Origin of the sequence: Luteibacter aegosomaticola (assembly GCF_023078475.1) — a bacterium.
Classification (GTDB): Bacteria; Pseudomonadota; Gammaproteobacteria; order Xanthomonadales; family Rhodanobacteraceae; genus Luteibacter; species Luteibacter aegosomaticola.
The window spans coordinates 1,605,815-1,721,157 of record NZ_CP095741.1 but is presented as its reverse complement, the minus strand read 5'-3'; the positions used below and the strand labels follow the sequence as shown (position 1 = coordinate 1,721,157).

Sequence of the window (115,343 nt, the reverse complement as noted above, 5' to 3'; positions counted from 1 at the left end):
CCCGCCACGCAGAACGGAATATCGATCTCGCGCGCTACGCGCTCCACCCAGTCGCGGTCGACGCGGCGCCCTTCCGGGCTTGCCGTGATGTCGTAAAACACGAGCTCATCGGCGCCTTCATCGCGGTAGCGGAGCGCCAGCTCGACGATCTCGCCAACCACCACGTGGTCGCGGAAACGCACGCCCTTTACGACCTGGCCATCGCGCACGTCCAGACAGGGAATGATGCGGCGGCTCAGCATGACGCATCCGCCTTGGCCGTCACGGCCAGCGCCTCGGCCACCGTGAATTCGCCCTGCAGCAACGCGCGCCCCAGGATCACACCCGCCACGCCTTGCAAGGCCAGGCCCGCCACGTCGGCGAGCGAGCGCACGCCACCCGAGGCCTGCACGTCCAGCTTCGGCGCCACCGACGCCACGTGGCGATACAGCGCGGTGTTCGGCCCCGTCATGGTGCCGTCGCGATCGATATCCGTACACAGCAGATGGCGCGCACCGGCGCTCTCATAGAATGGCAACAGGTCGTCCAGCGTACGCGCTTCATCGGCGGTCCAGCCCGCACTGGGCAGACGCCACTGGCCATCACGGAACCGCGTATCCAGCGCCAGCACGATGCGTTCGGCGCCGTAGCGGCCGATCCACGCGGCGACCGATTCCGGTTCGCGCATCGCAATGCTGCCCACGACGACGCGCGCCACGCCCGCATCCAGCAGGCGACGCACGCCGTCTTCATCACGCACGCCGCCGCCCGCTTGCACGGAGAGGCCCGCGGAAGCGGCAATGGCGCTCAGCGTCGGCAGGTTTTCGAAGCGGCCCGAGCGAGCGCCATCCAGATCCACCACGTGCAGCCAGCTCGCACCGTCCGCGGCATAGCGTTTGGCCAGTTCCACCGGCTCGAACGCGAACGTGGTCTGCTGTTCGTAATCGCCCTTGAACAGGCGCACGACCTTGCCTTCGCGCAGGTCGATGGCGGGAATCGGTAGCGTCATAGCGAAAGAAAGTTCCGAAGAAGCTGGGCGCCCACGCCGGCGGAACGCTCGGGGTGGAACTGCATGCCCATGAAATTGCCGAAGGCGACCATCGCCGAGAACGGCGTGCCGTGTTCGCTCGCCGCCAGCGTGTACTCGCCCACCGGTACGGCGTAGCTGTGCACGAAGTACGCGGTATCGCCATCGCGCAGGCCGTCGGTGAGCGCGTGGTCGCCCTTCGATTGCAGCGTGTTCCAGCCCATGTGCGGCACGCGAAGACCCGGGGCGGCCGGCAGGTGGCGCACCTGCGCAGGCACCACGCCAAGGCACGGGGTATCGGCTTCGTCCGAGTGCTCGCACAGCAGCTGCATGCCAAGGCATACGCCCAGCACCGGCTGTTTGAGCCCGCGCAGCACATCGACCAGCCCGGCCTCATGCAGGCGGCGCATGCCGGGGCCGGCCGCACCCACGCCGGGCAGGATCACGTGCGAGGCCGCACGGATGCGTCCCGCGTCGGCCGTCAGCTCGGCATCGGTACCCAGCCGCTGTAACGCGTAACGGACCGACCCGATGTTCGTACCACCGGCATCGACAAGCACGACACGCATCAGAGACTTCCCTTGGTGCTGGGCAGTTCCGCGCCCTCGCGGCGGATGGCCTGGCGCAGGGTGCGCGCCACGACCTTGAAACAGCCTTCCACCATGTGGTGCGCGTTATCGCCCACGACGGTGAGGTGCAGGTTGGCACCCAGCGTTTCGCACAACGAGCGGAAGAAGTGAGGTACCAGTTCGGTGGGTACATCGCCCACGCGTTCGCGCGGGAAGCTGCCTTCGAACACGAAGTACGGACGACCCGAAAGATCCAGCTCCGCACGCGCGGCGCTTTCATCCATGGGCAACGCAAAGCCATAACGGCCGATGCCACGCTTGTCGCCGAGGGCCTGGCGCAGGGCCTGACCGAGCGCCAGCGCGCAGTCCTCGATCGTGTGGTGCTCGTCGATATGCGTATCGCCATCGCAGCGCAGGCTCAGCGCAAAGCCGCCGTGTTTGCCGATCTGCTCCAGCATGTGGTCGAAGAAGCCCAGGCCGGTGTGGATCACCGGTTCGGCCACGCGATCCAGATCCACCTGGACGCGGATGGCGGTTTCCTTCGTCTTGCGGGTGACGTCCGCAACGCGCGGTGCATCGAGCACGGCGTGGGCTACCTCGGCCCAGCTCTGCCCGGCGCTTCCCACGCGGAAGCCGCGCACGCCCATGTTCGCGGCGAAGGTGATGTCGGTATCGCGATCGCCCACCATGGCCGACTGTGCACGGCTCCAGCTATCGTCCGCCAGCCAGTGCCGGGCCAGGCCGGTGTTCGGCTTGCGCGTATCGAGGTTTTCGTGGGGGAAGCTGCGGTCGATCAGCTGTTCGCGGAAGCGGATGCCCTGCGACGAGAGAATGCGCAGCAGCAGGTTGTGCGGGCCGTCGAAGGTTTCCTGCGGGAAGCTGGGCGTGCCCAGGCCATCCTGGTTGCTGACCAGCACCAGCTCGTAGCCCGCGCCGACAAAACGCTGCAATGCCGCGACCACGCCGGGCACGAGCGCCAGCTTTTCGAAGCTGTCGATCTGCTCATCCGCAGGCTCTTCGATGATGCAGCCATCGCGGTCGACGAAAAGAATCTTGCGGCTCATGCACTCGCTCCCGCCCGCAGTACGGCGAGTACGCGGTCGTTTTCATTGCCGGTACCGATGGTGATGCGCAAGGCATCGCCCAGACCCGGGTACTTCGTGATATCGCGCACCACCACGCCCGCGGCGAGCAGGCGCTTATAGGTACCCGCCGCGTCGTCAAAGCGCACGGCCAGGAAGTTGGCGTGAGACGGCAGCACCGCCCGTACACCGGGCGACTTCGCCAAGGCCACAGCCATGCGGGCGCGCTCGTTCAACAGCTCGTGCACGTGGTGGCGCTGCACGCGGCGGCCCTCGTACGAGAGCGCCGCCAGGGCGGCATCCACGCAGGGCGACGGCAGCGGGTACGGCGCGATGATCCGGCGCAACAGGCCGATCACCTCGGCGCGCGCAATCAGCGTGCCTACGCGTGCGCCCGCAAGCGACCAGGCCTTCGACAACGTACGCAGCACGGCTACATGGTCGTAGCTATCGATCAGCGTGGTAGCGCTCGGCGTACCGGAGAACTCGGCATAGGCCTCATCCACCACGAGCAGCGCTCTGCCCTGCAAGGCGTCGGCGATGCGCTTCAACGTCTCGAGGGGCACGAGGTTGCCCGTGGGGTTGTTCGGCGTGCAGACATAGACCAGCTTCGTGCCCGGCGTCACCGCGGCGAGGAGCTTGTCGGGATCGAGCGAGCCGTCGGCGTCCAGCGGCGCCTCCACCACGGCGGCATCCTGGATGCGCGCCGAGACGGCATACATGCCGAAGGTGGGCGGCGAGATCACGATGCCGTCCTGGCCGGCGCGACAGAACGCGCGCGTCAGCAGGTCGATGGCCTCGTCACTGCCGCGCGTCACCAGCAGGCGATCAGGCGTGCTGCCATAGAGTTCGGCCAGCGTTTCCACCAGGCCACGCGGCTGCGGGTCGGGGTAACGGTTCAGCCCATCGCCGCCGGGAATACTCGGTGCGCGGGCGGATTCATTCGCGTTGAGCAGCACGGTGCCGCCCGACGCCTCCATGCGTGCGCTTGAATACGGCGCAAGCGCGCGGATCTCGGCGCGGGCAAGGTCGAGGACACTCATGCGTCGGCCCCCATGGCTTCAAGGCGCAAGGTAACCGCACGGCGGTGGGCATCCAGTTGTTCGGCGGCGGCGAGCGTCGCGGCGCAAGGGCCAATCGCGCGCAGGCCGGCCGCGCTGGCCTCCTGCACCGTCACCTGCTTCTGGAAACTCGCCACGGATACGCCGCTGTAGCTGCGCGCATAGCCGTAGGTCGGCAGCACGTGGTTGCTGCCGCTGCAGTAGTCGCCGAGGGATTCGGGCGTCCATTCGCCGAGGAAGACGGAACCGGCGGATTCCACACCATCGAGCAATCCGCGTGGATCGGCGGTCTGGAGGATCAGGTGTTCCGGCGCGTACTGGTTGCTGACCGCCACGGCCTGGTCGAGATCGCTGACCAGTACGAGGCGGCTTTCGGCCAAGGCGCTGGCGGCGACCTCGGCACGCGGCAGCGCGCGACGCTGGACTTCGACCTCTTCTTCCACCGCATCGAGCAGCGCGGCGGAAGGGCTCACCAGCAGCACCTGCGAATCCGGGCCGTGCTCCGCCTGCGACAGCAGGTCGGCGGCGATGAAGCGCGGATCGGCGTCGGCATCGGCGATCACGAGCACCTCGGAAGGGCCGGCCGGCATATCGATCGCCGCACCGTCCGGATCGCCCGATACCTGCAGCTTCGCCTCGGTGACCCACGCATTGCCCGGGCCGAACAGCTTGTCGCAACGAGGCACGCTGTCGGTGCCGTACGCCATGGCCGCGATGGCCTGCGCGCCGCCCAGCTTGAATACCGTGTGCACGCCCGTGGCCTTCGCGGCGAAGAGCACCGCATCGTCGCACCGGCCGTTCGCCTGTACCGGCGTGCACAGCACCACCTCCTGGCAGCCGGCGATCGCGGCGGGCACGCCCAGCATGATCGCCGTGGACGGCAGCGGCGCGCCGCCGGCCGGTACGTACAGGCCTACCCGGCGAATCGGCCGCAGCACGCGTTCCACGCGCACGCCCGGCGCCGTTTCCACACTCACGGCCGTAGGTGCGGCGGCGCGGTGGAAACGCTCGATACGTTCGGCGGCCTCGCGCACCGCAGCTTTCAGTTCGGGAGCTAACCGCGCTTCCGCGGCCGCGAATTCGTCATCGGTGACAGCGAGCGCCTCAAGCGTCGTGCCGTCGTAGCGCGCGGTGAGTTCGCGCAGCGCCACGTCGCCACGGGCGCGGACGTCGGCGATGATCACCTCCACGCCATCCCGCAACGCCACCGAGCGCGACTGCGCCGGCCGGGCGAGTGCGCCTGCGCGCCCTGCTTCGTCGAGCGTGTTCCAGTCGATCCGCTTCATGCCAGCATCTTCTCCACCGGCAGCACCAACATGTCACGGGCGCCGGCACGCTTCATGTCTTCCAGCTGGCGCCAGCTCACGCTACCCGCGCACAGCGCCTGCAACACGACCTGGTCGGGCGCGCCATCCACCTGGGTGAGCGTGGGAATCGGCAGGCCCGGCAGCAGGCGAGTGATCGCTGGCAACGCATCGCGCGAGGCCTGCATCAGGATCAGGCGCGAATCGCGCACCTGGATCACGCCATCGAGGCGGCGCAGCAGCAGCTCGGCGATCTCGCCACGCTCATCGCTGGGCAATACGCTGTGGCCGGCGAGCACGGCCTCGCTTTCCACGATTACCGCGGCTTCGCGTAGCTGGTTGGCCACCAGGGTGGCGCCGCTGGATACGAGATCGCAGATCGCATCGGCGGTGCCGAGGCGCGGGGCGATTTCCACCGAGCCGGCGAGGTACACCACCTTCGCATCCACGTTGTGGCTGCGCAGCCAGTCACCGAGCAGGCCGGGATACGACGTGGCGATACGCTGCCCGTGCAACTGCTGCGGACTGTCGTACGGCTCGTCCTGCGGCAACGCGATGGAAAGACGGCAGCTGCCGAAGCCGAGCGGGCGAAGCTCGGCGAGCCCACTGCCCGTCGCCGGGTTGGAGAGCTGGAATTCGCGCAGCACGTTGCGGCCGACGATACCGAGGTCGCAGACGCCTTCGGCGATCAGGCCGGGAATATCGTCATCGCGGACCAGCAGGAGATCCACGGGCTCGCCCTCGCCGAAGCAGAACAGCTTGTCGCGGCTCTGGCGGAACTTGAGGCCGCAGCGCGCCAGGAGCTCCTGGGCGGGCTCGGTCAGGCGGCCGGATTTCTGCATGGCGATGCGTAGGCGGTCACGCGGCTTCATGCGCTGGTTCCCTGGTTGCGGCGGGCGGCGGCGGCCATGTAGCCGCCTGCGCCCTGGTTGAGGTAGCGCGCGACGCGCCCGATGGTGGTGATGCTCACGGCCGTGCGCTCGTGGATCTCCCGGTAGGAGCGGCCATCGAGCAGGTACGGCACCACCCGCCAGCGATCGACCATCACTTCGATCTCGGCCGGGGTGCACAGGTCGTGGAGGAAGGCCCGCATCTCATCCACCGTTGAGAGGCCCAGCAGAGCCTCGCAAAGGCTGGTCTCGGCCGAGTCGGAGGGGGTTTCCGGATCCAGGGAGCGTCGCTTCATAATGTACTAACGCGTTAATACGATAGCCCATTGTAGGCCGACAACTACACGGTGGCAACCAGGGTCGGAATTCGCCGACAGAAGATTGCGCTTTTGTTCCATATACCGCGCGGCACCGGGTCGCCAAGATGGTGGGCACATCCCCTGGAGATATGAGCCGTACGCATGACGAGCCCCGTTGTCATCGCCGACGACCAGCCGGTCGTGGTCGCCGGTGTCGAAGCCGCCCTCAAGAAACACCTCTACACGGTCGTTGCGACCGTCAACGACACCGATACCCTCCTCCAGACCCTGACCGAGGTCGATTGCGAGGTACTGATCGTCGATCCCTTCATGCCCGATGGCACACACCCCGATAGCGTGGGCCTGGTACGGCGTATCCGCGCCCTGCGCCCGGATATCGGCATCGTGGTCATGAGCCGGCTCGGCAACCTGCCCGCCCTGAGGCACATGCTCGATATCGGTGTGGCCGCCCTGTTCGATAAGAGCGCGAGCCTGCGCGGCATCACCATGGCGGTGCACGCGGCCAGCATCGGGCGCGCGTTCCTGAGCCCCGCGGTGCGCCGGGCGTTTCGCGATATGGATCGCGTCGATGCGGAAGACGGGCCCTCGCGGCAGCTGACCCCACGCGAGGTGGATGTGCTCCGTGCCTATGCGCGCGGACTCTCCCTGGCCGAGGTCGGCCAGCTGATGACGCGCAGCATCAAGACCATTAGCCGGCAGAAGCGCTCAGCCATGGCCAAGCTGGGGCTACGCAACGATGCGCAGCTCTACCAGTACCTGGCCAACGTGCGCTCGGGCCTTATCGAATGCGTGATCCCGCCACTGCAGGATGGCGAACCGACCGCGCCTGACGAGCCGGTGGAAGACGACGAAAACGACGAGGCCTACGTGGAAACCAAGAAGCGCCCGCGCACGGCGCGCCATCGCGCGCCGGCGGATGAACCCGCTTAGGCGACGCCTGCGACCAGGCGGCCGGAAGCGACCAGCTCACACATGAGGCGCACCTCGCCATCCATCGCGCGGTCGCGCTGCATGAAGGCGATCTGCTCGCGCAACGTGGCAAGCGCCTCGCGCACGGCGACACCGCCGTGGAAGTCCTCGGCGCTGGCGAGCGCATCCATCAGCGCGCGCACTTCCTTTTCGAACTGCGGGTAATGCGGCGAATCCGTGCGCGGCGCGCCAGCGATCTTCGCAGCGAGCGCCTGCCAATCGCCACGCTTGGAGAGCGTGCGCGCGGCGTTGAGCATGTCCTGACGGTATTCCAGCGCCTGCGCCGCGGTGTACAGCTCCATCGCGAGGACGTGACCGAGATCTTCGGTCATCTCCAGCACGTGACGGGCTTCGTTCGCGCCCATGGAAACGTGGTCTTCGGCGTTCGCACTGGTCGGCACGGAATACACCGACGCCGGATGCGCGCGCGTCGCCAGGTCGTTCACCAGCGCGGCGGCGGTGTACTGCACGATCATGAAGCCGGAATCGGTGGCATCTTCGTTGCCGATCAGGAACGCCGGCAAGCCGTCGTTATTGGCCGGATCCACCAGCTTGGCGGTGCGGCGCTCCGAGATCGAGGCAAGCACCGGGATCGCCGCCTTCACGTAGCTCATGGCCAGCGCGAGCGGCATGCCGTGGAAGTGGCCCGCGGAGATCACCTGGTCTTCGATCACCTCGGCGTTTTCCGCATCCGGGAACACCAGCGGGTTATCGGTCACCGCGTTGAGTTCCACATCGAACACGCGGCAGGCCTGCTCCCACGCATCGCGCACCGCACCGTGCACCTGCGGTGCGCAACGCAGGCAGTAAGCGTCCTGCGGCTGATGCTTCTTGCCGCCCTTGAACGGGAGGAAGCGCGAGTAGAACGCCTCCTTGCCGTGGCGCTGCGTGGCAGGCACCCAGTCCCAACCGATATCGAAGCGGTACGCCTGCTCCGCCGGTTCCGACCACGAATCGGACAGCCACGGACGGAAGCGCGGCACCAGGTGGTAGGCGATATCCGCGAGCGTGGAGCCTTCGAGCAGGCGGCGGAACTCAATGGCCGACGCGACCTGGCCTGGATGCGGACGCAGGGCGTGCACTTCTTCCGCGTACGCGCCGGTGCGGCCAGCGAACGCGTCGAGCGTCATGGCCAGCGCGAGGTCGGCGGTCTTGATCAGGGTTTCGAGCGAGGCCAGCGCCAGCACGCCGGTCGCGAGCATCTGCGTGGTGCCGTTGTTCAGCGCCAGACCTTCCTTGAACGAAAGACGCACCGGCTCCAGGCCCGCGCGCTTCAGCGCCTCGGCGCCCGGGATGCGCTCGCCTTCGTAGAAGGCTTCACCGCCACCCAGCAGCACGATGGCCAGGTGCGAGAGCGGCGCGAGATCGCCGCTGGCGCCCACCGAGCCCTTCTCGGGAATGACGGGAATGACGTTGCGGTTGAGCAGTTCAGCCAGGGCGCGGAGCGTGTCCACACGGATGCCCGAATGGCCGCGCATCAGCGTGTTCACGCGAATGGCGAGCATCGCGCGGACCACGTCGACCGAGAACGGCTTACCCACGCACACGGCGTGGGTGATGATCAGGTTGTGCTGCAGCTCTTCCATCAGCGTGCCATCGCGCGCTTCCGGGTTGCCGCCCGGCAGCTCGTCGCGCACGCGGTGCGCACCCAGCAGCTTGTCGGCGTTGCTGCCGAAGCCCGTGGTCACGCCATAGATCGGCTCACCACCACCCACCTTCTCCGCGAGGAAATCCGCGGCGCGCTTCACCTTGACCAGCTGCTTCTCATCGAGGGTGATGGAGGCGCCCTGGCGGGCGATGGCGACAACCTGGGCGCGCGTGAGGCTACGGCCGTCGAGAAGGATGCTGCTGGTCATGGCGAACTACCGTGAGATGAGCGGGGGTTAGGGGGTGGCTTTTGTAGAAGCGCGCTCCTACAGATTTTGCTTAGCGGCCGATTTCGGCCTGGGCCAGCTCGACGCGCAGGGTCTTCACCAGATCCGCGCGCGAGACTTCGAACTGATCTTCGCGGCGCAGGTCCTTCACCGTGACCACGCCCTTGGCGATTTCATCCTCGCCGAGCACGATCACGAAACGGATGCCTGCACGGTCGGCGTACTTGAACTGCTTGCCGAGCTTGCCACCCTCCAGCACCACCTCGGTGGCGATGCCGGCAGTGCGCAGCTCGTTCGCGACAGCGAGGTATGCCGGCATCTGCGCGGCATCCATCTGGGTCACGAGCACGTCCACCGTGCTCTGCGCGGTGGACACGAGGCCCGCATCGCGCAGCTGCCAGTACAGGCGGGTCAGGCCAATCGAAATACCGACGCCCGGCAGGTGCGACTTGGTGTACTGGCCAGCCAGGTTCTCGTAACGGCCGCCCGAACACACCGAGCCGATGGCCAGGTGATCGTTGAGCGTGGTCTCGTACACGGTGCCCGTGTAGTAGTCGAGGCCGCGCGCGATCGAAAGATTGAGCGCAAAGTGCGTCTCGGGCACGCCGAAATCGCGGATGAGCGCCAGCACTTCCTTCAGCTCGGCCTTGCCCTGCTCGAAGGTTTCCGAGCCGGAGCCCAGGGCGTCGAGCTTGGCGAACGCATCGTCCACGCCGGTCGAACGCACCTGCACGAACGCGAGGATTTTCTCAGCGACATCCGCCGACAGGCCGAAGGCTTCGCCGGTGAGCGTATCGCGGACGTAGTCCGGGCCGCGCTTGTCGAGCTTGTCCACTTCGCGCAGCACGAGCATCTGCTGCTCGGCATCGGCCACGCCCAGGTTCTCGAAGTAACCGCGCATGAGCTTGCGGTTATTGAGCTGGATGGTGAACGCGCCGATGTTGAGCTCGCGGAACACGCTGTAGATGACGGCCGGGATCTCGGCGTCGTAGCGGACCGACAGCGAATCCTTGCCGACCACGTCGATATCGCACTGGTAGAACTCGCGGAAGCGGCCGCGCTGGGCACGCTCACCGCGGTACACGCGCTGCATCTGGTAGCGACGGAACGGGAAGCTCAGGTCGTGCTCGTGCTCGGCCACGTAGCGGGCGAGCGGCACGGTGAGGTCGAAGCGCAGCGCCAGCTCGGGCACCGCGCCCTGCTCCTTGTCGGTCGCGTTGAGCGAGCCGGTGGACTGCACGAAGTAGACCTGGCGCTCGGTCTCGCCGCCGGTCTTGGTCAGCAGGACGTCGCTATGCTCGATGACCGGCGTTTCGATGGGCAGGAAACCGAACCGCTCGTAGTTGCGGCGGATGGTATCCAGCATGCGCTGGAACGCGATCTGGTCGAGCGGCAGGAGCTCGAGGACACCAGGCATCGTGCGGGCCGGGGTGAGTGCCATGCAAATCCTCTTCGGGCAGTACGTGGGGCGCCAAGCGGCAGCCCCATAGAGTACCAGATGGCTACGGACGGCCCGGCAGGCGCCCTGTAAAAAAATTGAGACGAAGTGTTGCTAACCGGATCGGTCATGGCTAATATACGCGGCTCCCGTCGGGGTGTAGCTCAGCCTGGTAGAGCGCTACGTTCGGGACGTAGAAGTCGCAGGTTCGAATCCTGTCTCCCCGACCAATCGTTTCATCGAAAACACCGGCCACTGGCCGGTGTTTTTGTTTGTGCGTAGGAAAAAAAGCGGCGTCAGAACGCCGCCGCAAACGCCCAGGTGACCTTACCCATGGCCTCTCGCCAGCGGGCCTCCAGTTCCGGCGTCAGTTGGTCATCACGTTCGCGAATGGCCTGCAGCAGGCTGTCGAGCCACATGTCATGGAATTCCGGCGGGACGGGCGCCCTGCCCGTCCGCGCATGGACGCGGATCATCTCCTCGACCGGGCGCTTGGCCATGCCATCACCCGCCGCCCAGGAGATCGCCAGGCTGATCCCGCGACGCAAGGCCATGTGCTGCTTCTGGAAATCGGTTTTCGCGAAGATCGGCGGGATCCTGGGGTCGCGCGCGAGAAGGATCTCGTAGAAACGCTCAATGAAACCGCGCGAGCGAAGGCACCGGCCGTAGCTGGTGTGGAGGTCGTTGTAACCGATGGACATGGACGCGCCTGTTGGCTGGCAAAAGGCCCAGCGTAGGCAGGTAGCACGTGCGACCGGTTGCGCCCGATCAAGTTTAGGTAGCGCACAAGCGGAAAAACAAAACGCCCCTTGCGGGGCGTTCTGTGGAACCGGCGCGTCTCACGCTCAGTTAGCCTGGCGGCAATCCTTGAGGTGGATACCCGACAGGTTGATGCTGTCCACGGTGCCTTCGAGTTTGGCGAAGTCGTGGATACGCAGCATCGTGACCAGCGGAAGCTGATCCTTGGCCATGGCGCAAATCACGGTGAACTGGCTGTTGTTCATGTCGTCATCCTGACGGACGCTCAGAAGACCCCGGGTCTTCGTCACCAGCCATGCCACCTCGCCCACACCGCTGTACTGGTTGATCGAGGCCGTATACACCTCGCCATCGATCCGGTACTTACGGCCAACGTACTTCGCAACCAACGGCGCAAACATCGCGTCGCGATCACGCATGGTGTCCGGGCTGGTACGGGTACCCAGGAGCAGATCCTTGAACGAACCGGAATTCATCGCATTGGAAAGCTTCTTGGCTTCCTTACCCAGGCGCTCCGACAGCTCGACGGCCGTCGTGTCGGTCATGCGATTCGCATCGGACTTGCTGTGAGCCTCGGCAGCGATTGCCTCGCCTTCCTTACCTGGCTTGATCTTGCCGAGCATCCCGCACAGGTACTGCTTGCCGGCCTCGGTATCCATCTTCTGGCCACGGGCCAGCTTGGTGGCGAGGCCCACGGTGCCGTCAGGGCTGGCCGTGAAGGTCACGACCACCGGCGGATTGCTTGAGTCCTGTACCAGGTAGACCTGGCCGTCCTTGCCGTTCATCGCGTCGGCGCCGACGACGAATTTCTCATCCAGGCCGTACTGGCGGATCTGGCCCAGTGCGCTATCGATGCTGAGGCCCGGTACCGTGCGCTCGGCAAGGAAGGCGAGACCGTTACGGGGATCGCCAATGGTCTTGAACGATTCCTCGCAGGTCGCTGCCTGCGTAACGAACGAAGAGAACAACAGCGCCACGCCCGCGGACGCGATCAACGCCTTGCGGCGGCTACGAAAACGAACCATTTCCTATGCTCCATGTGATCCAGAATTGCGCACAGCGGGCCGCGACCGCTCCTGTCCACGGCGATCGTAGTGAAGTCGATCACGGGTGCCCCCTCTCGCAAGAATACGAGGGGTATTCCGACACATGCAAGGTTGGCGCCTGCCGCAACGTGCGATACGGGGCAGCCTATAGTGGTGAACTGTGCGGTAGCTCACTTTCGATCGCGTTGCGCGAATCGAACGCCTGGAGCCGCCGATGGACCGGTCATGCACTGGGCCCACAAACGCAAAACGCCCCTTCCGGGGCGTCTTGCGTAACTGGCGGAGAGTGAGGGATTCGAACCCTCGATAAGGCTTTTGACCCTATACTCCCTTAGCAGGGGAGCCCCTTCGGCCTCTCGGGCAACTCTCCATTTTGATCGCTCTAGGCAGGTGCCCGAACGAGCCAGCAAGGATACTGATCCTTGCGTCGCCCGTAAAGCTTTTTACTGGTCGTGGTCGTCGCCCGAATGGCCGGCGGGATCGTTCTCGTTCTTGATGCGCTGGTAAATCTCTTCGCGATGGACCGCGACGTTCTTCGGCGCGTTGATACCGATACGCACCTGGTTACCTTTGACACCCAGAACAGTGACCGTCACCTCGTCACCGATCATCAGGGTTTCACCGACCCGGCGGGTCAGAATCAGCATGATTGATACTCCATAAAATCAGGTATTGGCTTCCCCACCGGCAACAACTCACCCCGAGTCTTGCCGCCGATGGATTGACTTCTCGACCATCGAAGGCCGATCTGCCTTCCCCGGCTTGTTGTTTGCGTGTCGCTAACCAGCTGTCCTGCCTACGTCGACCCGACTGAGCGATGCCGAAAATTGCGTTTCGGCATTCGGATCATACTAGCTGAGCCAATCAGGCTGGTGCAACGCAGGATCGGCTGAAACGGTTGACCGGGGCGCCTTTACGGCACCCCGCCGCTGGGGCAGCCGGGGTTCGTTCAGCGAAGTTTGCCCTCGACCCAAGCCGGGATGCCCGCCAGGATGCCGGGCAACGCGGGGCTATCCACGCCACCGCCCTGCGCCATATCCGGGCGGCCGCCGCCCTTGCCATCGATCTTCGAGGCCACTTCGGCCACCAGGTCGCCTGCCTTGACCCGGCCCAGCGCGGCGCCACCGACGCCCGCCACGAGCGAAACGCGGCCATCGGCCGCACCGGCCAGGATCACCGCGCAGTCGCCTAGTTTCTGCTTAAGCACGTCCAGGCTGTCACGCAGCGACTTGGCGTCCAGGCCCTCCAGGCGCGCGGCCACCACCTTGATGCCGGCCACATCCGTGGCCGCTTCCATCAGGTCGGCCGAGGCGGAGCTGGCCGCCTTGGCCTTGAAGGATTCGACCTCTTTTTCGAGTTTCTTCTGCTTATCGAAGAGCTGGCGCAGTTTCTCGACCACGTCGTCGCCGCTGGCGGCGAGCAGGCCGGAGACTTCGCCCAGGATGCGCTCTTCATCCGCCACGCGCGCCATGGCGCCCGCGCCGGTCACGGCTTCGATACGACGCACGCCGGCCGCCACGCCCGATTCGGAGACGATCTTGAACAGGCCGATATCGCCTGTGCGGGTCACGTGGGTTCCGCCGCAGAGTTCGGTGGAGAAATCGCCCATCTTCAGGACGCGCACTTCCGCGCCGTACTTCTCACCGAACAGCGCCATGGCGCCGAACTCGATGGCTTCGTCGTAGCCCATGTGGTGCACGTCGGCGGACGCGTTGCGGCGCACTTCGTCATTCACCATGCGCTCGATCTCGGCCAGCTCCTCGCCGGTCATCGGCTTGAAGTGCGAGAAGTCGAAACGCAGACGCTCCGGTGCGACCAGCGAGCCCTTCTGGGTCACGTGGTCGCCCAGCACGGTGCGCAGCGCAGCGTGCAGCAGGTGGGTGGCCGAGTGGTTCAGCACGGTGGCCTGGCGCTGGGCGCCATCCACCGAGGCACCGACCACGGCACCCTTGAGCAGCGGCGCGGAGCCCTGCCAAGTGCCGAAGTGGGCGAAGAACGCACCGCCGACCTTCTGGGTGTCTTCCACCGCGAGGGCGCCCGACGGGTTGCGGATCATGCCGGTGTCGCCCACCTGGCCGCCCGACTCGGCGTAGAACGGCGTGCGGTCGAGCAGGAGGAAGCCCTCTTCGCCATCGGCGAGCTGGTCCACGGCCTTGCCGTCACGGACGATCGCAACGACCTTGGCATCGGCCAGGTCGAGCGCGTCGTAACCGGTGAAGATGGTCGGCTGCAGCGCGCTGGCCACTTCGGCCGGCAGCTGCGCCTTGGTCGAGAAGTTGCTGGCGGCACGGGCGCGCGCACGCTGCTCGCCCATCGCACGCTCGAAGCCTTCCATATCCACCGTCATATCGCGCTCGCGAGCGATATCGGCGGTGAGGTCGACCGGGAAACCGTAGGTGTCGTAGAGGCGGAACGCATCGGCGCCCGGGATGATCTTGCCGGACTTCGACGCGATGTCGTCGAACAGGCGCATGCCGTGCTCGAGCGTTTCGCCGAAGCGCTCTTCTTCCACCTTGAGCGCCTGCTCGACGAACGTGCGCTTCGCGGCAATCTCCGGGTAAGCCTCGCCCATCTCTTCCACCAGCGGCGCGACCATCTTCCAGAAGAAGTCGCCGCGCACGCCGAGCATCCAACCGTGGCGCAGCGCGCGACGGATGATGCGGCGGAGCACGTAGCCACGGCCTTCGTTCGACGGCAGCACGCCATCGACGATAAGGAACGACGCGGCGCGGATGTGATCGGCGATGACGCGCAGCGACTTGTTGCCGAGGTCCGCGGTGTTGGTGAGGCGCGAGGCTTCACGAATCAGGTGTGCGAACAGATCGATCTCGTAGTTCGAATGCACGTGCTGCAGCACGGCCGCCAGGCGCTCCAGGCCCATGCCGGTATCGACGCACGGCGCCGGCAGCGGGCTGAGCGTGCCATCGGGCGCGCGATCGAACTGCATGAACACGAGGTTCCAGATTTCGATGTAGCGGTCGCCATCTTCATCCGGCGAACCGGGCGGGCCACCAGCCACGTCCGGACCGTGGTCGTAGAAGATTTCCGTGCAGGGGCCGCAGGGGCCGGTGTCGGCCATCTGCCAGAAGTTGTCCGATGCGTACGGCGCGCCCTTGTTGTCACCGATGCGCACGATGCGATCAGCGGGGACGCCCATCTCCTTGTTCCACAGGTCGTACGCCTCGTCATCCGTGTGGTACACGGTGACCCACAGGCGCTCGGCCGGCAGCTTGTAGACCTCGGTGAGCAGCTCCCACGCGTAGCGGATGGCATCGCGCTTGAAGTAATCGCCGAACGACCAGTTGCCCAGCATTTCGAAGAAGGTGTGGTGGCGGGCGGTGTAGCCCACCTGGTCCAGGTCGTTGTGCTTGCCACCGGCACGCAGGCAGCGCTGCACGTCGGCCGCACGGACGTAGCCCGGCTTTTCGCTGCCGAGGAACACGTTCTTGAAGGGGACCATGCCCGAGTTGGTGAACAGGAGCGTGGGGTCGTTCGAAGGCACCAGCGATGCCGACGGCACGATGGTGTGGTCCTTGGCGCGGAAGTAATCCAGGAAGGTCGAACGGATTTGGGCGGTTTTCATGAGCGATCGTGGCTTGGGGCTGCGAGGATCGCGAAAGGCGCCCAGTCACGGAATCAAGGCGCGTTGCCTTCAGTCGTCGTCGGGGTCTTCCGCTTCGGCGTGGGTTAGAACACGTACTGTGGCGGCGGCGAAGCCGCGACGCAAGAGGAATTGCGCCCGCTTCTGCCTCTCGGCCGGGTCAGCGGAGGGCGATCCGTAGCGTCGGCGCAGCTGGCTGGCCGCCATATCGTCCCAATCGACGTCGGCGGATTCCAGCAGGGAGCGGACCGTGGCGTCCGGAATGCCCTGGCTGCGCAGCTCCGCCCGGATGCGGGCGGGGCCGTACCCCTGCCCTACGCGGCTGCGCAGCAGGGATTCGGCGAAACGGCTGTCATCCTGGTAGCCATGGTCGCCCAGGCGCTCCACGGCGGTGGCCGTTTCGTCACGCGAAAACCCACCGCGCCCCAGCTTTTGCTGGAGTTCGCGGCGGGAGTGTTCGCGCCGGGCCAGAAGGCCCAGCGCCTTGTCGTACGCGGTGCGGGTGGGAGCACCCGCACCGGGCTCACGCTTCTTCTTCGACCTCATCGGCCTCGGCCTTGGCCGCGGCCGGGCCCGGCTTCACCAGGAGGCGAGCGCGCAGCTCGGCGTCCACTTCGTTGGCGATGGCCGGGTTATCACGCAGGAACTGGCGGACGTTTTCCTTGCCCTGGCCGATGCGATCGCCCTTGTAGCTGTACCAGGCGCCCGACTTGTCGATCAGGTTCTCGCGCACGCCCAGTTCGATGATTTCGCCTTCGCGCGAGGTGCCCTCGCCGTAGAGGATCTCGAACTCGGTCTGGCGGAACGGCGGCGCCACCTTGTTCTTGACGACCTTGACGCGGGTCTCCGAACCGATGACTTCCTCGCCCTTCTTCACCGCGCCGATGCGGCGGATGTCGAGGCGGACCGAGGCGTAGAACTTGAGCGCGTTACCACCGGTGGTGGTTTCCGGGCTGCCGAACATCACGCCGATCTTCATACGGATCTGGTTGATGAAGATGACCAGGCAGTTCGACTTCTTGATGTTGGCGGTGAGCTTGCGCAGCGCCTGGCTCATGAGGCGGGCGTGCAGGCCGACGTGGGAATCACCCATCTCGCCTTCGATTTCGGCCTTGGGCGTCAGGGCGGCGACCGAGTCGACCACCACCATGTCCACGGCGCCCGAGCGCACGAGCATGTCGGCGATTTCGAGGGCCTGCTCACCGGTATCCGGCTGGCTGACCAGCAGGTCGGCCACGTTCACGCCGAGCTTTTCGGCGTAGGTCGGGTCGAGCGCGTGCTCGGCGTCGACGAACGCGGCGGTGCCGCCGTTGCGCTGGCAGGACGCGATGGCCTGCAGGGTGAGCGTGGTCTTACCGGACGATTCCGGACCATAGATCTCAACGATACGACCGCGCGGCAGGCCGCCGATGCCGAGGGCGATGTCCAGGCCCAGGGAGCCGGTGGAGACGGTGTCGATCTGGTCGTCCACGCGGTCGCCAAGACGCATGACGGCACCCTTGCCGAACTGCTTTTCAATCTGGCCGAGGGCACTAGCCAGCGCCTTGCGCTTATTGTCGTCCATCGTAGTTTCCGGTGTGCTTGTGTATAGGTAGGTATCTTGCCGGACCGGGGTCTCAGGGACTGCGATCCGTCAACGACTGATTTTGCCACAGCTGGCCGGGTTACCCGTTCAGCTCGGTGACTATTCCAGCCAAAGCCGCGGCCACCGTCTGTCGGCGAACAGCCTCGCGGTCACCAGCAAAATGGTAGACGGTGGCGTGGGCGTATCCCCCGCGGCGCTTCCAGCCGATCCATACCGTGCCCACCGGCTTGTCCGCCGTGCCGCCCGACGGTCCGGCGATACCGGTAACGGCCACGGCCACGCCGGCGGCATAACGGGCCAGCGCACCTGAGACCATCTCGAGCACCGTCTCCTCGCTCACGGCGCCGGTGCGCTCGAGCGTCCGCGGGTTCACCCCGAGCAAGGCTTCCTTCGCGCTATAGCTATAGGTGACCACGCCCGCCTCGAACCAGGCCGAGCTGCCGGCCAGGTCGGTGAGCGCCTTGGAGATCCAGCCGCCAGTGCACGATTCGGCGGTGGCGACCATCACGCGCTTCTCCAGCGCAGCGGTGGCCACCTGCTGCGCGAGCACGTTGAGCGCCGCGTCGTTATAGGAGTGGGAATCCATCAGGGGTCCTGGGGGAGTAAAGACGACGGTTCTACCCTGCCCCGGCGGCTCTGTCGATCCGGATGTAGGGCTTTTCTGACGCTACGACGCGGGCGGCGCCCAATTGCGCAACTACGGCGAGACCTCCAATGTGGCGATTCGCACGTTCTGCTCGCCAAGGTGCGGCCCTGCGCCGCCCGTGGCAACCCGCAGCCTTTTGCGAACCCGTAAAGAATAAGGAGTGCCACCCATGGAAGGCCGCGACACCCCCGCAACCGGCCCCCCCCCCACGCAACCCGACACACGCCACGTGTGCACGAAGGAATGTGCTTCACACTTTCTTCAACACGCTCCCATTACAAAGCGCACCCGCCGGCACGATGTGCGCTGCGTCACACAAAGCGTTGGTCACACCATGACCAACCACCACGCTTCATCGGCAGCAATGCAGGTTGTCAACTTTTCGTCTTGGGTTTTGTGGTTTAATAAACGTACGCAGCCGCATGGTTGCATGCGCAACCATGTTCTTCGTGTTTTTTCCGTGAATTGCGTCACTTTATTGCTTATCGAAGTTGCTGGTCATTTGCACGTTCATGAGCTATTTTTTTGACGTGGGCTCCACGCTCACACGATGAAGGGGGAACACCCGCGTACATGATCGCGACGAGTTGATGTCGAGTACATCAGCGCGCGCGTCTTATGCGGTGTCCGCTTCGCGACATCGATTGGCAGGGCGGCAGTCTCGCCCGGAACAGGAAGTTTGAATGGATAGCTTGCACGAAGCGCGGGGAGCCGTTCTCCCACGCATGTACGGACAACCAGGGGCAGGACTCCACGTAACGCCTCCCATCCCGGGGTCGCGCGGACCAGAGCGTGCACGTTTTCGTGCGCCCGGCCGCAGTTACTTGCCGATTACGCATAACTGAACTTGCCAGGCCCCAGGCCTGACGCGAGGCGGATAACTGCGTCCGCCGTTCAACTCATTGTTATTGTTTTTCAACAAGTTATGAGCGAAACGTGAAAATAGGCCATACCAACCTCGCCGCGATTGGCATCATAGTGGTGTTTTCGTTAGCCCTTACGGGTTGCGCAACCCCGCCCGCCCGCGACTTCGGCGGCTCCTGGAAGCCCGTCAACCACTTCGATAAGAAGACCACCGAGATTCCACTCGCGGTGCCGTACACGTATTACGCGGCTCCCATGGATGGCACGCTGAAGACCATGCTGACCCGGTGGACCACCGATAACGGCATGAAGCTGCAGTACAAGCTGCGCTCGGACTTCACGCTGACCACCGCCGCCTCGGCCATCCACACCTCCGAGCTTCGCGATGCCGCATCGCAGCTCAGCACGATCTACGCACCGCAGGGTGTCGCCATCGTGGTGAACGGGCCCGACCTGGTCGTCGACGAAATCAGCACGATCGCCCCGCCAGCACCTGCGGCGCCCGTTGCGCCGGCTGCCGTGCCTGAAGCGCCGCCGCAGGCCAACACGCCTGCACCGCCGGCGCCCACCGAACCCGTGGCCGCTAACGCGGCTACGAACTAAGCACGTGACGAGGCAGGCGCCACATGCTTAATAAAAAGAACTCACCGAAGATCGACCAGGCCGTCGCGCAGGGCGTCAACTTCGAAGTCACCATCGCGGACCATGCGCGTCGCAGCGAAAAGCGCGCATGGATCGTCGCGTTCTGCTCCGTCGGCGTATCGCTGATGCTGGGCGCGGGTTACCTCGTGATGCTGCCGCTGAAGGAGAAGGAGCCGTACATCGTATTGGCCGACGCCTACTCCGGTACCAGCCAGCTCTCGCGCCTTACGGATGATGTGATCAACCGCCAGATCACCGCGAGCGAAGCGGTCAACCGCAGCAACGTCGCGCACTTCATCATCGCGCGTGAGTCGTACGACCTCGCGCTGACGAACATGCGCGACTGGCCGACCGTGCTCACGATGGCCGCGCCGCAGGTGGCCACGCCGTACATGGCACTGCACTCGCAGCAGAACCCGGAGCGCCCATACAACCTGTATGGCCGCACCAAGGCCGTGCGCGTGAAGATCCTCAGCATCGTGCTCGTCGGCGGCGCCAACGGCACCACGCCGAAGGGTGCCACGGTGCGTTTCCAGCGCACGGTGTACGACAAGTCCTCCGGTGCCACGGTGCCGCTCGATAGCAAGATCGCCACGATGGAGTTCGTCTACAAGCCGAACCTCCGCATGGATGACCAGAACCGCGTCGAGAACCCGCTCGGCTTCCAGGTCACCAGCTACCGCGTGGATAACGACTACGGCTCTGCACCGCCGGTGGAAGTGCCCACCAATGCGCCGGCGCAGCCTGCCGCGCAGGCACCGGCGGCCGCCGCGCCTGCCGCACCGGGTGTCGATCCCTCCGATATGCCGGCAGCGATCCCGCTGGCACCGGATGCCGGCCCCGCGGGCGGCGCACCGCAGCAGGCCGTGGGTATCCCGCCGTCTCCCCTCCCCGCCGAAACCGGCGCACCCATGGCTCCGGCCGGGGCCGCTCCGCAGACGGTGCCGTCTAACGCCGCACCTGCGGCCCGTGCCACCCCGCAAAGCGCCGCCAACGGAGGGCGCCGTTGATGAACCGATCCGTCAAGCTCAGCCTTGCCCTCGCCTTGTCCGTCGCAGTCACGGGCACGGCCATGGCAGCAGGCGCCGATACCCACCCGCCCGCGCCGCTCATCCCGGCCACGCCCGCGAGCGCGCCCATGGCGCCGATGCAGGTGTACGAATACCAGCCTGATCGCATCTACCAGGTCCGCACCGGCCTTGGTATCACCACGCAGATCGAGCTCAGCCCGAACGAGAAGATCCTCGATTACAGCACCGGCTTCAGCACGGGCTGGGATCTGAACCGCCGCGAGAACGTCTTCTATGTGAAGCCGAAGAACGTGGACGTCGATACGAACATGATGATTCGTACCGCGACGCACTCGTACATCTTCGAACTGAAAGTCGTCGCCACGGATTGGAAGACGCTCGACCAGGCCCGCCGCGCAGGCGTGCAGTACAAGATCACCTTCTCCTACCCCTCCGACACCAGCTTCATGTCGGAATCGAAGAAGGTGAAGGACACGCCGGAGCTCGATACCACTCTGGTGAAGGGTCGCGACTACAACTTCGATTACGACTTCTCGAAGACCCGAAAGACAGCGCCGTGGCTCGTGCCGACCACCGTCTATGACGATGGCCGCTTCACGTACATCACGATGCCCGACCTCAAGCAGTTCCCGACGGGCAACTTCCCGACGGTGTACATGCGCGAGAAAGAACATGGAGAGGACTCGGTGGTGAACACGACCGTGGAGGGCAACACCATCGTTGTCCACGGCACTTATCCCTACCTTGTTATTCGTCACGACAGCAACGTCGTGGGTCTGCGAAGGAACACCAAGAAGTGAGCCCGAACACGCCACACCATCCGGACGACGAGTCCAACGGCAGCTACACGCCGAACGAAAACAACGGCAGCCAGCATGATCCGCTGGCGGGCAACCCGTACTCCAGCCAGCAGCGCCATGCGCCGCAGCCGGACCTGGATGCCGCTGCCCCCTCGCTGGCATCGAACGACCTGCGCCGCATGAACCGCCGCGCGCTCGGCTTCCTGGGCGCCATTGTGCTTCTGCTGCTGGGCGTCGGTTTCTGGCTGCTCAGCTCCAGTGGTAGCAGCACGCCGCCGCCGAAGCCGCGCGAGGAAACCGTCAACGTACCCACGCCGATGGCCCCGCCGCTGCCGCCCGAACAGGCCGCTCCGCAGCCGCAGGCAGCGATCCCGCTGCAGCCGCCGCCGCCGTTGCCGACGCCGGAACAGCTGCGCCCCGCTGATATGCCCACGCCTGAGCGCGGCCCCACCCTGCTCGAGCGTCGTATCGCTTCGGCCAACGAAGGCACCACGGCCGTCGGTAACGGCGCACCGGCACAGCCGGGCGTCACCGGCCCGTTCGGTGGCATGTTCGGCCAGCCGGCCGCCCCGGCACCGGCCGCACCACGCATGAGCGCCATGGGCAATATCGCCTACGGCGGCGCGCAGCTGCCCGAGGTCTCCAGCGCCGAGCCGCTGCAGCACCCGGATACGCTGATGCTGCGTGGCACGTTCATCCGCTGCGTGCTCGAGACCCGCATCATCACCGACATCCCGGGCTTCACCTCCTGCGTCGTGACCGAACCGGTGTACTCGTTCACCGGCAAGCGCCTGCTGCTGCCGAAGGGCTCGAAGGTGATGGGCAAGTACGAGATGGAACCGAGCGGCCCGCGCGTGGCCGTGATCTGGGACCGTATCGTCACCCCGACCGGTATCGACGTGAACATGGCCAGCCCGGGCGTGGATACGCTTGGCGGTGCCGGCCACCCGGGTTACTACAACGCCCACTGGGGTAGCCGCATCGGTGCGGCCCTGCTGATCAGCATGCTCAGCGACGCGTTCAAGTACGAAGCGGCAGAACATGGCCCGCGCCAGACCACCGTCAGCAATGGCGTGGTTACGCAGACCCCGTTCGAGAGCAACACCGCCGATACGATCCAGCAGATCGCCAACCAGGCCGTGCAGCGCGCTGCGAACCGCCCGGCTACGGTGACGATCAACCAGGGTACCGTCCTCGCCATCTACGTGGCGCGTGACGTGGACTTCTCCGGCGTGGTCGCAAGGTACTGAGGCACGCATGGAAAGCGCACTCGCCGCCGTCGGTAACGACTTCCTGGACTACCAGTACGAAGTGCTGGGCGTAAAGGATTTCCTTGCCGAGCCGGACGTCACTGAAATCTGCATCAACCGTCCCGGCGAGCTCTACCTCGAGCGCCGTGGCGGCTGGCAGCGCGTGGATGTGCCCTCGCTCACCTTCGAGCGGGCACGCCAGTTCTGCACGGCCGTCGTCAACGAAAGCAACACCGGCCAGCGCATCACGGATGTGGATCCCGTGGTGTCGCTGACCTTCCCCACCGGCCAGCGCGCGCAGTTCGTCATTCCGCCTGCGTGCGAGGCCGGACGGGTATCGATCACGATCCGCCTCCCGTCGAAGCAGACCCGCACCCTCGCGCAGTACCACGAGGACGGCTTCTTCAACGAGATCCTGGAAGGCGCCAACGCCATCAGCGCGGCCGACCAGGAACTGCTCGACCTGCGTGCCGAGCGCCGCTATGCGGATTTCTTCCGCCAGGCGGTGCTGAGCAAGAAGAACATCGTGGTCGCCGGTGCCACCGGTAGCGGCAAGACCACCTTCATGAAATCGCTGGTGAACCACATCCCTCAGGAAGAGCGGCTGGTCACCATCGAGGACGCCCGCGAGCTGTTCATCGACCAGCCCAACGTCGTCCACCTGCTCTATTCCAAGGGCGGGCAGAGCCAGAGCAACGTCACCGCGAAAAGCTGCATGGAAGCCTGCCTGCGCATGAAGCCGGACAGGATCATCCTCGCGGAGCTTCGTGGCGACGAATCGTTCTACTTCATCCGTAACTGCGCCTCCGGCCACCCGGGCTCCATCACCAGCTGCCACGCCGGCAGCGTGGAGCAGACCTGGGACCAGCTGGCGCTGATGGTCAAGGCATCCACGGAAGGTGCCGGACTCGAGTTCAGCACGATCAAGCGGCTCCTGATGCTCACCATCGACATCGTGGTGCACATCAAGGCGCATGCGGGCCGGCGCTATATCACCGGTATCGACTTCAACCCGGCCCGCGCGCTGAGTGCGGACGGGGGGTAACACTCGAAAACATCAGGTCATGAGACAGGAGTTGTAAAGGTGCTACCAGGACTGGAAATGATGGGTTGCCAAAACCTCGCCGTACCGGCGGAGGTGATGCAGCACGTCGTCAACGTGGAGTCTAGCCAGAACCGTTACGCGATCGGCGTAGTCGGCGGCCAGCTCGTGCGCCAGCCGCAGAACCTCGGCGAAGCCGTGGCGACGGTGCGCATGCTGGAAGACAAGGGCTACAACTACTCGCTCGGCGTCGCGCAGATCAATCGCAACAACCTCGGCAAGTACGGCCTCGATAGCTACGAAAAGGCCTTCGAAGTCTGCCCTAACCTTTCGGCAGGCTCGCAGATCCTTGCCCAGTGTTACGCCAGTGCCAGCCGCGACTGGGGCAAGGCGTTCAGCTGTTACTACTCCGGCAATTTCACCACCGGCTACCGCGACGGCTACGTCCAGAAGATCTACGCCTCCATCGCGCGCAGCTCGCTCGGAGGCGCACAGGCGATTCCGCTACAAGGCGCGAAGGTGCCGGTGAAGGTCGTGAGCGTCGGCAAGGGTGTGACCGGCGTGACCACGGATAGCCCCGGCTACCGCGTGGCCATGCGCAGCGTGCTGGATGCCGCTGCCTCTGCCTTGATCTCCCCCGCCGCCGCCGCCGATGCACCGCCCAGCCGCACGCAGCCCATCCAGCAGGCAGCGCAAGCTCCGCAGCTACAGCAGATGCAGCTGGCCCAGGCCCAGGTAAACCAGGCGCAGCAGATCCAGGCCCTGCAACAGCAACTGCTCCAGGCCCAGCAGGCGCAAGCCGCGCAGATGCAGGCCGCACAGCAGATGCAGGCGCAACAGGCGTATGCACCGCAGGGTTATGCACCGGGCACGGGGTTGCCGGGTGCCCAGCCCATCACCAACCCCGCGCTCGTCGCCACGCCGCAGGCCGCGCCCGGCCGCATCGCGACGGACGCTGCAACGGCAGCAGCCATGGCCCAGGTGGGCATGCAGCTTCCGCAAAACCTACCGGCTCCGCAGGCCGGCCGGATCGCTACCGATCCCGGCACCGCCGCGGTGATGTCACAGATCGGCGTTTCCGCCGCCTCGCCGCTGGGCAATGCGCCCGCGGGTGGCAGCGGCGTTTTCGAACCCGCGGTGCATGGTCCGAACGACCCACCACCCGGCACGCAACAGGCCCCGACCCAACCGGGTGTGGACCACGCCGATCTCCGCCAGGCACCGCAGGATGATGCCTTTGTCTTTTAGGAATTGCAGGCCCTGCACGGATGGATCCGGGCAGGCCGCGGCACCACCGGTTGCAGGATCGCAGCCACTTTAACCTCGGCCGTGAACCGGCCTCACCCTGTCTGAAAACGTTGAATGAAGGAATCCACGATGTCCCTGCCCTCCCTTAGCAAAGCCATTGCCACCACCAAGAACCCGCTGCTGACGACGGCACTGGCGTTCCTCTTCGTCGCCCTCGCCTTCGTGCCGGAGATCGCCCTTGCCCAGGTCAGCGATACCCAGGACAAGGTTTGCGGCTTCTTCGGCGGTATCAACACCATCCTCAACGCCGCGTCGATCGTGGTCGTGACCGTGGCCGTGATCTTCTCGGGCTACCAGATTGCCTTCGCCCACAAGCGCATCTCCGACGTGACCCCGCCGCTGCTCGGTGGCGTGCTGATCGGTGCCGCCGCACAGATCGCCAAGATGGTCGTGCAGGGTAAAGACGGCAGCGGCACCTCGGCCGCCGGTGGTTCGTGCTCGTCGACCGGCTTCCTGATGGACGCCGCGAACGCTGCGATGCACCTGCTGCACTTCCATGCATAAGAACCCGTTGTTCCGGGGTTCCACGCGGCCGCCCATGTTCATGGGCGTGCCGTATGTGCCGTTCTTCATCGGTGCAGGTTCCGGCTTGTTGATGGCCATGTACTTCAACATGTGGTTCCTGCTGATGATCCCCGCGGTGATCTTCGTGATGCGCCAGATGGCGCGTCGCGACGAGCTGATCTTCCGGCTGCTGGGCTTGCGCCTGCAGTTCAAGACCCGCGTGCGGAACGTCCCCGACCACGAAGGCATGTGGGTGTTCACCCCGAACAACTACCGCGATCCCAAGTCGTACAAGAAGTAAGCAGGACAGACGCCCTGGCACCCGTGCCAGGGCCTTTCATGACAAACCGGCTTCGACCACCATGTTCACACCCGACGCGCCCATCTCTGCCCACATCCCATTTTCCACGCACGTCTCGCCCACCGTGGTGAAGACGACGGGAGGCGATTACCTGCTCGTGTGGCGACTGGGCGGCTTGCCCTTCGTGGGCCGCGAAGAGTGGGAACTGGAACACAAGCACAACACGTTCAACCGGCTGCTGCAGACCCTGCGCGCCCCCGATTTCACCAACGTCGCCTTCTGGGTGCATGACATCCGCCGGCGCCGCCGCATGAAGGACGCCTCGAAGTTCGGCTACGCCTTCAACCAGCAGCTCAACGACGCGTACTACGATGCGCTGTCCACGCAGAAGCTCATGCAGAACGAGCTCTACGTAACGATGCTGTTCCGCCCGGTCGTGAGCGGCAAGCGCTTCGCGGAAAAGACCGCCGACGTGAGCCGCCTCGAAGCCGAGCAGGCCCAGGCCATCACCACCATCCTCGAGCTCGCCGGCAACGTCGAAGCCGTGCTCAAGGATTACGCGCCCTACCGCCTCGGCCTGTACGAAACGCCGAACGGCGTGGTGTTCTCCGAGATCCTCGAGCTCTACGGGTACATCCTCAACCGCATCGACGAACCCGTGCCGGCGCTCAACGCCCCGGTGTACGACTATCTGCCGGTCAGCCGCCAGCGCTTCTCCGCGAAGACCGGCGACTTCGTGCTGACGACCCCGAACGGGTTCAATCACTTCGGCGCGATCCTCAACCTCAAGGAGTATGTCGACGGCACCTACCCCGGCATCCTCAACGGGTTGAAGTACCTCGATTTCGAATACGTCATCACCCACTCCTTCAGCCCCATGGGCCGCCAGGATGCGCTGAAGGCGCTGGAACGCACCAAGGGCATGATGGTGTCCTCGGGCGATAAGGCCGTGAGCCAGATCGTGGAGATGGATAACGCCATGGATCAGCTCGCCTCCGGCAACTTCGTGCTGGGCGAATACCACTTCACGATCGCGATCTACGCCGGCAGCCAGGAAGCGCTTTCGCAGCAGATCGCCGCGACCCGCGCGGAGCTTTCCAACGCCGGCTTCGTCACCGTGAAAGAAGACCTGGCCGTCACGGCCGCGTTCTACGCCCAGTTCCCCGCGAACTGGAAGTACCGCACGCGCCTGGCCAACCTCAGCTCGCTGAACTTCCTGGGCCTGTCGCCGCTGCACAACTTCGCCACGGGCAAGAAGGAAAACAACCCCTGGGGCGATTGCGTCACCACGCTGCAGACCACCAACGGCCAGCCGTACTACTTCAACTTCCACGCCACCCACCCCGCCGAAAACTCGCTCGGTGAGAAGGCGATCGCCAACACCATGGTCATCGGTAAGTCCGGTACCGGTAAGACGGCGCTGATCAACTTCCTGCTCAGCCAGGTGCAGAAGCTCGACCCCGCACCGACCATCTTCTTCTTCGATAAGGACCGCGGCGCCGAGATTTTCGTGCGCGCCTGCGGCGGCAACTACCTCGCGCTGGAAAACGGCAAGCCCACCGGCTTCAACCCGTTCCATTGCGAGCGCAACGAAGAGAACGTGCAGTTCCTCGCCGACCTGGTGAAGGTGCTGGCCGGCAAGAGCGTGTACAGCTCGCGCGAAGAGGAAGATATCTACCGCGCGGTCGAGAACATGCTCGACACGCCGATCCACCTGCGCAACATGACCAACTTCCAGAAGAGCCTGCCGAACCTCGGCGATGACGGCCTCTTCGTGCGCATGCGCAAGTGGACCGCTGGCAACTCGCTGGGCTGGGTGTTCGATAATCCGCACGACACGGTCGACCTCTCGCGCGCCAACATCATCGGCTTCGACTACACCGATATCATCGACAACCCCGAAGTCCGTGCGCCGGTCATCAACTACCTGCTGCACCGCCTCGAAGCGTTGATCGATGGCCGCCGGCTCATCTACGTCATGGACGAGTTCTGGAAGATCCTGGACGGCAAGGGCGGCCTCAAGGAATTCGCCAAGAACAAGCAGAAGACCATCCGTAAGCAGAACGGTATGGGCATCTTCGCGACGCAGTCGCCCGAAGACGCGCTGGCCAGCGATATCTCGGCCGCGCTGATCGAGCAGACCGCGACGATGATCCTGCTGCCCAACCCGAACGCCAGCCGTGAGGACTACGTGGGCGGCCTGAAGCTCACCGATGCGGAATACCAGGTGGTCGTAAGCCTGGACGAGCGCTCGCGCTGCTTCCTCGTCAAGCAGGGCCACGCCTCCGCGGTATGCCAGCTCAACCTGCGCGGCCTGGACGACGCGCTGGCCGTTATCTCGGCTTCCACCGACAACATCGAAATCATGCATGAGGTGTTGCAGGTGCGCGGCGAGGCGGAGGGTGTCCACCCGGATCAGCTCCGCCCCGAGCAGTGGCTGGAAACCTTCTACGAAAACCGCAAGGGCAGCGGCAAACGCCCCACTTCACCGTCCCCGTCCCGGACATCGCGCACGCCCCGCTCGGCGGCGCTCTGAGCATAACTTTTGGATGGAGATTCCCATGCCAGCTTCTAACACCCTCTTCCGCGGCGTTGCCCTTGTCGCCCTTGCCAGCGCTGCCACCCTTGGCGCGCCAGCCGCCCATGCCCAGTGGAAGGTGAACGACACCGACGCGAACAAGGTGCTCGGTACGGCCAAGAAGGGCTCGACGATCAACTCGAACCTTTACGACGTCAACGGCAAGCTTGATATCACCAAGCTCAGCAAGGACAACAAGTGGGTCGGCGAGCGCGTGAAGGATCCCTCGTCGACCTTCCCCAAGTCGGATAGCGCGGACGCCACGCTGGATGACGGATCCGGCTGCGATAACGTCGCGTCGGATCAGCAAAAGACCTGCAAGAAGATCGTCGAGATCGAAAACGCACAGTACAAGTTCATGGTGTCGATGTACGAAACCAGCCAGACCCGCGACAAGACGCTTCGCGACATCCTGGATGAGCGCATCAAACTCGGCACCAGCGACTACGGCAAGCTCGAAGACAACACGAACAAGCTGACCGCCCTCTACTCGCTGATCCAGCTGGATCGCCAGCAGATGGAGTCGGTCAACTACGCCTATGAAGCGAACCTGCGGTACCTGCGTAACCAGCAAACCCAAAGCACGACGTCGGCCCAGAAGGGCAGCAACAAGGGCAAGTACGGCAACATCACCATCCCGGGTGTCGGTAGCTACGACGTGGGCACCATTATCCAGGACGTCATTGGTGGCGCGGTGCTCGTTGGCGCACTGGAAACGGCCAAGTCTTCGAAGCCCGATGGCATGCAGACGCTCAAGGTCACCGAAGGCTTCTGATAGTCCCTTTGAATTATCGATGCAGGACGTATTCGTAATGTTCCACCTTAACAGGATGCACACAACATGGCCGGCTTGATGACCCAGCTGCTGGGCAAATCGTCGCTTGCGCTTTTCGCGGGCACGGACCCGCTCGGCGCCGCCTCCAATTTCGTCTTCTTCAAGGTCATCAACGATTTCCTTCGCAACGAGATCGACGTGATGCAGTGGAAGCTGCTCACCGGCTCCGCGGCGGTTATCGGTTTTGTTGGCGTGGTGGTGCTCACGGTCTGGATCATGTTCCAGGGCTTCCGCATCGTCACCGGCCAGTCGCAACAGCCGATGATGGCGCTCGTGGGCGATTCGCTGAAAGCCGCGCTCATCCTGATGGTCGCGACCACCGCCGCCTACTCGTCGTCGTCGGTGTACTGGACGGTGACCGATGGCCTGACCTCGGCTATCTCGTCGTATGTCACCGACGGCAGTAGCAGTCCGTTCGATTCGATCGACAAGAACCTGGCCATGATGGAGGCCTCGCTCGCCTTGATCGATACCCTCGACACGGGCGGCAACCAGGCTGCTGAGTCGGCCAAGGACCGCGACCGTTGGTTCACCGGCGTCGGTATCGCCGGCCCCAGCGTCATCGCCGGCGCCATGCTCCTGCTCAACAAGATCGCCATCGCCCTCTTCGTCGGATTCGGGCCGATTTTCATCATGTGTTTGTTGTTCAACAGCACCAAGCAGTTGTTCAGCAAATGGCTGCTATATGGCATAGGAACCGTCTTCTCCCTGGCCGTCCTGTCCGTCATGGTCACCATTGCACTCAAAATGATGGGCGCCGTCACCGTGGCATTCGCCGCAAAGTACGCAGCCTCTACGGCCGGCCATTTCGGCGACACCGACGGCATCAGCAGCATGGCCCTCCAGCAGGGCGGCCTCGGCCTGCTCCTGTCCACCCTGATCGTGATGGCGCCGCCGATGGCTGCCGCGTTCTTCCAGGGCACGCTGGGTAACTTCGCTTCGTATAACTCGTTCGGTTCGATTGGTGCGGGTGGTGGTTATGCAGCGGCGCAGCAGGCTCGGGCGCGTGGGATGCAGCCGCCCGTTGATGGCGCGTCGCGTCCCGAAGACAGCGGGACGTCGCGACAAGGGAACTTCAACAATCACCGCGTAACAACCCCAAGCGGTAGTCAGCAAATCAGTCAGGAAGCTGGACCTAAAATGCGTGACGCTCGACCAACCGATGGCGCACAGTAAATGATCAGGAAAATACTAGTACTCAGTGCCCTACTTTGGGGCGGCGGAGCCAGCGCACAGTGTGCGCCGGGAATACCGTCGGCGGGCAACCCCGGATGCATACCTCCCAATCAGACGAACTCACCCTACTATCAAGGTCAGGCTGACACTCCACCTCAGCCTGTCGCTAGATGGGCTGACCGGTGGGGATCGATTGCCATGGACGAAAGTGGAGCCGCTGGCACTATTGAGGGCCAGCCAAGCGAGTCAGCAGCCAGCAAGGAAGCGCTTGCGCGTTGTGAGGAGAACGGCGGCCGCCAGTGCAAAACCGTCCTCTCATTTCACAATCAATGTGCGGCCGTAGCGCAGTTGCCGACAGGCGGAAGAATCTACGCGACAGGGTCTCCGACGACAAAGAAGGCAGAAGAGGCGTCGCTCGCGAGATGCGGACAAAGTAGCTGCGTCATTGTTTATAGCGAATGCAGCATGCCCGTTCGGATTGACTAGACACCCCGCCAGGATGGCAAGCGCCGCAACGATTGACGAGGCCAAGGAACCCGCCATTTGGCGATGCTCAGACAACGCGCGTTATCCCGGTTACAGTGCTTGCAGCTACGCAGCGCGTGTGCCTTGAGGGTCCGCAGGTCCGCCATCCTCAGCCGATGAATGCTTGGAGCGCCGATCTTGAAAGCTCAACTCGTCCAATGCGTTGCGATCCCGGACAGCAATCAACCCGTCAACCCGTCAACCCGTCAACCCGTCAACCGGACCGAAACAGAGTTTCGCCACTAGCGTTCAACCAATGATCAATAGATGATGAGGAAGTTAGCCGCATTACTTTGTTTCGTATGGACTAGCGCGCCGTTCGCACAATGCGCGCCGGGGATTCCTTCGGCTGGTAATCCAGGATGTATTCCGCCAGACCGACAGAATTCACCTTACTACCAGAATCAAGAACCCCTCCCGCCCTCCACCCCGATCGCAACGTGGGCGGACCGCTGGGGGTCTATTGCCATGGACGACAATGGTGCGGCCGGCACTGTGGTTGATCAGACGAGCGAGTCGGCTGCGCGCAAAGAAGCACTCGCGCGGTGTGAGGAGAATGGAGGGAAGAAGTGCGAGACAGTACTGTCTTACCATAACCAATGCGCTGCCGTGGCACAGATGCCGTCAGGTGGACCCGTTTTTGCAAGTCGCGCGCCTAAACAATCGGAGGCCGAATCCAATTCGGTTGCAAACTGCGGCCAAAAGGGCTGCACCGTTGTCTACAGCCGCTGCAGCTTGCCTCAGCGGATCAACTAGCAATCTGTTCGCCGCAAGCAGGCGTGTGCGACGTTCACCCAACCTGCGCGTGATGGACCAAGTCAACAGGTTGGAGTTCGTATAGCTCGAGTGGTTCGATTGGCGCGGCGCCTAGTACACGGCGGGGTTAGGGAGCTGCCCCGGACTCACGACTACGCCACTTATCGATCGACAATGGCCAACGCGAGTCGGCTGAAGGCATGAGTTTTATTGACCATGAAAGCTTCGCACATCGTCTTAGCAGTTCTCATGCTCTGCCAAGCTGGCGCAGCTTCTGCACAGTGTGCGCCCGGCGTCCCTTCCGCCGGCAACCCGGGGTGCATTCCTCCCAATCAGCAGAATTCGCCGTACTACCAAGATTCGACGCCAGCGCCACAGGCCCCGCCGAGGCAGTGGGGTGACGGATGGGGTGCGATCTCGCTCGACTTCAGTAAAGGCGGGCGAGGATCAGCAGGACAGATGCAATCTAAGGCAGCAGCCGAACACGCCGCAGTTCAAGATTGCCAAAAGGACGGCGGCGAAAAGTGCGAGAGCTTCATGACCTTCGTAAATCAGTGCGCGGCAGTTGCACAGCCTCTTTCAGGTGGCGACTTGAGCACTGCGACCGCCGCGACGGCCAGCGAGGCTAATGAGCGCGCGATACGTCGTTGTGGCGATGACAAGACCTGTAAGGTTTTCATTTCCGAATGCAGCCTTCCCATCAGACTCAATGGAACGAATGGCTCGTGATCATAAGGCTCGCACTAGCATTCATTATGTTGGTTACCGTAGGGAGCGCTATTGCCCAGTGCGCGCCTGGCGTTCCGTCAGCCGGCAATCCTGGCTGCATTCCCCCGAATCAGGCCAACTCGCCATATTTCCAGCCGCCTACGGCCCCTGGCATGGCCCCGGCGCCGGAACCTATATGGGAGGACCGCTGGGGCGCGATAGCGGTCGATGCCTCGACAGGAACCTTCGGCGCGTCGAAGGATAAGTTGAACAAACGTGATGCAAACGATGCGGCGATCAAAGACTGTCAGAGCGAAGGTGACCGAGGCTGCGAGGTTCTCATCTCTTACTACAGTCAGTGTGTCGCGCTCGCGCAAGCGTCAACCGGAGGCTTATTGTTCGCAGAAACATCGCCTCGTCTGGAAAACGCTAAGACTCACGCTCTCGCGGAGTGCGGAAAGGATTCATGCAGCGTGATGTACACCGACTGTATCTCCGCACAACGAATGAACTAGACGAACTCCAACGGCACCTGTCGCCAAACGCCAGACATCCACATCCACATCCACATCCAACATCATCCTTGAACGCATCTTTTTCTGACGCTCTACGAGACACGCTCATAACTCCGTGAATGTGGCTCCTGAGCACCAAATGGACATTGACGATCATGAAGTACACGATTTCCCTATTGGCCCTGGCCTTCTCCGGCGCACTAGCCGCCCAATGCGCACCCGGCGTCCCCTCGGCTGGCAATCCGGGTTGTATCCCGCCGAACCAGCAGAACTCGCCTTACTACCAGGGCCAGCCGGCTGAGCCGACGAACAACTACTACGGCCGGCAATCGACCGTCGCCTGGACGAATGGTTGGGCTGCGCTTGCGGTCGATCGTGACAATGGCGCCACGGGGTCTGCTGTAAAGATCAAGTCCGGGCCGGCTGCTAAACGCGCCGCCAAGGACGAATGCAAGCGCAATGGTGGAACGAATTGCAAGATTGCTATCCATTTCGCCAATGAATGCGCCGCCGCTGCACAACCGCTGGACGGCGGCTCGTTGAGCACGGCAACGGCAAAGACCGAGGATGAAGCAAGGGCCGAAGCACTGGGCAAATGCGGCGATGCTAATAGCTGCAAGGTGCTCGTTTCCGCTTGCAGCGCATTCATCCGGGACGAGTAAAGAAGACCTTACACAACGAACCTACCCTCGGCCGACGCAGCGATAACGAGCCATCTATGACCCAGCCTTCCAAACTAGCCACCCTAGCCCTCGCCGCGCTCCTGACGGCAGGCGCAGCCCACGCCGCCACCCTGCCCGCCCACCACCGCGACTACGCCACCAGCAAGATCGATAGTGGCCGCGAGTGCAAGGTTGGCGTGGTGACCGATGCCGATGGCATGCATGCCAAGGGCCTCGTTTACGTTAACGACGGCAAGAACCTCATCTGGGCCACCACCCTGAAGCTGCCGGAGTTCACCCAGGAAGCACGGGCAACACATTGCGTGCAGTCTGGCAAGTCGCTTTATGTGCTGGTGCAGGGCGATACCAACACGTCGCCCTCGCTCGGGCAGACCCTGCTTAACGTGGCGCAGCTCGATGCCGCCACCGGCAAGGCGCTGGGCATGCAGTACGTCGATCTGGCCGACGTGAACGGCTCCATCAGCATGTCGGCCGATGCCGACGCAAAGAATTTCCGGGTCACCAGCCCGGAAAGTCTCGAAGTCGCGGGCAAGTATGTCCTTACTGACGCACCGGACGCGTCACACGACTTCACGGTCACGGTGAAGGTACCGCTGGCCAAATAACCCACCCGAACCACCAGGAGTTACACCATGGGTAGTAAAGAGCAGTTCATTGCCGACCTGTACCCGGCGGCAGTCAAGGTAAGCAAGCAAACCGGCCTCTCCGCGGAGCTCACGCTCGCGCAGGCGGCGGGCGAAACCGGCTGGGGCGAGAAGGTGCTCCCCGGCACCAACAACCTGTTCAACATCAAGGCCGATGCCAGCTGGCATGGGCCGACCAAGACGTTCAACGTCTGGGAAATCGAACACGGCAAGAAAGTCTGGAAAGACCAGGCGTTCCGCGTGTACGGCTCGTACGAGGAAGCCCTGACCGACCGCGCCAAGTTCCTCAAGGAAAACGAGCGCTATTCCAAGGCTGGCCTGTTCGATAAGGGCACCCTGGGCAACCTGGAAAAGGAAGCCGACGCCCTGCAGAAGGCGGGTTACGCGACCGACCCGGAATACGCGCAGAAGATGCGCGAGATTTACTCGGGGCGCACGATGCGCCACGGCATCGAACTGGCCACCGGACACGCCCAGGCGGCGAGCCACGGCCAGACCACCGACCACACCACCGCATCCCGCGCCGCCACGAGCTCGCTGAAAATCGGCTCCCACGGTGACCACGTCCACGACCTGCAGGCCGGCCTGATCGCCCTCGGTTACGCCAAGCAGCTGGGCAGCAGCGTCGCTGACGGTAAGTTCGGCAAGCACACCGAAGAGGCCGTGAAGGCCTTCCAGCGTGACCACAAGCTCAAGGTCGATGGCGTCGCCGGCGGCGACACCATGACGGCCCTCAGCGAAGGGATGATGGAGCAGACGCAGAAGCGCACCATCATCGCGGCCCACCGGGCTGCCCGCCATGCCGCGCACGAGGCGGCCCTCCAGGCGGCCGGCCTTGCCGATCCCGCGCACGCGGCACACCCCCTGTTCCGCGATGCTCTGGCCGGTGTGCACAAGCTCGACGCGGCCCACGGCCGTGCCTCGGGCCCGGAGAGCCAGCAGCTCGCCGGCGCCGTCACGGCCTCGGCCGTGTGCAGCGGCATGAAGCGGATCGACAGCGTGATGCTCGATGACCAGGGCGCCCGCCTGTTCGCGGTACAGGGCGACCTGAACTCGCCGCACAAGCAGTTGGCCAGCGTCGATGTCATGCAGGGCCTGAAGACCCCGCTGGCGCAGAGCACGCAACAGGTGGATCTGCACATGCAGCAGACCCACGCGCAAAGCCACCAGGTCAACGAGCAGCAGCAGACGCAGGCAGCACAGCAAAAGGCAGCCCAGCCGCCGATGTAAGCCCCGGGGCCGCCTCCACGGGGGCGGCCCTCCTGCGCGAAGCCAGACCCGGCGCACAGCCTTGTAACGCCGCTTCACCTAACCTTTGAACCACCCGCGGAGCCCAACGCCACCATGAAGCCAACCCTACGAAACCGCCTGGTGGCAATCGCGCTGCTGACGGCCCCGGCATGGGCCTTTGCCCAGGTCGCCAACCCGTATGCCAAACCCACCGCCGCAGCGTCCGCTCCCCAGGACAAAGGAACCAAAATGGATGACCTCAAGTCGTTTGCGACGGGTGGCGCCAAAGTCCTCGAATCCATCAAGGGCGACCTCACCGGCGATGGGCGCCAGGGTGCCGTGCTGATCATCGACCCACCAGGCGGTGCCAATGCGAAGCTGGGTGAAGGCCCCGCGCGCGACGTGCTGCTGGTGGTACCGGATGCCTCGGGCCACCTGCAGAAGGTCGCGTCCAACGCACGCATCGTCCCTTGCGTCACCTGCGGCGGCATCGCGGGCGATCCCTATGGCTACACTCGCGTTGGCAAGGGCGAGTTCACCATCGTCAACGGCGGCGGCAGCCGCGAGCGCTGGTCCGATGAGTTCACCTTCACGTGGTCGGCGGCGAAGAAGGATTGGCTCGCCAGCCACGTCGTGCGCAAGGTCTCCGACGACGAGTCCGGCAAGGAGAAGCAGGTCGACCTTTCGGCCAAGGACCTTGGCGGCGTCACCTTCAAGGATTTCGATCCGAGCCACCTGCCGGAGGCCACCCTGCCCTGATCTTTGTTCCACCACCGCCAGGGTTGGCGGTGTAAACGGGCCCAGGAACGGGCCGCCCCGTGAGTCAACCAGGAGCTACACATGGCGATTGATCGTGAAACACAGGTCCTGACCGATGCCTATGCGGCCGGTATCAGGGACCCAAAGGAGCTGGCCAATTTCATGGCCCAGGTCACCCATGAATCGAATGGGTTGAACCGGCTCGAAGAGAGCTTCCGCTACACCCGCAACATCCAGCAGATCCCCGTGCAATCGGCGTGGCGCGAAGGTGCCCAGACACTCGATGCCGCGCGCAAGGAAGCCCTGCAGGGCAAACCCGAGAAGCTCGCCGAACTGATGTACGGCGGCCGCAACGGCAACGATGAGCCTGGCGACGGCTGGAAGTATCACGGCCGCGGCTATATCCAGCTCACCGGCAAGGAAAACTACGCCGCGGCCGGCAAGGCGCTCGACCTCGATCTGGTCAAGCACCCGGAATTGGCCGCCGATCCGCAGAACGCCTCGAAGATCGCCACGTGGTACTGGGAAAACCGCGTGCCCGAAGCCGCGCGCGACGATGTCAAAGCCGCGACCAAGGCGGTGAATGGCAAGTACAACGGCCTCGAAGACCGCGAGCAGCGCTTCGCCGACTGGCAGAAGCGCCTCACGCCGGAAGTGATGGACCGCCTCGCCAGTGGCCAGGTAGGCCAGACCGCGCCGTCGCACAACACGCCCGCTCCACACACCGATCGCGCGCTCAAGGACGGCATGCACGGCGACGATGTCCGCGCCCTGCAGGCCGACCTCGCCCGCCTCGGCTACAAGGATGCGCACGGCCGCGAGCTGCATACCGATGGCAAGTTCGGCCCCGGTACGCAGGCTGCACTCGAAGCCTTCCAGCGCGACCACAAGCTCCAGGCCGATGGCGTCGCCGGCCCGAAGACGCGCGAAGCGATCACCGAGCAAAAACACGTCGACAACCAGAAGATCGACAAGGCCAGCCTCAACGCCGCGGACAAGGCCCTGCTCGACCAGGCCACCAAAGGCGTCCACGCGATCGACGCAAAGATGAACCGCGCACCTGACCAGGCCAGCGAGAACCTCTCCGGCGCTATCGCCGCAAAAGCCAAGCAGGAAGGCCTCTCGCGCATCGATCACGTGATCCTCAGCGACGATGGCAGCAAAGCCTATGCCGTGCAGGGTGACCTGAATTCACCGATGAAGAAGATGGCCGAAGTGCAGACCGCACAGGCCGTCAATACGCCGCTCGAGCAGAGTGCATCGACCATGGCCAATACCGCGCGTGCGCAGGCCGAACCTGCTCAGCAGCAAGAACAACAGCAACAGCAGACACCGCAGCCTGGCCGGTAACGGGGTCGACTCAATGAACTCTTTTCGCATCTTCAAGGAATTCGTCATGCGCCGACACGTTAACCACCGCGCTCTTGCTGGCTTCGCACTGCTTGCCGCGCTGCCTGTTGCTCACGCCGCCACGGCACCCAGCATGTGTGCCAAGGGCGATGAAGCCGTCCTCTCCTGCCCGCTCGCCAAGGGCGGCAAAACGGTTTCGATCTGTGCCAAGTCCGACAACACGTTCTACTACGCATACGGGAAGCCAGGTGCAAAACCCGACATGAGCTGGCCCGCCGACGGCGCGCAGGCTACCGGGCTCACCCGCACCCATCTCATGTTTGGTGGTGCGACGGGTGGCAATGCTTATGCGTTCGAAAACAACGGCTACAAGTACATCGTCTACTCCATCTCCGGCACCCAGCTCGAAGACGGTGGCGTCATTGTCACCAAGGATGGCCAGTCAAAGCCGATCAAGGACTCGAAGTGTGCAGCGGGCGCCAAGACGCAGACGGACAACGCCGATGTGCGTAAGGCGGCACGAAGCCTTCCGGAAGATCCGGACCTCTCGAACCACGGCCTGCCCTCGAACTAAGGAGATTCGACGATGACCGCCAAGGAAAACGCTGACTTCCTGATGTCCTACGCCCAGGCGCATGGCATTACGGATAAGAAAGAACTCGCCAACTTCATGGGCCAGATGACCGTGGAGTCCGGCAACTTCAAGAGCATGGACGAGAACCTGAACTACTCAGGCGATCGCCTGCATGCCGTGTTCCCGGGCCGTAACGGCATGAACACGGTGGCTGACGCAAACAAGGTGGCCGCTGGCGGCCCGGAAGCCATTGCCAACAAGATTTACGGCGGCGACTGGGGCGAAGACAACCTGGGCAACACGCAACCGGGCGATGGCTGGAAGTTCCACGGTCGGGGCTTCGTCCAGCTTACCGGCCGCGACAATTACGACAAAGCCGCCAATGGTCTTGGGATGGATCTGGTGCACCACCCCGAACTCGCGGCCGATCGAGACAATGCGGCAAAGATCGCTGTGTACTACTGGCAGTCGCGCGTTATTCCGAAAGGCCACGAGACGGATGTCGACAACGCGTGCCACGACATCAACGGCGGCCATAAAGGCCTCCCCGAACGCCGCACCGCCGCCAAAGCCTGGGAAGAAGCCCTCGAGAAGGGCTACAAGCCCGGCGGGCCCGAACCGCTTCCCACCGGCGCGGGCGTCGGCCACGCCGCCAGCGAATCGCTTCGCCACGCGCAGCAGATGCTCAACCAGCAGGGCTATCACACCACCGACGGCAAGCCCCTCGGCGAGGACGGCCGCATGGGCCCGCAGACCAAGCAGGCCATCGAAGCGTTCCAGCGTGATCACGGCCTGAAGGCAGATGGCATCGTCGGCAAGAACACCCTGCACGAGCTGGAAAAGGCACAGGCCCCGCGCGCGCCGCACGCACCCAACACGACGCCCACGCAAGACCAGCGAGCGCACGAGCAGCACGCGCATACGCAGCCCGGCGTGCAGCCCCTGCCGTATCCGCACACGCAAGCGAACCCGGCAACGCAGGGAGCACCGCGGCTCGACGACCCCACGCACCCTGGCAACCCGCTCTACAAGGAAGCACTAGCCAGCGTGCAGCGCCTCGACGCCGCGCAGGGCCGTACCACCGATCAGGTGAGCCGGCAGTTCGCCGGTGCCGTCGCCACCGAGGCATACGCACGGGGTCTTACGCATGTCGATCACATCGTGCTCAGCGACAACGGTGCAAAAGCTTACGCCGTCCAGGGTGAACTGAATTCGCCGTTCAAGCAGTTGGCTGAAGTCAACACGCAGCAGGCGGTGAGCACCCCGCTCGAACAGAGCTCGCAACAGTGGCAACACGCGCAGACTCAGCAGCAGGCCAACACGCACGCGCAAACGCAGGCACAAGCGCAGGCCCAGCCGACGCCGCAGCAGGCGCAGGAACAACAGCCGTCGATGCAGCGCTGACCACGGGGGACATGACATGAAAACCAAGCTAGTCCTCATCGCAGCGGCACTCACGGGATGCCTCATGGTCTCGGCCGCCACGGCCGCCGAAAAAGCCGATGCGTTGCCCACGCCCGCCGCCCTGCAAGCGCAACTGCGTGCGATGTCCCCTGCCGCGAAAGCCGAATGCCATCTCGATAGCCACGGTTTTCCGGCCTGCACCACCAATGGCGTGGAAACCTTCGTCACGACCTGCACCGGCGATATGTACTTCGGCCAGGTATCTGATTCGGCGGGTGCCACCCTTGATTCGGAGTACGACAAGACCGCCGGCAAGCCGCGCGTGAAGCTGGCCGAAGGGCAGTTCCTCTGCCTCGCAGCCACGGTAGGCAAGACGAGCGACCCGTCGAGGTTCTACGTCGTCGCCATGCCCACCGAGCGCGTCAAGGACTGCAAAGGTAACGACCTGTGCCAATCGAAGCCCGTGCAATGGGTGGGTGGCGCGCCGAAAGAGGCGTGTACATGGAAGGGCAATGCCGGTGAATTCACCGGTGCCTGCCCGGCTGGCTGGGTCGACGCTGACAAGGTCGAACAGTTCTCCATGGGCCTCCACTAACCCACCCCATCATCGCCATCCAGGGAACGAACGCCATGAGCAAAGACATCTACGACCAGGCCCGTTATCACTTCTTTGATACCGACCAGAAATTTGAGTACGGCCGCGGTGACGGCATCTCGGCCAACCACAGCCCCAACCGCCACACCGATAGCAGCCGCACGGAACAGGACAAGGACGGCGACGGCCTGCGCGGCGTCGACTGCTCCTCGTTCGTCTGGCGCGGCCTGAAGAACGCCGGCTACGACGTCGGCAATGAGCCGTGGTCGACCAAGGCGCTCTACACCGGCCACGCCATCAGCGACTATTCGAAAAAGCACTTCGATGTCATCAGCGCCGCCGACGTGCACAAACCGGGCACGTTGCAGCAGGGCGACATCATCATGCTGAAGTCGAAGACGGGCACCGACCAGCACGTCGCGATCTTCAAGGGTTACGACGACAAGGGCAACATCCAGTTCATCGGCTCGCAGACCTCGACAGGCCCTGCCGAGGTCACCATGACCCCGACGAACTACTTCACCACCCACGATGAAGTGGTAGGCGCCCTCCGCGCCAAGCCGGAGTTCCGCACCCACCAGCCGGTCGCCATCCCGGGCCACCCGCAGAGTCACGCGGCAGCACCGCAGCACGCCGCTCCGGCCGCTCCCGCACCGGCTCCATCGCACGCCGCACCGCACGCTCCGTCGCATGCCGCGCCTCACCCCGCTCCGCACGCGCCGGAGCATGCCAAGCCCGCGGCAGGCGCCTCGCACGGTAACGTGCTGCGCGAAGGCGAGCGCGATAACGCCGACGTACGGCGCGTACAGGCCTCGCTGAAGCAGCTCGGCTACCACGACGAACACGGCCGCGCCCTGGTTCCCGACGGCGATTTCGGTGGCCACACCAAGGCCGCCGTCGAGCGCTTCCAGAAAGACCACGGCCTGCAGGTCGATGGCGTCGTGGGCAAGAACACGCTGAACGCAATCCACGCCGCCGAACACAAAGGTCCGAACCTGGACAACGCCGCGCACGCAGACAACCCGCTCTACCGCCAGACCCAGTCGGCCGTGCACAAGCTCGATGCCCAGCAGGGCCGCACGCCAGACCACGTCAGCGACCGCCTCGCTGCCGCCGGCACCGTCGCCGCGCGCAAGGAAGGCATGACCAGCGTCGATGCCGCCGTGCTCAACAACGACGGCAGCAAGGTTTACTTCGTCCAGGGCGAGTTGAACTCGCCGTTCAAGCAGATGGCCGAGGTGAACACCCAACAGGCGATCAACACAAGCGTCGAGCAGAGCTCGGTGCAGTGGAAGCAGATCGCCGACCAGCAGGCTGCGGTCCAGGGCAAACAGGAGCAGCAACAGCAAGCCCCGACCCCGCAGGCGCCCCAGGCCGCCCAGCCGGCACAGGGCATGTAACCACGCGCGGTTCGCCGCGCATTCGCACATCAACCAGGAGCTACACATGGCAAATGATCTTGCTAATGACACCGGTACGCCGGAAGGCGGCGTGGATGCCGGCCGCGCAAGCAAGACTTCGGCCAGCGGCCTGCCCGCGATGGTGCTCACGGCATTGCTGGTCTATGGGTCGGTGGCCCAGGCTGCCACGCAAGTCGAGGCCGCTTCCTCAGGGGCGCGCCTCGCGAAGATGGCACCGGGATCCACCACCTCGTGCAAGGTTGGCAAGGGCGGCAATATCGATTGCCTGGTGGATAACGTCAGCGCCGAAGTCACCCAATGTGCCGGCGACTACGCGTGGGGTCAGGTCAGTCTCGACGACGGCGTGACGCTGGAATCGGCCTTCGACAAGGCGAAGGCCAATCCGACCACGCACCTCGCCAGCGAGCAGTTCCTCTGCGTCGCCGCCAGTGCAGGCAATGGCCAAGAGGCCCAGCGCTATTACGTCATCGCCTTCCCTACGGCGAAGGTTCCCGGTTGCAAGGGGAACGACCTCTGCCAGGAGCGCCCCGTATCTTGGGTCGGCGCCAAGCCGGCTCAGGCCTGCAAGTGGGTCGGCAAGGAAGGGGATTTCACGGGTGCCTGCGCTGCAGGCTGGGTTGATCGCGCGGGCATCGAGGTCTTCTCGATGGGCCTGAAGTAATCACACGAGCACAACCATGTCAAACGCACCGATTCGGGTAGTCAAATCCATTCTCTTCCTCGCAGCGGCTCTCGTCGCCCTGCCGGCGCTGGCCGCCGATCCCGAGGCACGCGCGAAGACCGAAGTGGCCGTCATCAAGGCCATCGCGCCGGGCGCCGCCATTACCTGCTTCAAGAACGAGGATGGCGAAACGTACTGCAAGGCAGACGACCACGACCTCCAGCTTCGCGGCTGCGGTGATGGTGCGTTCTACGGGCGTATCGCCGCCGATCGCGGCGTCGACCTGAGCCAGGCGATCGATGGCCACGGCAAGGTGACCGCGCACCTTAAGAAGGGCCAGTTCGTTTGCAGCGCGGTGACGGCCATGGGCAAGGACGATTCACGGGAATTCGTGATCGCCGTTCCAACCGCCTCGGTGCCCGACTGCAAGGGCAATGAGCTTTGCAAGAACGCCGATTTCCCCACCGAGTGGAAAGGACCGAAGCCGTCCGGCAAGTGCGATCCCAATGCCGAGCCCTCGTCCGGCTACGCGAATTGCGCCGCCGGCTGGATCGAAGGTGGCGACCTCGATGGTTACTCCATGGGCTTGAAAGACCAATAAGCGTTGTAGCGCAGCCACCCACCGCTCCGCACTTTGAAGACAAGGATCAGTATCACCATGAGCAAAGACATTCTGGACCAGGCCGACCACCACTTCTTCCACGCGGGCATGAAGGCTGATCGCGCAGAGCTCCCAGCAGTGGCACCAGGTCAGCGAACAGCGCCAGGAGGCTACCCAGCACCGGCGAAGCAGCAGGCGTCCGCGCCGGGTATGGGCCAGTGAGTCGTCGCCTGCTCACGGGCCGGTATGGGGAACTCTACCGGACGGAGGATGATTCGCTATGATGCGTTGGCTGCCCATGACCGCTTGCCTTGCGTTGGTTTCGCCGGCGTTTTCGGCCGAACCGCCGAAGGTGAATGTCACGACCAATCCGGCGGCTCGCATGCGCTACGCGCTATCCGTGGCCATCACGGATGCGCCCGGCGCATTCGACCGTGTGGAGGCGAACGTGACGTATCGGGTGGCGAACGACAGCTGTGTGCCGCTTTTGAAAGTCATGGGAGCCACCGTGGCGCCGACGCATCGCGAACCAGTGGTGCTCACGGCCACGGGCGATCACACGTATCAGGGCGAATTTTTCGCCGACCGACTCAAGGATGAGGACTACTTCGACAAAGGTACCTGCCATTGGTCCGTCGTCTCGGTTGACGTCGAGGCCCGCAAGGGCAAGATGGATTTCTCGAGCTCACTGTTCAACAGCGAGCTCTTTGCCCAAAAAGAAGTTTCGCGCTACTACGCCCAACGGGCGTATGCAGCGGACCAGACGGCGCTGGTCAACACGGGAAACGCCGACCGGAACCAGTTCAAGGACCCGTCCCATGCGTTCGCCATCACACTACATGCGGTGGCGAAGCCGTTATCTCCAGGAGTTACACATGGCAATTGATCTTGCTAAACACACCGGTGCTACCGAAAGGAGAAGCCCTTGAACCCGACCCGATGGCGGCCGTACGCCGCTGCCGCCGCCCTGTTCCTTGCCCTACCCTTTTCCGCCACCGGTGCCACCATGAACAAGCCTGATATCAAGCTCAATCCGAACCCGCGCATGCGCTACGAATTCACCGTGAAGGTGGATGGCGCACCGGGCCCGTTCGATCGCATCGAAGGCATCGTGGACTACCGCGTCACTAACGAAGCCTGCGTGCCGCTCACCCCGGTGGTCGGCGCCACGGTCGCGCCCGAGAAGCGCGTACCGATCACGCTCAAGGCAGCCGGCAATGGCCTGTACAAGGGCGAGATCTTCGCTGATCTGCTCCAGGATGAAGATTACTTCGGCAAGGGTGTGTGCCACTGGTCGGTCGTGGCCGCCAGCGCAAACCTCTTCGTGCAGAAGGTCGATTTCAGCGCGCCGCTGTTCAAGGATGACCTGTTCAAGGGCAAGCCGGTCACGCGCTGGTATTCCAACCGTTCGTACGCGACCACCCAGATGGAGCGCGTAGATACGGGCGAAGAGAACCGCGCCCAGTACCAGGATGAAGCCAACGCCACGTTCTCCGTGACCGTGCACGCCGAGGAGATGCATCCGTGACCGTCTCCTCAACCGATTACGCCCTACTCTCGCAGGATGCCTACCAGGATCCCGAACTCAACAAGACCAAGATCCTGGGCGGTGTGGAATACGAGGCGATCGACGCCGCGAACGATCCCATCACCGGCTTCCAGGCCACGGCTTACCGGCGCAACGACACCGGTGAGGTCGTCATCGCTTACCGCGGCACGGAGTTCGATCGAGAGCCCGTGCAGGATGGCGGTGTTGATGCGGGCATGGTGCTGGCCGGGATCAACATCCAGGCGCCGGAGGCGGAGCTGTTCACCGCTCGCGTTATGGAAAAGGCGAAGCTGGATGCCGATCTCCACCACCGTCCGCTGCAGGTGACTGTCACCGGCCACTCCCTCGGCGGCACCCTCGCCGAGATCAACGCGGCGAAGTTCGGCCTGCACGGCGAGACCTTCAACGCCTACGGTGCGGCCAGCCTCAAGGGCATCCCTGAGGGCGGCAACACCGTGATCGACCACGTCCGCGCCGGCGACCTCGTCAGCGCCGCCAGCCCGCACTACGGGCAGGTGCGCGTGTACGCGGCCCAGCAGGATATCGATACGCTGCAGCACGCCGGCTATCGCGACGACAGCGGCATCCTTAGCCTGCGCAACCCGATCAAGGCTACGGATTTCGACGCCCACGCGATCGACAATTTCGTGCCCAACAGCAAGCTGCTCGGCCAGTCGATCATCTCGCCCGAGAACGAAGCTCGCTATGAAGCCCACAAGGGCATGGTCGATCGCTACCGCGACGACGTGGAAGACATCCGCAAGCTTGTCTCGGCGCCGCTGGCGATCCCGCGCACGCTCAATGACATCAAGGACACCATCGAGCGCGAGGCCTTCGAGGCCGTCGGCAAGGGCATCCTCGCGGTGGAGCACGGCATCGAGAACGTCGTGCACGAGGCGAAGGAAGGCTTCGAACACCTCAAGGAAGGGTTCGAGCACGTCAAGGAAGAGATCAGCGAGGGCTTTCACCATTTCGAGGAAAAGGCCTCGAGTGCGTGGCACACCCTCACCCACCCCAAGGAATGGTTCGAGCACGACAAGCCGCAGGTGGCCCTCGATCATCCGCAGCATCCCGACAACGAGCTCTTCAAGAAGGTGCTCGATGGCGTGCACCAGGTCGATGCCAAGCAGGGCCGTACGCCCGACCAGCTCAGCGAAAACCTCGCCGCTTCGCTCACCGTCGCCGCACGCAAGGATGGCCTCGAGAAGGTCAACCACGTGCTGCTCGATGACTCGGGCGTGCGTACGTACGCAGTCCAGGGTGAGCTCAACTCACCGCTGAAGCAGGTGGCCAGCGTGGATACGGCCCAAGCCGTCGCCACGCCGGTCGCCCAGAGCAGCGCGCAGTGGCAGCAGGCGGCGGAAGCTCACCAGGCACAGCACAACGAACAGCTCGCACAGCAACAAAACACCCAACGGACGAACCCACAAAACCACGGTCTGGCCGGGCCCTGACCAGGACAACATGATGAGGACGACCATGAAACGGACGATTGGCCTGATGGCGCTGCTTGCGGTGGAGGCGGTGAACGCCCAGAGCAGCGCCTTCTACAAAGAACTCTACTACCGGCGCAATGATCCCTTCCTGTTCTGTACGAGGGGCATGGATATTCCCGACCCCTGCTGGGTCCCCATGGCGCCCTTCACGGGGCAATACATGCTCACCGGCATCTGCGATCCACCGAACCAGTACGGCCGCTCATGGACACAGGACGATACTTTCGCCCTCAAGCAGCTGGAGGAAATCTGCCCGCAGGCCCAGCAATCCGGCACCTGGGACAGCAAGGGCGGCGATGCTGCCTCCACGCCGTTCACGCACTGAAAAGCTACACGTACCAAGCACGATAAGAAAATCAAGGACACGCTATGAAAGGTAACAGGGGATGGTGGGCCGCGGCGCTGGCCGTGGTTGCCGTGGTGGCCGGCGAATATTTCGCCGGCCTTTTGAGCTTGTGGTTCCTCGGCCTTGGCCAGGTGCCGCTCGGCTTCATGACGTTCATCAACTACATCAAGGCGATGGATCTGCCGCAGATCCAGCCTTACCTGTGGAAGATCAAGACCGCCGGCGTGATCGGCTTCCTGATTCCGCTCGCGCTCTGGGCCGTCGCCCTCTTCTTCCTGCTGAAGAAGAAAAAGCAGGCCACCCACGGCGATGCGCGGTTCGCCAAGTCGGCCGACCTGCGCAAGCAGAAGATGCTCGACCCGGCGCCGAACGGCATCCTCGTCGGCAGCTTCAAGGGCGATCTGGTCCGCCTGCCGGGCCAGCAGTTCGTGATCCTCGCCGCCCCCACCCGCTCCGGTAAGGGCGTGGGCGTGGTCATCCCGAACCTGCTGGATTACCAGCAGTCGATCGTTGTCCTCGATATCAAGCAGGAAAACTTCGACCTGACCAGCGGCTGGCGCGCCAGCCAGGGCCAGGAGATCTACCTGTTCAATCCATTCGCGGAAGATCGCCGCACGCATCGCTGGAACCCGCTGAGCTACGTCTCGAAGGACCCGGCGTTCCGCGTGTCCGACCTGATGAGCATTGCTTCGATGCTCTACCCCGATGGATCGGACGATCAGAAGTTCTGGGTGAGCCAGGCCCGCAACGCCTTCATGGCGTTCTCGCTCTACCTCTGCGAGAAGTGGGAACACGACGAAAAGAACGGCCTGCCCGAAGTGCTGCGCGACAAGCCCACGCTCGGCCAGATCTACCGTCTGTCGTCCGGCGACGGTACCGACCTGCGCGAGCTCTACAGCGCCCTGTCGCAGAAGCCCTTCCTCAGCGCCAATGCCAAGTCGGCCTTCGCCAACCTGCTCTCGCAGGCCGCGGAGACCTTCGCGTCGATCCTCGGCACCTTCAAGGAGCCACTGAACGCGTGGCTCAACCCGGTGCTCGATGCCGCCACCAGCGAAGATGACTTCCTGCTCACCGACGTGCGCAAGAAGAAGATGACCATCTACATCGGCATCCAGCCGAACAAGCTGGCCGAAAGCCGCCTCATCGTGAACCTGTTCTTCAGCCAGCTCATCAATCTCAATACGAAGGAGCTGCCACAGAACAACCCCGAGCTGAAGCACCAGTGCCTGCTGCTTATGGACGAATTCACCTCGATCGGCAAAGTGGAGATCATCGCCTCGGCCGTTTCGTACATGGCCGGCTACAACATCCGCCTGCTGCCCATCATCCAGAGCATGGCCCAGCTCGATGCCGTCTACGGCAAGGACGTCTCGCGTACGGTCATCACCAACCATGCCCTGCAGATCGTCTTCGCCCCGCGCGAACAGCAGGACGCCAACGACTACTCCGAAATGCTCGGCTACACCACGGTGACCAAGACCAATGTCACCAAGAGCAAGGGCGGCGACAGCAAGAGCAAGGTCGAAGAAAAGCGCGCCCTCATGCTTCCCCAGGAGCTGAAGGCCATGGGTACCGACAAGGAAGTGTTCTTCTTCGAAGGCATCCCCCACCCGGTGCTGTGCGACAAGATCAAGTACTACCAGGACAAGTACTTCACCTCGCGATTGCTGAAGAAGGCTGAGGTGCCGGTTCTTTCGGTGTAGCGTAGCCAGCATCATCTAGTAGGAGCGCGCTTGCGCGCGATACGCGCGCAAAGAGACGAACCAGGACCGCCGTGACCACTCATCATCGCCTCAAAAACACAGGTCTCATCGGAGCGATCGTCGCGACTGCCCTGGTTGCCTGCTCGTGCCATCGGCAGCCCATGCCACACGAGAAGCCGTCGCCCGCGCGGCGCTATATCGTGACCATATCCATCGACGGGATGCCGTCGTCGTTCGACAGCGCCTCGGCGCGAGCTTTTTACCAGGTAACGAACGACGACTGCGCTCCAACCATGGCTATTTCCGGAACGACCGAGATACCTAATACGGGCTTGGAACTCCACCTCACCAAAGTCAACGGCAATCGTTACACAGCCACCTTCGATCTCGATCCTTTTCTTGATGAAGACTACTTCGGCAAAGGTGTTTGTCACTGGGCATTCACCTCGATTGGCTTCACTGGGATAAAGGGCCGGCGATCGTTCATGGCATCCTTCAACTCAGACGACCTTTCAGGATCAGGGAAGGCCGAGAACTATTTTGCGCAAGGTACGCTCGACGACGCGACCAAGCCGCTGAAGATCGCTGGCATCAAGAATTCATCCATATTCGGAAGTAACAAAACGTTCAAGATTGACGTGACGGCCAAGGAGGCCACAAATGACAACGACAACAGATAGCTACGCATTTCTGGCGGACGATGCCTATGTACCCCGGATGGATGGCCAGGAAGTCCAACATGGTCAGCGTCATTTCGTAATCGAAGATTCGGCCATGGATATCACCACTGGCTTCTATGCGCGCACCTATCGCGATGTCGATTCGGGTGAATTAATCATCGCCTTTTGTGGAACGGACGATCTACTCGATGCTGTCGTCGATGTCGCGATGGTAAATTCAAGAATCGACCTTCAGGCCTACGAGTCGGAGCAGTACACGCGACGAACCATTGGCGAACTCGCCGAGAAGCTCCATATGAGTCCCGAATCTCTACCGATATCGGTTACCGGCCACTCCCTTGGCGGCGGACTCGCCCAATTGAGCGCCGAGAAATTCGGCATTCGAGGTGAAACGTTCAACGCCTACGGAATTGTCGGACTCAGGGGTCATGATGATCGAGGCGACGATCGCATCATCAATCATGTCCGCGCTACTGACGTCGTGAGCGCTGCAAGCGAGCACTACGGCGAGGTACGTGTCTATGCAACCGCCGCAGATATTGAAACGATCAAGGCTGCCGGATATGCCGATCAGAGGGATCACCGTCTTATCGATGCGCTTAGTTGGCGAAACGTCGAAGCTCATGCTTCCAAATCGTTCGTCAATAGCTCGACAGGGCCGGGCATTATCAACAGTGTCACGACGGAACGATACCAGGAAAACAAGACGTCAATTGATGCCTTCCGCAATGACATTCTGACGGGTCGTATTCAACTCACTTCGAATCTCGAGCACCCCGAACTCATTGGCGTACGAGCACTGGAACAACCCGTCAAGGCCGTGGGTTCTGTAGCGATTGCAAATGCGGTTGTTGCCGGAGATCAACTCGTGCGCGATGCCCGAGCGCTCCGCGACGGTGGACGCGAAGTTCTTAAAGCAGCTCAATCAGCCATAAGCCACGTGTCCGATCGTTTCTCAGATCCGAACATCGCGACAGCACTCGGAGGAGCGAGCTACGGCGCACCTGCGCATAGCCCCCCACCTAGCGGCGAAGATCTACGCAAAGCCGATCACCCCGGACATCAGCTTTACACGCAGGCGCATCGCGAAGTCTCCGCGATTGATCAACAGCTTGGACGTTCTCCCGACGCAAACACCGATAGGCTAGCCGGCGCAATCTCGGTGGCAGCAGCGCGCGAAGGCTTTAACCGGATCGACCATGTCGTGCTCAACGGCGATGGAAGCAAGGCCTTTGGCGTACAGGGAGACCTCGGGTCTCCTTTCAAGCGATATGTCGAGGTTGGCACAGCACAGGCCATGAGTACTCCGCTCGAACAGAGCTCCCGTGAGTGGCACGCGGCCGCGGCTACGCGCGACCAAGACGCGCAATCCCAAGCCCAACAGGCGACGCAGACCCAACAGGCCGCCATCCGCCCCCACGGCCCCTAATTCCCGGTTGATACGACGGGAACCAAGTCGTGGCATTGTCGATCGACAGACATCCATCAATGTGCCCGTCGAAAGAACGTCTGAGCACACGTTTCGAGGTCGCATAGCCGATAATCCCTTCAAGGATGAAGACTATGACGGGCTTGGCCCGTGCCGCTGACTGGTTTCGATTGCGTCATTCAACATGAATCTGGGCGGCCGCCGATTCTCAGCAGGTGTTACTGAGTCAATAATCACCAGCAACAGTACTCAAAGACAATATTTCTCACCGCAATCCTTCAGCGAAAATGAGAAAAATCGAACCCAGTTTTCACTAACCAATCCCGATTCGCTAAGGGATAGCCGAAACCAGAAACTTTGCTCCGTAACAATAACGGCCAAGGAGGCCGATGATGCTTAGGACCAGGGATACACGCCTGAGAATGGCGGCCATCGCGGCGACAGTTGTTACCGCATTGATCCTTTATTCGCTCGATCATGATTACAGTCCGCATGCGAATCCGAAGGCACATCGGTGGTCAACGGTCACTATTTCGACCAGTGATCTTCCGTTCACCCCGGAAGCACCGTCCGTGGATGCCGTCTATGCAGTCAGCAATCTGAGCTGCATGAAGCCAAGGATGGTGTCGGGCGCCCTGCCCATGCCGCAAAAGACGATCGCGATTCCTGTGGTAAAGCTGTCCGATTCATCGTATGCGGCGAAGCTACCGCTCGACCCCTATGCCGATGAGAACTACGACGGATTGGGTGACTGCCATTGGGATTTCGCCTCGGCGACGTTCAACATGAAGCACGGCCCGCGTCACCTCAGGGCCACCATCTCGAACAAGGCGGTGGAATCTAACGGAAGCGAAACCCGTTACTTCACATCGTGGCAATTCAATTCCTCGCCCACTGATCTACCGCAAACCGGAATTTCCAACCCGCAAGTGCTTCATCCCCGCGATGGGGAATCGCTGCACGCTGTAACGCTCACGGCCAAGGAGGCTACGGATGAACGCGACAGCAAATGACTACGCGTTTCTAGCAGACGATGCGTTTAACTGGATCGGTCGCGTCGTCCTTAACAGCAAGGGACGCGAGGTCTTTGGCGTACGGACGCCTCTACCAAGCAGCAATCAATCGTCGGTGTAACGCAGCCATGAAGACCCTTCATGAACGGTTAAAACCATTCTATATGGCGCCAGTCGCATTTCTTATCGCGGCCGGACTGTTGACCACGTGCCAACAGTCGGGCCCTACGATCCGGCGCAACCCGGATCCGAGGAAGCCAATCTCCGTTGAGGCAGCGATTACCGGCGCGCCGGGCCCTATCGATACGATGCGGGCCACGGCGCACTACCAGATCGAGAATGTGATGTGTGTCCCCGTGACCGGCATCGAGGGCGTACGCAAATACCAGGACTACGACGTGGGCCTCCAGGTTATCCGTACAGGCGACCGCTTCCAGACGACCGCAATGGAAGACGCGTTGCTTGATGGCGACTTTTACCGTCAGGGGGTCTGCCACTGGGAGCTATCCATCGTGACGTTCATAGCCCAGCACGGAAGCCGCAAGTATTCCGCGTCCATCTCTCCTGTAGGAAAGTACGCCAAGCAAACGACGCGGTCCTACTATTCGAATGAGTCGTACCGGCATCCGGATGCGCCCGCGCTTGAGTCAGGACTCTATGACAAGGCGAACTACGGGAATCCAGAGGATACGTTCCATATCGACCTCCTCGTGAAACGCCCATAGAGACCGTGACCTGCCCCCTGTAGGAGCGCGCTCGCGCGCGATTCGCACCCCAATCCACCCCCTCCTACAGCGAATCGTGACCGAGTATGCGTTTTCGGTGCGACCTGCGCCTTACATGACGATGTCTACCCAATGTTGGATCACCTACAATTGATAGTGGGGATTCAGAGGCGCTGGGCGCCGTTTGGGGATTATCAGGATGAACAAGACGTACCGGCTCGTTTGGAGCGGGTCGCGGGGTGCGCTCGTGGCCGTTTCGGAGCTGACGCGGGCCCGTGGCAAGGGTGGCGCGGCGAAGAAGACGGCACCGGCACTGGCGCTGCTCACGGCGGCCGGCCTGGCCTTCGCCGGGCAGGCACACGCGGCGGTGAGCTGCGGCGCCAGCAGCTGTACCTTTTCCGCTAATGGCGACACCAACACGGCAGGCATCACGACCACCGGCACCTATGAGCTGCACGCCGGCTTCGGCGGTGGCACGGCGACGCAGGCGGGCGCGATCACCGGCAGCGGTGGCGTCATCCTCAATTCGGGCTTCTACGCCCCGCAGCCCACCTTCATCTTCGCTGGCGGGAACAACAGCTATACCGGCCTCACCCAGGTCTCCGATACCGCGTCGCTGCAGATCGGTACGCAAAGCCAGGCGGGTGTACTGCCGGGCGATGTGACCTTCCTGCAGATCAATACGGGCGCTTATTTCGTCGGCAACCTGTACCTCGTCAACGCGACGGGCACCAACGGCACCGCGTACGCCGGCAAAATCTCGCACGCGCAGGGCGTGTACCTGAGTGGCAACACCACGCTCGGCAACGCCACCATCGACGCGAGCACGCTGATGGCGGGCCATGCCGATGGCATCGTGGAAGTGGATGGCAACGCCAACACCGGCGGCACGCACATCACCGGCTTCTCGTCGGTCACCTATGCGAGCACGACCCGCGCCGGTACCAGCCTCATCGAGACCCCGCAGGCCCCGCCGGGTGGCAGCACGACCATCCAGTTCCTGGACCAGTCCAGCGCCGACCACGCCACGATCAACAACAACGCGGCCGATGGCTATGCGGCCTCGATGTACTTCGGCGCCCAGGCCAGCGCCGGTTCGGCCACGATCAACAACGGCGATCCGAACGCGAGCGTCGAAGCCAATACGATCGCCGCGCCCAGCCGTAACACCGTGCAGTTCTGGAACCAGGCCACGGCGGCCTCCGCCACGATCAACAACGACAACGGCTACCTGCTGTTCGATTACGACAGCACGGCGGCGCAGGCGCAGATCAACAACCGCCACGGCAGCGTGCTCGACTTCTACGACCAGGCGACGGCGGGCAGCGCCAGCATCGTCAATGAAACGGGCAGCTCCATCGCGTTTGAGGCGGATACGACGGCAGGCACGGCCAGCTTCACCAACCGTGCCGGCGCCAATATCGACATCAGCCAGAACAACGCCAGCAGCTTCAGCATTGCCCACCTTTCGGGCGACGGCGATGTGTATCTGGGCAACCACAACCTTGTCCTCGGCAGCACCGACAGTAACGATTCGTTCGGTGCCCTGCACGATGGCTTCGGGCCTGCGTTTGCCGACTTCGGCGCCACGCCGACCACCGGTGGCAGCCTGCTGAAAGCCGGTACCGGCACGCTCGTCGTGAGCGGCGTGAGTACGTTCACCGGCGGCACGACGCTCGCCGGCGGCCACCTCGTTGTGGGCGATGCGGCCCACGCCGGCGCCGTGCTCAGCGGCGACCTCGTCCAGCAGGTGGGCACCACGCTCTCCGGCTTCGGAACGATCGGTGGCAACGCACAGCTCAACGGCGTGGTCGCGCCGGGCGACACCGCAACGGTGGGTACGCTGCACATTGGCGGCGACGCCACGTTCGGCGCCAGCGCGCTCTATCAGGTGAAGGTCCGCACCGACGGCACCTCGGACACGCTGGCGGTCGGCGGCAAGGCGACCCTCGCGGGTGGCGTGCTGGCCTTGCCACAGGGCCAGGCTTACAAGGCATCGACGACGTACACCATCCTCACGGCGGGCGGCGGTATCGCGGGCCAGTTCGGCACGGTGAACTCGGATTTCGCCTTCCTCACGCCGAGCCTCGCCTACGCCGGTACGAGCGCCCAGCTCACCCTGGTCCGCAACGACACCTCGTTCCAGGACGTGGGTACGACGCCCAACCAGAGCGATACGGGTACCGCGATCGATACCTTGACGCCCGGCAACCCGATCTACGACACCGTCGTCGTGATGAATGCCGCCACGGCGCGCGATACGTACAACGCCCTTTCCGGCGAAATCCACGCGAGCCTGCAGACGCGACTGGTCGACGACAGCCGGCAGATCCGCGATGCGATGAGCGATCGCCTGTTCGAGCGCGCTGGCACGGATGCGCAGCGCAACGGTGAACTCAGCGCCGCATGGGTGCGCGCACTCGGCGGCAACGGCCGCCAGGCGGGCTCGCAGAGCCTCGGTACCGCGAGCGCACGCGGCGATATGTCGGGCGTGCTCGGCGGTATGGACGTGCCGATCGGCGACCAGGCCAGCATCGGCATCGTCGGCGGCCGGGGCTACGGCACGCTGGATGTGCGTGACCGTGCTTCGACATCGACGACGCACAGCAGCTTCGCTGGCGTATACGGCGGCGGCCAGGTCGGCTCGCTGCTGTTGCAGGGTGGCCTCGCTTACGACTGGAACACCGTCCGCACCACGCGCCAGGTCAACTTGCCTGACAACGCGCAGCGCCTGACCGGTGATTACCACGCACCGGTGCAGCATGCCTTCGTGGAAGCGGCGTTGAAGGTGGAGTCCGACCATGGGTCCGTCTTCCCCTACGTACGTGCGGCCGCCACGCGTATCGACGCCGAAGCGTTCGCCGAACACGGCGGTGGCTTCGAGCTCAAAACACGCGAGCGCCGGCAGACGACACCCTCGTCGACCGTCGGCGTGCGTGGTGCATGGGCACCGGACGCCACCGACGCGGGCGCGGTCAGCGTCCACGCCAACGTCGGCTGGCAGCACGCCTACGGCAGCCTGCCCGCGCGTCGCGATGTCGCCTTCACCACCGGCGGTGATGCCTTTGAAGTGTTCGGCACCGCCCTGCCCCGCGACGCGGCTATCGCCAGCGCGGGCGTACAGCTTCGCCTTGGCCGGCGCATTTCGGTAGGCATGGATGCCGCAGGTCTGTTCGCGCATGGAAGTCATCAGACCGGTGCGTCGGCCAACCTCACCATTGCTCTGTAATTGCCCCTCACCGAAGGATTTTCGATGAACCACGGTAAACGACACCTGCTGGGATGGCTGTTCGCCTCGCTGGCACTGGCTGGAAGCGCCAGCGCGCAGGCCACGGATAACACGCCGGCCCTCACCACCGTTGGCCAGGCCGGCGCCGCGTATCGCGCGCCGGGCGTGCCCGATAACTACGTGATCACGCCCGGCGGCTATTTCGACCCGGCGTGCGTGCAGCACATCGCCCCGGGTGAAGCCTTGCAGGGCGACGGCCAGGTGCGCCAGGCCAATGGCCGGATGCGTCAGGTGGCGCCGTGCACGCGCCCCCACTTCACCCGTGATGGCGTCGCCCTCGCACCGGGCGAAGGTGCCGAGCAGTCGCCCGTTCGCGTGCGCTCACTGGCGAAGGCCGCTGGTACGCCGACCGCGCAGCCGGACATCGCGCATGCGTATGTCGAATCGGCCACGTGGGTCGCGTCGAACAACCAGATGCGCCGGATGACTGCCGACTGGGTGGTGCCGACGAATCCCAGCGTCGTGTCGAACGGCGTGGTGTTCTTCTTCCCCGGCCTGGAGGATCTCTCCAACGTCCGCTCCATCCTGCAGCCGGTGCTGGGCTACAACGCCTATTCGTCGAATGGCGTGGCGAATCACATCTGGACGATAGCCAGCTGGAACTGCTGTATCGCGGGCAACGTGTTCTCGTCGGATGCGGTGCAGACCTACCCCGGCAACCGCATCCACGGTGAGATGGTGATGGATTGCCCCGTGGGCACGAACTGCCAGCGTTGGACCGTGACGACCACGGACCAGACGATGGGCAACACCACGACGCTCGCCAATACCGACACGATCGACCAGGAGTTCGACTGGGTGTTTGGTGTGGCGATGGAGGTGTACGGCATCACCAACTGCCGGCAGTACCCGCGCGATGGCAGCATGACCGTGAGCAATATCCAGCTGTGGGATCTGAACAACACGCCGGTGACGCCGAGCTGGAGTGGGACGGGGAGCACCACGAGTCTGCAGCCTAGCTGTCTTTATCATGTGGATGCGACGCGGGCTGACGCGATTACGATTAGTTATTGATCGGTTGGTGGGGAGCGTTTCATCGAGATCGCGCGCAAGCGCGCTCCTACAAGCGCTGGGGTTTGTAGGGGAAGTACCGATAGTTGGCGGGGTGTTGGCCTACACGTTGTGAGGGACTAGCGGAGCGCTGTGCGGATTCATTCGGTGTACGGTGTGCAGGGCTCACGGAGTGGGCCCTGGCACCGCATCACAAGGGAATGGAGACGACGATGGATCGCGAATCGCAACTGGCCACCCTCGCCTGGCAGGCGGGTATCACACAGCCGTTTGAACTGGCGAACTTCATGGCGCAGGTCAGCCATGAGTCCGATGGGCTCAGCCTGCTGGAAGAAGGCTTCCGCTACTCGCGGGGCGTTTATCAGATTCCTGTGCGCTGGGCATGGCGCGAGGGGCGTGAGCCGCTGGAAGAAGCACAGCGCCTGGCCATGCAGGGCAAGCCCGAGGCACTCGCCGAACTCATGTACGGCGGCCGCCTCGGCAACGACGCACCCGGCGATGGCTGGCTGTATCGCGGGCGCGGCTATATCCAGCTCACGGGCAAGGACAACTACGCGGTGGCCGGGGAGGAACTCGGGATCGATCTCATCGGCCACCCCGGGTTGGCGGCCGATCCCGCCACCGCATCGCGTATCGCCATCTGGTTCTGGCAAACCCGCGTGCCCGTCTCCGCGCTGCAGGATCCACGCGCGGCGACCCTGGCGATCAATGGCGGCTTCAACGGACTGGAGGATCGCCAGGCGCGCTTCGCCGCCTGGGTCGATCGCCTCAACCGCGCGGCCGTGGCAAGCCTCGCCGCCGGCAACGGCCTGCCGCCCCTATCGCACGATAAGGCCTACCGCCCGCTCCGCCCGGGCACCTGGGGCGAAGACGTCCGCACGCTGCAAACCAACCTCACCCGCCTGTGCTTCACCAACGGCAACGGCCGTCCGCTCCACGTCGACGGCATCTACGGCCCCGGCACCACCGCCGCCGTAAGAGCCTTCCAACGCCTGCACAAACTAGGCGTCGACGGCATCGTCGGCGCCAAAACCCAGGCTGCCATCGAAGCCCAGCTAACCAAACTAGGCCTCCGCCGCCTACAGCGGGACGACACCTACACCCCGCCCTAACCCAGTAGGAGCGTGCTTGCACGCGATGGGTCTTGCCGCGAGCACCCAATCGCGCGCAAGCGCGCTCCTACAGGCGCGGTTGCGTCGGCCCGAGGCCTAAGCCGGTATCATGTACGGCCGGCCTGCCATCGGCAGGCCGCCCAGCAACCCAAGTTTCGGAAAATCATGGCTTTAGCAGAAGACATCGCCTCGGCGGCGGGGCATACCCCGTTCATGCGCCAGTATCTGGCCGCGAAGGCGGAACACCCCGATATCCTGCTGTTCTTCCGGATGGGTGACTTCTACGAGCTGTTCTACGACGACGCCCGCAAGGCGGCGCGCCTGCTCGATATCACGCTGACCCAGCGCGGCCAGTCGGCCGGTGCGCCCATCCCCATGGCGGGCGTGCCTTACCACGCGGTAGAAGGCTATCTCGCGCGCCTGGTGAAGCTCGGTGAATCGGTCGCGCTGTGCGAACAAATCGGCGACCCGGCCACGTCGAAGGGCCCGGTGAAGCGCGAAGTCGTGCGCATTGTCACGCCGGGTACGGTGACCGATGCCGCGCTGATGGAAGAGCGCCGCGACAACCTGCTGCTTTCGATCGCCGCTGGCCCGAAGGGCTACGGCATGGCCTGGGTGGATCTCTCCACCGGGCGCTTCCTGCTGACGGAAACCGCGACGGCCGAAGGCCTCGCTGCGGAACTGGCACGCCTGCAGCCGGCGGAAACACTGGTCAGCGAAGATATCGCGTGGCCGAAGCTCGTCACCGCCCTGCCCGGCGTGCGCAAGCGCCAGCCCTGGCACTTCGATGGCGATGCCGCCACGCGCGAGCTTTGCCGCTTCTTCAAAACCCGCGACCTGCGCGGCTTCGGTGTGGAAGGCCTGCCGCTTGCTGTGGCCGCCGCCGGTTGCCTGCTCGGCTACGTGGAAGAGACCCAGAAAAGCGCGCTGCCGCACCTCACCGGCATGGCCGTGGAGAACGCCAGCGAGACGATTGCCATGGATGCCGCCACCCGGCGCAACCTGGAGATCGATACGCACCAGAGCGGCAATGTTGAAAACACCTTGCTCGGCGTGCTCGACGAAAGCGTGACGCCCATGGGCGCCCGCCTGCTGCGCCGCTGGCTCAACCGTCCGCTGCGCGACCGCACCTTGCTGCGTGGCCGCCACCAGGCGATCGGCGCGCTGATCGATGCACGCCGCCACGGGACGCTGCGCGAGCAACTGCGTGGCGTGGGTGATCTGGAGCGCATCCTCGCCCGCGTCGCACTGCGTTCGGCCCGCCCGCGCGATCTTTCCACGTTGCGCGATGGCCTGGCCGCCGCGCCGCGCCTGCGCGAGGAAGTCGATAGCGTCGACAGCCCGCTGCTGCATGACCTGGTGCAGCGCATCGGCGACCACGCCGATACCGCTGCCCTGCTCGCCCGCGCCATCATCGAACAGCCGCCCGTGCTGCTGCGCGATGGCGGCGTGCTGGCCGAAGGCTACGACGACGAACTCGACGAACTGCGCCGCCTTTCCACCAATGCCGACCAGTTCCTGGTCGACATGGAAGAACGCGAAAAGGCCGCCAGCGGTATCCCGACCCTCAAGGTCGGCTACAACCGCGTGCACGGCTATTACATCGAAATCACCAAGGCGCAGTCGGAGAAGGCCCCGCAGCACTACACGCGGCGGCAGACCACGAAGAACGCCGAGCGCTACATCACCGAAGAGCTCAAGCAGTTCGAAGACAAGGTGCTCTCGGCGAAGGAACGTTCGCTGATGCGCGAGCGTGCGTTGTACGAGCTGCTGCTCGACAAGCTGATCGACCAGCTGCCCTCGCTGAAGATCGCCGCCTCCGCCATGGCCGAGCTCGACGTGCTCGCCAACCTGGCCGAACGCGCGGAAACGCTCGACTGGGCCGCACCGGTCCTCACCGATGTGCCGGGTATCCGTATCGAACGTGGCCGCCACCCGGTGGTGGAAAAGGTGCGCGACGAGCCGTTCGAACCGAACGACATCAACCTCGATGCATCACGGCGCATGCTGATGATTACCGGCCCGAACATGGGCGGTAAGTCGACCTACATGCGCCAGAACGCGCTGATCGTGCTGCTCGCTCATGTCGGTAGCTACGTGCCGGCATCGGCCGTCACCATCGGCCCGATCGATCGCATCTTCACGCGTATCGGCTCGGGCGATGACCTGTCGCGCGGCCAGTCCACCTTCATGGTGGAGATGAGCGAGACGGCGAACATCCTGCACAACGCCACCGACTGCAGCCTCGTGCTGATGGACGAGGTGGGCCGCGGCACCAGCACGTACGATGGTCTCTCGCTCGCCCGCGCTGCCGCCGTGCACCTGGCGGCGACGAGCTGCGCGTTCACGCTGTTCGCGACGCATTACTTCGAGCTCACCGAACTCGCGGCCGAGTACCCGACCATCGCCAACGTGCACCTGGATGCCGTCGAATACGGCGAGCAGCTGGTCTTCATGCACACGGTGAAGGAAGGCCCGGCCAACCGCAGCTTCGGCTTGCAGGTGGCCGCGCTAGCTGGCCTACCGAAGGCGGTGATCGCTGACGCACGCCGTTACCTCTCCGCGCTGGAGCAGGGCCACGAGGTGACCACCGCCGTCGCCGCCCCCGCCACGCCGGCACCGCAGATGGGCCTGTTCGCACCTCCGCTGCCCTCGCCGGTGGAAGAAGCCCTCCGCTCGGTCGACCCCGACGACCTCACCCCCCGCGAAGCGCTGGACCAGCTCTACAAGCTACGCAAGATGCTCCGCTAACCCGCTAACCCGCTGCCGGCCATGGTCGGCACCCGTAGGAGCCCACCCTGTGGGCGACGCCGTTCGCGACATGGCTGCAGGTCCTGTGGCTTTATCGCGAAAAGATGTCGCCCACAGGGTGGGCTCCTACGATAGGGGCGGCCTATCGGAATCATCCGAATAATCAAATTCCCAACGGCATCGGGCGCTCCTATAGTTCGCCCATCACGGCGCCTATCGACTCTCCATCCATCGGTGCCGTGATGCCTTCCGCCCCGCCCTGAGAATTCAGCAGCCCGGTGGCCGGGGCGGGAGGCGTTCTTTAATAGCTCTTGTTGCTGGTGACGCCACCCAGGCCGTAGTGCCGGGATTCGATGAGCGTCCGCATCAGCACGATGAACAGGTCGGCGCTGAAGAGCGACAGGTAGTGCACGCCCCAGAGCGTCTGACCACGCTCGTCGAGCAGGCGCAGTGAACCGGAGGTCGTCCCTTCGTCCACCGAGGCGATCTCGTGCAGCGGAATCGTCAGACCTTCGAATTCCACGCCTAGCGGGCTCAGGTAGAACGCCGTGGCCTTGATGCCCTGCCCCGCCTTGCCCTGTCGACGCGCGTGGCGATCGTCATCGGAGACCATGTGGAAGACCACGCCCTCGCCTGCTTCGAGTGCACGCAAAGTCAGCGGCCCACGTTCGCGCAATTGCCCTTCGATGATCGCGCCACGCAGGCGGAATGCATCACCGAGGTTATCGCGCACATCGACCCACGGTGATTCCGCATCGCGGCGGAACGCCAGGCCGTTAACGAGACCCGTCTGCTGACCGGTGCGATACAGGTAGAGATCCGCCATGTGCGCGAATGGCACGAAGTCGTCCTGCTTCGTACGCGAGTAATGAATCACTACGCCGCGGTCGTGCAGCGCGAGGACCACCTTCGGCTCGAGCGTCTTCCACGCTACCGCCAGGCCCAGGCCCGCGAAGCACAGCACGGCAGCAATGATCGTCGCGAGGGGATGGTCGGCCAGCGAGCCACCTGCTGCGACCAACAAGGGCGTGGCGATGCCAGCCAAAAGCAAAACCGCAGCCGCCGCAAGAACGACGCTGTGCGATCGCACCCGCCCATGCCGACTGATACGTCGACCCGGCGCGATGCCTGACGCTGGAACCATGCGAATCCCTCCGCCGGTGGGGGACTCACCGGGCTCCCGCGAGGCTACAAAATCTCAGCGCCGATGAAAACAGCCCCGTGCATTCCCAGGCACCTGCGCGCGATAACCAACGAAGCGGAGACGCCGGGCACGTCAGCACCCTCGGGCGTTTATCGCGCGCAAGCACGCTCCTACAAGAGCTATAGGGTTTTCTTTAGGTCCTGGATCAGGCGGCGGTCGCGCTTGTCCGGGCGGGCGTCAGGGCGGAGCAGCGCGCCGCCGGTGAGGCGGCGGTCTTCGCGCATGCGGGCGCGCTCGGCGATGCTCTCCTCCGTCTCCTGGTAGAGCTTCTGCGCTTCGGGCGCGGGGCCACGCTTCTCGGCCAGCCCGGCCACCACGCAGGCCAGGCGCTCCTCGCCACGGGTGATCCGCAACTGGTCGCCCACGTGCACCGTCTTCGCCGGTTTGCAGGTGGCGCCATTCAGCTCCACCTTGCCGGCATCGATGGCCTGTTTGGCCAGGCTACGGGTCTTGAAGAAGCGCGCGGCCCACAGCCACACATCGGCGCGGACGCCAGCGTTCGTCGAGATATCGGTCATAACGGCAGTGTGCGGCCGCCGGCCGGGAAACCCAAGGCTCAGGCGGGCAGGAACAGGTTGCCCAGGGGAATCGTGGCGAGTGAGATGAGGATGCCCGCCCCGAGTACCGTGTTCGCCAGGCGCGGCTCCAGGCCATGCTGGTCGGCGAGGATCGCCGCCGAGATCATCGGCGCCATCGCCGCCTGCAACACGCCGACCGTGAGGATCAGGCCACCCACGCCAGCCGCCAGGCCCACGCCGAGCGCGATGAGCGGCGCGAGCACCAGCTTCCAGCCAAGGCCCGCGATCAAGGCACCCACCTGGTCGCGCTGCAGGTGCAGCTTGAACTGCAGGCCCACGGAGAACAGCGCCAGCGGCGTCAGGGTCTGGCCGATCTGCATCAGCAGCTTGTCGACCGCAGCGGGCCAGCCACCCAGCACGCCCACCACGATACCGACCAGCAACCCGAGGAACGGCGGGAAGCCCAGCACGCGCTTCACGATCATGCCGCCACTCGCGCCCTTCCCCGAGTAGATCGAGGCCACGATGATCCCGCCCGCCGCCAGCAGCGGGAAGCAACCCAGCTGGTCAGCGATCACCGCAACGGACAACCCCTCTTTCCCGTGCAGGGCCTCCATCATCGGATAGCCCATGAACGAGGTATTGCCGAGCCCGCACACGAGCGTCAGGCAGCCGATGCGCTGCGGGGTCCAGTGGAAGATCCGCCCCAGCGTCGCCGCGACGGCCCACGAACCAAAGAAGGTGATCCACATCCCCGCCACCGGAAACCACAGGTGCGGATCGATCGCGACATGCGGCACCAACGCCAGCACCAACGCCGGCAAGGCGATATTCAACACCCACCAGTTGATCCCCGGAACGATCCCCTCCGGCAGGTTCGCAAACCGCCGACAGAGAATGCCGAGAGCCAGGCAGACAAAAAGAATGAGAAGCGCAGACATCCCCAAACCATACCGGAATGCCACGCCGTTGTAGGAGCGCGCAAGCGCGCTCCTACAAGGGGCTTCAGCCCAGCAGGACGCGGTTCATGCGCTGGACGAACGCGGCGGGGTCGGTGAGTTGGGCGCCAGCGGTGATTTCGGCCTGCTCGAGCAGCAGGTTGGCGAGGTCGCCGGCCTTGCTGTCGTCGCCTTCGGCAGCCAGGCGCTTCACCAGCGGGTGCTCGGGGTTGAGCTCCAGCGCGGGCTTCGACTCGGGCACGTCCTGGCCGGCTTCACGCAGCAGGCGCGCAAGGTGCGGGGCCAGGTCGAAATCCGCCAGGGCCAGGCACGACGGCGAATCGGTGAGACGTGCCGAGACGCGCACCTCACTCACCTTGTCGCCCAGCAAACCCTTGGTGCGCTCGAGCAGCGGACCCGCAGCTTCGTTAGCGGCTTCCTGCTTCGCCTTGTCGGCTTCATCCAGCGGGAAATCGCCCTTGGCCACGTTACGCAGGCGCTTGCCGTTGTATTCGGTGAGGTAGCCGAGCATCCACTCGTCGATGCGGTCGGACATCAGCAGCACTTCGATGCCCTTGGCCTTCAGCGATTCGATCTGCGGGCTACCGGCGGCCGCGGCGTAGCTATCGGCAGTGACGTACCAGATCGCATCCTGGCCCACGGCCATGCGGCCGATGTAATCGTCGAGCGACACCGACTTCTCCGCGCCCTCGCCCTTCGTCGAGGCAAAACGCAGCAGCTTGGCGATGCGTTCGCGGTTCGACGCATCTTCAACGATGCCTTCCTTCAGCGTATTGCCGAAGCCCGCGAGGAACGTGGCGAACTTCTCCGGCTCGTCGCGCGACACCTTCTCGAGCAGGTCGAGTACGCGCTTCACGCATGCCGCCTTGATCTTCTCGAGCTGGCGGTTCTGCTGCAGGATCTCGCGGCTCACGTTCAGCGGCAGGTCGTCCGCATCCACCACGCCGCGCACGAAACGCAGGTAGTTCGGCAGCAGTTCTTCCGCGGCATCCATGATGAAGACGCGCTTGATGTACAGCTTCAGGCCCTTACGCTCTTCGCGGCCATTGCCCATCATCAGGTCGAACGGCGGCTGCTCCGGCACGTACAGCAGCGTGGTGAAGCTCTGGCTGCCTTCCACGCGGTTATGCGCCCACGCGAGCGGGTCGTTGAAATCGTGGCCGAGGGCCTTGTAGAAGTTCTTGTATTCCTCGTCCGTGATCTCGCTCTTCGGCCGCGCCCACAGCGCCGAGGCCGAGTTCACCGTGACCCACTCGGTGGGATCCGGCTTGCCGTCCTTGTCTTCAGGCATGCGGATCGGGAAGGCCACGTGGTCGGAATACTTCGTGACCAGCTGACGCAGGTTCCAGCCCTTCAGGAACTCGTCTTCGTCAGCCTTGAGGTGCAGCACCACGGTGGTACCGCGCTCGGCGACGTTGGTTTCCTCGAGGGTGTACTCGCCCTTGCCATCACTCTCCCAGCGCACGCCACCGTCGGTGGGTTCGCCCGCACGGCGGGTGATCACCGTGACCTTGTCGGCCACGACAAACGCCGAGTAGAAGCCGACACCGAACTGGCCGATGAGGCGCGAATCGGCCTTTTGCTCACCGGAAAGCGCTTCGAGGTAGCGGCGGGTACCGGAGCTGGCGATGGTGCCGATATTGGCAACGACGTCTTCGCGGCTCATGCCGATGCCGTTGTCGCGGACGCTGATGGTCCGAGCTTCCGGGTCCCAGGTGACCTGGATGCGCAGCTCGGCGTCTTCGGTGACCAGGCCGGGGTTGGCGAGGGCTTCGAAGCGGAGCTTGTCGCAGGCGTCGGAGGCGTTGGAGATGAGCTCGCGGAGGAAGATTTCCTTGTGCGAGTAGAGGGAGTGGGTGACCAGGTGCAGGACCTGGGCGACCTCGGCTTCAAATTTACGGGTTTCCTGGCTCACGATGCCGTTCCTTCAAGGTAGGACAGACCCGGGATTATGGGGGTCTTGGGGCGAAAGAAAAGTCTTCCGGTCTGGCTCGCCTTCGGCTTCGCGGGGCTCGGCGTTCGCCATCGCGGTCGCGCTCGGACGTCTCCGGAAAGAGCCCTTGGCGCCCACCCTCGCTGCTCAGACAAGTCTCCAACGTTCGAAAAGGAGCCCCTCCGGGGCCATGTACCTGATTGCCCTACGGGCGCGAACCGGCGTGCGGACGGGGGTTTGAAACTCGCCTTCCTGGCTCGGTTTCAAACGACCGGCCATCCATGGCCGGCCCCGCCTGCGGCGGCTGTTCCCGTCCGCCCGCCTCGTCTCCGACAACTCGCCTCGAGGGTGGGCGCCAAGGGCTCTCGGACACACGGAGGCAGATCGGTGGGAAAGCCACCGCCGACAACACGGCTGACCGGGCGGCGTCTGACGCCTGACAAACGACCGAAACGCCCGGCCGTAGGAGCCCACCCTGTGGGCGACATCTTTCGCCCAAACGCTCAGGCCCTCTCGTACGGCACGATCGATTAAGGGCCAGACGCCGCAAGATCCGCAGTCTGCCGCGAACGGCGTCGCCCACAGGGTGGGCTCCTACAGAAATGCCACGGGCTTATTGGTGGGTTTGTGCCTCGGGCGACAAGGTCTGCCGCTACGACCGTGGTGCCGGCTCTCCAATCACACGCCCTCAGTGCCTCGGAGAGTCCTCGGCGCCCACCCTCGAGGCGAGTTTCGCAGGCGAGGACGACGGGCGGGAACAGCCGCCGCAGGCGGGAGCGGCCATGGATGGCCGCTCGTTTGAAACCGAGCCAGGATGGCGAGTTTCAAACCCCCGCCCGGCGACCGGTTCGCGGCCGTAGGCCAATCAAATACATGGCCCCGGAGGGGCATCCCTTTCGAACGACGAGGACCTGTCTGAGCAGCGAGGGTGGGCGCCGAGGGCTCTCCTGCGACCACGTACGAGCGCTAAAGCGATGGCGAAAGCCGAGCCAGCCCAACGCGATGCCGAAGGCGAGCCGTCCCACAGGCACCAAGCCAAAAAAAACCGCCCCGGAGGGCGGTTTTTAAGGAGGCTTAGCGGGCGTTCTGCAACGCCGCGATGCGTTCCTCGATGGGCGGGTGGCTCATGAACAGGCGCTTCAGGCCGGTCGCCAGATGGCCCGCAATACCGAACGCCTGGATCGTCTGCGGCAACGAGGTCTCGCCGTGGTTTGCCGACAGGCGCTGCAACGCAGAGACCATCGACGCGCGGCCCGCCAGGTTCGCGCCCGCCGCATCCGCGCGGAACTCACGCCAGCGCGAGAACCACATCACGATCATCGACGCAAACAGACCAAACACGATCTGCAACACCATCACCGTCACGAAATAACCGATACCACCCTCACCCTCGCGCTCACGCCCACCACTCAGCCAGCTATCGATCAGCCGGCCCACGATGCGCGCCGCGATAATCACCAGCGTATTCAGCACGCCCTGGATCAGGGTCAGCGTGACCATATCGCCATTCGCCACATGGCCGATCTCATGGCCCAGCACCGCCGACACCTGCTCGCGATCCATCTGCTGCAGCAAGCCCGTGCTCACCGCCACCAGCGCGTTGTTACGCGACATACCGGTCGCGAAGGCATTCATCTCCGGCGCGTCGTAGACCGCCACCTCGGGCATGCCGATGCCGGCCTTGTCCGCATGGCGGCGCACGGTCTCCAGCAGCCAGCGCTCCGTCTCGTTGCGTGGTTCGGTGATGACCTTGGCGCCCGTGCTCATCTTCGCCGTCCACTTGGAAATGGCCAGCGAAATAAAGGCGCCGCCCATGCCGAAGATGGAGGCGAAGACGATCAGGCCGCCCAAGCCCATGCCGCGCTGCGCCGCCCACTGGTCGACTCCAACGAGGTGGCAGACGATGCTGAGCAGCGCGATGACCGCGATGTTGGTAGCAAGGAATAAGGCAATACGTTTGAACATGGTTGCTCTCTCTTCAAAGCGGCTGGCTATATGGCGCCGCCTACCCTAATTTTTCGGGGCGGACACTGAATGATTCAATGCCCCGATGGCGCATGGCCCGCCCCGCGCGGGCCGCACGGGGTGTCGATCGCCTACACTGTCGCGGCCCCGTCCCTGACGCCGTGAGAAACGTCTCAACCCGTGCCCGGTCCCACCGCATGAGCTACCGCGGACGCTTCGCGCCCTCGCCCACCGGCGCCCTCCATTTCGGCTCGCTGGTGGCAGCTGTCGGCAGCTGGCTGGTCGCCCGTCACGCGGGTGGAACGTGGTTGCTGCGTGTGGAAGACATCGATCCCCTACGCGAGGTTCCCGGCTCGGCCGACGGCATCCTGAAAGCACTCGCCGCGTTCGGGTTCGAAGCGGACGAACCCGTGATCTTCCAGTCAGACCGTAACAGCGCCTACGAAGCCGCCTTCGAGCACCTGCGCTTTGCCGGCCACGTCTTCCCCTGCTGGTGCAGCCGCGCCGATCTCGCGGCCCATGGCGGGCTTCACCGGGATGGCCAGTGCATCGCCAGGCCTGACCCCGCGCGGCCGCCCGCGTGGCGCCTGCGCTCGCCAGATCGCACCATCCACTGGGTCGACGACCTGCAGGGCCCGCAAGCCGAGAACCTGCGCGAGGTCGCCGGCGATTTCGTGCTGCGCCGGGTGGAAGGCTTGTGGGCCTACCAGCTCGCCTGCGTGGTCGACGACGGCTTCCAGGACATCACCCACGTCGTCCGCGGCGCGGACCTGCTCGATTCGACCGCCCGGCAGATCTACATTCAGGAACTGCTTGGCCTGCCCCACCCCGGATACCTGCACCTGCCCCTGGTCCTCGACGGCACGGGTAAGAAGCTTTCCAAGTCCGAGCAGGCCTTGCCCGTGGACCCGGCCGACCCACTCCCGGCCCTATGCCGCGCACTTGCCTGGCTCGGCCTGGACGTGCCCCCGGCCGACACACCGGCGGCCACACTGGCCGCGGCGCTGGAGGTTTTCGAGCCTGCGGCGCTTCGCCGCAGTAGTCTTACCGCCACGCGGACGCTATAAAAACAGATTGCCTGCCGGACGGCGGGCCAACCTTCTACGGGATCCTGGCGAGTCATGAAGCACGGTACGACGCAACGCACGGCACTGGTCACCGGCGGCACGGGTGGCATCGGCACAGCGATCGTCCGCTACCTGGCCAGCCAGGGCCATCGGGTAGCCACCAACTATCGCGATGAAGCCCGTGCCGCTGCGTGGCGCGAAGACATGATCCGCGACGGCATCGATGTGGTGATGGTGCCCGGCGACGTCGCCGATCCGGTCTCGGCCGCCAACATGGTGCGCGCCGTCGAGGAACTGGCTGGCCCGGTCGAGATCCTGGTGAACAACGCCGGTATCACCCGCGACACCACCTTCCACAAGATGGATTACCAGCAGTGGACCGAGGTGGTGAACACCAACCTCAACGCCTGCTTCAACGTCACCCGCCCGGTCATCGAAGGCATGCGCTCGCGCCAGTGGGGCCGCATCGTGCAGATCAGCTCGATCAACGGGCAGAAGGGCCAGTACGGCCAGGCCAACTACGCAGCGGCCAAGGCCGGCGTGCATGGTTTCACCATCTCGCTCGCCCAGGAAAACGCACGCTTCGGCATCACCGTGAACACGGTTTCGCCGGGTTATGTCGGCACCGACCTGGTGATGGCCGTGCCGGAAGATATCCGCGCCAAGATCATCGCGCAGATCCCGGTGGGCCGCCTGGGCCGGCCGGATGAGATCGCGCACGCGGTGGCGTTCCTTACCTCTGAGGAATCCAGCTGGATCACCGGCTCCAACCTGGCCATCAACGGTGGCCATTACATGGGTTGGTAAAAGCCCAGCGCATCTCCCGTAGGAGCCCACCCTGTGGGCGACATCTTTCGCGGTAGGAGCCCACCCTGTGGGCGACGCCGTTCGCGGTAGCGCCACAGGGTCTGCAGCGCCGTCGCGAAAGAGGTCGCCCACAGGGTGGGCTCCTACGAGAGGTTTAGGTCGCTTAGGGTTTTGGGTTCTTTGATGTCTACCTTGTTGTGGTGGGCGCGGAATTTGGCCATCACTTTGTAGGCTAGCCTGCGCGCGCGCATCACCGAGCCTAGCGGGCGGTGTGCCGTCACACCGTGCCAGGGACTGAAGGCCAGGCCATCGTCGATCGCCGCCCGACGCGCTTCGTTCCATGCGGGCTGAGGCTGTACAACGAGGCGCGCCACTTCGAGATACGGGCTTTTCTCCTCAGGCCACGGAACCGAGGCATCTTCGATCGGCATGGTCTCGGGATCGGTATAGAACTGCACGCGCAGGTCCCATTCCCCGCCCTGCGCTACGAAGTGTTCGCGCATCGCATCGCGCAGGCCATCCGGCTTGCCATTGACGTTGAGCGTGGCCCCGGTGAGCGCCGTGAGGTTGGGCGAGCGTGGCGCCACACTTACCTTCACGACGTAATCGCCGAAGCGCAGCGGCGCCTGGCTGTAATAGGTATCGCCGAGCGGGTGCGTCTCGGGCTGGCCGCCCAGCGCGATGAGCGTGCTGCTACGGCTGCCCAACGCTTCGAGCACGCGCTCCGTTCCGCGCAATACGGCGGATAACGCCTTCTTCGCCCCTTCCGCGCGATCGGTCGTCGCGGCCGTGAGCTTCAGCGCGGAGGCGAACTTCTTCGCGTTGGGCGCGATGAAAGCCGGTCCGTTCACCAGCACGAAATCCTGGGTCGTCGCCTCTTCACTACCCGGCAACCGCTCGCCTTCCACGCCGATGATTTTCAATGCCATGCCGCGCGGCGTGGACACGCTGTCATCGAGGATATCGCCCGGGACCGTCGACAAGCGCAGCACGACGGGGTACGTGCCCGGCTTCGCGAAGATGCCCTGCGCCAGTTCGCGCGGAAGGTCGTTCGGCACGACCAGTTCGCCCGTCAGCAGCGCATGGCTTTTCGCGTGTACCGAGCGCCAGGCACGCCCGGAATGTTCGAGCGTGGTCTGGTTGATATCGGTGAGCGTCGCGATGAGCTGCTCGGCGGTATCGACTTCGTCCGGTTCGATCTGTTCCAGCGACTCGTGGTAGCGCAAGGGCGAGGGATACAGGGACAGGGGCATGGCACGGCGTCCGGACGGGTTCACGGCGCATCGTGGCGCCGTGCCCGTGAAGATGTGGCAAACAGCCACCGTATCAGCCGTGTTACATGAGGTTGTAGCTGAACGTCAGGTTCCAGCGCGGGTCGCGGTGCTTGCTCTCCGGCGGCGTATCGCCGGTGGGTTTGGCCAGGGCGAAATCGACGGAATAGTGCTTGCCATCCGTCGCCCGCAGGCCGATCGCGGCGGAATCGAGGCGGTTAATCAGCGGCTTCGAGCCGTTCAGATAGACACGCGCCGTCTGGTAGGCGACATAGGGCGTCAGCCCCGTCACCCATTTCGACGCCACCGTAAATCCACGGTTGAACTCGCCCGATGCCGCCCAGCCACTGTCACCCGCCGCGTCGCCCGGGTCGTAAGCGTATGCAAAGCTGGGGCCGCCGAAGTTGATCTGCTCCGTCGAAGGCAGCGCGTTATCGCTGTACTGGCCCTGCGCGCGGAAGACGGTGCCAAAGCCGTGGGGCCAGGGATCGGCAAGCGCCACGTTCATCGTGTAGCGGGTGAACTTCACATCGGGCATCGCTACGGCAAGCTGCCCGGCCACATTGCTCACCGCACGCGAATACGCGCCAAACGCATCGAAGCCATGGAACACCGCAAAGCTCAGCTGCCGCGTCCGTTTGGCGTACACCTTCAGCCAACTGATCTCGGCATTGAGCACACGCACGCTCGATTGCAGTGCAAGCGACACGCCGGTTTCCACGTTGCGGTATTCATCGCTTTGCCGCGACGCGTAGGTGCCCAGCGTGAGGTTCAGCCGCTCGGTATTTGAAAGCGTGATCGGATAGATCGCCGAAAGCGCGAGGCGATCCTGGGTAAGTCGATGGTCGAGATACGAGGGCAACTGGTTGTCGGTATCGGGTGTACCCCAGTAACGGGTGGCATCCACCTTGCCTTGCCAGCCGTCGGAACCGAACGGCTCGGTCCAACCGACGTTGTACAGGCGTTGGCTGCCACCGTTGGGGAACAGGGTCGAAACGCTGAGCTGCTCGCCCAGCGGGGTCAGGCCGTTCTCCAGCAACGAGAACACACCCTGCGTGCCGGGGTGATTGAAATCGAGACCGTAGCTGAGGTCGTAGCGCTTGCGTGTCACATCGAGCACGAGGCTCGTGGCGCCATCCGTCGTCGTAGGCGCAGGCACGCTGGCGCTCACCTTTGCTCCAGGCAATTGACCAAGCAACTGCGTGTACCGTTCAAACGTCGCCTGGGTGAGCGGACGCTCGCCGACGATATGCGCTGCGATGGCGCGCAGGCGCTTATCCATGTTGCCGGTGTCGCCGCGCAGGTCCACCTTCGACACATAGCCTTCGACGATGGTCACGCGGACGACGCCGTTGGCGAAGTCCTGGCCTGGGATAAAGGCGAACGACAACGCGTAACCATGCTCGCGGTACATCGCGGTGACCTTGTCCGCCGCGGCGACGAGATCGCCCACGGTAACCGTCTTGCCACGCATGGGTGCGAACAGGGCCGCTACTGGCGGGGAAGGGATGGATTTCAGACCCACCACGTCGAAACGGCTGGGCGTAATGGGGGTAGCAAGGAGCGCCTTGAGCGCCTCACTGGGGGCCTGCACGCTAACCTGGACCGGCGCCTGGCGGGGTGCCTCGGTGCGCGGAAGGGTTTGCAGCGGGTTCGCAGGCGCACGTACCTGCGCGGTGGCGGAGCTCACGACGGCCATGCCAAGCAGGCAACCGAACCATCGATTCATGGAAGTCCTTTAAGGTGATCGTGCAAAGCGTGGCGCCGGCGTTGCGCCGCCGGCGCCGTCCCTACAAGGCATGCGGGAGCGGTGTTGCGCCACCCCCGCCCTGCCTTACCGCCCGGCGCTGTCGCGGCGGAGGAGTCCCTTCACTCCACCGAGCAAGCCACCCAGCGGGTCCGATGACCCTGCCTGGCCGTTCCCACCTGTCGTATTGCTCAAGGTCGTGGCGCTCGCGACGCCATTGACCACCGTATTCAGCGCACCCGTCACCGGGGCAAGCGGCTGGCTCGCCGCCACGCTGGCCACACCGTTACCCACCTGCGTCACCGTCGTCGCGACGGCGCCGGTCACCGGCGACAGCGGCGCAAGCGCACCCGTGCCAACGTTACCGACCACGTTACCGACCGACGCCACCGTGACGCCCGCACCCGTAAGCGTGGTGCCCACCGGGTTCGCGTCCGGCGCCTTGCCGAGACCCGTGCCGAGGACCGTCCCCGCCGCGCCCAGCGTGTTGCTGGTGGCCTGCAGCGTGCCACCTACCGTGGTGCTGAGCGGGCTCAGTGCACCCGGTGCCGGGTTGGCCTGGACCGCCGACGCCAGCGAGCCGACGCCCGCACTCACACCCGACACGATCGAGCCGCCACCCGTACCCACGGCAGCCACGAGGTTCGTGGAGTTCTCCGGGCTGGCAGCCGTACCGAGCGATGCCGCAATCGGCGTCACCACGTCGCTGACCGTCTTGGTCAGGCCGTTCGCCGCACCGGAGTTCAACGCGGTGCCAAGCTGCGTGCCGAGGGCTTCCACCCCACTACCCGTGTTCGACACGACCGTACCCAGCGTGCTGGTGATCGGCGCGATCGGCGTACCCGCCGCCACCGTGCCCACGCCATCGCCGAGGATGTTCACAGCGGAACCGGTCTGGGTCACGACGTTGCCGAGCACGTCGGTCGTGGTGCCCACCGGGTCGCTGGTGTTGCCAATCTGGCCGAGGCCATCGGTCACGCCGTTGCCGAGCGTGGTAACGGCGCCACCGAGACCATCCACCGTGCCACCCAACGCCGTGGTCAGGCCATTGGTGCCGCCCAGGACCGTCGTCACCGGCACCTGCGCACCCACGCCACTCAGCGTCGAGCCCACCGAGGCGATGATGCCACCGAGCCCGGTCGCGGCACCTCCGACAGCGTTATGAGCCACGGGTGTACCCGTGCCGCCACCGCCGGTACCACCACCGTCGCCGCCGCCTGTACCGCCACCGGTACCACCGTCGCCACCGCCAGTACCACCGCCCGTGCCGCCTCCGGTACCACCCCCAGTGCCACCGCCCGTGCCGCCACCGGTGCCGCCGGTGCCGCCACCCGAGCCGCCATCGCTGCCGCCGGTACCACCCGAACCACCCCCGTTATCGCCTGAACCGCCGCTGCTGCCACCGGCGCCACCAGGATTCACGGTACCGCCCGAGCCACCGCCCGAATGCGTGGAACCGTGACCGCTGCAGGCAGCCATCGATGCGGCGGCAGCGAAGATCGCGCCAGCCAAAAGCGTGCGAGTGAACACCTTGCCAAAGCCCTGCTCGTTCATGACGCCCCTCCTCAATTCGCGAAATGAGCCCCCCTGTTTTGAGGGCGCGAATTAATGAGACGCCGCGCACACTTTGCCGCTTACGCAAATTAGGCCGGTAAGTAACGTTACGTAAAGCAAAAACGGCGATTTGTTTCGTGCATGCGAAGAACACCCGAACAAAACGTAGAGCCTTCCTTACAAAGCAAAAAAAACGCCTCCCGAAGGAGGCGTTCCGTGAAGCGAATCGGTCTTACGCCGTTCTCAATGCACGGTGAAAAGCTTATCGAAGCCTGCAATACGCAAGGTGTTACGAAGATCGGCGCTAGCGTTAACGATGCGGATCTCGGCGCGATCGCCGCCCGCGTGTTCACGCAGCAGCATCAGCATGCCCAGCGCCGAGCTATCCATGCCGGCAACCTCTTCCAGGTCCAGGACGTAGCTGCGCGCCTGCGCTACATCGCCCAGGCAGGCGTCGTGGAACGCACGGTGGATCGAAAAATCGAAACGCTCGCCCAGGTGCAGGGTAAGGCAACCGTGCTCGGTATCGTTATGAACGGTAATAGACATGGTGCTTCCCCTTAGAACAGGTCGATATCGCCAGCAGCCATCGACTGCTGCAGGGCGGGGCCACGGGCACGCAGGCGGGCACGCTCACGCTGCTCGGCCAGGCGGGCACGCACACGCTGGGCGCGGGCGCTGAGTTCGGCCGCGTCGGACGGCGCGCAGGCCAGCTCTTCGATATCGCGGGTGCAATCGGCGGTGATTTCCTGCAGCTCGACCAGGCGCGAACGGGTCTGGTGCAGCAACTGGCTCAGGATGTCCTCGAACTGCAGCGAGCGGATCGTGGTCGACACGTCGTTGCCCAGGCCACGGTTGATCGAAGCGGCCTCGTCGGCAGCGGCGCTGGTGCGGGCGTTGCTCTCGGTGATCGTCGACATCATCGTGTCGATATCGCCCTTGGCCTGCAGGGCCACGTTCATGTCCTGCGAGGCCATGCGGCCGACCAGTTCACGCAGCTGCTCCATCGCGGTGCGCGAACGCTCCACGTGGGTACCGATCTTTTCATTGAACTGATTGCTGTGCTGCGCGAGGTTACGGATTTCCCCGGCCACCACGGCGAAGCCGCGGCCGGACTCACCCGCACGCGCCGCTTCGATCGCGGCGTTGAGCGCCAGCAGATTGGTCTCTTCGGCGATCGTGTTCACGTTCTTCAGCAGCGCGAACACGGCGTCCATTTCCTTCGCCATGCCGTCGATGCGGTAGACGATGCGCAGGCTCTCGCGGGAGAGCTGCACGATCAGGCCGACGAAGTGCTCCAGCAAGCCCGCGGTACGCGATGCGAAGTCCTGCACCGAAATACCCTTGCCGCCGCTCTCGATGATCTCGCCGAGCAGCTTCTGCTGCTTGCCGGTCTTCTGCGACAGGCCGTTGAAGCCGCCGCCGAGCTCGGCCACGGCATCGCGGACCAGGTCGAGCGCCTGGTGCAGTTCGCGGCTGGCATGGCCGAGTTCATCGACGATGGCGCTGCGCACATCTTCCATCGCATCGCGCACCGACTGGGCGTCGGCCTGCGTGCTGTTATTCACCACGAGCTCGACCACCGGCTCGTCTTCGAAGCGCGGGCGCAGGGCGATCGCGATCCAGGTAGCAGTGAGCAGCGCCACGACCAGCGGCGCGACCCAGGCGGCGTGGAACACCAGCACGGCGAGCAGCGCGATAGCGCTGACCGCGAAGCCGGTGATGCGTTCGTTCTTCGGAATGACCATGGTGACGTCTCTTGTTCCTTCAGGTACCGACGCGTGCGGCGGCGGCGGGAATGGGGGTATGGGCAAGCGCAAGCAGGCGCTCGGCGATCTTGTCGAGCGGCAGCATCTCGGCCGCCGCGCCAGCCTTCCAGGCGGCGCCAGGCATGCCCCAGACCACGGAGCTGGCTTCATCCTGCACGAGGGTGTGCGCGCCGATTTCCTTCAGCTCGCCGAGGCCACGCGCACCGTCGTCGCCCATGCCGGTGAGCAGGCAGCCCACGGTGGCGGCGCCGACGCTGGCGGCCATGGAACGGAACAGCACATCGACGGCCGGCTTGTGCCGGTTCACCGGCGGGCCATCGTGCAGGCGGCACACATGGCGTGCGCCGTCCCACATGACCAGCAGGTGTTGGCTGCCGGGAGCGATGTAGACGTGGCCGGCCTGGATCGGCTGGCCGTCGCGCGCTTCGCAGACCTTCATCGCCGAGCAGGTGTCCATGCGCGCCGCGAAGGGGCCGCTGAAGGCGGCGGGAATATGCTGGGTGATGACGATGGGCGGCGCGGTCGGCGGCATGGCTTCGAGCACCACGCGGATCGCCTCGGTACCGCCGGTGGAGGCGCCGATGGCGATGATCCGCTGGCCACCGCGGCTGCCCGGGGTCTGCGCGCGCGGCAGCACGGCATCGGCGGAAAGGCGCGGAGCCACTTCCAGCTTGCCGAGCGAGAGGTCCACCTTATCGATCTTCTGCACGGTGGTGCGCTCGCGCGGCTTCGCGCCAGCGGCCAGGCGCACCTTGGCGCAGATCTCCGGCGCGTGCTCCATGAAGGTGTTGGCGAGATCGGCCGAGGGCTTGGTGAAGAAATCCACGGCGCCCAGCTCCAGCGCACGCAGGGTCACGTCCGCGCCCTTCTCGGTCAGCGTCGAAACCATCACCACCGGCGTCGGGCGCAGGCGCATCAGGTTCTCGAGGAACGTGAGGCCATCCATGCGCGGCATTTCGACGTCGAGCGTCAGCACATCCGGGTTGAGCGCCTTGATCTTCTCGCGCGCGATCAGCGGATCCGGCGCGGTGCCCACCACCTCGATGCCCGGATCGGACTCGAGCATGGTGCTCAGCACCTTACGGACCAGGGCCGAGTCGTCGACGATGAGAACGCGTACTTTCTGCATGGGCACTAGCAACTCGGTGGGCGGGACATCCCGTCGGGCGAAGCCGCCGGGCATGTAGGAAGCGGTGGAGCCGTGTGACGCCAGGCGTCAGAACAGCTCGACCTCTCCCTTTATCGGATCGTTTTCCAATCGCTTGAGGTATCGCTTCTCGCGATCGGCAAGCTGGTTGTCATGCGTGGCCCGCAGCTGGCGCACGCGCACCTTGCCGCTCACCGGGAAAAACTGCACATGGCGCGGGTAGATATCGCCGACATCGGCCGCGCAGAGCTTCAGTTTTTCCGTGGCGATGTAGCGCTGCACGAAAGCAATGTTGCGCTGGCCGATATCGGTCATCGTCTGGAGCACGCGGCCACCGCCGAAGATTTTCACTTCGAGGTCTTCGCGCTTGCCGCCGGCCTTTAGGATCGCGTTGATCAGGTGCTCCATGGCGTCGTTGCCATAGCGCGCCGCGCGGCCCACGGTGGAGCCCCAGCTATCGCGATCGTTGCTGGCGGGCTCCGGCAGCATGAAATGGTTCATGCCACCGATGCGGCGGCGGACATCGCGCACGCACGCAGAGACGCACGAGCCCAGCACCGTGGAAATCATTTCTTCCTGCGTGCTGACGTAGTACTCACCCGGCAGGATCTTTACCGTCACCACGTCCTGGGCGGGATCCCAGAACCGGCGGACATGCTCAAACCCGGGCAACACACCCTTGGGATCGAAGCCAGCGAAAGTCCGTGGCTGCGCGACGAACGTGTCGCTCATTGACGTGTCCGGTAGACCGTGCGGCCGATCAGATCGAAATCTTCGGATAGCCCGTACATGGACTCCGAATGGCCGAGGAACAGGTAACCGCGGCTTTCCAGCATGCCGGCGTATCTAGCGAACAGGCGCTCCTTCGTCGGCTTGTCGAAATAGATCACGACATTGCGGCAGAAGATGGCGTCGAACTTGCCCTGCATGGGCCAATCGTGGAGCAGGTTCAAGGGCTGGATAGTGACCAGCTCACGCAGGCGCGGGTGCACCTGCACGTAGCCGTCGTACGAGCCTTCGCCGCGCAGGAACCAGCGGCGGCGGCGCGCTTCATCCACGCCGCCCAGGCGGTCGACCGGATAGACACCCTTGCGGGCGGCTTCCAGGGCCTGCGGCGACAGATCGGTGGCGAGGATCTTGGCATCGATGGTGGAGCCGGTGCGCTCGAGCGCCTCGGCCAGCACCATGGCGATGGCATAGGGTTCTTCGCCGGTGGAGCAACCCGCGGACCAGATCCGCAGGCGGCCACCGTTTTTCTTCTTCTCTTCCAGCCAGCGCGGCAACAGCTCGTCGATGAGCATGTCGTAGTGGTGCATCTCGCGGAAGAACGACGTGACATTGGTGCTGATGCAGCTGGCCAGTTCACCGAGTTCGGCCTCCGGGTCGCGGCGCAGCAACTCGCAGTACGCGCCGAAACCGGAGAGATTCAGCGCGCGCAGGCGGCGCAGCAGGCGCCCCTGCACGAGCTGGCGCTTGTGCTCACCCAGCGAGATTCCGCAATGCTGCAGCACGAACTCGCGCAGGAACGCGAACTCGGATTCCCCGAGGCTCGGCCCCGTCGCGCCCGCCTGCACGACGGCATCGCCGTTGTTGACGAGCGCGTTCATCGATCAGAACTCCTTCCACACGCCGGCATCGCCAGCGGCTTCGGCCGGGCGCTGTGCACGCGGAGCCGGCTGGCTGCGCACGGCGGCGAACACGGTTTCCATTTCCTGCTGCGTGGCGTCCTTACGCGGCGCCTTTGCGGCGGAGTTACCACCCTGGCCGCTCACCTGGAAGAACGACACCTGGCGGCTGAGCTCGGTAGCCTGCTCGTGCATGGCGCGGGCGGCAGCGGCGGATTCTTCGACCAGCGCGGCGTTCTGCTGGGTCATTTCGTCCATCTGCAGCACGGCGTGGTTCACCTGGTCGATACCGGCGGACTGCTCCGAGCTGGCGGCAGCGATCTCGGCGACGATGTCGGTCACCTTCTTCACGCTATCGACGATCTCGGCGAGCGCCTTGCCCGACTGGTCGACCAGCTCGGAACCGGCCTTCACCTTGTTCGCGCTGTCGTTGATCAGGCCCTTGATTTCCTTCGCGGCGTTCGCCGAACGGCCGGCCAGGTTGCGCACTTCGGTAGCAACCACGGCGAAGCCGCGGCCCTGCTCGCCGGCACGTGCCGCTTCCACCGCGGCGTTGAGCGCCAGCAGGTTGGTCTGGAACGCGATTTCGTCGATGAGGCTGACGATGTCGGAGATCTTCTTCGAGGAGCTGTTGATTTCGCGCATCGCCACGACGGTCTGCGCGACGACGTCGCCGCCCTTCTCCGCCTGCTCGCGAGCACCGCGGGCCAGCTGGTTGGCGTGGCTGGCGTTCTCGGCGTTCTGCTTCACGGTGGAGGTCATTTCCTCCATCGACGACGCGGTTTCTTCCAGGCTCGAAGCCTGTTCCTGCGTACGCTGCGAGAGGTCATCGTTGCCGCGCGAGATCTGCTGCGCAGCCGTGCTGACCGAGCTGGAGCCGTGGCGCACTTCGGTGACGATCGCGGCGAGGCGCTCGTCCATGGTCTTGAACGCGGTCTGCAGCTGGCCCAGTTCGTCGTTACGGGTCACTTCGATCGCGTGGCCCAGCTTGCCGTCGGCAATCTTGTTGGCCACTTCCACCGTCTGCGACAGCGTGCGGATGATCGAACGGACCACGAGCACGCCGATCAGCAGACTGACGATCAGGCCGGCGGAGAGCGCGATGATGACGAAGGCGCGGATGGCCTTGTACTGCGAAGCCTGGTGGGCGTAGATGCCCGCGGCTTCATCGCGCTTGGCGTCGATGAGCTTGCCGAGCTGGGCCTGGCGGTCCATCAGGATCGGGCGCACCGACAGCTCGATGATGTCGTTGGCGCCTTCGTCGCCCTGCTTCAGCGCATCGAGCACATCGTTCTTGGCCGACGCGTAGTCGTCATTCGTCGACTGCCACTTGTCGTAAAGCTTCTTGATGTCGGCCGACATCGGGATCTTCTTGAAGTCGTCCTTCAGCTTGCCCATCGAGGCCTGCAGCTTGTCGAACTCGGCCAGCTTCTGGGTGACCACGCTCTTGTCGGTCGCCTTGGCACCGGCTTCGCCGAGCACCACGAAGGCCATCAGCGCCTGGGTGCTGACCTGGCTCAGCAGGCTCGAGGGCACGACTTCTTCCTCGTACACCTGGCGCATGCCTTCGTTCTGCAGGTACATGGCGCCGAGGCCGACGGCCGCACCACCCACCAGCATGACGGCCAACAGGCCGAGCACGCCGTACAGGCGACCACGGACAGTCAGGGCGGGGATCTTCAGCTTCAACTTCTTCATCACGATTCCAATTCGGCAAAGTTCGAAGGCGAACCCGGCAGCGTGCCAGGTTCGCTTGATTCGGCTTAGGCGACGGCCTTCACATCGGTGTTGGCGAGCGCGGCTTCGAGCATCTGGGCGTCCTGCGGCTGCAGCAGGCGGTCGACATCGAGCAGGAGCACCATGCGCTCACCGACGGAGGTCAGGCCCTTCAGGTATTCGGTATCGACGGTGGTGCCCATATCCGGCACCGGGCGGATGCCCGAGGGGGATACTTCGACGACGTCGGAGACGGCATCCACGACCACGCCAAACTGGCGGCCGGCGACCATGACGATCACGCAGACGGTGGTGGCGGTGTATTCCTCGCGGGCCAGGCCGAAGCGCAGGCGCAGATCGAGGACGGGAACGATGGCGCCGCGGAGGTTCAGCACACCCAGCACGTACGACGGTGCCTGGGGGATGCGGGTGACCGGCGTCCAGCCACGGATCTCGCGGACGGCGAGGATATCGACACCGTATTCCTCGTTGCCGAGGTTGACGGTCAGGTACTGCGCGGCTTCATCGGCCACGACGGCGGTGCTGGCTGGCTGGTTCATTGTGTTCCCACTGCGGATCGGTGCGGCGGTTCGGGACCCCTCAAGGGGGTATCGGCCAGCGCCGGGGGACCTTTAGCGGGAATTTCGGAAAGATCGCTGCGGTGCGGCAAACCGGGGGCGCGCGAACGTGCCCGCGCCCAAAACAGCGATCCGCTCCCGTGTAGGAGCTCACCCTGTGAGCGACATCTTTCGCGAAAGAGCCACAGACCCTGCAGCGTCGACGCGAAAGATGTCGCCCACAGGGTGGGCTCCTACGTAGGCGGGATGGGTCAGGCGGCCTTGCGGCGGCCCTGGAGGCGGACCAGCCCGGCGATGTCGGTGATCAGGGCCACCGAGCCATCCGCGAGGATGGTGGCGCCCGAGATGCCCGCCACGCGGCGGTAATTGGCTTCGAGCGACTTGACCACGGCCTGCTGCTGGCCGATGAGCTCATCGACGAACAGACCGATGCGGGTGCCCTCGCCTTCCACCACGATGACGATGCCGTCCTCGATGGCACGGCGCGTGCCGTCGCAGCCGAACACGTCGTACAGGCGGACGATCGGCAGCCACTCGTCGCGGAAGCGGAACAACTCGCCACCGCCAACGACGCTACGCGTCGCATCGGCCTTCACCTGCACCGATTCCACGATGGAAACCAGCGGCACGATGTAGGTCTCTTCGCCCACGGCGGCGGTGAGGCCGTCGATGATCGCGAGGGTGAGCGGCAAGGTGATCGTGAACTTGGTGCCGTTGCCCTGCTTACTGGAAATACCGACGGTACCGCCCAGGTCCATGACGTTGCGGCGGACCACGTCCATGCCCACGCCACGGCCGGAAAGGTCGGTGGTGGCGGCGGCGGTGGAGAAGCCTGCTTCGAAAATCAGTTCGCCAACCTGGTCGTCGCTCATGCCATCGCCGGAGGCGATGATGCCGCGCTGGACGGCCTTGGCCACGATGGCGTCGCGGTTGAGGCCCGCGCCATCGTCGCTCACTTCGATCACGATGGAGCCGCCACGGTGGAAAGCCTCCATGCGCAGCGTGCCGGTATCGCCCTTGCCGGCGGCCAGGCGCTTGGCCGGCACTTCCAGGCCATGGTCGATGGCGTTGCGCACGAGATGGACCAGCGGGTCGCCGATCTTCTCGAGCACGGTCTTGTCGAGTTCGGTGGTCTCGCCGCGCAGGTCGAGCACGACCTTCTTGTCGAGCTTCTGCGCGAGGTCACGCACCAGGCGCGGGAAGCGGTTGAACACCGTGCTGATCGGCAGCATGCGGATGCTCATCACGCTTTCCTGCAGCTCACGCGTGTGGCGGCCGAGCTGGGCGAGGCCCTGGCGCAGCATTTCCAGCTGCGAGGCATCCACGCCATCGTGGAACTGGCTGAGCATCGATTGGGTGATGACCAGCTCGCCGACCAGGTTGATCAGCGTATCGATCTTTTCAATGCCAACGCGGACCGAGCTGGCCTCGCTGTTGGCGGCTACATCGCGCACGGCGCGCGGCGCGGCGGGTGCAGCCGGTGCGGCCACGGCAGCGGCCACGGGGGCCGGCGCCGCGACACGCGGGGTAATCGTGAGGTCGCAATCGCCATCGACCCAATCGAACACGCCTTCGACGGCGGCGCGCTTGGCGCCCGCGGCGAGGCCCAGCGTGTAGGCAAGGTACGAGGACGACGGGTCCATATCCGCCAGCGGCGGCAGCTTCGACAGATCGGCGCTGACCGTGAGCGGGCCCATGGCCTCGAGCTCGCGGAACATGCGCGCCGGGTCGTTGCCGGTCTTGAGCAGGTAATCGAACGGGCGGAACGCGATGTCCCAGCCTTCGATGGTCTCCGCGGGCGCGGCAGCCTTCGCGGCCGCGGCCGGCGCGGCGGAACCGCCCGACACCATGGCCGAGAGTTCGCCGAGCAGCGCCTGGCTCTCCGCCGAGGCACCGGGCTGACCAGCCATCTGCAGCGAGAGCATGTCGCGGATGATGTCGCCCGAACGCAGCAGCAGTTCCACCACGGCCTTTTCCATCGGACGGCGGCCGCTACGGACCTCGTCCATCAGGTTTTCGGCGACGTGGGTGAACGCGGCAACGTCGGTGAAACCGAACGTGGCCGCGCCGCCCTTGATCGAGTGGGCGGCGCGGAACACGACGTTGATCAGTTCCGGGTCTTCCGCGCCTTCGTCGAGCGCAAGGAGCGCCTGTTCCATGGCGTCGAGGCCGTCGAGGCTCTCTTCATGGAAGGCCTTGTGGAATTGCGCCAGATCGACTTTGGACATGGGTAAACCCTGGAATAAACCGGAACGCTTGGATCAGTGGATTAACCGAGCACGCGGGCGACAGTCGCCAGCAGCTGGTCGGGATCGAACGGCTTCACCAGCCAGCCGGTGGCGCCGGCAGCCTTGCCTTCCATCTTCTTGTTCGTGTCCGACTCGGTGGTCAGCATGAGGATGGGCACGCCGCTGTAGCCGGCCATCGTGCGCATTTCGCGCACCATCGAGATGCCGTCCATCACCGGCATGTTCACGTCGGCAAGGACGAGGTCGAACTTGTGCACGCCCGCCTGGTCCAGCGCCGCGCGGCCGTTATCGGCCTCTTCGACGTCATGGCCGGCGCCACGCAGGGTGAAAGCGACCATGCTGCGCATGGAGGCCGAATCGTCTACCGCAAGAATCTTTGCCATCGGTGTGATCTACCTTCAGTTCACGCCAGCTTGCGCCGGCAGTTCAATCAATGCATGAAGCCCCAGCACCGTGACATTACGGCGAAGGGTATCGCTGGCACCCACCCAGGCCACCGGCACGCTGGCCGCGCGGGCGTCACGGCTGAACGCCGCAAGCACCTGCAGGGCAGCCGCATCCACCTGGGCTACCGCCGAGCCATCGAGCTGGATGGCCGCGCCGGCGTTGAGCGCCGTCAGCAGGGTATCGCGCAGCGCAGGCGCCGCGCCGATACGCAGGTCCGCTTCCAGCGCCAGGGGCGCCGGGGTTGCGTCTTGGGAGGGTTTCTTCGCCATCGTTATACCAAGCCCGGGGGGTCGTTCGGATGGCTTATCGGCCCTTGGCGTGAAAGCTTTAGGCAACGAATGCGGCGAGAGCACAACGCTCCTGCAGGGGAATGAGGGACCCACGAAGAAATGAGAGGGCGCAGGAATGGCCGAATCGTGATTATGATAATCAACGGAATAGATTGTGATATTTCGTGTTTATTCACTGGTGAATACGTTGTTTATTGACAACGTTGTCACGCACGGGGAAGACTCGGGTGGCTTTCCTAGCGTGGGGTGGGTATGGGGCAGTGGGTCAACCAGCCAGTGGTGGCGCAAATCGCGCCGGTGCCCCGTCCGGTGCTGGCCGCCGATGTCGGCGGTACGCATGCCCGCGTCGCGCTGGTCATCGGGCAGCCCGATCCGCGCCGGCCGGTCCGCATCCTGGCCGAGGGGCGCTATGCCGGCGCCGAGTGGGCCAGCCTCGATGCCATCCTCCAGGATTTCCTTGCCGCCCAGGCCCATCTCGCGCCCCAGGGCGTCGAGCGTTGCGCCATTGCCATCGCGGGCTACGTGCTCGATGACAACGTAGCCAACAGCAACCTGCCCTGGCCGGTCAGTCTTTCCCGTCTTCGCGCCAGCACCGGCACGCCCACGCTCGAGGTCATCAACGACTTCGAAGCCGTGGCCTACGCCAGCCAGTTCATCGACCGCGACCAGTGCACCACCCTGTTGCCCGGCGCCAGGGAAGGCGCACCTGGCCCGGTGGTGGTCATGGGCCCGGGTACGGGCCTGGGTTCGGCCGTGCTGCTGCCAGGTACGCCGCGCGCGCAGGTGCTGACCACCGAGGCCGGGCAGATCGCCCTCGCGCCGGGCGACGAGCGCGAGATCGCGATCCTGCGCGTCCTCGCGCGCACTCGGCCGTACGTCTCGGTGGAAGCGATCGTCTCCGGCCCCGGCTTGCTTGCCACCTATCGCGCGATCTCTGAACTCGACGGGCGCGAGGCCACGCTGGCCACGCCCGATGCGGTGAGCGCCGCCGGTATCGCCGGCAGCGACCCCGCCGCGCGCGAAGCACTCGATGTTTTCTGCGCCGTGCTCGGTGGTTTCACCGCCGACCTGGCGATGTTGTACGGAGCACACGGGGGTGTGTTCCTCGCGGGCGGCGTGCTGCCGCACCTTCGCGATTTTCTTTTAACCAGCCGTTTCCGCGAGCGTTTCTTCAACAAGGGCGTCATGCGCCCCTTCCTGGAGCGCGTCCCGGTGTGGCTGGTGGAACACGGGCAGCTCGGTGTCGTGGGTGCCGCCACGAGGCATGGCTGATTTCATCTAGCGGGGAGTTAATCAACGATGAGCAAGCGCAACGGTGTCTGTCGTGCGGAAACGCGCGGCATAGGGGAAGGTTTGACCACGGGCCGGCTCGTGCGCCGGGTGCTTGCGGCGTCGGTGCTGCTGGCCTGCGCGCAAGGCGCCCTGGCGCAGTCGCTGACCGGCGGCCTGTACGGCCATGAAGCCGCCGGTGCGGGGGTGACGGTGAACGTCGCCAGCCGCGCCACCGGCTTCAGCAAGGACATCACGCCGGACGCCGACGGCCGCTACTCCCTCACCGGCCTGAACCCCGGTGAGTACCAGGTCAGCCTGGTGCGCGATGGCCAGGCGCTCGGCCAGTCCAGCGTGCTGGTGAACCCGAACCGTAATGCCGCCGTGCCCGAACTGGGTGCCGCCGCGGCCAGCGCGGCTTCCAGCGTGAACGCCAGCGACCTCGGCGCCGTGACGGTGCAGGCCACGACGATGTCCACCACGGTGACGCCGATCGACGTCAGCACGCCCGAACTCACCACCAGCTACAACTACAAGCTCATCGATGCCCTGCCCGTCGACCGCAGCCCGGAAAGCGTGGCGCGCCTGGACTCCAGCGTGCGCTTCGACCAGCACAACACGGGCTTTGTCTCGATCGGCGGCGCCAGCCCCGCGGAGAACCGTTACTACTACAACGAGTTCGACGTCACCAACGACAAGAACTCGCTGGGCTCCACCGCCCTGCCCGCCGAAGCCATCAGCGATACGCAGCTGATCACCAACGGCGCCAGCGCCTCGTGGACGAATGCCACCGGCGGCGTGATGTCGTCGACGATCAAGCAGGGTACCAACGACTTCCACGCCGGCTACTCGCTGTACTTCACCCCACCGACCTCGCGCCTGCTGAACCCGCGCGGGCACAACACGGTGAACAGCATCGGCGACTACTACAGCTATGCCTCGGCGAATAACCACGACGGGCAGGCACAGCAGTACCTGTGGGCATCCGGCGCCATCGTGAAGGACAAGCTGTTCTTCTACGCCCTGCTCGGCAACGACCCGGCGTCACGCAACGAGCAGTACGGTCAGACCCAGAAGCAAAGCACCAGCAGCCGCGACAAGAACTACCTGTTGAACCTGACCTGGAACATCACCAACGACCAGTCGCTGAACGTGCTCGCCCACCGCGATTACAGCCAGTCGTTCAACAATTACTACCAGCTCAACGAGAACTACAACCCGAAATCCGTGGGTGACTGGCTCTCGTGGAGCCAGACGCGCACCGATACGCGCTTCCTGATCGGCAACTACCACTGGCAGATCAACGACGACCTGCAGCTGCGCCTGATGGGTGGTTACCTCGGCTCGATCGTGTACTCGCCGAACTCCAGCGACGAGAACTCGGAGTTCCCGTACGTCACCTCGTACAACTCGGCCACGCAGACGCAGACCAACATCGGCCACAACAACAACCCGTATAGCTACTCGCCTTCCGATTACTGGCGACGTGGCTGGAAGGGCGACCTGACCTGGCAGCTCGGCGACCACAAGCTGGTCTTCGGCGGCGAGTACTACAAACACTCGCTGGCCAGCACGACCGATTCCGTGCCGGCGGGCTGGTTCACGTATTACGACCAGGCGGGCGTGGCCCTGCCGAACGGCTCCGTCTCCCCTGCCACGGGCAAATACGTCAGCCAGTACGTGGATCTCGAAGGCGGCTCATTCCAGACGATCAACAAGGGCGCCTATGTCGAGGACTACTGGCAGGCGGCCGATCGCGTGCTGGTCTACGGCGCCCTGCGCTGGGATAACTACATTTACAAGGACGGCGTGGGCAACCAGTTCATGCGCCTGCCGATCACCTCGCCGCGCCTCGGCTTCTCGTGGGACGTGAACGGCGACAGCTCGCTCAAGGTCGGCGGCAGCCTCGGCAAGTACTCGATCCCCCTGCCCTCATCCTTCAGCTTCGGCGTGGCCGAGCCGCGCACGACGTACACCAACTACTACACCTACACCGGCGTGGACCCGAGCACGCAGACACCGCTGGGCCTGACCCAGATCGGTGGTTCGGCGATCACGGCCGAAGGTGTCCCGACGCCGGCACAGATCGCCGCGACCAATATCAAAGCGCCCTTCCAGTACGAAGCGCAGCTGTATGCCCAGCAGCAGCTCAACACGAACTGGTCCGGCCTGGTCCAGCTCGGCTGGGTCGATCTGCGCCGCGTGGTCGAAGACACCTGCTACGGCGGGGGCGTGCAGGCCTACGCGCAAAGCCAGGGCTATACCAACTACACGCAGAACAACTACACCTGCTGGCTGGTGAACCCCGGCGAGAATTTCACGCTGAAGCGCGATTACAACGGCGATGGCAGTGTCGAGCCGCTCTCGATCCCCGGCGCCGCGCTGGGCCTGCCCAGGCCTGCGCACAAGTACTACAACCTCAAACTCGGCCTGACCCACGCCTCCACGCCGGATGAGCCGTACTTCCTCAACCTGAGCTACACGTATGCGCGGGAATACGGCAACACCAACGGCCTGATCGATGAAGAGCGCCGCAACGCCGGCTGGATCGGCCAGACCTCGGCGTTCAACTACCCCGGCGTGATGATCGGCAGCAACGGCAACCTCGCGGGCGATATCCGCCACAGCCTGACCGCGACGGGCACGTACGACTTCACCAACGGCCTGTCGCTCGGCGGTGTGTTCACCGCGCACACCGGCGCGCCGACCAGTTGCCTCGGTAGCTATCCGGATACCAGCGATCCGACCTACCAGTATCTCCCCTCGCAGGCACATTACTGCGATGGCCAGGTGGCGAAGCAGGGTACGGACAAGCGCCTGCCGTTCTTCTGGCAGCTGGATCTCTCCGCCACGTACCACTGGAAGATCAACGCTTCGAACGACCTGAGCCTGCAGTTGCGGGTGAGCAATGTCACCAACCGCCAGGGCACGATCGATATCAACCAGGTCTACGATAACGGACTGTACGGCGACGGATCGTCCATCGACAGCGTGAACTACCACGCCGCCACCTGGCAGCTCCCGCGCGCGACCACCCTGGCCCTGCGCTATACGTTCCTCTAAAAGGCTGGCTTGATGACCCATGGCATGACGAAGCACACCCCGGCGCAACGCCGGGGCCTGCACGCGGCGCTGGCCGCCGCGTTGTTACTCACCAGCGGGCTCGGCCAGGCGCAAGCCGCGGCGGCGCTGCCGATCCCACTGATCCCCATGCCGGTGTCCGTAACACCGGCGTCGGGCAGCCTGGCCGTCAACGCACAGAGCGTCATTGCGTATGCGCCAGGTGACAAGGGTGCCGAGGCTGCCGCGAATTACCTCGCCGCCGAGCTCAAGCGCAGCCGTGGGCTTACGCTGACGGTGAGCGCAACGGCTACGCCCGCGCGCGGTGCGATCGTCGTGCGTACCGATCCCAAGGCTACCGTCACGCAGACCGATGGCTATACGCTCGATGTGGACGGCACCGGTGCGCGTATCACCTCACGGGGCGATGCTGGCTTGTTCTACGGCGCAGTAACGCTCTGGCAACTCGCCACCGCCGATGGAAAACAAGGTGCCACGCAAGTCCCTGATGTCGCGATCCGCGATTTCCCGCGCTTTGCATGGCGCGGCCTGATGCTCGACGTGGTCCGCCACTTCCGCACCGTTGCCGAGGTAAAGCAGGCGCTCGACAGCATGGCCGAGCACAAGCTCAACGTCTTCCACTGGCATCTCAGCGATGACCAGGGCTGGCGGATCGAGATCAAGCGTTACCCCAAACTGACCAGCATCGGTGGCTGGCGCACGCCGCCCGGCGCAGGTACGCACGGCGAGCCGCTCAAGTACGGTGGCTTCTACACGCAGGACGAGATTCGTGACGTGGTGGCCTACGCCGCCGCGCGGCACATCACCGTGGTCCCCGAGCTGGACATGCCAGGCCACGCGCAGGCCGCCGTCGCCGCGTATCCGGAGATCGTCGGTGTCACCGGCGAACGGCCTGCCGTCTCCGTGGACTGGGGCGTCAATCCCTATCTCTACAACGTGGACGACAAGAGCTTCACCTTCATCGAGAACGTGCTCGATGAACTCATGACCTTGTTCCCCTCGACCTACATCCACATCGGTGGCGACGAGGCGGTCAAGGACCAGTGGAAGGATTCGCCGGCCGTGCAGGCGAAGATGAAATCGCTGGGCATCACCACCGAGAATGCGCTGCAAAGCTGGTTTACCGATCGCCTGGGCGATTACCTCGGCAAGCATGGCCGCCGCCTGATCGGCTGGGATGAAATCCTCGAAGGCGGCCTTCCCCGCACCGCCTCGGTCATGTCGTGGCGTGGCGTCGAAGGCGCGGTCGCGGCAGCGAAGCAGGACCATGACGTCGTGCTCGCGCCCGCGGGCTGGATGTATTTCGATAACCACCAGAGCGATCGCGCCGACGAGCCCAATGGCCGTCTCTCGGTGCTCGACCTGAAGCGCGTCTACGGCTTCGAGCCCGTCGATGCCTCGCTCACGCCCGAGCAGGCGAAGCATGTACTCGGCACCGAAGCGACCTTGTGGGCCGAGTTCATCCCTTCGCAGCGCCACGTCGAGCACGCCCTGTACCCACGCCTCGATGCCATGTCCGAGATCGCGTGGTCGCCGCGCGAGGCGAAGAACTGGGATAGCTTCCAGCAACGCCTGCCGGCCCAGCTGCGTCGTTATGCGGCGCTGGACATCATCCCCTCCGACACCGCGTTCGCCCCGGGTATCCACGTGCAGGAAGACGTGCCGGCCGTGCTGCGCAGTGGCAAGGCCACGGTAAGCCTGGATAACCAGACCGGCTTCGGCACGCTGCGCTACACCACGGATGGCAGCACACCGGGTGCCTCGGCCAAAGCCTACAGCGTGCCTTTCCCGGTGACCCTGCCGGTGACCGTGCGTGCAGCGACGTTTGCGCCCGATGGCACGCCCATCGCGGCAGCGCGCAGCCGCCTGATCGACCAGGTCTCGCTGCTGACCCGCCACAACGGCGAGTTCACCAAGTGCGCGGATGGTGGCCTGGGCCTGCGCATGCCGTTGCTGCCCGACCTCGGCGCCATGGATACGCCGGTGTACGACATCGATCTGTTCACCTCGTGCTGGCGTTATCCGAAGGCACCGCTCGATGGCATCACCGGCATTCGCGTGGAGGCGGCGCGACTCGCACGCAACTACGGGCTTGCGCACGAGCAATCCAAGGTCGTGCCGCATCCGGCAAAAACCGCCAACGGCGAGCTGGAGATCTACGAGGACACCTGCAGCGGCAAGCTGCTGGCCAGCCTGCCGCTGCCGGATGGCAAGGCGCTCGGCGAGCGCTTCGAGCTGAAGGGCCGCCTGCCGGCGACGCAAGGCGAGCACGATCTCTGCATGCGTGTCACAGCGCCCATCAACGGGCCGCTGTATGGCCTACAGTCGGTGCAACTGACGGGAGCCCACCGATGACGATCCGCGCGCGACCACTCACCGTTCTAGCCCTGGCCGGCGCCATGGCGCTGGCAGGTGCCCAGGCCCGGGCCGCTGCCACGGCTACGCCGGAGCAACGGGCAAGCGAGCTGGTCGCGCGCATGAGCCTCGACGAGAAAGTGACCCAGTTGCAGAGTGCCGCTCCGGCACTGCCACGGCTCGGGATTCCCGCGTACGACTGGTGGAACGAAGGGTTGCATGGCGCGGCGCGCGCCGGCTACGCCACGGTCTTCCCGCAGGCGATCGGCCTGGCCGCCAGCTGGCATCCCGAGCTGATGCACCGGGTGGGCGAAGTTGTCTCCACCGAACAGCGCGCCCGCTTCGATACGATCGGCGCTGGGCATGACCACGGCCGCTACGAAGGGCTCACGATCTGGTCGCCCAACGTGAATATCTTCCGCGACCCGCGCTGGGGCCGTGGCCAGGAAACCTACGGTGAAGATCCGTACCTGACCGGCCGCCTCGCCGTCGCCTTCGTGCAGGGCATCCAGGGACCCGATCCGGCCCACCCGCGCGCCATCGCCACACCCAAGCACTTCGCCGTGCACAGCGGGCCGGAGGCGGGGCGACATGGTTTCGATGTGGATGTCTCGCCGCACGATCGCGAGGCGACCTTCCTCCCCGCCTTCCGTGCCGCGGTGACCGAAGGCCACGCTGGCTCGGTGATGTGCGCGTATAACGCGCTGCATGGCACGCCTGTGTGTGCGGATGCTGGCCTGCTCACCGATACGCTGCGCAAAGGCTGGGGCTTCACCGGCTTCGTGGTGTCCGATTGCGACGCGATCGACGACATGACGAAGTTCCACTACTACCGGCCGGATAACGCGGGATCCTCGGCGGCCGCCATTCGCGCTGGCACCGACCTGGATTGCGGCTTCGCGTACGCGGAGCTCGCCGACGCCGTGCGCCGCGGCGAGGTGAGTGAAGCGACGCTCGACACCTCGCTCGTACGGCTGTTTGCCGCGCGCTATCGCCTGGGTGAACTCGGCGCACCGGCGAAGAAGCCCGCACCTGTCGATACGAAGGCGAACAGCGCACTGGCCCTGCAGGCCGCGCTGGAATCGATGGTCCTGTTGAAGAACGATAGCGGCACCCTACCCTTCAAGGGCACGCCGCGTATCGCCGTGATCGGGCCGAATGCCGATACGGTAGAAACGCTGGAAGCCAATTACCACGCGACGCCGCGCGCGCCGGTCACGCCGCTCGAAGGCTTGCGTACACGCTTCGGTGCCGCGCGCGTCGCCTATGCGCAGGGCGCGCCGATCGCCGCGGGCGTGCCGGTACCTGTGCCGGAGACGGCGCTACGCACGGGTGATAGCGCCGACGCTCCTGCGGGTCTCGCCGCGGCGTATTTCGACAACGGCGACTTCAGCGGCAAGCCCCGGGTGTCCCGCACCGACCGCACCATCGATTTCGACTGGGACCACGTGTCGCCCGCCGGCTTGCCCAAGGGCCGTTACGCCGTGCGCTGGACCGGTTCGTTGCTGCCACCGGGCCCCGGTGACTACACGCTCGCCGTCCACGTCGAGCGCTGTTTCGACTGCTCGGGCCACGATCCCGTGCGGCTCTTCGTCGATGGCAAAGCCGTCATCGACGATACGGGCGATGACAAGCACACCCAAGCCACGCTGCATTTCACCGACACGCAGCCGCACGCCGTGCGCCTGGAGTACGTGCATAGCGGTGAAGACCAGGGCGTGCGCCTGCAATGGCTGCCGCCTGCCGATGCGCAGCTCGCGGAAGCTGAACGCACCGTGGCCGCCGCGGATGTCGCGGTGGCCTTCGTCGGCCTCTCGCCTGATGTGGAAGGCGAGGAGCTGCATGTGGACGTACCAGGCTTCGACGGCGGCGACCGCACCGATATCAGCCTGCCCGCGGCACAGCAGGCGTTGCTCGAGCGCGCTGCCGCTACCGGCAAGCCGCTGGTCGTGGTGCTGATGTCAGGCAGCGCAGTAGCGCTGAACTGGGCGAAGGAACACGCCTCTGCCATCGTGGCCGCGTGGTACCCGGGGGAAAGCGGCGGTACCGCCATCGCACAGGTGCTGGCAGGCGACTACAACCCCGCAGGCCGCCTGCCCGTCACCTTCTACCACTCCGTCCGCGACCTGCCGCCGTTCACCAGCTACCAGATGAAGGGCCGCACGTACCGCTACTTCGAGGGCGAGCCGCTGTACCCGTTCGGCCACGGCCTCAGCTATACGCGCTTCAGCTACACCGACGCACAGGCATCGGCGGCGAGCGTGGAAGCCGGCAAGCCGCTGACGGCCAGTGTCACCGTGCGCAACGACGGCGATCGCGCCGGCGACGAAGTCGCCCAGGCGTACCTCAGCTACCCCGCCACCGACACGCTCGCGCCGCAACGCACGCTGGTCGGCCTCGAACGCATCCACCTGAAGCCCGGCGAATCCCGCCGCGTCACGTTCACTCTGTCCCCGCGCTCCCTGAGCTCCGTCGACGCCAGCGGCCACCGCGCCGTGAAACCCGGCGACTACACGCTCTACCTCGGCGGCGGCCAACCCAACGACGCCCCCGGTACCCCACTAACCTTCCAGATCCACGGCGAGAGTGCCCTGTAGGAGCGCGCTTGAGCGCGATCCCCTCACCGCCCCGCCCAAAACGCAAGGCCCCAAGCATGCCGCAGTCCCGCCTGACCCAACTAGCCTGCGCCACCGCCCTCGCCCTCACCGCACTGGCCACGCCTAACGCATTCGCCAACCCGCAGGTAACGATCAACGGCCCGCACTTCATGCGCGAAGGTAAGCCCTACCAGATCATCTCCGGCGACCTGCACTTCCAGCGCATCCCGCGCGCCTATTGGCAGGACCGCCTGCGCAAGGCGCACGCCATGGGCCTGAACACGATCACTACCTACGTGTTCTGGAACCTGCTGGAACCGAAGCCTGGCCAGTTCGATTTCAGCGGTAACAACGACGTGGCCGCCTTCGTCAAAGCCGCGCAGGCCGAAGGCCTGAACGTGATCCTTCGCCCCGGACCCTATATCTGCGGCGAATGGGACGCCGGTGGTTATCCCGCCTGGCTGTTCGCCGAGCCGAACATCCACGTGCGCTCGCGCGATCCTCGCTTCCTCGCCGCCTCCGACCGCTACCTGCAGCGTCTCGGCAAGGAACTCGCACCGCTGCTCGCCAGCCACGGCGGCCCGATCATCGCCACCGAACTGGAAAACGAATACGGCTCGTACAGCAACGACAAGACCTACCTCAGCGCGGTGCGCGGCATGCTGCAACGCGCGGGCCTCACCGACGACATGCTGCTCACCTACGACGGCCCCGACCTGCTCGCCAACGGCACCTTGCCCGACGTGACGCCGGTGATCGACTTCTCGCCCGGCGAAGCGAAGAAGAGCTTCGAGATGCTCGCCGCCTTCCGGCCCGGTGTGCCGATGATGGCCGGCGAATGGTGGGCGGGCTGGTTCGACCAGTGGGGCGGCAAGCATGCGCACACGGATACGAAGCAGCAGGCCGACGAGCTAGCGTGGATGCTGCAGCAAGGCTATTCCGTGAACATCTACATGGTCCACGGCGGCACCAACTTCGGTTTCATGAACGGCGCGAACTTCCAGGGCGGCCCCGCCGACCATTACGCACCGCAGACCACCAGCTACGACTACGACGCCGCGATCGACGAGGCCGGCCAGCCCACGGCGAAGTACACGCAGTTCCGCGATGTCATCGCCAAGGCTACCGGGGCAAAGCTGCCACCCGTGCCCGCCTCACCCGCGGTCGGCACCCTCCCCGCTTTCACGCTGGGCGAGTCCGCCTCGCTATGGGACAACCTGCCCGCACCGCAGGCATCCGACCTGCCGAAGCCGATGGAAGCCTTCGGCCAGGCCTATGGCTACATCCTCTACCGCACCACGCTGAAAGGCCCCTTCCACGGCACGCTGTACCTCGGTGATGTGCGTGACTACGCGGCGGTGTATCTCGATCGCAAGCGCGAGGGCACCGTCGAGCGCCGGTTGAAGCAGGTCTCGCTGGATATCGACGTACCGGCGGGCGAACACACCCTCGATCTCCTCGTGGAGAACACAGGTCGCGTGAATTACGGCCCGCACATGGATGACGGCCGCTCGGGACTCATCGATCCCGTGATGCTGGGCGACGATGTCCTGCACGGCTGGCAGGTGTTCCCGCTGCCGATGACCTCGCCGGCGACGCTCCACGGCTGGACCACCGCGAAGGTGGAAGGGCCGGCCTTCCACCGCGGCACGCTGAAGATCAACAAGCCCATCGATACGTATCTGGACGTCCGCGCTTTCAGCAAGGGTGCGCTCTGGCTCAACGGCGCGAACCTCGGCCGTGTGTGGTCGATCGGCCCGCAGCATGACCTGTATGCACCCGCACCGTGGTTCCGCCGTGGTGAGAACGAGGTGGTCTTGTTCGATCTCGATACAACGCCGAAGCCCGAACTGAGCGGCGTGAACCAGCGCCTCTGGGCCGATCCGCCGAAGACTCCCTGATTCCCTCCTCCGCGTTCCCCAAGGAGCTCCTGTTCCATGTCATCCAAGCCTCGTATGTTCCGCCGCCTGAAGACCGCCCTGGCCACTGCGCTGCTCATCGCGCTGCCGTTGGCGGCACAGGCCGAGTCGTTTACCGATGTGAAGCCCTCGCCGCAGCAGGTGGCGTGGCAGGATCTCGAGTTCGGTGTCATCGTCCATTTCGGTACCAACACCTTCCTCGACCGCGAATGGGGCGATGGCACCGCCGCGCCTTCGGTGTTCAACCCGGACAAGGTTGATCCCGACCAGTGGGCGCGCGCGGTAAAAGCGGCCGGTGTGCGCTACATGGTGCTTGTGGCCAAGCACCACGATGGCTTTGCGCTGTGGCCGACGGGCCAGACGGACTACTCGGTTAAGGCCAGCCCGTGGAAGGGTGGCAAGGGCGATCTCGTCCGCATGGCTTCCGATGCAGCGAAAAAAGAAGGTCTGGGTTTTGGCATCTACCTGTCGCCGTGGGATCGCCACGATCCGCGCTACAAGGATTCGGCGGCCTACGATAAGTACTATCTCGCCGAACTCGAAGAGCTGGTGCAGCACTACGGACCGATCACCGAATGGTGGCTCGATGGCGCCGGCAGCGCCGGGCATGTCTACGATTTCGCGAAATACGTGGAGACGCTGCGCACCTACCAGACCAACGCCATGATCTTCGCCGACGTGGCCTTGTTCGATTACGGCGATATCCGCTGGGTAGGCAACGAACAGGGCATCGTCGAAGGCGAGAACTGGAACGTGATCGACCGCCACGGCCAGCTGCGTTGGCGGCCGCTGGAGGTCGATACGCCGCTGCACAAGGATCATTGGTTCTACAGTTCGAAGCCGGACTTCGCCTCGTCGCTGAAGACGGTCGATGAGCTCATGGCCAACTGGGAAAGCAGTGTCGGCCACGGCGGCCAGCTGATGCTGGGCGTGGCGCCGGATACGCACGGCCTGCTGCCCGATCCGGATGTCCGCCGGCTTGCCGAGTTCGGCAAGGCGCTGAAGGCGCGCTACGGCGACGAGGCGAATCTTGCAGCGAAGCACGCGCCGACGGATACCAACACGGCCGCCGCGCTCGATAACGACCCGACGACGTTCTGGTCAGCCCCGCAGGGCTCAGCGAACGCCACGCTGGAAGTCGACCTCGGCCGCGACGTCACCTTCGACCGCGCAATGAGCATGGAGTGGCTCGACGGCGGCCAGAACGTCCACGGTTACGCTGTGCAGGTGTGGGATGGCAATGCGTGGAAGACCGTGGCCCAGGCCCAGGCCATTGGCCACATGAAGATCGACACCTTCGCGCCGGTCACCGCCCGCAAGGTGCGCCTCAACATCCAGTCCGCCGTAGGCACCGCACGCATCCGCGAGTTCAAGCTTTTCAACGTCCGCTAAACCCCCGCCTCATCTCCGTAGGAGCCCACCCTGTGGGCGACGCCTCTCGCGATACCGTCGCAGGGCCTGTTGTGGTGGGGCGAAAGATGTCGCCCACAGGGTGGGCTCCTACGGGGTTGCCGCCCCGGATGTCGGGGCGGCGCTTTATCAGCCTCTCGCGATACCGCCGCAGGGCCTGTTGCGGTGGGGCGAAAGATGTCGCCCACAGGGTGGGCTCCTACAGGGTTGCCGCCCCGGGGGCCGGGGCGGCGATTCATTAGCGCACGGCGTCGGGTAATTCGTCCCAGATCTTCGGGTCTTCCGCGCCCAGCACCCAGGCGCAGAAGCCTTGCAGGCCGTATTGCTTCGCCACGTCGTAGCGGTCGCGGAAGGCACGCGCATCGGGCAGGAATACCCATTCGCGCATCTGGTCGCGGTAGAACCAGAAGAACGACTCGTGTTCCACCGGATCCCACTGCATCGTGGCGCCCACTTCCTTCGCCAGCGGGAAGGATTCATCGGCGTCGATGTACGCGGCGGAGATATTCGAGTTTTCCTTGCCATCGGCACCCACCGGGTTACCGGCGTACCAGTGATAGCCGTACAGGCCGATGCCCAGCGAGAGCTTCTCCTTCGGCACTACCTTCAAGGCGTACTGCAGATGCTCCATGACCCACGGCATGCCCGCCACCGGGCCCGGCGTGGTCCAGCGGGTGTGCTGGTCGTAGGTCATCAGGCAGACCAGGTCGAGCACCTTGGACAAGGCCTCGAGATCGTAGGCACCGCGCCAGTACTCCCACATCCATTTGCTGAAGGCGCCATGCCCGGCATAACCCGGCGCGTTAGGCACCACGGCCATCGTCAGCTGCAGGCCGTGCTTGTGCAGCGCTTCGTAGGTCTGTTTGGTGAGGAGCGTCAGCGCGTCACGGTCCGTCCAGGCGATGTTCTCAAAATCGAACTGATAGCCACTGAAGCCATGCAGTTTCGCCTGTTCGATCAGGCTCTCGATCATCACCTTCTTTGCTTTCTCGTCGCCGAGCAGCGTGTGGAAACGCTCGCGATCACCGCCGGCAGAGAGGATCGGCATCACCGGCAGCTTGTGCGCCTTGGCGATCTTCAGCACATACGGATCGGGACCGCCGGATACGAGGCCATGCTGGTCCACGGCGTACCACGTGGGTACCAGCACATCGATCTTGTCGGCGTGCGCTTCAAGCGACGCGATCGATTTCTGCGACTCCAGCATGTAGAAGAGCGCCACCGGAGCCTTGGCAAACGCTGCCACGGGCATCCACAGCAGGCAGGCGAACAGCGGGTAAAGCCATCGTTTCATGGGGTAGCCTTGATCGGAGCCGCCAGCGTGATGCGGTACACATACGCATCGCTGCCGACGGGTTGGGTGGGAAGCGTGAGGTGGAGGCCCTTGGCATCCTGGGTAAACGGCACGTCGCGGCCATCGGCCAGCAGCTCGACACGGTTCACCTTGTCGGCCGCCTTGAGCGCATGCACACTGACCTTGCCGCTCGCGGGCCAGCCCAGCTCGATCGCGTAGAGCTTGCCGTTGCCGGTGGTGAAGCGGAAATCCTGGGCCGTATAGGGCTTGGTCTTCGTATCCTGGAACGTCCCGCCCACCACTTCGGTCGGGCCCTCGCCGTAGACGCGCCACGGCTTGCTGGCGTAGATCGCCTCACCGTTCACCTTCAACCAGGCGCCTATGCTGCGCAGGGTATCCTGCGCGCCCTGCGGGATCGTGCCGTCGGCGCGCGGGCCGATGTTGAGCATGAGGTTACCGTTCTTGCTGACCACGTCGGCCAGGAGGTGGATGATGAAGGTCGGTGACTTGTACGTATCGTGCTCGACGTAGCCCCACGAGTCGTTGCTGATCGAGGTGTCGGTCTGCCAATGGGTCGCATGGATGCCGGTGAGCTGCCCACGCTCGATATCCAGCGTGCCGGCGCCTTCGGGCAGGTCGCCGAGCTTGTAGTTCACCACCACGCCATCGCGCTTCGCGCCATCGTTGTAGTAGTACGAAAGCAGGGTCGGCAAAGTGTTGCGGAAGGTCGGGTGGCCGATCCACCAGTCGAAATAGATGAGGTCCGGGTGGTAGTCGTCGATGATCTCGGCCGTACGCGCCAGCCAGTCATCCAGCCAGGCCTGCGAGACGTAGGTCCAGTCGTCGGCCAGGATCTCGTCGTGCTTGCTGAGGTGATCGACCGCGGGGCCGTACAGCTCGGCGTTAGCCGGATCGTTCACATCGGAATCAAAGTGGCGGCCGCCGTCGAAGAACCAGTCGTGCTCGGCGCGGTGCGAGGAAATGCCGAAGTGCATGCCCTGCCCACGGATCGCCTTGGCCAGCAGGCCGATCACATCGCGCTTTGGCCCCTTCTTCACCGCGGTCCAGTCGGAAAGCTTCGAGTCGTACATGGCGAAGCCATCGTGGTGCTCGGCCACCGGTACCACGTAGCGCGCGCCGGCTTCGCGGAACAACGTGGCCCACGCATCGGCATCGAAGTGTTCGGCCTTGAACAACGGCACGAAGTCCTTGTAGCCGAAACGGGATTGTGGCCCGTAGGTGGCCACGTGGTGGGCAAACTCTTTGGTGCCCTGCTGGTACATGTTGCGCGAGTACCACTCGCTGCCGAACGCCGGTACCGAGTAAACGCCCCAGTGGATGAAGATGCCGAACTTGGCATCGTCGTACCACGCGGGGGATTGGTAGGCCTTGAGCGAGGCCCAGTCGGGACGGAACGGGCCGTCCGAGACCTTTGCCGCCACGCCGGCCAGGATGGCCTGGCGAGCGGGTGCGAATTTTGCCGAGGCTTTTTGCCAGGCCTGGTCCTGGGTGTAAGGGGTTTGCGTTGTTGCGGTGGGGGCTGTCGGTGAGCTTGGGGAGTTATCGCGCGCAAGCGCGCTCCTACAGGAGAAGGCTAAGCATGCCAGGGCCAGGAGGGGCGTGAGCCGTGGGCGCATGGTGGAGCTCCTCATTCGCAAAAAAGGACCGGCGGCGCCGCAGGGAACGGCCACCGCCGGTGCGCGCTAAAGCTTGAAGTTAAGGGTCATGGAGTATGTACGGCCACTCTTGTATTCCCCGATGGGCGCGTACTTAATATCAGCGTACTGGTAATAGGTCGAGTCGAGCAGGTTGGTCGCGCTGAGGGTCACGCCCATCCACTCATTGACCTGGTACGAGGCGCTGAGATCCAGCTCCTTGTACGCATCGGAGAACACGTTGGAGTTCAGGCGGCCTACCTGGGTGAAGTACGGGGAGCGGCGGCTGTAGTTGATGCGCGCCGACCAGGGGCCGTGCTCGTAATACGGAATGATGTTGATCGTATTTTTCGACAGGTACGGCAGGTTCAGCGTATCGCCGTTGCTGTCGGCGTGCGTCGTGGCCTTGCTGTACGTGTAGTTCGTCTGGATCCCAAACCCGGCACCGATATCCTGCTGGTAGATGAAGGACAGGCCGGAGACCTTGGCGTTCGACGCGTTGACCGGCGAGGTCACCGAGTACACGTTGGTCAGGCCCGTGGTCGGGTCGGTGATCGAACGATCGGTCGTGGTCGTGACGATGTAGCTGTCGATCTTGCGAACGAAGCCTTCCACCGAAAGCAGGCTGGCCGGGGCGAAATACCACTCCGCCGAGAGATCGAAATTGGTGGACTGGTAGGGCTTCAGGTCCGGGTTGCCGGCGCTGGCGGTGAAATTGCCCGTGGCCGCACCGTTGAGCGAGGTGGCGCCCGCCAGGTCGGAATAGCGTGGTCGGGCGATCACCTTGGCGACCGACAGGCGCAGGACCTTGCTCTCGTCGATGTCGTACGCGACGTTCACCGAGGGCAGCGGCTTGTAGTAATGCGTGGTGTTCGAGACCCGCTGGTACGAGCCACCGTCGCTGTTCACGTAGTAATTCGAGGTGTCTTTCGTATCCACGTAGCGCACGCCGACATTGCCGCGCCACGGGCCGGACTCGTAGTTGACCTGCAGGTATGCGTCCTTGGTCACCTCGGAGACGCCGAACATCGCCGGGTAGTTCAGCGTGTACGGGCCCTGCGGCAGCGAGTTCAGGTAGGAGACGACCGCGCCCTTGCTGGCCGTCGGCCAGTCGGTGAGATCGCCGCTGGCATGCAGGCCGTCGAACAGGCCGCCCGGCGTGGTGCCCGGGTCGAAATCGAGCAGGGAGATGGCGTCCGTCGTGTTGAGGCGATTGCCGCGCGACTGGGTGCCGTCGAAGTGGTTCGTGTACTTCACGCCCATCTCGATCTTGTTGATCGGTCCCCACTCCAGGTCGCGCGAGGCATCGAACTGCGCATAGCGCTCGCGATCGGTCGTCTGCTCGTAGTAGATGCCGCCCGCCTGGTTCGAACCCGGCAGCGTGGTATCGCCCGCAGGCGATCCGGCCGGCGAGGCTGGCAGACCCCAGTTGGCGGCCGATCCGTTCTGGTAGTTCACGCTGGTATTGCGGCCGTCGTAGCCGAAATCGTACCCGCCGTTCTGCAGCAGGTATTTCATGAGGTATTCGGGGTCCTTGCCACCGCTCGCACTGGTGTAGCCCACCTGGCTGGTGAACACCCACGCATCGCCATTGAAATCGTGGCGCAGGTTGAGGCTCTTGGTGGAGACCTCGGTCTTGCGGTAGTTGGCATCCAGCTCGGCGTAAGGCTGGCCGTTGCCGGTATCGGCCGACACCGTGCCCGAGGTGATGTAGCCGTTGGCGACGTTGATATTCGTGAGCTTGTTCAGGTCGCCGCAGCCCGGGCACACATAGCGCGATTCGCTGAAGTTGTCGTACTTGCCCTTGACGTAGAGGCCGGTGAGGTTGAATTCGTTGCGCTCGTCCGGACGCCACTGCAGCGTGGACTGGATGCCGTTGCGCTCGCGGGTCTGCTGGAAATACGCGCTATTGATGCCGACGGGGATCTTCGCGTTCGCGTAGTTCGGGTCGCCCGTGACTGCCGGGTTGCCCGTGATGTTCGCGCCCGTGGTGTAGCCGAAGAATTCGATACCAGCGCGCGAGAGGTTTTCCTTGTCGTGGGTCAGGCTGGTCAGGAAACCGAACGTATCGTCGGCGTTCTTCCAGCTCCACAGTACGGAGCCTCGCGGATTGCCCTGCGCCGAGCGGTCGTTGTAGTTGTAGCCCAGCGAACCGCGCAGCGTGTTCGCCGGCAGGTCGAGCGGCTTGCGCGTGTGGATGATGACCGTGCCGCCGATGCTGCCCTCGTCGATGCGCGCCTCGGGCGATTTGTAGACCTCCATGAGGCCGATGATCTCGGGCGACAGCAGCGAATAGTTGAACGTACGGCCGCTGGTATCGGTGGGGTTACCACCCCAGTCGCCCGAGGCGATGGTCTGGCCGTTGAGCAGCACGCGGTTCAGTGCCGCATCGGTGCCGTTGACGCTGATCTTCTCGCCCTCGCCGAACTGGCGGTCCACCGTGATACCCGGTAGGTGCGAGAGCGATTCGGCGGCGTTGGTATCCGGGAACTTGCCAATGTCCGTTGCGCTGATCGCATCGACCACGGCATTGGCGTTGCGCTTGATGTCGATCGCCTTTTCCAGGCTTCCGCGGTAACCGGTCACCGTCACTTCCTGCAGCTGCTGGGCCTGCTTTTCGGCGGCCTTCTGCTGGGCGGTCTTCGGCGTGGCCGGATCGTTCGCGACCGGCGGCGCCTCCTGGCCGTGGGCCACGGCGGTTAGCGCGAACAGGATGCTGCTACAGAGCAGGGTCTTGCTGATCGTCATGTGGTTTGTCTCCCCCGAGGCAAATTTTGGGTGCACGCGTCCGGCCCCGCTGGGGCAGTGCGTATGCGGCTGCTTGGAAACGGTGACGCGGATGCCGACCCCTCGCCGACAACGTTGTCATTCTTGAAGCGCATGTGGCCTGCGCTTTGGTTCACTGGCGAACTCAGTATTCAGATATGACCGGACCGTTGCAAGATGCGACGCAACACGAAATTTCTTAGGACGCGCAAGAAATTTCGTAGTAAGACCTCTAGACAAGTTCACCTATAAACGTAGTATTTATAAATGCGCACCACCCAGGAGCTTCGATGCTGCCCCAGAATGCGAGCCAGAATCCCGCCCCGCCGCCCGCCTGGAGGCAGCCGGTGCTTTCGACGCTCTCGCCCCTGGCCTTTGGTGGCGCCCCCCTGGGCAACCTCTATACGGAGGTGAGCGATGCCGCGGCCGCCGCAGCCATCCAGCGGGCCTGGGAAGGCGGTATCCGCCATTTCGATACCGCGCCCTATTACGGTTTCGGCCTGAGCGAGAATCGGCTGGGTGCAGCGCTGGTCAACGTCTCACGCGCCAGCTTCACGCTTTCCACGAAGGTCGGCCGGCTGATCGAGGCCGATGCCGGACGCCAGGGCCAGGCCGATGGCTTCGCCGTCGACGGCCTGCGCGCCCGCTTCGACTACAGCCGCGATGGTGTACGCCGCAGCGTGGAAGCGAGCCTGCGCCGTCTCGGTACGGACCATATCGACATCCTGTTCCTGCACGACATCGGCGCGCTCACCCACGGTGAGCAGCACCCGCAGATCCTGGCGCAGGCACTGGATGAAGCACTGCCCGAAATGGCGCGCCTGCGGGACGAAGGCCTGGTGGGTGCGATCGGCCTTGGTGTGAATGAAGAGGCCGTCTGCCTTGAGGTGATGCCACGCTTCTCGCTCGATACGATCATGCTGGCCGGCCGTTACACCCTGTTCGAGCAGGAGGCGAGCCGTGAGGTGATGGCGCGCGCCGAAGCCGAGGGTGTCGCGATCCTCGTCGCCGGCCCTTACAACTCAGGCTTGCTCGGCGACCCGGACCGCCCGGGCGACACCTATAACTACGCACCCGCCTCCGCCGCGGTGCGCGAGCGTGCCGGCCGTCTCTACGACACCTGCCATCGCAGCGGCGCCGACGTAGGGGCGGCAGCGTTGCAGTTCCCCCTCGCCCATCCCGCGGTCGCCAGCGTCGTCTGCGGCCTGCGCTCGGTCGCTGAAGTCGAATCGGCGCTGGCACGCCAGAAGGCGGCCGTTCCCGCCAACGCGTGGGCGGCGCTACGCGCGGAAGGCATCATCGCGGCCGGTGTGCCCACGCCGTGATCATCGACGCGCACCGGCATTACTGGGATCCGGCGAGGCTTGCCTATGCGTGGCTCAGCGATGCGCCCGCGTCCTTACAGCGCGCGTTCCTGCCGGCTGATCTCGATGCACACGGCGATGCATGCCTGCTGGTACAGGCCGCACCGAGCGAAGAGGAAACCCGCTTTCTGTTTGAACTCGCCCGCACCACGCCAGATGTCCTCGGCGTGGTCGGTTGGGTGGACATGGAGGCGGCGGATGTCGAAGCGAGGCTCGACCGCCTGATCGCCGACGGTGGTGGATGGCTGCGTGGCATTCGGCCGATGGTGCAGGATCTGCCCGATCCCCACTGGCTGGTTTCGCCAGCTCTGGATCGTGCCTTCGAGCACCTGCGTGCGCGCGGCCTCGTCTTCGATGCCCTCGTCGATGGCCGCCATCTGCGCCCGCTGCAGGCGCGCCTGGCGAAACACCCAGGCCTGCGCGCGGTGATCGACCATGCGGCGAAACCCGAGATCGACACCGGCAGCTTCGCCGAGTGGGCCAGCGCGATCGCGCGGCTCGCGCAGATGCCCGAGGTGTACTGCAAGTTTTCCGGGCTGGCGACGCAGACAGCCAGTGGCGCGGATCCGATAGCGCTGGAGCCCTACGTCGCCCACCTCTTCGACGCCTTCGGCAGCTCGCGCCTGCTCTGGGGCAGCGACTGGCCGGTGGTAACGACTGCCGCGTCGTATGACGCGTGGAAGGCGTGCGCACAGCTTCTTGTACGGCGGCATGCCGCCGGGGCCGAGCCGGCCGTGTTGGGTGGCAACGCCACCGATGTGTATTCCCTTGATGTGAGGAAGGTTGCATGACGCCATCGGGTTCGACGGGCCGTCTCGCGGGTAAGCGGGCGTTGGTAACCGCCGCGGGTGCGGGAATTGGCCGCGCGACGGCGCTGGCGTTTGCGGCCGAAGGCGCGGAGGTCATCGCTACCGATATTGATGCGGCTAGCCTTGATGAGGTGGTGGCATCGTTCGCGGCGCTGGAGGTTGAGGGTTCGCGCGCGAAGCGCGCTCCTACAGGGGGTTCGGTTCGGGGCGTCCGGCTTGACGTTACCCGCCCTGAGGAAATCGCCTCTGTCGTCGCGGATGCGGGGGCGATCGATGTCTTGTTCAACTGCGCGGGCTTCGTGCACGCGGGCACCTTGCTGGATACCGATGAGACCGCGTGGCGGCGTTCGTTTTCGATCAACGTCGACAGCATGTTCCACACGTGCCGCGCCGTGTTGCCGGGCATGCTCGAGCGCGGCGCGGGCAGCATCGTGAACATGTCCTCGGTGGCCTCGAGCATCAAGGGCGTGCCGAACCGGTTTGCCTACGGCACCACGAAAGCCGCCGTCATCGGTCTCACCCGCTCGATCGCGGCCGACTACGTGGCGCGCGGCGTGCGCTGCAACGCGATCTGCCCCGGCACGGTGAAGACACCCTCGCTGGGCGACCGCGTGCGCGCGTTGGGTGGCGATGAAGAAGCGGCCTGGCGTGGGTTCGCCGAACGCCAGCCGATGGGCCGGCTAGGCGATCCGCGCGAGATCGCCGCGCTCGCCCTCTATCTCGCCTCCGACGAATCCTCGTTTACCACTGGCACCATCCATGTCGTGGATGGTGGCTGGTCCAACTGAAGGCCTCCTGATGAAACTCGTTCGCTACGGTGCCCCGGGCCAGGAAAAGCCCGGCCTCGTCGACTCCGACGGTGTGCTACGTGATCTCTCCGGCGTCGTCGCCGAGCTGTCCGGCGAAGCGCTGGGCAATGCCTCGCTGCGCGGCCTCGCCGCGATCGACCCCTCTACCCTGCCCCGTGTCGACGGCACGCCGCGCTACGGCGCACCGGTGGCCGGCATCGGCAAGATGATCTGCGTCGGCATGAACTACGCCGACCACGCGGCCGAAACCAACGCGCCCGTCCCGGAACAGCCGGTGCTCTTCATGAAGGCCACCACCGCCATCGGAGGGCCGAATGACACGGTCGTCATCCCGCGCGGCTCGGTAAAGACCGACTGGGAAGTGGAGCTGGGCGTGATCATCGGCGAGGTCACCCGCGATGTATCGATCGACGAAGCGCTCGAGCATGTCGCCGGCTACGCCGTCATCAACGATCTTTCCGAGCGCGAGTTCCAGCTGGAACACGGCGGCCAATGGGTGAAGGGCAAGAGCTGCGACACCTTCGGTCCGATCGGCCCCTGGCTGGTCACCCGCGACGAGGTGGCCGATCCCCAGCAGCTTTCGCTGTGGCTCGAAGTGAACGGCCACCGTTACCAGAACGGCAACACGCGGACGATGGTGTTTGGCGTGGCCCACCTGGTGAGCTACATCAGCCGCTACATGACCCTGATGCCGGGCGACGTGATCAGCACCGGCACGCCCGCCGGCGTGGGCCTGGGCCTGAAGCCGCCGACCTATCTGAAACCTGGCGATGTGATTGAACTCGGTATTGAAGGCCTGGGCCAGCAACGCCAGGACGTCGTCGCGCACCCTGGGCGGGCCGCCTGAACCCGTCCCTGACGGATCGACTTATCGCCGGCTCGGGAGGCCGGAACAGCATGGCAACCATTACGGCGCTGGACACGTACGACGTGCGCTTCCCCACCTCGCGGGACCACGATGGCTCCGACGCGATGAACCCGGACCCCGATTACTCGGCGGCTTATGTCGTGCTACGCACCGATAGCGCGGACGGTCTCGCGGGCTACGGCCTCGTGTTCACGATCGGGCGCGGCAACGATGTGCAGACCGCGGCGCTCGCCGCACTCGCGCACATGGTCGTCGGGCGCTCGGTCGAAAGCATCGCGGACGATCTCGGTGCCTTCGCCCGCGAGCTCAACAGCGATTCGCAGCTGCGCTGGCTCGGGCCCGAGAAGGGCGTGATGCACATGGCGATCGGCGCGGTGATCAACGCGGCCTGGGATCTCGCCGCACGCCGTGCCGGCAAGCCGGTGTGGCGTTTCCTCGCCGACATGACGCCCGAACAGCTCGTGGCGCAGATCGATTTCCGCTACCTCACCGATGCGCTGACACCGGAGCAGGCGCTGGCGATCCTGCGCGAAGCCGAACCGCACAAGCAGGCTCGCATCGCGCAGCTCGAGACGGAAGGCTACCCGGCGTACACCACGTCGCCCGGCTGGCTCGGCTACACCGATGAAAAAATGCAACGCCTCGCGCGCCAGGCCGTCGCTGACGGCTTCCGCACGATCAAGCTGAAGGTGGGCCTGCGCCTCGACGACGACATCCGCCGCTGCCGCCTCGCCCGCGAGACGGTGGGTCCGGATATCGCGATCGCCGTGGATGCGAACCAGCGCTGGGACGTCGGCACCGCGATCGAATGGCTGAAGCCGCTGGAGAGCGTCGGCCTGGCCTGGGTGGAAGAACCCACCAGCCCCGATGACGTGCTCGGCCACGCGGCGATCCGCCGCGCGGTGGCGCCCACGCCGATTTCCACGGGCGAACACGGCCAGAACCGCGTGCTGTTCAAGCAGCTGTTCCAGGCCGAGGCCGTGGATTTGATCCAGATCGACGCCGCGCGCGTCGGTGGGGTGAACGATAACCTCGCCATCCTGCTGATGGCGGCAAAGTTCGGCGTGCGCGTGTTCCCGCACGCCGGCGGCGTGGGCCTGTGCGAGCTGGTGCAGCACCTCGCCATGGCGGATTTCGTGGCGATTACCGGCAAGAAGGACGACCGCGCCATCGAGTTTGTCGATCACCTGCACGAGCACTTCGTGGACCCGGTACGGATCGAGCGCGGTCATTACCTCGCCCCTTCAGCGCCAGGTTTCTCGGCGGAAATGCACCCGGCTTCGGTACAAGACCACCTGTTCCCCGGTGGTATCGTGTGGCGCGAGCTTCCGCTCGCCGCAGAGGGCTGACGCCATGGTGACCCCGGTCACGAATATCGCGGACCTGCGCGAACTCGCGCGCAAGCGTGTTCCCCGCGCTTTCTTCGAGTATGCGGACCGGGGCTCCTACGATGAATCGACGCTGCGCGAGAACCGCCGCGCGTTCGAGCGCATCCGCTTCCGCCAGCGCGTGATGTCCAACGTGGACCATCGCTCACTCGCCACCAGCGTCGTAGGCCAGCCGCTGAGCATGCCGCTGGCGATCGCGCCGACAGGCCTCACCGGCCTGCAGCACGGCAGCGGCGAGATCCACGGTGCGCGTGCCGCCGCGAAAGCGGGCATCCCGTTCTGCCTGAGCACCATGTCGATCTGTTCGATCGAGCAGGTGCGCGCGGCGACGGAGACGCCATTCTGGTTCCAGGTGTATGTGATGCGCGACCGCGGCTTCACCCGCGAGCTCATCCGCCGCGCACGTGCCGCCGAGTGCTCCGCGCTGATGCTGACCGCGGACCTGACCGTGCAGGGCCAGCGCCACCGCGAAATCAAGAACGGCCTCTCGGTGCCGCCCAAGGTCACGCTGCGCAACCTGTTCGATATCGCAAGCAAGCCGCGCTGGGCGTGGAACGTGCTGCGCGCACCAAGCCGTTCGTTCGGCAACCTGGATGGCAAAGTGCAAGGCGCGGATAGCCTCACGACGCTCGCCCAGTGGATCGCCAACCAGTTCGATCCGACGTTGAACTGGAATGACCTCGCATGGATCCGCGACCTCTGGCCGGGGAAGCTGATCATCAAGGGCATCCTCGATGCGGAGGATGCGAAGCTGGCCGTGCAGCATGGCGTCGACGCCATCGTGGTATCGAACCATGGCGGGCGGCAGCTCGACGGTGCACCGGCGGCGATCGATGTGTTGCCTTCGATCGTGGATGCCGTGGCGGGTGGTACTGAAGTGCTGCTCGATAGCGGCATCACGAGCGGACAGGATCTGCTGAAGGCGTTGGCACTGGGTGCGCGTGCCGGGCTGATCGGCAAGGCATTCCTTTACGGCCTCGGCGCGAATGGCGAAGGCGGTGTGACGCAAGCGATCGAGCTGATCCGCAAAGAACTGAGCACGAGCATGGCGCTGACGGGGGCGCTGGATGCGACGCGGGTGAGTTCCGACATTCTCTGGCGGCAGTGATCGCTCTTGTAGGAGCGCGCTTGCGCGCGACGCCGTTCGTACCGACGCGCAGGCCTACCGGCTCTTAACCCACACACCCCGCCAAATCAAAAATCCGCACCATCGGCACCCACTTCTGCCCTTCCGCCGCCCACGGCAACGGCTGCTGGAACGTCGACATCAACGCCTCCCACGCCTGCACCCGCTCGCTGGCGGCATCGGCGGCCGCCTTGGCTTCTGCATCGAACCCAGGCCCGACGCGCATCAACATCACCAGCCGGTTGCCGGTGCGGAAGATCTGCATGTCGAGAATGCCGGCGGCACGAATCGACGCGACCACTTCGGGCCAGACGAACTCGGCACGGTGCCAGCGCTCGTATTCGGCGATCAGCGCGGCGTCGTCGCGCAGGTCCAGAGCGAGGCACTGCCAGGTCATGCGGGGGCTCCCACGGAGCGCACGCGGCTCCAGGCGAACAGGAAGATGGCGAGGAAGCACACCATCGGCACCAGCATCGCCAGCGCGATGCCCAGGTGGTCCGAGGTCGCGCCCATCGCCGCGGTGACGACCGCCCCGCCCACGATCGCCATCACCAGCAGCGAGGCGCCGAACTTGCGTTCGGTATCGCCACGGCCTTCGACACCCAGGGCGAAGATGGTGGGGTACATGATCGACATGAAGAAGCTCGAAGCCACCAGCGCATCAATGCCGAGATGCCCGGGCACAAAGGCCGCGAAGGCGGCGAGCGCCACGTTGATGATCGAGAAGGTAGCGAGCACATGCGCCGGCCGCAGGTACTTCATGATCGCCGCGCCCGCGAAACGCCCGGCCATGAAGGCGAGCAGCCCCGCCGTGATGTAGTTGGCCGCGACCTTGTCCGGCGTGCCCGGCATCGTCGCCTGCGCGTAGCGGATCATGTAGCTGAAGACGGCCACTTGCGCGCCCACGTAGAAGAACTGCGCCACCACGGCCGACATGAAACGCCATTCGCGCAGCAGGCGCCCCAGGACGCCATGTTCGACGGTCGCGCCCTCCTCCGCCACGGAGACCGTGGGGAAACGTGTCACCGCGATGATCACGGCCCAGGCGAGCACGCCCAGGCCGATGAACAGGTACGGCATCTGCACCGCCGCGGCTTCACTGTGTACGTAAGCCGTCCGCGCGGCCTGATCCATCGCCGCCAGTTCCGCCGGGGTGCGTTCCACGCCGGTGAAGATGAAATGCTGGCCGATCAAGACGCCGGTAATCGAGCCCAGCGGGTTGAACGCCTGGGCGAGATTCAATCGCGACGCCGCCGATTCACGCGGGCCAAGCAGCGTGACATACGGGTTCGCCGAGGTTTCGAGGAACGCGAGCCCGGCGGCGATCACGAACAGGCCGACGAGGAACGTGGCATACGTGGCCGTCGCGGCGGCGGGCCAGAACAGCAAGGCGCCCGCGCCATACAGGCCGAGGCCGAATACCACGGCCGCTTTATAGCCGAAGCGGCGCATGAAGGCGCCCGCAGGAATGGCTACGAAGAAATAGCCGAGGTAGAAGGCGCTCTGCACCAGGCCTGCCTGGAAATCCGACAGGGTGAAGGCCTTCTTGAATTGCGCGACCAGCACGTCGTTGAGGTTGTTAGCCCCGCCCCAAAGGAAGAAGAGGCTGACGATCAGTACCAGCGGGAACAACGGCGCTTTGGCCAGGGCTCGCGTATCCGGCACCTTGAACGGCGTGTGTTGCTGCATGCTCTACCACCCCTCGCGTGACCCTGGCCCCACTTGTGCAAATATGAACCGATAGTTCACCTGCATAACAAGCTGCGTTGCAGCATAAGTAGCATGCGGCGCCCCATATGTCTCCCCTGAACAGCAGGCTAGACTGACGCCGCAACGTCTTGGTCACGCCACGGAACGCCATGCCCTCTGAGTCGCCGAAGTATCGCGCCCCCGCCCTCGACAAGGGCCTCGATATCCTCGAACTGCTGGCCAAGGCTACGCAGCCCTTGTCCATTGCCGAGATCTCCGACGGCGTCGGCCGTTCCCGCGGTGAAATCTTCCGCATGCTCCAGGTGCTGGAGGAGCGTGATTACATCGCGCGCCCCGATGGCGAAGGCTCGTACTCGCTCACGCCGCGCCTGTTCCGCCTGGGCATGGAACAGCCACCGGTGAAGAACCTGGTGGAAGTGGCCATGCCCGTGATGCACCGGCTGGCCGACGACATCGACCAGTCGTGCCACCTCGTGGTGCCTTCTCAGGAACAGATCGTCGTCATCGCCCGCGTGGACCCGCCTGGTGAAACGGGCCTGGTCGTCCGCGTGGGCCACCGCCGCCCCATCTCGCATTCGGCTTCCGGCTACGTGCTCCTCGCCTGGCAGACCGACGAAACCCGCGAGCGCTGGTTCCGCCTGATGCTGGAACACGAGCCGGGCCTCAAGCGCGGGCGGCTGGAGACGACGATCAAGGAGATCCGTGCGGCAGGCCTCGCGACCATTCCCAGCGAAGTCGTCGACGGCGTCACCGATCTCTCCGCTCCGATCATCGAAGGCAACCACGCCGTCTGCGCGCTGACCGTGCCGTTCATCGAACGCCGCGGCGCCAAGGCCGACGTCAAAGCCACCGCCGCCCTGCTCCGCGCCGCCGCCGAAGACATTAGCCGCGACCTCTCCCACGGCGCGCCACTGTAGGAGCCCACCCTGTGGGCGACCTCTTTCGCCTCACCGCCACAGGCCCTGTCGCGTTATCGCGAACGGCGCGCCGTTGTAGGAGCCCACCCTGTGGGCGACATCTTTCGCCTCACCGCCACAGGCCCTGTCGCGTTATCGCGAACGGCGCTCCGTTGTAGGAGCCCACCCTGTGGGCGACATCTTTCGCCTCACCGCCGCAGGCCCTGTCGCGTTATCGCGAACGGCGTCGCCCACAGGGTGGGCTCCTACAGCGGCGGTTATGCGTGGGGTGGGGGCAGGATCAGCATGGCGTCGCCGTAGCTGAAGAAGCGGTAGCGCTGGAGGACGGCGTAGCGGTAGGCGTCCAGGATCGCTTCCTTGCCGGCGAGTGCCGAGACCAGCATGAGCAGGGTCGACTGCGGCAGGTGGAAGTTGGTGACCAGCGCATCGATGCTGGTGATCTTGTAGCCGGGGAAGATGAAGATCTGGGTTTCACCGGCGAACGGGCGCAGCACGCCTTCGACGGTGGCGCTTTCCAGCGCGCGTACGACCGTGGTGCCCACGGCGATGACGCGGCCGCCGCTTGCACGCGTGTTGCGGATCTTTTCGACGAGCTCAGCGCCGACGTTCAACCACTCGCGGTGCATGACATGGTCCTGCACGTTCTCCGCGCGCATCGGCTGGAACGTACCCGCGCCGACGTGCAAGGTGACGTAACCAAAGTCCACGCCCTTCGCACGCAGCTTTTCCAGCAGCGCTTCGTCGAAGTGCAGGCCGGCGGTCGGTGCGGCGACGGCACCGGGCTCGCGGGCGAACACGGTCTGGTAGCGCTCCATGTCGGAGTCGTCGGCGCTGCGTTCGATGTATGGCGGCAGCGGCATTTCGCCGAGGCGACCGAGCAGCCGCTCCAGCGGTTCATCGATCTCGAAGCGCAGGTTGAAGAACTCGCCATCGCGGCCCATCACCGTGATGCGGGTGCCATCGGCGAGTTCGATGATGCCGCCTTCCTTCGGCTTCTTGCTCACGCCGAGCTGGGCCCGGGCTTCATGGGCACCCGTGACCCGTTCGATCAGGATCTCGACCGCGCCACCACTGTCCTTGCGGCCGTAGAGGCGCGCGGGCAACACGCGGGTGTCGTTGAACACCAGCAGGTCGCCCGGCTGGATGAGATCCGGGAGGTCGTAGAACTTCCGGTTCGACTTGGACCGGGCGGCCACGTCCACCACCAGCAGGCGGCTGCCCGAGCGGCGCTCGAGCGGCGCCTGGGCGATCAGGTCGGGCGGGAGATCGAAGTCGAAATCGGATTTCTTCACGTAGGGGGCCGGTGAAACCAGGAGGGGCCTGGGATTATGGCGCAATCCGGCGGCGACGGCGCCGCACGACCGCCCAGCCCAGCCCCGCGACGGCCAGTACGGCCACGCCAGCCTCCAGCGGCAGCCAGTGGCGGACGAAGCGCTTCACGGCCGCCACCTGCTGGGCCCGCTTGAGCGCCCGGGCCCGGGCGAAGTCCGGCTCCTCGCAGCTCCAGCCGAAATCCGAGGCCCATTCCACGTATGGGCCTTTCTTCACGTAGCGGGCGTAGTACGCGTTCACCCGGCGCTGGCGCTCGTTGAGTGGCTTGCCCTCTTCGCCATCGCCGGCTTCGTTGTAATCGGGCGGGCCCTCCAGCATCCAGTGGGTGGCCTGGCATAGCGTGGCCGCGAACGCCTGGGACCGTGGGGGCAGCATGTCGGCGGCCGCGACGGCCCGGTCAGCGGCGATGTAGCGATAGTGCAGGCGGCGATCCGGCTGCGAGGCACTGTCCTTGAAACGCTGGCGTTCGCCGTCCGTGACCTCAGGCCCCTTCAGCGATTCCGCCGACTGGCCACTGCCGCCCTGGAAGTAGCCGCCGTTGTCGAGGTAATCCGGCCCCTGTTCGTAACCCAGGATCTCCATGCCGTTCTCACGCGCGATCTTCGCCGCCGCGTAGCGCGCTTCCGCCTTGCCGATATCGGTCCAGGCACTGTCGCCGTCGTGCACGGCGGCGGCATAGGCCTTCGCCTGGGCGGGAAGATCCACATCGCCGAAGCGCTTGTCACCGGCCGAGGGGAAATACGCATAGGCCTCGTCGTAGCGGCCCTCGCGCATGAGTCGGCGCGCCAGCAGGTAGCGCAGGTGATCGTCCACGCTATCCGACCCGTACGACGTTTGCTCGTCCTTGGTCTTCGGGGCCGGCGCCGGGGAATACGCGGGTGCGTGTGCGTCGACAAACGTCTTTAGCTCATCGGCCGTGAGGACGCGCTCGGCGACATACGCGGCATCGTTGCCGTAGCCCGTACCCGAGCTGCTCATTTCGTCGTAGGTGTTGCCATCGCCGCCCACGGATTTGGCGGCTTCGTACAGACGCGTCATCGCTTCCACGTAGTCGCCACGCGAGAGGGCAAGCACGCCGCGCTCGCCCATCAGCAGGTGCACGTTGCCCGCTTCCAGCGTGGCCTTGGGATCATCCGCCTTGGGGAAGGCTTTCGCGGCCTCGGCATACGCTGTGGCAGCCGCAGCGGCATCGCCTTTACGCAGGGCGAGCTTGGCGCGCACCCAGCTGGCCAGTGGACCGTCGGCTTTCGCCAGCAGCTTTTCCGCGTCGTCGTAGCGACCGAGTTCGTAGGCGAGCGAGGCGAGGCGGTCGGCGGAGGCGACTTTGTCCGCTCCGTTCGCGAGCACCGCATCGACCAGCTGCGTGAGCGCGGGCAGCGGCTTGCCATCGCTGGTCTGCGGCGCCACGCGGGCGAGCGCGTACGCCACGAGCATGCGCTGCGAAACGGGGCCATCGATGAGCGCCGCAGCCTGGCCGTCGTTAGCCAGCACCGCACCGGCGATCGCTTCGAGCGAATCGACTGCCTGCCCCGAGCCGTGTCCGGCCTGCGCGGCGTACAGCGCAATGGCGTGCTTCAGGTCGGCAGGCGCCACGTCGCTCGCGCAGTCATCGTTGCGGGTGAACTCGGCCCACCCGCAGAAGGTCTTGCCGGCGAACAGGCTGAGACGGGCTTCTTCGCCGAAGCTCGCCACGCCGAGGCCCTGCGCGTCGGATGCACCTGCAAGCACGCGGGCACGCGTTTGCTGGAAGGCTTTAGCAGCAGCGTCGCGGGCTGCGGCAAATGCCTGCGTTCCCGCTGCACGCTCTGCGCGGAGCGCGCTGACCTCGCCCAGCATGTAGGCCGCCCACGCGCCACGGGCCTTCGACTGCTCCGCGGGCAGCGCCAGGACTTGTTCGAAGCTGGCCTGCGCGGCATCCAGCGCCGCGGCGTCGAAATCCGTGCATGCCGGCCGCTCAGGCACGTTGTCCGACGCATCGTCCGAATCGGCCGCCGGCGCCGGTGCACATGCGCCCGTCGCCCGGTTGTAATCGACCGCACCCGCCACGTAGCGGCGCACATCCTCCGGCAGGCCTTCCCCAGCGGCATAGGCCGCGCTGCCTGTCGCCGAGCCCATCAGCCCTTTCACCTTCGCCGTCTGATCGGGCGGCAAGTCGGCACGTTGCGGTGCATCGCCCCAGCGCGGCGTCTCGACGGCTTCAAGCGCATCGGCGGCAGGCAGCAGGTGCTGCGCCTCGAAGGTGAAGGTGTTCTGCGGCGCCGCCTGCAGCGTGCCTGCGCGATCGTCGAGCAACTGGGTCGGGAAGTCCGGGCCACAGGCCCAGGCGACGGCACCGATGGCAGCGAGGGCGAAACCAGCGGCGAGCGCATTGTGCTTCATCATGAAACGGGAGGTCCCTGCAGGGTAAGCGTGGTGAGTGTGCCAGGGCGGCAGCGGGCCCAGCCAATGGCGCGCGTGGTGTGCGCGGGCAAGGGGCGAGCCTGCGCGGCCACCAGCGTAGGTGTCGTGGTGTTCGGTGCGAGACGATAGCCGTCGATGCCGTCGGCCAGCTCGCAACCTTCGGGCAAGGCGACGCGCGCCGGTGCGGCGGTGTCAGCCGACGCGGGGTTTTCCAGCAGCACATCGCTTGCACCGTTGCCCGCATCGCGCAGATGCAGTTGCAGTGGCGCGCGGTCGAGATGGTTGGTAACAACGCTGCGCCAGGTAGCCAGGCTCCAGGCACGAGTGTCTTCCGTGGTCGGCAGGCGGAACCACACGATGCCGGTGAGGCCATCCGGACGGTTGGTGTCGAGGCGCTTTACAAAGCCGAGGACCGTATCCGGCGAGGCGTACAGTTCCGACGACACAGCGCCCGCCGCCAGCGCGGCCTGCTCGCTTTCCACCGCCAGCAGCGTGCCATCCGCGTTCCAGCTCACCCGAGAGCCGTACGTCGGCAACGCCACGCGGAAAGGCTTGTGGGTGTGCTTCGCGTAGTTGCTAACCCAGTCCGCGGCGATGTCCGGGTTGAACAGGCCCGCCTGGGGCGCCTGCACGGCATGGACCTGCACGACGGATTCGTCGGGAATGGCGAGCAGGCCGTCGAGGTTCGGTGAGCCGATCCAGGTAGGCAGTGCCGTGATCGAGAGCGGCACGTGCCCCAACGCGGGCTTCAGTTCACGCAGGAAGGCGGTGTACGCGGGTAGCCTCGCCGTGGGGCAGTCGTAATCGATCTCGACGCCCGCGGCTTGCGGCCACGTCGCGACGATGCGCGTGATCCGCTCACGCAGGTCCGCCGGATCGAAGTTGGCCAGGCGGCCATCGATGCGCACGACGAGCACCACGGGGCGCTGCGAGGCATCCAGCGTCGCGCGATCGGGCGCGAACATCTGGAAGCGTCCATCACGCGACGCCTGCGCGACGAGCACACGCCAATCGCGCACGACGTCGCGCGAAGCATCCACGGCGTGGCGGAGCGATGGGGTCCACTGGCGCTGCCAGATATAAGCATCGTGGGTGAGCGGCGCAGGTGTGCGGCCGCACGCACTTAGCAGCGCGACCGCGGAAGCTAACAACACCGTGCACAACGTTCGCGCCAATCGACTTGCCCCTGGGTGGCAGGTCGAGATTATAGCCAGCCTTTCTGTCGCGCCAGCCGGTACGCCTCGATGCGGTTCGCGGCTCCGAGCTTGCCGATCGCCTCGGAGAGGTAGTTACGCACGGTGCCGTGCGAGAGATTGAGCTGGGTGCCGATGTCGCTGGCGGATTGCCCTTCCCCGGCGAGGCGCAGGACCTGCCGCTCGCGGTCGTTTAGCGGGTCGGCTTCGGACCATGCTTCCAG

General features: G+C 64.8%; 99 protein-coding genes, 2 tRNA genes and 1 pseudogene (2 of these 102 running past the window's edge). 57 read left to right on the top strand and 45 right to left on the bottom strand.

Annotated elements, in window-relative coordinates:
* The 8 genes in view from hisF to L2Y96_RS07515 are tightly spaced (each overlapping or abutting the next) and all read right to left on the bottom strand, a layout consistent with a single transcriptional unit that may run on beyond the window.
* Nucleotides 1–242: the start of an imidazole glycerol phosphate synthase subunit HisF gene (gene hisF / locus L2Y96_RS07550; protein WP_247334957.1), read on the bottom strand. Its footprint begins 529 nt before the window's first position; only the first 242 of its 771 coding nucleotides appear in the window; the start codon lies at nt 240–242; its stop codon lies off the left edge, out of view.
* The gene (gene hisA, locus L2Y96_RS07545) at nt 236–988 is read right to left on the bottom strand and encodes a 1-(5-phosphoribosyl)-5-[(5-phosphoribosylamino)methylideneamino]imidazole-4-carboxamide isomerase (RefSeq protein ID WP_247334948.1); all 753 of its coding nucleotides are present in this window, start codon (nt 986–988) and stop codon (nt 236–238) included. Before hisA ends, hisF begins: the two co-directional genes overlap by 7 nt.
* The gene (hisH, locus tag L2Y96_RS07540) at nt 985–1,575 is read right to left on the bottom strand and encodes an imidazole glycerol phosphate synthase subunit HisH (protein ID WP_247334946.1); all 591 of its coding nucleotides are present in this window, start codon (nt 1,573–1,575) and stop codon (nt 985–987) included. Before hisH ends, hisA begins: the two co-directional genes overlap by 4 nt.
* Nucleotides 1,575–2,639 carry a bifunctional histidinol-phosphatase/imidazoleglycerol-phosphate dehydratase HisB gene (gene hisB, locus L2Y96_RS07535; protein WP_247334939.1) on the bottom strand — a complete coding sequence of 355 codons (1,065 nt, stop codon included), beginning with the start codon at nt 2,637–2,639 and terminating at the stop codon, nt 1,575–1,577. Before hisB ends, hisH begins: the two co-directional genes overlap by 1 nt.
* A complete protein-coding gene (gene hisC / locus L2Y96_RS07530; protein ID WP_247334937.1) occupies nt 2,636–3,700 on the bottom strand; it encodes a histidinol-phosphate transaminase in 1,065 nt (354 codons plus the stop codon). Before hisC ends, hisB begins: the two co-directional genes overlap by 4 nt.
* On the bottom strand, nt 3,697–5,004 hold the full coding sequence (hisD, locus tag L2Y96_RS07525) for a histidinol dehydrogenase (protein ID WP_247334935.1): 1,308 nt from the start codon (nt 5,002–5,004) through the stop codon (nt 3,697–3,699). The genes hisC and hisD overlap by 4 nt, the downstream gene beginning before the upstream one ends.
* A complete protein-coding gene (gene hisG, locus L2Y96_RS07520; protein WP_247334932.1) occupies nt 5,001–5,894 on the bottom strand; it encodes an ATP phosphoribosyltransferase in 894 nt (297 codons plus the stop codon). Before hisG ends, hisD begins: the two co-directional genes overlap by 4 nt.
* Nucleotides 5,891–6,208, bottom strand: coding sequence for a YerC/YecD family TrpR-related protein (locus L2Y96_RS07515; protein WP_247334929.1), 318 nt, complete (start codon nt 6,206–6,208; stop codon nt 5,891–5,893). The genes hisG and L2Y96_RS07515 overlap by 4 nt, the downstream gene beginning before the upstream one ends.
* A gap of 165 nt (nt 6,209–6,373) precedes the next feature.
* On the opposite strand from L2Y96_RS07515, the gene L2Y96_RS07510 reads away from it, so the two are divergent.
* Nucleotides 6,374–7,162, top strand: a complete 789-nt coding sequence (locus tag L2Y96_RS07510) for a response regulator (protein WP_247334926.1) — start codon at nt 6,374–6,376, stop codon at nt 7,160–7,162.
* Here the strand turns inward: L2Y96_RS07510 and L2Y96_RS07505 are convergent.
* A complete protein-coding gene (locus L2Y96_RS07505) occupies nt 7,159–9,057 on the bottom strand; it encodes an HAL/PAL/TAL family ammonia-lyase (protein WP_247334923.1) in 1,899 nt (632 codons plus the stop codon). The two genes, L2Y96_RS07510 and L2Y96_RS07505, sit on opposite strands and share 4 nt — an antisense overlap.
* A 70-nt stretch (nt 9,058–9,127) precedes the next feature.
* Nucleotides 9,128–10,516, bottom strand: coding sequence for a histidine--tRNA ligase (hisS, locus tag L2Y96_RS07500; protein ID WP_247334914.1), 1,389 nt, complete (start codon nt 10,514–10,516; stop codon nt 9,128–9,130).
* 150 nt (nt 10,517–10,666) lie between these two features.
* Between hisS and L2Y96_RS07495 the strand changes: the two genes are divergently transcribed.
* Nucleotides 10,667–10,743: transfer RNA gene (locus L2Y96_RS07495), tRNA-Pro, on the top strand.
* Between the two features lie 66 nt (nt 10,744–10,809).
* Here the strand turns inward: L2Y96_RS07495 and L2Y96_RS07490 are convergent.
* From L2Y96_RS07490 to L2Y96_RS07455, 8 genes are all read right to left on the bottom strand, one after another.
* Entirely contained in the window at nt 10,810–11,214 is a 405-nt protein-coding gene (locus L2Y96_RS07490) for a globin family protein (protein WP_247334911.1), read from the bottom strand.
* A 144-nt stretch (nt 11,215–11,358) separates the two neighbouring features.
* Nucleotides 11,359–12,297 carry a hypothetical protein gene (locus tag L2Y96_RS07485; protein WP_247334908.1) on the bottom strand — a complete coding sequence of 313 codons (939 nt, stop codon included), beginning with the start codon at nt 12,295–12,297 and terminating at the stop codon, nt 11,359–11,361.
* Between the two features lie 298 nt (nt 12,298–12,595).
* Nucleotides 12,596–12,688: transfer RNA gene (locus L2Y96_RS07480), tRNA-Ser, on the bottom strand.
* A 73-nt stretch (nt 12,689–12,761) separates the two neighbouring features.
* Entirely contained in the window at nt 12,762–12,965 is a 204-nt protein-coding gene (gene csrA, locus L2Y96_RS07475; RefSeq protein ID WP_247334906.1) for a carbon storage regulator CsrA, read from the bottom strand.
* 302 nt (nt 12,966–13,267) lie between these two features.
* Entirely contained in the window at nt 13,268–15,901 is a 2,634-nt protein-coding gene (gene alaS / locus L2Y96_RS07470) for an alanine--tRNA ligase (RefSeq protein WP_247334903.1), read from the bottom strand.
* Between the two features lie 69 nt (nt 15,902–15,970).
* Nucleotides 15,971–16,465: a regulatory protein RecX gene (locus tag L2Y96_RS07465; protein ID WP_247334894.1), complete on the bottom strand. Its 495-nt coding sequence runs from the start codon at nt 16,463–16,465 to the stop codon at nt 15,971–15,973.
* Nucleotides 16,443–17,483: a recombinase RecA gene (gene recA / locus L2Y96_RS07460; RefSeq protein WP_247334891.1), complete on the bottom strand. Its 1,041-nt coding sequence runs from the start codon at nt 17,481–17,483 to the stop codon at nt 16,443–16,445. The genes L2Y96_RS07465 and recA overlap by 23 nt, the downstream gene beginning before the upstream one ends.
* Nucleotides 17,484–17,583: 100 nt before the next feature.
* A complete protein-coding gene (locus L2Y96_RS07455) occupies nt 17,584–18,090 on the bottom strand; it encodes a CinA family protein (RefSeq protein WP_247334888.1) in 507 nt (168 codons plus the stop codon).
* 996 nt (nt 18,091–19,086) lie between these two features.
* Here L2Y96_RS07455 and L2Y96_RS07450 point away from each other — a divergent pair.
* From L2Y96_RS07450 to mutS, 40 genes and pseudogenes are all read left to right on the top strand, one after another.
* Entirely contained in the window at nt 19,087–19,617 is a 531-nt protein-coding gene (locus tag L2Y96_RS07450) for a toxin co-regulated pilus biosynthesis Q family protein (protein ID WP_247334885.1), read from the top strand.
* Between the two features lie 23 nt (nt 19,618–19,640).
* Entirely contained in the window at nt 19,641–20,666 is a 1,026-nt protein-coding gene (locus L2Y96_RS07445) for a VirB8 family type IV secretion system protein (RefSeq protein WP_247334883.1), read from the top strand.
* A 62-nt stretch (nt 20,667–20,728) separates the two neighbouring features.
* Nucleotides 20,729–21,487, top strand: a complete 759-nt coding sequence (locus L2Y96_RS07440; protein WP_247336962.1) for a TrbG/VirB9 family P-type conjugative transfer protein — start codon at nt 20,729–20,731, stop codon at nt 21,485–21,487.
* Complete coding sequence (locus L2Y96_RS07435; protein WP_247334880.1) at nt 21,484–22,737, top strand: TrbI/VirB10 family protein; 1,254 nt, start codon at nt 21,484–21,486, stop codon at nt 22,735–22,737. The genes L2Y96_RS07440 and L2Y96_RS07435 overlap by 4 nt, the downstream gene beginning before the upstream one ends.
* A gap of 7 nt (nt 22,738–22,744) precedes the next feature.
* Nucleotides 22,745–23,782, top strand: a complete 1,038-nt coding sequence (gene virB11, locus L2Y96_RS07430) for a P-type DNA transfer ATPase VirB11 (RefSeq protein WP_247334873.1) — start codon at nt 22,745–22,747, stop codon at nt 23,780–23,782.
* Between the two features lie 51 nt (nt 23,783–23,833).
* Nucleotides 23,834–24,322 (top strand): annotated as a pseudogene (locus L2Y96_RS07425) (lytic transglycosylase domain-containing protein); the annotation flags it as partial.
* An 834-nt stretch (nt 24,323–25,156) separates the two neighbouring features.
* Complete coding sequence (locus L2Y96_RS07420) at nt 25,157–25,591, top strand: TrbC/VirB2 family protein (RefSeq protein ID WP_247334870.1); 435 nt, start codon at nt 25,157–25,159, stop codon at nt 25,589–25,591.
* Entirely contained in the window at nt 25,584–25,892 is a 309-nt protein-coding gene (locus L2Y96_RS07415; RefSeq protein ID WP_247334868.1) for a VirB3 family type IV secretion system protein, read from the top strand. The genes L2Y96_RS07420 and L2Y96_RS07415 overlap by 8 nt, the downstream gene beginning before the upstream one ends.
* Before the next feature lie 61 nt (nt 25,893–25,953).
* Nucleotides 25,954–28,428: a VirB4 family type IV secretion/conjugal transfer ATPase gene (locus L2Y96_RS07410; protein ID WP_247334866.1), complete on the top strand. Its 2,475-nt coding sequence runs from the start codon at nt 25,954–25,956 to the stop codon at nt 28,426–28,428.
* 25 nt (nt 28,429–28,453) lie between these two features.
* On the top strand, nt 28,454–29,245 hold the full coding sequence (locus tag L2Y96_RS07405; protein ID WP_247334859.1) for a hypothetical protein: 792 nt from the start codon (nt 28,454–28,456) through the stop codon (nt 29,243–29,245).
* Nucleotides 29,246–29,311: 66 nt separating this feature from the next.
* Complete coding sequence (locus tag L2Y96_RS07400; protein ID WP_247334856.1) at nt 29,312–30,481, top strand: TrbL/VirB6 family protein; 1,170 nt, start codon at nt 29,312–29,314, stop codon at nt 30,479–30,481.
* Entirely contained in the window at nt 30,482–30,967 is a 486-nt protein-coding gene (locus tag L2Y96_RS23065) for a DUF4189 domain-containing protein (protein WP_425492572.1), read from the top strand.
* A gap of 306 nt (nt 30,968–31,273) precedes the next feature.
* Nucleotides 31,274–31,762 carry a DUF4189 domain-containing protein gene (locus L2Y96_RS23060; protein WP_425492570.1) on the top strand — a complete coding sequence of 163 codons (489 nt, stop codon included), beginning with the start codon at nt 31,274–31,276 and terminating at the stop codon, nt 31,760–31,762.
* Nucleotides 31,763–31,978: 216 nt separating this feature from the next.
* Nucleotides 31,979–32,491, top strand: a complete 513-nt coding sequence (locus L2Y96_RS23055; protein WP_425492569.1) for a DUF4189 domain-containing protein — start codon at nt 31,979–31,981, stop codon at nt 32,489–32,491.
* A complete protein-coding gene (locus L2Y96_RS23050; RefSeq protein ID WP_425492568.1) occupies nt 32,449–32,985 on the top strand; it encodes a DUF4189 domain-containing protein in 537 nt (178 codons plus the stop codon). The genes L2Y96_RS23055 and L2Y96_RS23050 overlap by 43 nt, the downstream gene beginning before the upstream one ends.
* A gap of 155 nt (nt 32,986–33,140) precedes the next feature.
* A complete protein-coding gene (locus L2Y96_RS07395; protein ID WP_247334845.1) occupies nt 33,141–33,647 on the top strand; it encodes a DUF4189 domain-containing protein in 507 nt (168 codons plus the stop codon).
* Between the two features lie 56 nt (nt 33,648–33,703).
* A complete protein-coding gene (locus L2Y96_RS07390; RefSeq protein WP_247334843.1) occupies nt 33,704–34,273 on the top strand; it encodes a hypothetical protein in 570 nt (189 codons plus the stop codon).
* A 27-nt stretch (nt 34,274–34,300) separates the two neighbouring features.
* Nucleotides 34,301–35,542, top strand: a complete 1,242-nt coding sequence (locus L2Y96_RS07385) for an XVIPCD domain-containing protein (protein ID WP_247334834.1) — start codon at nt 34,301–34,303, stop codon at nt 35,540–35,542.
* Between the two features lie 114 nt (nt 35,543–35,656).
* Entirely contained in the window at nt 35,657–36,301 is a 645-nt protein-coding gene (locus L2Y96_RS07380) for a hypothetical protein (protein WP_247334832.1), read from the top strand.
* A gap of 81 nt (nt 36,302–36,382) precedes the next feature.
* On the top strand, nt 36,383–37,651 hold the full coding sequence (locus tag L2Y96_RS07375) for an XVIPCD domain-containing protein (RefSeq protein WP_247334829.1): 1,269 nt from the start codon (nt 36,383–36,385) through the stop codon (nt 37,649–37,651).
* A gap of 46 nt (nt 37,652–37,697) precedes the next feature.
* On the top strand, nt 37,698–38,225 hold the full coding sequence (locus L2Y96_RS07370; RefSeq protein ID WP_247334826.1) for a hypothetical protein: 528 nt from the start codon (nt 37,698–37,700) through the stop codon (nt 38,223–38,225).
* Between the two features lie 12 nt (nt 38,226–38,237).
* On the top strand, nt 38,238–39,629 hold the full coding sequence (locus L2Y96_RS07365) for an XVIPCD domain-containing protein (protein ID WP_247334823.1): 1,392 nt from the start codon (nt 38,238–38,240) through the stop codon (nt 39,627–39,629).
* 16 nt (nt 39,630–39,645) lie between these two features.
* Nucleotides 39,646–40,224 carry a hypothetical protein gene (locus L2Y96_RS07360; protein WP_247334821.1) on the top strand — a complete coding sequence of 193 codons (579 nt, stop codon included), beginning with the start codon at nt 39,646–39,648 and terminating at the stop codon, nt 40,222–40,224.
* A 35-nt stretch (nt 40,225–40,259) separates the two neighbouring features.
* Nucleotides 40,260–41,624: an XVIPCD domain-containing protein gene (locus L2Y96_RS07355; protein WP_247334819.1), complete on the top strand. Its 1,365-nt coding sequence runs from the start codon at nt 40,260–40,262 to the stop codon at nt 41,622–41,624.
* 46 nt (nt 41,625–41,670) lie between these two features.
* Entirely contained in the window at nt 41,671–42,306 is a 636-nt protein-coding gene (locus L2Y96_RS07350; RefSeq protein WP_247334816.1) for a hypothetical protein, read from the top strand.
* 16 nt (nt 42,307–42,322) lie between these two features.
* A complete protein-coding gene (locus L2Y96_RS07345) occupies nt 42,323–42,907 on the top strand; it encodes a hypothetical protein (protein WP_247334813.1) in 585 nt (194 codons plus the stop codon).
* 57 nt (nt 42,908–42,964) lie between these two features.
* The gene (locus L2Y96_RS07340; protein ID WP_247334810.1) at nt 42,965–43,129 is read left to right on the top strand and encodes a hypothetical protein; all 165 of its coding nucleotides are present in this window, start codon (nt 42,965–42,967) and stop codon (nt 43,127–43,129) included.
* Between the two features lie 58 nt (nt 43,130–43,187).
* Nucleotides 43,188–43,793: a hypothetical protein gene (locus L2Y96_RS07335; RefSeq protein ID WP_247334807.1), complete on the top strand. Its 606-nt coding sequence runs from the start codon at nt 43,188–43,190 to the stop codon at nt 43,791–43,793.
* Between the two features lie 39 nt (nt 43,794–43,832).
* Nucleotides 43,833–44,435, top strand: a complete 603-nt coding sequence (locus tag L2Y96_RS07330) for a hypothetical protein (RefSeq protein WP_247334805.1) — start codon at nt 43,833–43,835, stop codon at nt 44,433–44,435.
* Nucleotides 44,432–45,910, top strand: a complete 1,479-nt coding sequence (locus L2Y96_RS07325; RefSeq protein ID WP_247334802.1) for an XVIPCD domain-containing protein — start codon at nt 44,432–44,434, stop codon at nt 45,908–45,910. The genes L2Y96_RS07330 and L2Y96_RS07325 overlap by 4 nt, the downstream gene beginning before the upstream one ends.
* A gap of 25 nt (nt 45,911–45,935) precedes the next feature.
* On the top strand, nt 45,936–46,277 hold the full coding sequence (locus L2Y96_RS07320) for a hypothetical protein (protein WP_247334800.1): 342 nt from the start codon (nt 45,936–45,938) through the stop codon (nt 46,275–46,277).
* Nucleotides 46,278–46,321: 44 nt separating this feature from the next.
* Nucleotides 46,322–48,001 carry a type IV secretory system conjugative DNA transfer family protein gene (locus tag L2Y96_RS07315; protein ID WP_247334797.1) on the top strand — a complete coding sequence of 560 codons (1,680 nt, stop codon included), beginning with the start codon at nt 46,322–46,324 and terminating at the stop codon, nt 47,999–48,001.
* A 71-nt stretch (nt 48,002–48,072) separates the two neighbouring features.
* Nucleotides 48,073–48,681: a hypothetical protein gene (locus L2Y96_RS07310; protein ID WP_247334785.1), complete on the top strand. Its 609-nt coding sequence runs from the start codon at nt 48,073–48,075 to the stop codon at nt 48,679–48,681.
* Nucleotides 48,662–50,110, top strand: coding sequence for an XVIPCD domain-containing protein (locus tag L2Y96_RS07305; RefSeq protein ID WP_247334783.1), 1,449 nt, complete (start codon nt 48,662–48,664; stop codon nt 50,108–50,110). The genes L2Y96_RS07310 and L2Y96_RS07305 overlap by 20 nt, the downstream gene beginning before the upstream one ends.
* A gap of 422 nt (nt 50,111–50,532) precedes the next feature.
* Complete coding sequence (locus L2Y96_RS07300) at nt 50,533–51,123, top strand: hypothetical protein (protein WP_247334782.1); 591 nt, start codon at nt 50,533–50,535, stop codon at nt 51,121–51,123.
* 128 nt (nt 51,124–51,251) lie between these two features.
* Nucleotides 51,252–51,848: a hypothetical protein gene (locus tag L2Y96_RS07295; RefSeq protein ID WP_247334780.1), complete on the top strand. Its 597-nt coding sequence runs from the start codon at nt 51,252–51,254 to the stop codon at nt 51,846–51,848.
* A gap of 199 nt (nt 51,849–52,047) precedes the next feature.
* Nucleotides 52,048–55,077, top strand: a complete 3,030-nt coding sequence (locus L2Y96_RS07290; protein ID WP_247334778.1) for an autotransporter domain-containing protein — start codon at nt 52,048–52,050, stop codon at nt 55,075–55,077.
* 24 nt (nt 55,078–55,101) lie between these two features.
* Nucleotides 55,102–56,151, top strand: a complete 1,050-nt coding sequence (locus L2Y96_RS07285) for a hypothetical protein (RefSeq protein WP_247334775.1) — start codon at nt 55,102–55,104, stop codon at nt 56,149–56,151.
* A 209-nt stretch (nt 56,152–56,360) separates the two neighbouring features.
* Nucleotides 56,361–57,260 carry a peptidoglycan-binding protein gene (locus L2Y96_RS07280; RefSeq protein WP_247334773.1) on the top strand — a complete coding sequence of 300 codons (900 nt, stop codon included), beginning with the start codon at nt 56,361–56,363 and terminating at the stop codon, nt 57,258–57,260.
* Nucleotides 57,261–57,425: 165 nt separating this feature from the next.
* Nucleotides 57,426–60,011, top strand: a complete 2,586-nt coding sequence (mutS, locus tag L2Y96_RS07275; protein WP_247334772.1) for a DNA mismatch repair protein MutS — start codon at nt 57,426–57,428, stop codon at nt 60,009–60,011.
* A 301-nt stretch (nt 60,012–60,312) separates the two neighbouring features.
* On the opposite strand, the gene L2Y96_RS07270 is transcribed toward mutS, so the two are convergent.
* The 5 genes from L2Y96_RS07270 to htpX all read right to left on the bottom strand — a co-directional run bounded on the left by L2Y96_RS07270 (nt 60,313) and on the right by htpX (nt 66,590).
* Complete coding sequence (locus L2Y96_RS07270; RefSeq protein WP_247334769.1) at nt 60,313–61,056, bottom strand: hypothetical protein; 744 nt, start codon at nt 61,054–61,056, stop codon at nt 60,313–60,315.
* A 278-nt stretch (nt 61,057–61,334) separates the two neighbouring features.
* A complete protein-coding gene (locus L2Y96_RS07265; protein ID WP_247334767.1) occupies nt 61,335–61,733 on the bottom strand; it encodes an RNA-binding S4 domain-containing protein in 399 nt (132 codons plus the stop codon).
* Nucleotides 61,734–61,771: 38 nt separating this feature from the next.
* The gene (locus tag L2Y96_RS07260; RefSeq protein WP_247334765.1) at nt 61,772–62,674 is read right to left on the bottom strand and encodes an AEC family transporter; all 903 of its coding nucleotides are present in this window, start codon (nt 62,672–62,674) and stop codon (nt 61,772–61,774) included.
* A gap of 64 nt (nt 62,675–62,738) precedes the next feature.
* The gene (gene htpG / locus L2Y96_RS07255) at nt 62,739–64,607 is read right to left on the bottom strand and encodes a molecular chaperone HtpG (protein WP_247334756.1); all 1,869 of its coding nucleotides are present in this window, start codon (nt 64,605–64,607) and stop codon (nt 62,739–62,741) included.
* 1,092 nt (nt 64,608–65,699) lie between these two features.
* Complete coding sequence (gene htpX, locus L2Y96_RS07250) at nt 65,700–66,590, bottom strand: protease HtpX (protein WP_247334753.1); 891 nt, start codon at nt 66,588–66,590, stop codon at nt 65,700–65,702.
* Nucleotides 66,591–66,787: 197 nt separating this feature from the next.
* On the opposite strand from htpX, the gene gluQRS reads away from it, so the two are divergent.
* Together gluQRS and phbB are read left to right on the top strand one after the other, a co-directional pair.
* Nucleotides 66,788–67,657: a tRNA glutamyl-Q(34) synthetase GluQRS gene (gene gluQRS / locus L2Y96_RS07245; protein WP_247334751.1), complete on the top strand. Its 870-nt coding sequence runs from the start codon at nt 66,788–66,790 to the stop codon at nt 67,655–67,657.
* Between the two features lie 54 nt (nt 67,658–67,711).
* Complete coding sequence (gene phbB / locus L2Y96_RS07240; RefSeq protein ID WP_247334747.1) at nt 67,712–68,464, top strand: acetoacetyl-CoA reductase; 753 nt, start codon at nt 67,712–67,714, stop codon at nt 68,462–68,464.
* Nucleotides 68,465–68,607: 143 nt separating this feature from the next.
* Here the strand turns inward: phbB and L2Y96_RS07235 are convergent, their stop codons facing one another.
* The 13 genes from L2Y96_RS07235 to L2Y96_RS07175 all read right to left on the bottom strand — a co-directional run bounded on the left by L2Y96_RS07235 (nt 68,608) and on the right by L2Y96_RS07175 (nt 82,836).
* Nucleotides 68,608–69,717: a catalase family protein gene (locus tag L2Y96_RS07235; protein ID WP_247334739.1), complete on the bottom strand. Its 1,110-nt coding sequence runs from the start codon at nt 69,715–69,717 to the stop codon at nt 68,608–68,610.
* An 82-nt stretch (nt 69,718–69,799) separates the two neighbouring features.
* The gene (locus L2Y96_RS07230) at nt 69,800–71,464 is read right to left on the bottom strand and encodes a ShlB/FhaC/HecB family hemolysin secretion/activation protein (protein WP_247334738.1); all 1,665 of its coding nucleotides are present in this window, start codon (nt 71,462–71,464) and stop codon (nt 69,800–69,802) included.
* 105 nt (nt 71,465–71,569) lie between these two features.
* A complete protein-coding gene (locus L2Y96_RS07225; RefSeq protein ID WP_247334736.1) occupies nt 71,570–73,036 on the bottom strand; it encodes a collagen-like triple helix repeat-containing protein in 1,467 nt (488 codons plus the stop codon).
* Between the two features lie 243 nt (nt 73,037–73,279).
* Nucleotides 73,280–73,585, bottom strand: coding sequence for an STAS domain-containing protein (locus L2Y96_RS07220; protein WP_247334727.1), 306 nt, complete (start codon nt 73,583–73,585; stop codon nt 73,280–73,282).
* Nucleotides 73,586–73,596: 11 nt separating this feature from the next.
* Nucleotides 73,597–74,784, bottom strand: coding sequence for a methyl-accepting chemotaxis protein (locus tag L2Y96_RS07215; protein WP_247334722.1), 1,188 nt, complete (start codon nt 74,782–74,784; stop codon nt 73,597–73,599).
* Between the two features lie 19 nt (nt 74,785–74,803).
* A complete protein-coding gene (locus L2Y96_RS07210) occupies nt 74,804–75,934 on the bottom strand; it encodes a protein-glutamate methylesterase/protein-glutamine glutaminase (RefSeq protein WP_247334720.1) in 1,131 nt (376 codons plus the stop codon).
* A gap of 87 nt (nt 75,935–76,021) precedes the next feature.
* Complete coding sequence (gene cheD, locus L2Y96_RS07205) at nt 76,022–76,684, bottom strand: chemoreceptor glutamine deamidase CheD (protein ID WP_247334717.1); 663 nt, start codon at nt 76,682–76,684, stop codon at nt 76,022–76,024.
* A complete protein-coding gene (locus L2Y96_RS07200) occupies nt 76,681–77,559 on the bottom strand; it encodes a CheR family methyltransferase (RefSeq protein ID WP_247334714.1) in 879 nt (292 codons plus the stop codon). The genes cheD and L2Y96_RS07200 overlap by 4 nt, the downstream gene beginning before the upstream one ends.
* 3 nt (nt 77,560–77,562) lie before the next feature.
* On the bottom strand, nt 77,563–79,275 hold the full coding sequence (locus L2Y96_RS07195) for a methyl-accepting chemotaxis protein (RefSeq protein WP_247334712.1): 1,713 nt from the start codon (nt 79,273–79,275) through the stop codon (nt 77,563–77,565).
* A 65-nt stretch (nt 79,276–79,340) separates the two neighbouring features.
* Nucleotides 79,341–79,853 (bottom strand): chemotaxis protein CheW, encoded by a 513-nt coding sequence (locus L2Y96_RS07190; protein ID WP_247334709.1) that lies wholly within the window; start codon nt 79,851–79,853, stop codon nt 79,341–79,343.
* A gap of 269 nt (nt 79,854–80,122) precedes the next feature.
* Entirely contained in the window at nt 80,123–82,099 is a 1,977-nt protein-coding gene (locus tag L2Y96_RS07185) for a chemotaxis protein CheA (RefSeq protein ID WP_247334707.1), read from the bottom strand.
* Nucleotides 82,100–82,140: 41 nt separating this feature from the next.
* The gene (locus L2Y96_RS07180; protein WP_247334704.1) at nt 82,141–82,503 is read right to left on the bottom strand and encodes a response regulator; all 363 of its coding nucleotides are present in this window, start codon (nt 82,501–82,503) and stop codon (nt 82,141–82,143) included.
* Between the two features lie 15 nt (nt 82,504–82,518).
* Nucleotides 82,519–82,836 (bottom strand): STAS domain-containing protein, encoded by a 318-nt coding sequence (locus L2Y96_RS07175; RefSeq protein WP_247334701.1) that lies wholly within the window; start codon nt 82,834–82,836, stop codon nt 82,519–82,521.
* Between the two features lie 273 nt (nt 82,837–83,109).
* Here L2Y96_RS07175 and glk point away from each other — a divergent pair, with 273 nt between their 5' ends.
* Genes glk through L2Y96_RS07145 form a run of 6 tightly spaced genes read left to right on the top strand, consistent with a single transcriptional unit; the run spans nt 83,110 to nt 95,470 of the window.
* Nucleotides 83,110–84,129: a glucokinase gene (gene glk / locus L2Y96_RS07170; protein WP_247334698.1), complete on the top strand. Its 1,020-nt coding sequence runs from the start codon at nt 83,110–83,112 to the stop codon at nt 84,127–84,129.
* A gap of 27 nt (nt 84,130–84,156) precedes the next feature.
* Nucleotides 84,157–87,189, top strand: a complete 3,033-nt coding sequence (locus L2Y96_RS07165) for a TonB-dependent receptor (RefSeq protein ID WP_247334695.1) — start codon at nt 84,157–84,159, stop codon at nt 87,187–87,189.
* A gap of 24 nt (nt 87,190–87,213) precedes the next feature.
* The gene (locus tag L2Y96_RS07160) at nt 87,214–89,562 is read left to right on the top strand and encodes a beta-N-acetylhexosaminidase (RefSeq protein WP_247334693.1); all 2,349 of its coding nucleotides are present in this window, start codon (nt 87,214–87,216) and stop codon (nt 89,560–89,562) included.
* Between the two features lie 44 nt (nt 89,563–89,606).
* Nucleotides 89,607–92,159, top strand: a complete 2,553-nt coding sequence (locus tag L2Y96_RS07155; RefSeq protein WP_247336959.1) for a glycoside hydrolase family 3 C-terminal domain-containing protein — start codon at nt 89,607–89,609, stop codon at nt 92,157–92,159.
* A gap of 56 nt (nt 92,160–92,215) precedes the next feature.
* Entirely contained in the window at nt 92,216–94,060 is a 1,845-nt protein-coding gene (locus L2Y96_RS07150) for a glycoside hydrolase family 35 protein (protein ID WP_247334684.1), read from the top strand.
* 36 nt (nt 94,061–94,096) lie between these two features.
* Nucleotides 94,097–95,470, top strand: a complete 1,374-nt coding sequence (locus L2Y96_RS07145) for an alpha-L-fucosidase (protein WP_247334681.1) — start codon at nt 94,097–94,099, stop codon at nt 95,468–95,470.
* Nucleotides 95,471–95,726: 256 nt separating this feature from the next.
* On the opposite strand, the gene L2Y96_RS07140 is transcribed toward L2Y96_RS07145, so the two are convergent.
* The 3 genes from L2Y96_RS07140 to L2Y96_RS07130 form a co-directional block, all read right to left on the bottom strand.
* Nucleotides 95,727–96,782 (bottom strand): glycosyl hydrolase family 18 protein, encoded by a 1,056-nt coding sequence (locus L2Y96_RS07140; protein ID WP_247334679.1) that lies wholly within the window; start codon nt 96,780–96,782, stop codon nt 95,727–95,729.
* Nucleotides 96,779–98,419, bottom strand: coding sequence for an alpha-L-fucosidase (locus tag L2Y96_RS07135; protein WP_247334677.1), 1,641 nt, complete (start codon nt 98,417–98,419; stop codon nt 96,779–96,781). The genes L2Y96_RS07140 and L2Y96_RS07135 overlap by 4 nt, the downstream gene beginning before the upstream one ends.
* Before the next feature lie 66 nt (nt 98,420–98,485).
* Entirely contained in the window at nt 98,486–101,185 is a 2,700-nt protein-coding gene (locus tag L2Y96_RS07130) for a TonB-dependent receptor (protein ID WP_247334675.1), read from the bottom strand.
* Nucleotides 101,186–101,493: 308 nt separating this feature from the next.
* Between L2Y96_RS07130 and L2Y96_RS07125 the strand changes: the two genes are divergently transcribed.
* From L2Y96_RS07125 to L2Y96_RS07100, 6 genes are read left to right on the top strand one after another with little or no spacing between them, the layout of a single operon-like run.
* Nucleotides 101,494–102,528 (top strand): aldo/keto reductase, encoded by a 1,035-nt coding sequence (locus L2Y96_RS07125; RefSeq protein ID WP_247334672.1) that lies wholly within the window; start codon nt 101,494–101,496, stop codon nt 102,526–102,528.
* The gene (locus L2Y96_RS07120; RefSeq protein WP_247334669.1) at nt 102,525–103,358 is read left to right on the top strand and encodes an amidohydrolase family protein; all 834 of its coding nucleotides are present in this window, start codon (nt 102,525–102,527) and stop codon (nt 103,356–103,358) included. The genes L2Y96_RS07125 and L2Y96_RS07120 overlap by 4 nt, the downstream gene beginning before the upstream one ends.
* Nucleotides 103,355–104,164, top strand: coding sequence for an SDR family oxidoreductase (locus tag L2Y96_RS07115; RefSeq protein WP_247334662.1), 810 nt, complete (start codon nt 103,355–103,357; stop codon nt 104,162–104,164). The genes L2Y96_RS07120 and L2Y96_RS07115 overlap by 4 nt, the downstream gene beginning before the upstream one ends.
* Before the next feature lie 10 nt (nt 104,165–104,174).
* A complete protein-coding gene (locus tag L2Y96_RS07110) occupies nt 104,175–105,032 on the top strand; it encodes a fumarylacetoacetate hydrolase family protein (RefSeq protein ID WP_247334636.1) in 858 nt (285 codons plus the stop codon).
* Nucleotides 105,033–105,082: 50 nt separating this feature from the next.
* Nucleotides 105,083–106,402, top strand: coding sequence for an L-fuconate dehydratase (locus tag L2Y96_RS07105; protein ID WP_247334634.1), 1,320 nt, complete (start codon nt 105,083–105,085; stop codon nt 106,400–106,402).
* A gap of 4 nt (nt 106,403–106,406) precedes the next feature.
* Complete coding sequence (locus L2Y96_RS07100; protein ID WP_247334624.1) at nt 106,407–107,549, top strand: alpha-hydroxy acid oxidase; 1,143 nt, start codon at nt 106,407–106,409, stop codon at nt 107,547–107,549.
* A 64-nt stretch (nt 107,550–107,613) separates the two neighbouring features.
* Here the strand turns inward: L2Y96_RS07100 and L2Y96_RS07095 are convergent, their stop codons facing one another.
* Together L2Y96_RS07095 and fucP are read right to left on the bottom strand one after the other, a co-directional pair.
* Nucleotides 107,614–107,964, bottom strand: a complete 351-nt coding sequence (locus L2Y96_RS07095; RefSeq protein ID WP_247334622.1) for an L-rhamnose mutarotase — start codon at nt 107,962–107,964, stop codon at nt 107,614–107,616.
* A complete protein-coding gene (gene fucP, locus L2Y96_RS07090; RefSeq protein WP_247334619.1) occupies nt 107,961–109,256 on the bottom strand; it encodes an L-fucose:H+ symporter permease in 1,296 nt (431 codons plus the stop codon). Before fucP ends, L2Y96_RS07095 begins: the two co-directional genes overlap by 4 nt.
* 170 nt (nt 109,257–109,426) lie before the next feature.
* Here fucP and L2Y96_RS07085 point away from each other — a divergent pair, with 170 nt between their 5' ends.
* Nucleotides 109,427–110,194 (top strand): IclR family transcriptional regulator, encoded by a 768-nt coding sequence (locus tag L2Y96_RS07085; protein WP_247334604.1) that lies wholly within the window; start codon nt 109,427–109,429, stop codon nt 110,192–110,194.
* 257 nt (nt 110,195–110,451) lie between these two features.
* Here L2Y96_RS07085 and queA read toward each other — a convergent pair whose 3' ends face one another.
* The 4 genes in view from queA to L2Y96_RS07065 are tightly spaced (at most 50 nt apart) and all read right to left on the bottom strand, a layout consistent with a single transcriptional unit that may run on beyond the window.
* Nucleotides 110,452–111,486: a tRNA preQ1(34) S-adenosylmethionine ribosyltransferase-isomerase QueA gene (queA, locus tag L2Y96_RS07080; RefSeq protein WP_247334602.1), complete on the bottom strand. Its 1,035-nt coding sequence runs from the start codon at nt 111,484–111,486 to the stop codon at nt 110,452–110,454.
* Nucleotides 111,487–111,520: 34 nt separating this feature from the next.
* A complete protein-coding gene (locus L2Y96_RS07075) occupies nt 111,521–113,908 on the bottom strand; it encodes a hypothetical protein (protein ID WP_247334595.1) in 2,388 nt (795 codons plus the stop codon).
* Nucleotides 113,905–115,080, bottom strand: a complete 1,176-nt coding sequence (locus tag L2Y96_RS07070; protein ID WP_247334593.1) for a DUF3142 domain-containing protein — start codon at nt 115,078–115,080, stop codon at nt 113,905–113,907. Before L2Y96_RS07070 ends, L2Y96_RS07075 begins: the two co-directional genes overlap by 4 nt.
* A 50-nt stretch (nt 115,081–115,130) precedes the next feature.
* Nucleotides 115,131–115,343, bottom strand: partial view of a response regulator transcription factor gene (locus tag L2Y96_RS07065; protein ID WP_247334591.1) — the 3' portion only. The gene runs 390 nt beyond the window's last position; the window shows 213 of its 603 coding nt (coding positions 391–603); its start codon lies off the right edge, out of view; it ends in the stop codon at nt 115,131–115,133.

Bases quoted from the DNA above. Each gene is read 5' to 3' on its own strand.
- L2Y96_RS07315 (WP_247334797.1), top strand. From the start codon at position 46,322: ATGAAAGGTAACAGGGGATGGTGGGCCGCGGCGCTGGCCGTGGTTGCC.
- L2Y96_RS07210 (WP_247334720.1), bottom strand. From the start codon at position 75,934: ATGCAGAAAGTACGCGTTCTCATCGTCGACGACTCGGCCCTGGTCCGT.
- fucP (WP_247334619.1), bottom strand. From the start codon at position 109,256: ATGCAGCAACACACGCCGTTCAAGGTGCCGGATACGCGAGCCCTGGCC.
- L2Y96_RS07160 (WP_247334693.1), top strand. From the start codon at position 87,214: ATGACGAAGCACACCCCGGCGCAACGCCGGGGCCTGCACGCGGCGCTG.
- L2Y96_RS07380 (WP_247334832.1), top strand. From the start codon at position 35,657: ATGAAGCCAACCCTACGAAACCGCCTGGTGGCAATCGCGCTGCTGACG.
- L2Y96_RS07445 (WP_247334883.1), top strand. From the start codon at position 19,641: ATGCTTAATAAAAAGAACTCACCGAAGATCGACCAGGCCGTCGCGCAG.
- L2Y96_RS07265 (WP_247334767.1), bottom strand. From the start codon at position 61,733: ATGACCGATATCTCGACGAACGCTGGCGTCCGCGCCGATGTGTGGCTG.
- hisA (WP_247334948.1), bottom strand. From the start codon at position 988: ATGACGCTACCGATTCCCGCCATCGACCTGCGCGAAGGCAAGGTCGTG.
- L2Y96_RS07490 (WP_247334911.1), bottom strand. From the start codon at position 11,214: ATGTCCATCGGTTACAACGACCTCCACACCAGCTACGGCCGGTGCCTT.
- L2Y96_RS07175 (WP_247334701.1), bottom strand. From the start codon at position 82,836: ATGGCGAAGAAACCCTCCCAAGACGCAACCCCGGCGCCCCTGGCGCTG.
- L2Y96_RS07140 (WP_247334679.1), bottom strand. From the start codon at position 96,782: ATGAAACGATGGCTTTACCCGCTGTTCGCCTGCCTGCTGTGGATGCCC.
- L2Y96_RS07125 (WP_247334672.1), top strand. From the start codon at position 101,494: ATGCTGCCCCAGAATGCGAGCCAGAATCCCGCCCCGCCGCCCGCCTGG.
- L2Y96_RS07295 (WP_247334780.1), top strand. From the start codon at position 51,252: ATGAAGACCCTTCATGAACGGTTAAAACCATTCTATATGGCGCCAGTC.
- L2Y96_RS07415 (WP_247334868.1), top strand. From the start codon at position 25,584: ATGCATAAGAACCCGTTGTTCCGGGGTTCCACGCGGCCGCCCATGTTC.
- L2Y96_RS07335 (WP_247334807.1), top strand. From the start codon at position 43,188: ATGATGCGTTGGCTGCCCATGACCGCTTGCCTTGCGTTGGTTTCGCCG.
- L2Y96_RS07340 (WP_247334810.1), top strand. From the start codon at position 42,965: ATGAGCAAAGACATTCTGGACCAGGCCGACCACCACTTCTTCCACGCG.
- L2Y96_RS07085 (WP_247334604.1), top strand. From the start codon at position 109,427: ATGCCCTCTGAGTCGCCGAAGTATCGCGCCCCCGCCCTCGACAAGGGC.
- L2Y96_RS07235 (WP_247334739.1), bottom strand. From the start codon at position 69,717: ATGCCCCTGTCCCTGTATCCCTCGCCCTTGCGCTACCACGAGTCGCTG.
- L2Y96_RS07145 (WP_247334681.1), top strand. From the start codon at position 94,097: ATGTCATCCAAGCCTCGTATGTTCCGCCGCCTGAAGACCGCCCTGGCC.
- alaS (WP_247334903.1), bottom strand. From the start codon at position 15,901: ATGAAAACCGCCCAAATCCGTTCGACCTTCCTGGATTACTTCCGCGCC.
- L2Y96_RS07455 (WP_247334888.1), bottom strand. From the start codon at position 18,090: ATGGATTCCCACTCCTATAACGACGCGGCGCTCAACGTGCTCGCGCAG.
- hisB (WP_247334939.1), bottom strand. From the start codon at position 2,639: ATGAGCCGCAAGATTCTTTTCGTCGACCGCGATGGCTGCATCATCGAA.
- csrA (WP_247334906.1), bottom strand. From the start codon at position 12,965: ATGCTGATTCTGACCCGCCGGGTCGGTGAAACCCTGATGATCGGTGAC.
- L2Y96_RS07135 (WP_247334677.1), bottom strand. From the start codon at position 98,419: ATGCGCCCACGGCTCACGCCCCTCCTGGCCCTGGCATGCTTAGCCTTC.
- L2Y96_RS07360 (WP_247334821.1), top strand. From the start codon at position 39,646: ATGAAAACCAAGCTAGTCCTCATCGCAGCGGCACTCACGGGATGCCTC.
- L2Y96_RS07195 (WP_247334712.1), bottom strand. From the start codon at position 79,275: ATGAAGAAGTTGAAGCTGAAGATCCCCGCCCTGACTGTCCGTGGTCGC.
- L2Y96_RS07410 (WP_247334866.1), top strand. From the start codon at position 25,954: ATGTTCACACCCGACGCGCCCATCTCTGCCCACATCCCATTTTCCACG.
- L2Y96_RS07485 (WP_247334908.1), bottom strand. From the start codon at position 12,297: ATGGTTCGTTTTCGTAGCCGCCGCAAGGCGTTGATCGCGTCCGCGGGC.
- L2Y96_RS07260 (WP_247334765.1), bottom strand. From the start codon at position 62,674: ATGTCTGCGCTTCTCATTCTTTTTGTCTGCCTGGCTCTCGGCATTCTC.
- L2Y96_RS07350 (WP_247334816.1), top strand. From the start codon at position 41,671: ATGGCAAATGATCTTGCTAATGACACCGGTACGCCGGAAGGCGGCGTG.
- L2Y96_RS07385 (WP_247334834.1), top strand. From the start codon at position 34,301: ATGGGTAGTAAAGAGCAGTTCATTGCCGACCTGTACCCGGCGGCAGTC.
- L2Y96_RS07290 (WP_247334778.1), top strand. From the start codon at position 52,048: ATGAACAAGACGTACCGGCTCGTTTGGAGCGGGTCGCGGGGTGCGCTC.
- L2Y96_RS07365 (WP_247334823.1), top strand. From the start codon at position 38,238: ATGACCGCCAAGGAAAACGCTGACTTCCTGATGTCCTACGCCCAGGCG.
- L2Y96_RS07150 (WP_247334684.1), top strand. From the start codon at position 92,216: ATGCCGCAGTCCCGCCTGACCCAACTAGCCTGCGCCACCGCCCTCGCC.
- L2Y96_RS07400 (WP_247334856.1), top strand. From the start codon at position 29,312: ATGGCCGGCTTGATGACCCAGCTGCTGGGCAAATCGTCGCTTGCGCTT.
- mutS (WP_247334772.1), top strand. From the start codon at position 57,426: ATGGCTTTAGCAGAAGACATCGCCTCGGCGGCGGGGCATACCCCGTTC.
- L2Y96_RS07280 (WP_247334773.1), top strand. From the start codon at position 56,361: ATGGATCGCGAATCGCAACTGGCCACCCTCGCCTGGCAGGCGGGTATC.
- L2Y96_RS07370 (WP_247334826.1), top strand. From the start codon at position 37,698: ATGCGCCGACACGTTAACCACCGCGCTCTTGCTGGCTTCGCACTGCTT.
- L2Y96_RS07190 (WP_247334709.1), bottom strand. From the start codon at position 79,853: ATGAACCAGCCAGCCAGCACCGCCGTCGTGGCCGATGAAGCCGCGCAG.
- L2Y96_RS07405 (WP_247334859.1), top strand. From the start codon at position 28,454: ATGCCAGCTTCTAACACCCTCTTCCGCGGCGTTGCCCTTGTCGCCCTT.
- L2Y96_RS07320 (WP_247334800.1), top strand. From the start codon at position 45,936: ATGAAACGGACGATTGGCCTGATGGCGCTGCTTGCGGTGGAGGCGGTG.
- hisH (WP_247334946.1), bottom strand. From the start codon at position 1,575: ATGCGTGTCGTGCTTGTCGATGCCGGTGGTACGAACATCGGGTCGGTC.
- phbB (WP_247334747.1), top strand. From the start codon at position 67,712: ATGAAGCACGGTACGACGCAACGCACGGCACTGGTCACCGGCGGCACG.
- L2Y96_RS07375 (WP_247334829.1), top strand. From the start codon at position 36,383: ATGGCGATTGATCGTGAAACACAGGTCCTGACCGATGCCTATGCGGCC.
- L2Y96_RS07355 (WP_247334819.1), top strand. From the start codon at position 40,260: ATGAGCAAAGACATCTACGACCAGGCCCGTTATCACTTCTTTGATACC.
- L2Y96_RS23065 (WP_425492572.1), top strand. From the start codon at position 30,482: ATGATCAGGAAAATACTAGTACTCAGTGCCCTACTTTGGGGCGGCGGA.
- L2Y96_RS07515 (WP_247334929.1), bottom strand. From the start codon at position 6,208: ATGAAGCGACGCTCCCTGGATCCGGAAACCCCCTCCGACTCGGCCGAG.
- L2Y96_RS07465 (WP_247334894.1), bottom strand. From the start codon at position 16,465: ATGAGGTCGAAGAAGAAGCGTGAGCCCGGTGCGGGTGCTCCCACCCGC.
- L2Y96_RS07390 (WP_247334843.1), top strand. From the start codon at position 33,704: ATGACCCAGCCTTCCAAACTAGCCACCCTAGCCCTCGCCGCGCTCCTG.
- L2Y96_RS07100 (WP_247334624.1), top strand. From the start codon at position 106,407: ATGGTGACCCCGGTCACGAATATCGCGGACCTGCGCGAACTCGCGCGC.
- L2Y96_RS07230 (WP_247334738.1), bottom strand. From the start codon at position 71,464: ATGAATCGATGGTTCGGTTGCCTGCTTGGCATGGCCGTCGTGAGCTCC.
- hisD (WP_247334935.1), bottom strand. From the start codon at position 5,004: ATGAAGCGGATCGACTGGAACACGCTCGACGAAGCAGGGCGCGCAGGC.
- L2Y96_RS07505 (WP_247334923.1), bottom strand. From the start codon at position 9,057: ATGACCAGCAGCATCCTTCTCGACGGCCGTAGCCTCACGCGCGCCCAG.
- cheD (WP_247334717.1), bottom strand. From the start codon at position 76,684: ATGAGCGACACGTTCGTCGCGCAGCCACGGACTTTCGCTGGCTTCGAT.
- hisG (WP_247334932.1), bottom strand. From the start codon at position 5,894: ATGAAGCCGCGTGACCGCCTACGCATCGCCATGCAGAAATCCGGCCGC.
- L2Y96_RS07200 (WP_247334714.1), bottom strand. From the start codon at position 77,559: ATGAACGCGCTCGTCAACAACGGCGATGCCGTCGTGCAGGCGGGCGCG.
- recA (WP_247334891.1), bottom strand. From the start codon at position 17,483: ATGGACGACAATAAGCGCAAGGCGCTGGCTAGTGCCCTCGGCCAGATT.
- L2Y96_RS07180 (WP_247334704.1), bottom strand. From the start codon at position 82,503: ATGGCAAAGATTCTTGCGGTAGACGATTCGGCCTCCATGCGCAGCATG.
- L2Y96_RS07185 (WP_247334707.1), bottom strand. From the start codon at position 82,099: ATGTCCAAAGTCGATCTGGCGCAATTCCACAAGGCCTTCCATGAAGAG.
- L2Y96_RS07225 (WP_247334736.1), bottom strand. From the start codon at position 73,036: ATGAACGAGCAGGGCTTTGGCAAGGTGTTCACTCGCACGCTTTTGGCT.
- L2Y96_RS07165 (WP_247334695.1), top strand. From the start codon at position 84,157: ATGAGCAAGCGCAACGGTGTCTGTCGTGCGGAAACGCGCGGCATAGGG.
- virB11 (WP_247334873.1), top strand. From the start codon at position 22,745: ATGGAAAGCGCACTCGCCGCCGTCGGTAACGACTTCCTGGACTACCAG.
- L2Y96_RS07095 (WP_247334622.1), bottom strand. From the start codon at position 107,964: ATGACCTGGCAGTGCCTCGCTCTGGACCTGCGCGACGACGCCGCGCTG.
- L2Y96_RS07345 (WP_247334813.1), top strand. From the start codon at position 42,323: ATGTCAAACGCACCGATTCGGGTAGTCAAATCCATTCTCTTCCTCGCA.
- L2Y96_RS23060 (WP_425492570.1), top strand. From the start codon at position 31,274: ATGATGAGGAAGTTAGCCGCATTACTTTGTTTCGTATGGACTAGCGCG.
- htpX (WP_247334753.1), bottom strand. From the start codon at position 66,590: ATGTTCAAACGTATTGCCTTATTCCTTGCTACCAACATCGCGGTCATC.
- L2Y96_RS07115 (WP_247334662.1), top strand. From the start codon at position 103,355: ATGACGCCATCGGGTTCGACGGGCCGTCTCGCGGGTAAGCGGGCGTTG.
- L2Y96_RS07305 (WP_247334783.1), top strand. From the start codon at position 48,662: ATGACAACGACAACAGATAGCTACGCATTTCTGGCGGACGATGCCTAT.
- L2Y96_RS07420 (WP_247334870.1), top strand. From the start codon at position 25,157: ATGTCCCTGCCCTCCCTTAGCAAAGCCATTGCCACCACCAAGAACCCG.
- L2Y96_RS07110 (WP_247334636.1), top strand. From the start codon at position 104,175: ATGAAACTCGTTCGCTACGGTGCCCCGGGCCAGGAAAAGCCCGGCCTC.
- L2Y96_RS07395 (WP_247334845.1), top strand. From the start codon at position 33,141: ATGAAGTACACGATTTCCCTATTGGCCCTGGCCTTCTCCGGCGCACTA.
- hisC (WP_247334937.1), bottom strand. From the start codon at position 3,700: ATGAGTGTCCTCGACCTTGCCCGCGCCGAGATCCGCGCGCTTGCGCCG.
- L2Y96_RS07105 (WP_247334634.1), top strand. From the start codon at position 105,083: ATGGCAACCATTACGGCGCTGGACACGTACGACGTGCGCTTCCCCACC.
- L2Y96_RS07440 (WP_247336962.1), top strand. From the start codon at position 20,729: ATGGCAGCAGGCGCCGATACCCACCCGCCCGCGCCGCTCATCCCGGCC.
- gluQRS (WP_247334751.1), top strand. From the start codon at position 66,788: ATGAGCTACCGCGGACGCTTCGCGCCCTCGCCCACCGGCGCCCTCCAT.
- L2Y96_RS07285 (WP_247334775.1), top strand. From the start codon at position 55,102: ATGAACCACGGTAAACGACACCTGCTGGGATGGCTGTTCGCCTCGCTG.
- L2Y96_RS23050 (WP_425492568.1), top strand. From the start codon at position 32,449: ATGCAGCCTTCCCATCAGACTCAATGGAACGAATGGCTCGTGATCATA.
- L2Y96_RS07155 (WP_247336959.1), top strand. From the start codon at position 89,607: ATGGCGCTGGCAGGTGCCCAGGCCCGGGCCGCTGCCACGGCTACGCCG.
- L2Y96_RS07075 (WP_247334595.1), bottom strand. From the start codon at position 113,908: ATGATGAAGCACAATGCGCTCGCCGCTGGTTTCGCCCTCGCTGCCATC.
- L2Y96_RS07510 (WP_247334926.1), top strand. From the start codon at position 6,374: ATGACGAGCCCCGTTGTCATCGCCGACGACCAGCCGGTCGTGGTCGCC.
- L2Y96_RS07215 (WP_247334722.1), bottom strand. From the start codon at position 74,784: ATGGTCATTCCGAAGAACGAACGCATCACCGGCTTCGCGGTCAGCGCT.
- glk (WP_247334698.1), top strand. From the start codon at position 83,110: ATGGGGCAGTGGGTCAACCAGCCAGTGGTGGCGCAAATCGCGCCGGTG.
- hisS (WP_247334914.1), bottom strand. From the start codon at position 10,516: ATGGCACTCACCCCGGCCCGCACGATGCCTGGTGTCCTCGAGCTCCTG.
- L2Y96_RS07130 (WP_247334675.1), bottom strand. From the start codon at position 101,185: ATGACGATCAGCAAGACCCTGCTCTGTAGCAGCATCCTGTTCGCGCTA.
- L2Y96_RS07220 (WP_247334727.1), bottom strand. From the start codon at position 73,585: ATGTCTATTACCGTTCATAACGATACCGAGCACGGTTGCCTTACCCTG.
- L2Y96_RS07300 (WP_247334782.1), top strand. From the start codon at position 50,533: ATGGCGGCCATCGCGGCGACAGTTGTTACCGCATTGATCCTTTATTCG.
- L2Y96_RS23055 (WP_425492569.1), top strand. From the start codon at position 31,979: ATGAAAGCTTCGCACATCGTCTTAGCAGTTCTCATGCTCTGCCAAGCT.